The 112,094-nt window shown below is 73.0% G+C and carries 110 protein-coding genes and 2 riboswitches (1 of these 112 only partly in view); of the genes, 53 read left to right on the top strand and 57 right to left on the bottom strand.

Annotation, left to right across the window (positions count from 1 at the left end):
• Positions 1–207: 207 nt before the first annotated feature.
• Together AB0I60_RS31120 and AB0I60_RS31115 are read right to left on the bottom strand one after the other, a co-directional pair.
• Positions 208–618, bottom strand: a complete 411-nt coding sequence (locus AB0I60_RS31120) for a hypothetical protein (protein WP_015097984.1) — start codon at positions 616–618, stop codon at positions 208–210.
• A gap of 4 nt (positions 619–622) precedes the next feature.
• Positions 623–2,233 carry an ABC-F family ATP-binding cassette domain-containing protein gene (locus AB0I60_RS31115; RefSeq protein ID WP_360736002.1) on the bottom strand — a complete coding sequence of 537 codons (1,611 nt, stop codon included), beginning with the start codon at positions 2,231–2,233 and terminating at the stop codon, positions 623–625.
• Between the two features lie 104 nt (positions 2,234–2,337).
• Between AB0I60_RS31115 and AB0I60_RS31110 the strand changes: the two genes are divergently transcribed.
• A complete protein-coding gene (locus tag AB0I60_RS31110; protein WP_360736000.1) occupies positions 2,338–2,967 on the top strand; it encodes a superoxide dismutase in 630 nt (209 codons plus the stop codon).
• A gap of 203 nt (positions 2,968–3,170) precedes the next feature.
• Here AB0I60_RS31110 and AB0I60_RS31105 read toward each other — a convergent pair whose 3' ends face one another.
• The 3 genes from AB0I60_RS31105 to AB0I60_RS31095 form a co-directional block, all read right to left on the bottom strand.
• Positions 3,171–4,418: an MFS transporter gene (locus AB0I60_RS31105; RefSeq protein ID WP_360735998.1), complete on the bottom strand. Its 1,248-nt coding sequence runs from the start codon at positions 4,416–4,418 to the stop codon at positions 3,171–3,173.
• An 81-nt stretch (positions 4,419–4,499) separates the two neighbouring features.
• Positions 4,500–4,964, bottom strand: coding sequence for a MarR family transcriptional regulator (locus AB0I60_RS31100; RefSeq protein WP_360735995.1), 465 nt, complete (start codon positions 4,962–4,964; stop codon positions 4,500–4,502).
• Between the two features lie 17 nt (positions 4,965–4,981).
• Entirely contained in the window at positions 4,982–6,427 is a 1,446-nt protein-coding gene (locus AB0I60_RS31095) for an NCS2 family permease (protein WP_360735992.1), read from the bottom strand.
• Between the two features lie 78 nt (positions 6,428–6,505).
• Here AB0I60_RS31095 and AB0I60_RS31090 point away from each other — a divergent pair, with 78 nt between their 5' ends.
• Positions 6,506–6,769, top strand: coding sequence for a DUF2530 domain-containing protein (locus AB0I60_RS31090; RefSeq protein ID WP_360735990.1), 264 nt, complete (start codon positions 6,506–6,508; stop codon positions 6,767–6,769).
• 7 nt (positions 6,770–6,776) lie between these two features.
• Here the strand turns inward: AB0I60_RS31090 and AB0I60_RS31085 are convergent, their stop codons facing one another.
• Positions 6,777–7,232, bottom strand: coding sequence for a hypothetical protein (locus tag AB0I60_RS31085; protein ID WP_360735987.1), 456 nt, complete (start codon positions 7,230–7,232; stop codon positions 6,777–6,779).
• Positions 7,233–7,281: 49 nt separating this feature from the next.
• On the bottom strand, positions 7,282–8,220 hold the full coding sequence (locus tag AB0I60_RS31080) for a hypothetical protein (RefSeq protein WP_360735984.1): 939 nt from the start codon (positions 8,218–8,220) through the stop codon (positions 7,282–7,284).
• 199 nt (positions 8,221–8,419) lie between these two features.
• Here AB0I60_RS31080 and AB0I60_RS31075 point away from each other — a divergent pair, with 199 nt between their 5' ends.
• Complete coding sequence (locus AB0I60_RS31075; RefSeq protein WP_360735982.1) at positions 8,420–8,758, top strand: hypothetical protein; 339 nt, start codon at positions 8,420–8,422, stop codon at positions 8,756–8,758.
• Between the two features lie 43 nt (positions 8,759–8,801).
• Here the strand turns inward: AB0I60_RS31075 and AB0I60_RS31070 are convergent, their stop codons facing one another.
• Positions 8,802–11,630, bottom strand: coding sequence for a hypothetical protein (locus AB0I60_RS31070; RefSeq protein ID WP_360735980.1), 2,829 nt, complete (start codon positions 11,628–11,630; stop codon positions 8,802–8,804).
• Positions 11,627–12,403, bottom strand: a complete 777-nt coding sequence (locus AB0I60_RS31065; protein WP_360736026.1) for a DUF3027 domain-containing protein — start codon at positions 12,401–12,403, stop codon at positions 11,627–11,629. The genes AB0I60_RS31070 and AB0I60_RS31065 overlap by 4 nt, the downstream gene beginning before the upstream one ends.
• Positions 12,404–12,493: 90 nt before the next feature.
• Between AB0I60_RS31065 and AB0I60_RS31060 the strand changes: the two genes are divergently transcribed.
• Positions 12,494–13,273, top strand: coding sequence for a glutaminyl-peptide cyclotransferase (locus AB0I60_RS31060; protein WP_360735977.1), 780 nt, complete (start codon positions 12,494–12,496; stop codon positions 13,271–13,273).
• On the opposite strand, the gene AB0I60_RS31055 is transcribed toward AB0I60_RS31060, so the two are convergent.
• On the bottom strand, positions 13,260–13,712 hold the full coding sequence (locus tag AB0I60_RS31055) for an Lrp/AsnC family transcriptional regulator (RefSeq protein WP_360735975.1): 453 nt from the start codon (positions 13,710–13,712) through the stop codon (positions 13,260–13,262). The two genes, AB0I60_RS31060 and AB0I60_RS31055, sit on opposite strands and share 14 nt — an antisense overlap.
• Positions 13,713–13,781: 69 nt before the next feature.
• Between AB0I60_RS31055 and AB0I60_RS31050 the strand changes: the two genes are divergently transcribed.
• From AB0I60_RS31050 to AB0I60_RS31040, 3 genes are read left to right on the top strand one after another with little or no spacing between them, the layout of a single operon-like run.
• A complete protein-coding gene (locus AB0I60_RS31050; RefSeq protein ID WP_360735973.1) occupies positions 13,782–14,684 on the top strand; it encodes a pyridoxal-phosphate dependent enzyme in 903 nt (300 codons plus the stop codon).
• Positions 14,685–14,718: 34 nt separating this feature from the next.
• The gene (locus AB0I60_RS31045) at positions 14,719–16,272 is read left to right on the top strand and encodes an MFS transporter (RefSeq protein WP_360735970.1); all 1,554 of its coding nucleotides are present in this window, start codon (positions 14,719–14,721) and stop codon (positions 16,270–16,272) included.
• An 11-nt stretch (positions 16,273–16,283) separates the two neighbouring features.
• Positions 16,284–16,757 (top strand): DUF2771 family protein, encoded by a 474-nt coding sequence (locus AB0I60_RS31040; protein ID WP_360735968.1) that lies wholly within the window; start codon positions 16,284–16,286, stop codon positions 16,755–16,757.
• A gap of 415 nt (positions 16,758–17,172) precedes the next feature.
• Here AB0I60_RS31040 and AB0I60_RS31035 read toward each other — a convergent pair whose 3' ends face one another.
• Entirely contained in the window at positions 17,173–17,559 is a 387-nt protein-coding gene (locus AB0I60_RS31035; RefSeq protein WP_184691535.1) for a cold-shock protein, read from the bottom strand.
• A 135-nt stretch (positions 17,560–17,694) separates the two neighbouring features.
• On the opposite strand from AB0I60_RS31035, the gene AB0I60_RS31030 reads away from it, so the two are divergent.
• Entirely contained in the window at positions 17,695–17,886 is a 192-nt protein-coding gene (locus tag AB0I60_RS31030) for a hypothetical protein (protein WP_360735965.1), read from the top strand.
• On the opposite strand, the gene AB0I60_RS31025 is transcribed toward AB0I60_RS31030, so the two are convergent.
• Positions 17,852–18,490 carry a haloacid dehalogenase-like hydrolase gene (locus AB0I60_RS31025; protein ID WP_360735963.1) on the bottom strand — a complete coding sequence of 213 codons (639 nt, stop codon included), beginning with the start codon at positions 18,488–18,490 and terminating at the stop codon, positions 17,852–17,854. The genes AB0I60_RS31030 and AB0I60_RS31025 overlap by 35 nt on opposite strands.
• Before the next feature lie 59 nt (positions 18,491–18,549).
• Between AB0I60_RS31025 and AB0I60_RS31020 the strand changes: the two genes are divergently transcribed.
• The 3 genes from AB0I60_RS31020 to AB0I60_RS31010 all read left to right on the top strand — a co-directional run bounded on the left by AB0I60_RS31020 (position 18,550) and on the right by AB0I60_RS31010 (position 20,807).
• Complete coding sequence (locus tag AB0I60_RS31020) at positions 18,550–19,095, top strand: TetR family transcriptional regulator (protein ID WP_360735961.1); 546 nt, start codon at positions 18,550–18,552, stop codon at positions 19,093–19,095.
• Between the two features lie 69 nt (positions 19,096–19,164).
• Positions 19,165–20,358, top strand: a complete 1,194-nt coding sequence (locus AB0I60_RS31015; RefSeq protein ID WP_360735959.1) for an Nramp family divalent metal transporter — start codon at positions 19,165–19,167, stop codon at positions 20,356–20,358.
• Positions 20,359–20,435: 77 nt separating this feature from the next.
• Positions 20,436–20,807 (top strand): YccF domain-containing protein, encoded by a 372-nt coding sequence (locus tag AB0I60_RS31010; protein WP_360735956.1) that lies wholly within the window; start codon positions 20,436–20,438, stop codon positions 20,805–20,807.
• Between the two features lie 35 nt (positions 20,808–20,842).
• Here AB0I60_RS31010 and AB0I60_RS31005 read toward each other — a convergent pair whose 3' ends face one another.
• Complete coding sequence (locus tag AB0I60_RS31005; protein WP_360735954.1) at positions 20,843–21,685, bottom strand: metallophosphoesterase; 843 nt, start codon at positions 21,683–21,685, stop codon at positions 20,843–20,845.
• A gap of 176 nt (positions 21,686–21,861) precedes the next feature.
• Between AB0I60_RS31005 and AB0I60_RS31000 the strand changes: the two genes are divergently transcribed.
• Positions 21,862–22,227 (top strand): hypothetical protein, encoded by a 366-nt coding sequence (locus AB0I60_RS31000; protein WP_360735952.1) that lies wholly within the window; start codon positions 21,862–21,864, stop codon positions 22,225–22,227.
• A gap of 73 nt (positions 22,228–22,300) precedes the next feature.
• Here the strand turns inward: AB0I60_RS31000 and AB0I60_RS30995 are convergent, their stop codons facing one another.
• Both AB0I60_RS30995 and AB0I60_RS30990 read right to left on the bottom strand, forming a co-directional pair.
• Positions 22,301–23,101, bottom strand: coding sequence for an HAD-IIA family hydrolase (locus AB0I60_RS30995; RefSeq protein ID WP_360735949.1), 801 nt, complete (start codon positions 23,099–23,101; stop codon positions 22,301–22,303).
• 50 nt (positions 23,102–23,151) lie between these two features.
• Positions 23,152–23,613: a MarR family transcriptional regulator gene (locus AB0I60_RS30990; protein ID WP_360735947.1), complete on the bottom strand. Its 462-nt coding sequence runs from the start codon at positions 23,611–23,613 to the stop codon at positions 23,152–23,154.
• A gap of 113 nt (positions 23,614–23,726) precedes the next feature.
• Between AB0I60_RS30990 and moaA the strand changes: the two genes are divergently transcribed.
• The 3 genes from moaA to AB0I60_RS30975 all read left to right on the top strand — a co-directional run bounded on the left by moaA (position 23,727) and on the right by AB0I60_RS30975 (position 26,272).
• On the top strand, positions 23,727–24,785 hold the full coding sequence (gene moaA, locus AB0I60_RS30985) for a GTP 3',8-cyclase MoaA (protein WP_360735944.1): 1,059 nt from the start codon (positions 23,727–23,729) through the stop codon (positions 24,783–24,785).
• 181 nt (positions 24,786–24,966) lie between these two features.
• Positions 24,967–25,212 (top strand): MoaD/ThiS family protein, encoded by a 246-nt coding sequence (locus AB0I60_RS30980; RefSeq protein ID WP_360736023.1) that lies wholly within the window; start codon positions 24,967–24,969, stop codon positions 25,210–25,212.
• 376 nt (positions 25,213–25,588) lie between these two features.
• On the top strand, positions 25,589–26,272 hold the full coding sequence (locus AB0I60_RS30975) for a transglycosylase family protein (protein WP_360735942.1): 684 nt from the start codon (positions 25,589–25,591) through the stop codon (positions 26,270–26,272).
• 571 nt (positions 26,273–26,843) lie between these two features.
• Here AB0I60_RS30975 and AB0I60_RS30970 read toward each other — a convergent pair.
• From AB0I60_RS30970 to AB0I60_RS30950, 5 genes are all read right to left on the bottom strand, one after another.
• Positions 26,844–27,281 carry a molybdenum cofactor biosynthesis protein MoaE gene (locus tag AB0I60_RS30970; protein ID WP_360735939.1) on the bottom strand — a complete coding sequence of 146 codons (438 nt, stop codon included), beginning with the start codon at positions 27,279–27,281 and terminating at the stop codon, positions 26,844–26,846.
• Positions 27,278–27,808 carry a MogA/MoaB family molybdenum cofactor biosynthesis protein gene (locus AB0I60_RS30965; RefSeq protein WP_360735937.1) on the bottom strand — a complete coding sequence of 177 codons (531 nt, stop codon included), beginning with the start codon at positions 27,806–27,808 and terminating at the stop codon, positions 27,278–27,280. Before AB0I60_RS30965 ends, AB0I60_RS30970 begins: the two co-directional genes overlap by 4 nt.
• Positions 27,805–28,278, bottom strand: a complete 474-nt coding sequence (gene moaC / locus AB0I60_RS30960; RefSeq protein WP_360735935.1) for a cyclic pyranopterin monophosphate synthase MoaC — start codon at positions 28,276–28,278, stop codon at positions 27,805–27,807. Before moaC ends, AB0I60_RS30965 begins: the two co-directional genes overlap by 4 nt.
• 158 nt (positions 28,279–28,436) lie before the next feature.
• On the bottom strand, positions 28,437–29,822 hold the full coding sequence (locus AB0I60_RS30955) for an NAD-dependent malic enzyme (RefSeq protein ID WP_360735932.1): 1,386 nt from the start codon (positions 29,820–29,822) through the stop codon (positions 28,437–28,439).
• A 186-nt stretch (positions 29,823–30,008) separates the two neighbouring features.
• Positions 30,009–30,194, bottom strand: a complete 186-nt coding sequence (locus AB0I60_RS30950; protein ID WP_360735929.1) for a hypothetical protein — start codon at positions 30,192–30,194, stop codon at positions 30,009–30,011.
• A gap of 85 nt (positions 30,195–30,279) precedes the next feature.
• Here AB0I60_RS30950 and AB0I60_RS30945 point away from each other — a divergent pair, with 85 nt between their 5' ends.
• Together AB0I60_RS30945 and AB0I60_RS30940 are read left to right on the top strand one after the other, a co-directional pair.
• A complete protein-coding gene (locus AB0I60_RS30945; RefSeq protein WP_360735927.1) occupies positions 30,280–32,523 on the top strand; it encodes a helicase-associated domain-containing protein in 2,244 nt (747 codons plus the stop codon).
• A 100-nt stretch (positions 32,524–32,623) separates the two neighbouring features.
• Complete coding sequence (locus AB0I60_RS30940) at positions 32,624–32,908, top strand: hypothetical protein (protein ID WP_360735925.1); 285 nt, start codon at positions 32,624–32,626, stop codon at positions 32,906–32,908.
• Positions 32,909–33,898: 990 nt separating this feature from the next.
• On the opposite strand, the gene AB0I60_RS30935 is transcribed toward AB0I60_RS30940, so the two are convergent.
• From AB0I60_RS30935 to AB0I60_RS30920, 4 genes are read right to left on the bottom strand one after another with little or no spacing between them, the layout of a single operon-like run.
• Positions 33,899–34,504 (bottom strand): ATP/GTP-binding protein, encoded by a 606-nt coding sequence (locus AB0I60_RS30935; protein WP_360735923.1) that lies wholly within the window; start codon positions 34,502–34,504, stop codon positions 33,899–33,901.
• Entirely contained in the window at positions 34,485–35,231 is a 747-nt protein-coding gene (locus AB0I60_RS30930) for a DUF742 domain-containing protein (protein ID WP_360735920.1), read from the bottom strand. Before AB0I60_RS30930 ends, AB0I60_RS30935 begins: the two co-directional genes overlap by 20 nt.
• Positions 35,232–35,262: 31 nt before the next feature.
• On the bottom strand, positions 35,263–35,682 hold the full coding sequence (locus AB0I60_RS30925) for a roadblock/LC7 domain-containing protein (protein WP_033442969.1): 420 nt from the start codon (positions 35,680–35,682) through the stop codon (positions 35,263–35,265).
• Positions 35,679–39,044 (bottom strand): nitrate- and nitrite sensing domain-containing protein, encoded by a 3,366-nt coding sequence (locus tag AB0I60_RS30920; RefSeq protein ID WP_360735917.1) that lies wholly within the window; start codon positions 39,042–39,044, stop codon positions 35,679–35,681. The genes AB0I60_RS30925 and AB0I60_RS30920 overlap by 4 nt, the downstream gene beginning before the upstream one ends.
• 486 nt (positions 39,045–39,530) lie before the next feature.
• Between AB0I60_RS30920 and AB0I60_RS30915 the strand changes: the two genes are divergently transcribed.
• Positions 39,531–40,469: an ABC transporter substrate-binding protein gene (locus AB0I60_RS30915; protein WP_360735915.1), complete on the top strand. Its 939-nt coding sequence runs from the start codon at positions 39,531–39,533 to the stop codon at positions 40,467–40,469.
• Between the two features lie 145 nt (positions 40,470–40,614).
• Here the strand turns inward: AB0I60_RS30915 and AB0I60_RS30910 are convergent, their stop codons facing one another.
• The 4 genes from AB0I60_RS30910 to AB0I60_RS30895 all read right to left on the bottom strand — a co-directional run bounded on the left by AB0I60_RS30910 (position 40,615) and on the right by AB0I60_RS30895 (position 43,536).
• Positions 40,615–41,400 (bottom strand): hypothetical protein, encoded by a 786-nt coding sequence (locus AB0I60_RS30910; RefSeq protein WP_360735912.1) that lies wholly within the window; start codon positions 41,398–41,400, stop codon positions 40,615–40,617.
• Positions 41,401–41,495: 95 nt separating this feature from the next.
• The gene (locus AB0I60_RS30905) at positions 41,496–41,975 is read right to left on the bottom strand and encodes a hypothetical protein (protein ID WP_360735910.1); all 480 of its coding nucleotides are present in this window, start codon (positions 41,973–41,975) and stop codon (positions 41,496–41,498) included.
• 60 nt (positions 41,976–42,035) lie between these two features.
• Positions 42,036–42,770: a hypothetical protein gene (locus AB0I60_RS30900; protein WP_360735908.1), complete on the bottom strand. Its 735-nt coding sequence runs from the start codon at positions 42,768–42,770 to the stop codon at positions 42,036–42,038.
• Positions 42,771–42,933: 163 nt separating this feature from the next.
• The gene (locus AB0I60_RS30895; RefSeq protein WP_360735906.1) at positions 42,934–43,536 is read right to left on the bottom strand and encodes a hypothetical protein; all 603 of its coding nucleotides are present in this window, start codon (positions 43,534–43,536) and stop codon (positions 42,934–42,936) included.
• A gap of 210 nt (positions 43,537–43,746) precedes the next feature.
• On the opposite strand from AB0I60_RS30895, the gene AB0I60_RS30890 reads away from it, so the two are divergent.
• From AB0I60_RS30890 to AB0I60_RS30880, 3 genes are all read left to right on the top strand, one after another.
• Positions 43,747–45,408: a DNA repair helicase XPB gene (locus AB0I60_RS30890; protein ID WP_360735903.1), complete on the top strand. Its 1,662-nt coding sequence runs from the start codon at positions 43,747–43,749 to the stop codon at positions 45,406–45,408.
• A gap of 63 nt (positions 45,409–45,471) precedes the next feature.
• Entirely contained in the window at positions 45,472–46,164 is a 693-nt protein-coding gene (locus AB0I60_RS30885) for a hypothetical protein (protein WP_360735901.1), read from the top strand.
• A 9-nt stretch (positions 46,165–46,173) separates the two neighbouring features.
• On the top strand, positions 46,174–47,124 hold the full coding sequence (locus AB0I60_RS30880) for an o-succinylbenzoate synthase (RefSeq protein ID WP_360735899.1): 951 nt from the start codon (positions 46,174–46,176) through the stop codon (positions 47,122–47,124).
• 16 nt (positions 47,125–47,140) lie between these two features.
• On the opposite strand, the gene AB0I60_RS30875 is transcribed toward AB0I60_RS30880, so the two are convergent.
• From AB0I60_RS30875 to AB0I60_RS30865, 3 genes are all read right to left on the bottom strand, one after another.
• Entirely contained in the window at positions 47,141–48,154 is a 1,014-nt protein-coding gene (locus AB0I60_RS30875) for a CapA family protein (protein ID WP_360735897.1), read from the bottom strand.
• A 71-nt stretch (positions 48,155–48,225) separates the two neighbouring features.
• A complete protein-coding gene (locus tag AB0I60_RS30870; RefSeq protein ID WP_360735895.1) occupies positions 48,226–49,110 on the bottom strand; it encodes a hypothetical protein in 885 nt (294 codons plus the stop codon).
• A gap of 4 nt (positions 49,111–49,114) precedes the next feature.
• Positions 49,115–50,287, bottom strand: a complete 1,173-nt coding sequence (locus tag AB0I60_RS30865; protein WP_360736020.1) for an XdhC/CoxI family protein — start codon at positions 50,285–50,287, stop codon at positions 49,115–49,117.
• 211 nt (positions 50,288–50,498) lie between these two features.
• On the opposite strand from AB0I60_RS30865, the gene AB0I60_RS30860 reads away from it, so the two are divergent.
• Positions 50,499–50,723, top strand: coding sequence for a PspC domain-containing protein (locus tag AB0I60_RS30860; RefSeq protein WP_360735893.1), 225 nt, complete (start codon positions 50,499–50,501; stop codon positions 50,721–50,723).
• Between the two features lie 4 nt (positions 50,724–50,727).
• Here the strand turns inward: AB0I60_RS30860 and AB0I60_RS30855 are convergent, their stop codons facing one another.
• From AB0I60_RS30855 to AB0I60_RS30835, 5 genes are all read right to left on the bottom strand, one after another.
• Positions 50,728–52,038, bottom strand: a complete 1,311-nt coding sequence (locus AB0I60_RS30855; RefSeq protein WP_360736017.1) for a beta-N-acetylhexosaminidase — start codon at positions 52,036–52,038, stop codon at positions 50,728–50,730.
• 41 nt (positions 52,039–52,079) lie between these two features.
• Entirely contained in the window at positions 52,080–52,913 is an 834-nt protein-coding gene (locus AB0I60_RS30850) for a carbohydrate ABC transporter permease (RefSeq protein ID WP_360735891.1), read from the bottom strand.
• Positions 52,910–53,800, bottom strand: coding sequence for a sugar ABC transporter permease (locus AB0I60_RS30845; RefSeq protein ID WP_360735889.1), 891 nt, complete (start codon positions 53,798–53,800; stop codon positions 52,910–52,912). The genes AB0I60_RS30850 and AB0I60_RS30845 overlap by 4 nt, the downstream gene beginning before the upstream one ends.
• Positions 53,797–55,089, bottom strand: coding sequence for an extracellular solute-binding protein (locus tag AB0I60_RS30840; protein ID WP_360735887.1), 1,293 nt, complete (start codon positions 55,087–55,089; stop codon positions 53,797–53,799). The genes AB0I60_RS30845 and AB0I60_RS30840 overlap by 4 nt, the downstream gene beginning before the upstream one ends.
• An 89-nt stretch (positions 55,090–55,178) precedes the next feature.
• Positions 55,179–55,832, bottom strand: coding sequence for a copper homeostasis protein CutC (locus AB0I60_RS30835; protein WP_360735884.1), 654 nt, complete (start codon positions 55,830–55,832; stop codon positions 55,179–55,181).
• A gap of 606 nt (positions 55,833–56,438) precedes the next feature.
• Here AB0I60_RS30835 and AB0I60_RS30830 point away from each other — a divergent pair.
• Positions 56,439–57,044 (top strand): sigma-70 family RNA polymerase sigma factor, encoded by a 606-nt coding sequence (locus tag AB0I60_RS30830; protein WP_360735882.1) that lies wholly within the window; start codon positions 56,439–56,441, stop codon positions 57,042–57,044.
• Positions 57,041–57,526 carry a hypothetical protein gene (locus AB0I60_RS30825; RefSeq protein WP_015097920.1) on the top strand — a complete coding sequence of 162 codons (486 nt, stop codon included), beginning with the start codon at positions 57,041–57,043 and terminating at the stop codon, positions 57,524–57,526. The genes AB0I60_RS30830 and AB0I60_RS30825 overlap by 4 nt, the downstream gene beginning before the upstream one ends.
• Before the next feature lie 214 nt (positions 57,527–57,740).
• Here AB0I60_RS30825 and groL read toward each other — a convergent pair whose 3' ends face one another.
• From groL to AB0I60_RS30805, 4 genes are all read right to left on the bottom strand, one after another.
• Complete coding sequence (groL, locus tag AB0I60_RS30820) at positions 57,741–59,363, bottom strand: chaperonin GroEL (protein WP_360735880.1); 1,623 nt, start codon at positions 59,361–59,363, stop codon at positions 57,741–57,743.
• A 338-nt stretch (positions 59,364–59,701) separates the two neighbouring features.
• The gene (locus AB0I60_RS30815; protein WP_360735878.1) at positions 59,702–60,994 is read right to left on the bottom strand and encodes a serine/threonine-protein kinase; all 1,293 of its coding nucleotides are present in this window, start codon (positions 60,992–60,994) and stop codon (positions 59,702–59,704) included.
• Positions 60,995–61,120: 126 nt separating this feature from the next.
• Positions 61,121–61,327 carry a cold-shock protein gene (locus tag AB0I60_RS30810; RefSeq protein ID WP_033432301.1) on the bottom strand — a complete coding sequence of 69 codons (207 nt, stop codon included), beginning with the start codon at positions 61,325–61,327 and terminating at the stop codon, positions 61,121–61,123.
• Between the two features lie 82 nt (positions 61,328–61,409).
• Positions 61,410–62,054, bottom strand: a complete 645-nt coding sequence (locus AB0I60_RS30805; RefSeq protein ID WP_360735876.1) for an AIM24 family protein — start codon at positions 62,052–62,054, stop codon at positions 61,410–61,412.
• Between the two features lie 88 nt (positions 62,055–62,142).
• On the opposite strand from AB0I60_RS30805, the gene glp reads away from it, so the two are divergent.
• From glp to AB0I60_RS30785, 4 genes are all read left to right on the top strand, one after another.
• Positions 62,143–63,330, top strand: a complete 1,188-nt coding sequence (glp, locus tag AB0I60_RS30800; protein WP_360736015.1) for a gephyrin-like molybdotransferase Glp — start codon at positions 62,143–62,145, stop codon at positions 63,328–63,330.
• Between the two features lie 332 nt (positions 63,331–63,662).
• Complete coding sequence (locus tag AB0I60_RS30795; protein WP_360735874.1) at positions 63,663–64,373, top strand: phosphatidylserine decarboxylase; 711 nt, start codon at positions 63,663–63,665, stop codon at positions 64,371–64,373.
• 4 nt (positions 64,374–64,377) lie between these two features.
• Positions 64,378–65,349, top strand: coding sequence for a CDP-diacylglycerol--serine O-phosphatidyltransferase (gene pssA / locus AB0I60_RS30790; RefSeq protein WP_360735872.1), 972 nt, complete (start codon positions 64,378–64,380; stop codon positions 65,347–65,349).
• Positions 65,350–65,376: 27 nt separating this feature from the next.
• Complete coding sequence (locus AB0I60_RS30785) at positions 65,377–67,614, top strand: AAA family ATPase (protein WP_360735869.1); 2,238 nt, start codon at positions 65,377–65,379, stop codon at positions 67,612–67,614.
• A 117-nt stretch (positions 67,615–67,731) separates the two neighbouring features.
• On the opposite strand, the gene AB0I60_RS30780 is transcribed toward AB0I60_RS30785, so the two are convergent.
• Positions 67,732–68,388, bottom strand: coding sequence for a LytR C-terminal domain-containing protein (locus tag AB0I60_RS30780; RefSeq protein WP_360735866.1), 657 nt, complete (start codon positions 68,386–68,388; stop codon positions 67,732–67,734).
• A complete protein-coding gene (locus AB0I60_RS30775) occupies positions 68,385–68,681 on the bottom strand; it encodes a DUF3263 domain-containing protein (protein WP_360735863.1) in 297 nt (98 codons plus the stop codon). The genes AB0I60_RS30780 and AB0I60_RS30775 overlap by 4 nt, the downstream gene beginning before the upstream one ends.
• Before the next feature lie 129 nt (positions 68,682–68,810).
• Here AB0I60_RS30775 and AB0I60_RS30770 point away from each other — a divergent pair, with 129 nt between their 5' ends.
• Together AB0I60_RS30770 and AB0I60_RS30765 are read left to right on the top strand one after the other, a co-directional pair.
• Positions 68,811–69,392 carry a peptide deformylase gene (locus AB0I60_RS30770; RefSeq protein ID WP_360735861.1) on the top strand — a complete coding sequence of 194 codons (582 nt, stop codon included), beginning with the start codon at positions 68,811–68,813 and terminating at the stop codon, positions 69,390–69,392.
• A 42-nt stretch (positions 69,393–69,434) separates the two neighbouring features.
• Positions 69,435–70,031, top strand: a complete 597-nt coding sequence (locus AB0I60_RS30765; RefSeq protein ID WP_360735859.1) for a LysE family translocator — start codon at positions 69,435–69,437, stop codon at positions 70,029–70,031.
• On the opposite strand, the gene AB0I60_RS30760 is transcribed toward AB0I60_RS30765, so the two are convergent.
• A complete protein-coding gene (locus tag AB0I60_RS30760; RefSeq protein WP_360735856.1) occupies positions 69,918–70,670 on the bottom strand; it encodes a hypothetical protein in 753 nt (250 codons plus the stop codon). The genes AB0I60_RS30765 and AB0I60_RS30760 overlap by 114 nt on opposite strands.
• A gap of 646 nt (positions 70,671–71,316) precedes the next feature.
• Positions 71,317–71,439: riboswitch (TPP riboswitch) on the top strand.
• Here AB0I60_RS30760 and thiC point away from each other — a divergent pair.
• The 4 genes from thiC to AB0I60_RS30740 all read left to right on the top strand — a co-directional run bounded on the left by thiC (position 71,429) and on the right by AB0I60_RS30740 (position 75,353).
• Positions 71,429–73,078, top strand: coding sequence for a phosphomethylpyrimidine synthase ThiC (gene thiC, locus AB0I60_RS30755; protein WP_360735853.1), 1,650 nt, complete (start codon positions 71,429–71,431; stop codon positions 73,076–73,078). Its footprint overlaps the riboswitch before it by 11 nt.
• Positions 73,078–73,893 carry a bifunctional hydroxymethylpyrimidine kinase/phosphomethylpyrimidine kinase gene (gene thiD, locus AB0I60_RS30750; RefSeq protein ID WP_360735851.1) on the top strand — a complete coding sequence of 272 codons (816 nt, stop codon included), beginning with the start codon at positions 73,078–73,080 and terminating at the stop codon, positions 73,891–73,893. Before thiC ends, thiD begins: the two co-directional genes overlap by 1 nt.
• Before the next feature lie 43 nt (positions 73,894–73,936).
• Positions 73,937–74,770, top strand: coding sequence for a class I SAM-dependent methyltransferase (locus AB0I60_RS30745; RefSeq protein ID WP_360735849.1), 834 nt, complete (start codon positions 73,937–73,939; stop codon positions 74,768–74,770).
• A 22-nt stretch (positions 74,771–74,792) separates the two neighbouring features.
• Complete coding sequence (locus AB0I60_RS30740) at positions 74,793–75,353, top strand: VanZ family protein (protein ID WP_360735847.1); 561 nt, start codon at positions 74,793–74,795, stop codon at positions 75,351–75,353.
• On the opposite strand, the gene AB0I60_RS30735 is transcribed toward AB0I60_RS30740, so the two are convergent.
• Positions 75,280–75,990, bottom strand: coding sequence for a helix-turn-helix domain-containing protein (locus AB0I60_RS30735; RefSeq protein WP_360735845.1), 711 nt, complete (start codon positions 75,988–75,990; stop codon positions 75,280–75,282). The genes AB0I60_RS30740 and AB0I60_RS30735 overlap by 74 nt on opposite strands.
• Before the next feature lie 105 nt (positions 75,991–76,095).
• Here AB0I60_RS30735 and AB0I60_RS30730 point away from each other — a divergent pair, with 105 nt between their 5' ends.
• Positions 76,096–76,530, top strand: a complete 435-nt coding sequence (locus AB0I60_RS30730) for an SRPBCC domain-containing protein (protein ID WP_360735843.1) — start codon at positions 76,096–76,098, stop codon at positions 76,528–76,530.
• 392 nt (positions 76,531–76,922) lie between these two features.
• Here the strand turns inward: AB0I60_RS30730 and AB0I60_RS30725 are convergent, their stop codons facing one another.
• From AB0I60_RS30725 to thiO, 4 genes are all read right to left on the bottom strand, one after another.
• On the bottom strand, positions 76,923–77,354 hold the full coding sequence (locus AB0I60_RS30725) for a MarR family transcriptional regulator (RefSeq protein WP_360735841.1): 432 nt from the start codon (positions 77,352–77,354) through the stop codon (positions 76,923–76,925).
• Positions 77,355–77,444: 90 nt separating this feature from the next.
• Positions 77,445–78,203, bottom strand: coding sequence for a thiazole synthase (locus tag AB0I60_RS30720; RefSeq protein WP_360735839.1), 759 nt, complete (start codon positions 78,201–78,203; stop codon positions 77,445–77,447).
• A 1-nt stretch (position 78,204) separates the two neighbouring features.
• Positions 78,205–78,405, bottom strand: a complete 201-nt coding sequence (gene thiS, locus AB0I60_RS30715; RefSeq protein ID WP_360735837.1) for a sulfur carrier protein ThiS — start codon at positions 78,403–78,405, stop codon at positions 78,205–78,207.
• Positions 78,402–79,415 carry a glycine oxidase ThiO gene (gene thiO, locus AB0I60_RS30710; RefSeq protein ID WP_360735835.1) on the bottom strand — a complete coding sequence of 338 codons (1,014 nt, stop codon included), beginning with the start codon at positions 79,413–79,415 and terminating at the stop codon, positions 78,402–78,404. Before thiO ends, thiS begins: the two co-directional genes overlap by 4 nt.
• Positions 79,401–79,512: riboswitch (TPP riboswitch) on the bottom strand. (Overlaps the previous gene by 15 nt.)
• A gap of 43 nt (positions 79,513–79,555) precedes the next feature.
• Between thiO and thiE the strand changes: the two genes are divergently transcribed.
• A complete protein-coding gene (thiE, locus tag AB0I60_RS30705) occupies positions 79,556–80,215 on the top strand; it encodes a thiamine phosphate synthase (protein WP_360735833.1) in 660 nt (219 codons plus the stop codon).
• On the top strand, positions 80,215–80,970 hold the full coding sequence (locus AB0I60_RS30700; protein ID WP_360736012.1) for a class III extradiol ring-cleavage dioxygenase: 756 nt from the start codon (positions 80,215–80,217) through the stop codon (positions 80,968–80,970). The genes thiE and AB0I60_RS30700 overlap by 1 nt, the downstream gene beginning before the upstream one ends.
• 93 nt (positions 80,971–81,063) lie before the next feature.
• On the opposite strand, the gene AB0I60_RS30695 is transcribed toward AB0I60_RS30700, so the two are convergent.
• Entirely contained in the window at positions 81,064–81,978 is a 915-nt protein-coding gene (locus tag AB0I60_RS30695; RefSeq protein ID WP_360735831.1) for a S1 family peptidase, read from the bottom strand.
• Positions 81,979–83,151: 1,173 nt separating this feature from the next.
• On the opposite strand from AB0I60_RS30695, the gene AB0I60_RS30690 reads away from it, so the two are divergent.
• Positions 83,152–84,087, top strand: a complete 936-nt coding sequence (locus AB0I60_RS30690; RefSeq protein WP_360735829.1) for a threonine/serine dehydratase — start codon at positions 83,152–83,154, stop codon at positions 84,085–84,087.
• Between the two features lie 81 nt (positions 84,088–84,168).
• Here AB0I60_RS30690 and AB0I60_RS30685 read toward each other — a convergent pair whose 3' ends face one another.
• Together AB0I60_RS30685 and AB0I60_RS30680 are read right to left on the bottom strand one after the other, a co-directional pair.
• Complete coding sequence (locus AB0I60_RS30685; protein WP_360735827.1) at positions 84,169–85,626, bottom strand: MFS transporter; 1,458 nt, start codon at positions 85,624–85,626, stop codon at positions 84,169–84,171.
• A gap of 36 nt (positions 85,627–85,662) precedes the next feature.
• The gene (locus AB0I60_RS30680) at positions 85,663–86,421 is read right to left on the bottom strand and encodes a GntR family transcriptional regulator (RefSeq protein ID WP_360735825.1); all 759 of its coding nucleotides are present in this window, start codon (positions 86,419–86,421) and stop codon (positions 85,663–85,665) included.
• Positions 86,422–86,649: 228 nt separating this feature from the next.
• Between AB0I60_RS30680 and AB0I60_RS30675 the strand changes: the two genes are divergently transcribed.
• Genes AB0I60_RS30675 through AB0I60_RS30655 form a run of 5 tightly spaced genes read left to right on the top strand, consistent with a single transcriptional unit; the run spans position 86,650 to position 92,227 of the window.
• Positions 86,650–87,936, top strand: coding sequence for a sugar ABC transporter substrate-binding protein (locus tag AB0I60_RS30675; RefSeq protein ID WP_360735823.1), 1,287 nt, complete (start codon positions 86,650–86,652; stop codon positions 87,934–87,936).
• A 7-nt stretch (positions 87,937–87,943) separates the two neighbouring features.
• Entirely contained in the window at positions 87,944–88,927 is a 984-nt protein-coding gene (locus AB0I60_RS30670) for a sugar ABC transporter permease (RefSeq protein WP_360735821.1), read from the top strand.
• Positions 88,924–89,745 (top strand): carbohydrate ABC transporter permease, encoded by an 822-nt coding sequence (locus AB0I60_RS30665; RefSeq protein WP_360735819.1) that lies wholly within the window; start codon positions 88,924–88,926, stop codon positions 89,743–89,745. The genes AB0I60_RS30670 and AB0I60_RS30665 overlap by 4 nt, the downstream gene beginning before the upstream one ends.
• A gap of 6 nt (positions 89,746–89,751) precedes the next feature.
• Positions 89,752–91,170 (top strand): glycoside hydrolase family 3 N-terminal domain-containing protein, encoded by a 1,419-nt coding sequence (locus tag AB0I60_RS30660; protein WP_360735817.1) that lies wholly within the window; start codon positions 89,752–89,754, stop codon positions 91,168–91,170.
• Positions 91,171–91,183: 13 nt separating this feature from the next.
• Positions 91,184–92,227, top strand: a complete 1,044-nt coding sequence (locus AB0I60_RS30655) for an SIS domain-containing protein (RefSeq protein ID WP_360735815.1) — start codon at positions 91,184–91,186, stop codon at positions 92,225–92,227.
• 89 nt (positions 92,228–92,316) lie between these two features.
• Here the strand turns inward: AB0I60_RS30655 and AB0I60_RS30650 are convergent, their stop codons facing one another.
• The gene (locus tag AB0I60_RS30650; protein WP_360736010.1) at positions 92,317–93,249 is read right to left on the bottom strand and encodes a methyltransferase; all 933 of its coding nucleotides are present in this window, start codon (positions 93,247–93,249) and stop codon (positions 92,317–92,319) included.
• Positions 93,250–93,373: 124 nt separating this feature from the next.
• On the bottom strand, positions 93,374–94,558 hold the full coding sequence (nagA, locus tag AB0I60_RS30645; protein WP_360735813.1) for an N-acetylglucosamine-6-phosphate deacetylase: 1,185 nt from the start codon (positions 94,556–94,558) through the stop codon (positions 93,374–93,376).
• A gap of 194 nt (positions 94,559–94,752) precedes the next feature.
• Between nagA and AB0I60_RS30640 the strand changes: the two genes are divergently transcribed.
• On the top strand, positions 94,753–95,433 hold the full coding sequence (locus AB0I60_RS30640; RefSeq protein WP_360735811.1) for a FadR/GntR family transcriptional regulator: 681 nt from the start codon (positions 94,753–94,755) through the stop codon (positions 95,431–95,433).
• A gap of 41 nt (positions 95,434–95,474) precedes the next feature.
• On the opposite strand, the gene AB0I60_RS30635 is transcribed toward AB0I60_RS30640, so the two are convergent.
• Positions 95,475–96,494: an L-2-amino-thiazoline-4-carboxylic acid hydrolase gene (locus tag AB0I60_RS30635; RefSeq protein ID WP_360735809.1), complete on the bottom strand. Its 1,020-nt coding sequence runs from the start codon at positions 96,492–96,494 to the stop codon at positions 95,475–95,477.
• 261 nt (positions 96,495–96,755) lie between these two features.
• Here AB0I60_RS30635 and AB0I60_RS30630 point away from each other — a divergent pair, with 261 nt between their 5' ends.
• Positions 96,756–100,046, top strand: a complete 3,291-nt coding sequence (locus AB0I60_RS30630) for a S8 family serine peptidase (RefSeq protein WP_360735807.1) — start codon at positions 96,756–96,758, stop codon at positions 100,044–100,046.
• Between the two features lie 73 nt (positions 100,047–100,119).
• On the top strand, positions 100,120–101,049 hold the full coding sequence (locus tag AB0I60_RS30625) for a BadF/BadG/BcrA/BcrD ATPase family protein (RefSeq protein WP_360735805.1): 930 nt from the start codon (positions 100,120–100,122) through the stop codon (positions 101,047–101,049).
• A 90-nt stretch (positions 101,050–101,139) separates the two neighbouring features.
• Here the strand turns inward: AB0I60_RS30625 and AB0I60_RS30620 are convergent, their stop codons facing one another.
• Positions 101,140–101,802 (bottom strand): DUF3159 domain-containing protein, encoded by a 663-nt coding sequence (locus AB0I60_RS30620; protein WP_360735803.1) that lies wholly within the window; start codon positions 101,800–101,802, stop codon positions 101,140–101,142.
• Positions 101,803–101,926: 124 nt separating this feature from the next.
• Between AB0I60_RS30620 and AB0I60_RS30615 the strand changes: the two genes are divergently transcribed.
• The 6 genes from AB0I60_RS30615 (at position 101,927) to AB0I60_RS30590 (ending at position 108,662) form a co-directional block, all read left to right on the top strand.
• Positions 101,927–103,123, top strand: coding sequence for an ROK family transcriptional regulator (locus AB0I60_RS30615; protein WP_360735801.1), 1,197 nt, complete (start codon positions 101,927–101,929; stop codon positions 103,121–103,123).
• 71 nt (positions 103,124–103,194) lie between these two features.
• Complete coding sequence (locus AB0I60_RS30610) at positions 103,195–104,523, top strand: ABC transporter substrate-binding protein (protein WP_360735799.1); 1,329 nt, start codon at positions 103,195–103,197, stop codon at positions 104,521–104,523.
• A 2-nt stretch (positions 104,524–104,525) separates the two neighbouring features.
• Positions 104,526–105,518 (top strand): sugar ABC transporter permease, encoded by a 993-nt coding sequence (locus AB0I60_RS30605; RefSeq protein ID WP_360735797.1) that lies wholly within the window; start codon positions 104,526–104,528, stop codon positions 105,516–105,518.
• Complete coding sequence (locus tag AB0I60_RS30600; RefSeq protein WP_360735795.1) at positions 105,515–106,396, top strand: carbohydrate ABC transporter permease; 882 nt, start codon at positions 105,515–105,517, stop codon at positions 106,394–106,396. Before AB0I60_RS30605 ends, AB0I60_RS30600 begins: the two co-directional genes overlap by 4 nt.
• Positions 106,393–107,667 carry a 6-phospho-beta-glucosidase gene (locus AB0I60_RS30595; protein WP_360735793.1) on the top strand — a complete coding sequence of 425 codons (1,275 nt, stop codon included), beginning with the start codon at positions 106,393–106,395 and terminating at the stop codon, positions 107,665–107,667. Before AB0I60_RS30600 ends, AB0I60_RS30595 begins: the two co-directional genes overlap by 4 nt.
• Positions 107,667–108,662, top strand: coding sequence for a BadF/BadG/BcrA/BcrD ATPase family protein (locus tag AB0I60_RS30590; protein ID WP_360735791.1), 996 nt, complete (start codon positions 107,667–107,669; stop codon positions 108,660–108,662). Before AB0I60_RS30595 ends, AB0I60_RS30590 begins: the two co-directional genes overlap by 1 nt.
• Before the next feature lie 126 nt (positions 108,663–108,788).
• On the opposite strand, the gene AB0I60_RS30585 is transcribed toward AB0I60_RS30590, so the two are convergent.
• Positions 108,789–109,193, bottom strand: a complete 405-nt coding sequence (locus AB0I60_RS30585; protein ID WP_360735789.1) for a hypothetical protein — start codon at positions 109,191–109,193, stop codon at positions 108,789–108,791.
• A 175-nt stretch (positions 109,194–109,368) separates the two neighbouring features.
• Between AB0I60_RS30585 and AB0I60_RS30580 the strand changes: the two genes are divergently transcribed.
• Positions 109,369–110,139 (top strand): SGNH/GDSL hydrolase family protein, encoded by a 771-nt coding sequence (locus AB0I60_RS30580; protein WP_360735787.1) that lies wholly within the window; start codon positions 109,369–109,371, stop codon positions 110,137–110,139.
• A 269-nt stretch (positions 110,140–110,408) separates the two neighbouring features.
• Here AB0I60_RS30580 and AB0I60_RS30575 read toward each other — a convergent pair whose 3' ends face one another.
• A protein-coding gene (locus AB0I60_RS30575; RefSeq protein WP_360735785.1) for a BTAD domain-containing putative transcriptional regulator crosses the window boundary here: on the bottom strand, positions 110,409–112,094 show its 3' portion. The gene runs 1,128 nt beyond the window's last position; only the last 1,686 of its 2,814 coding nucleotides appear in the window; the start codon falls outside the window, past its right edge; the stop codon is at positions 110,409–110,411.

Here is a 112,094-nt window from a genome sequence, read left to right as displayed (position 1 = left end):
GCGAGCCGCCAAGGATGACGGGTGGTGCGGGTCGTCGTGTCATCCCCGCATGGCCCGGTCAAAGACAACCACCCTTGAGTGGGGTGTGCAAGCGAAGGACGTGCTTGCACACCCCACTCAAGCGCGGTTCGCTGCGCGCGGGCCATACGGGGATGACACGACTTGGTGGGTGGGGTGTGTACGTGGGGCGCGGGGGTGTGCGGGGGGTTAGCGCCTTCTGCCCGACTTGAGTGGGGCCACGTCTGCTCCGTCGTGGGAGCTTCGGCATTCCTCCGGGGTCACCGCTTCTACGGCCAGGGTGAGCATTCCCTTGACGCCGGTGTAGATGGATTCGCCTGCGGAGGCCAGGGAGGTGTGGACGCGGTTCGAGTCGGAGAAGTCGCGTTCGTCCTTGGTGCGCTTCTTCCCGGCCTCTTCCGGCTTCGTCGCGCTGCGGAGGTTGACCTCCAGCCAGGCCGCCACTTCAGCCGGGGTGGTCAGGACCTCTTCCGGGGTGCGTTCGAGGCGTTCCTGCCTCGGCGAGGCGTGGTCCAGGGACGTGTGTTCGACGTAGGCGTGCCAGTGCGTGTTGCGCAGTGACCACGTCTGCTCGACCGGCCAGTCCTCCTCGGTGCCCATGGGGTCATCTTGCCAGGGTCCGCACGTCCAACGTGTGGTCCACCCCCACCGCGTCGGCCATCCTCCGGTCGTGGGTCACCAGCAGGAGGGTGCCCTCGTAGGACTCCAGGGCCTGTTCCAGTTGTTCGATGGCGGCCACGTCCAGGTGGTTGGTGGGTTCGTCCAGCACCAGGCACGTGGTGCCGGCTGCTTGCAGGACGGCGAGGCCCGCTCGCGTCCGCTCGCCCGGGGACAGGGAGGCGGCCGGCCGCAGGACGGCGTCCGCGCCCACCCGGAACTTGGCCAGCAGGGTCCTGACGTCCACCTCGTCCAGGGCCGTGGCGTCCTTGACCACCTGGAGGGTCGGGGTCGTGGTGGCGAAGCGGGCCCGGACCTGGTCCACCTCGCCGACGACGACGCTCCGGCCCTGGCTGCGCTCGCCGCTGTCGAGGGGGAGGCGGCCGAGGAGTGCGGCGAGGAGGGTGGACTTGCCGGAGCCGTTGGGGCCGGTGATCCGCCAGCGCTCGCCCGCGCCGACGGTCAGGTCGACCGGGCCGAGGGTGACCTCGCCCCGGCTGATCACGGCGTCGCGGAGGGTGAAGGCGATCTGGCTGCCCCGGCCCGCCGTGGGCAGGGTCAGGCGCAGCTCCCACGGGTCGCGGGGTTCCTCGACCTCGTCCAGGCGGGCCAGTGCGCGGTCGGTCGTGGTGGCCTTGGCGGAGAGGTTCTCCGCGCCTTCCTTGCGGCCCGCCTTGATGTTGCGGTCGTTCTCCTTGGACTTCGCGTTGCGGCGGACGCCCGCTTTCGACCACTCGCGGGTCTGCCGGGAGCGTTGGACGAGGTTGTCCCGCTTGGCGGCGTACTGCTCGTACTCCTCCCTGGCCTTCGCCTTGGCGTTCGCCAGTTCCGCCACGTAGGCGTCCCAGCCGCCGCCGTAGACGGTGATGCCGTGGGTGAACTCGTCCAGTTCGGCGATCCGGGTCGTCGTCCTGGCGAGGAACTCGCGGTCGTGGCTGACGACGACCACGGCGGCCCGACTGGCGAGGACGTGCGCCTCCAACTGGGCCAGGCCCTCGTCGTCGAGGTCGTTGGTGGGCTCGTCCAGGAGCAGCACGTCCGCCCTGGTGAGCAGGATGCCGGCCAGGCGGAGGCGGGCCGACTGGCCGCCGGACAGCGGGCGCTGCTCGTCCAGGAGCGTGGCCGGTAGTCCCAGCTCCTCGCAGGTGCGCGCGGCCCGTTCGGCGAAGTCGGCCGCGCCCGTGGCGGTCCAGTGGTCGAAGGCGCGTTCGTAGGCGGCCTCGGCACCGGGCTCGCCCCGAGCCAGGGCCCCGGTCGCGGCCTCGAAGCGGCGGCCGGCCTCGGCGACGCCGGTCCGTCCCGCCAGGTGGTCGATCAGCGACTCTCCCGGGTGGACGGTCGCCTCCTGGGTGAGGTGGGCTACCGGGCCGGTGCTGGTGACCGTGCCCCCGTCGGGCGTGAGCTCACCCGCCAGGACCCTGAGCAGGGTCGACTTGCCGACGCCGTTGGGCGCCACCAGACCTACGCGTTGACCTGCGGGGACATCGAGGTCCACCTCCGCGAGAACGGTCCTCGGACCGAACGACAGCGACACGTTCCGGACCGTCAGACGGGACACATTCCCGATCGTCGCGAAAAACCTTGTGATCAGCACCCCAGTTTCCGGGTAGGGCTGTTGCAAGTAGATTGCAGGTACTAGAGAGTTGCAACGAGGGGATAGTCATGGCCCAGTACGTGCTGCCGGATCTCGACTACGACTACGCCGCCCTCGAACCGGCGATCATCGGCGAGATCAACGAGCTGCACCACAGCAAGCACCACGCCGCCTACGTCAAGGGCGCCAACGACACGATCGAGCAGATCGCCGAGGCGCGCGACAAGGACTCCTACGGGTCGATCGTGGGCCTGGAGACGACGCTGGCGTTCCACCTGGCCGGCCACGCGCTGCACCAGGTGTGGTGGAAGAACCTGTCACCCAACGGTGGCGACAAGCCGGTCGGCGAGCTGGCCGCGGCCGTGGACGAGCACTTCGGCTCGTTCGACAAGCTGCGCGCGCAGCTCGGTGCCGCCGCGTCGACCATCCAGGGCTCCGGGTGGGGCATCCTCGCGTGGGAGCCGGTCGGCCAGCGGCTGATCACCCAGCAGCTCAAGGACCACCACTCCAACCTGTCGATCGCCACCACGCCGCTGCTGGTGTTCGACATCTGGGAGCACGCGTACTACCTCCAGTACCGCAACCTCAAGGCGGACTACATCTCCGCCCTGTGGAACGTCGTGAACTGGGACGACGTGAACGCGCGCTTCGAGGCGGCCCGCGCCGGGCAGAACGGGCTCCAGCTCCCCGCGCAGTGATCCGCCCCTGAGTTCGGCGGTGGATGCTCCGACAAGCCCCCACCGCTGGCACGACGAGGCCCCGCTCCCCGGCGGTACGACCGGGAGGCGGGGCCTCGTCTGTTCCCGAACTGACTGCCGCTCCCACCACGAAGCGACGAGACTTAGGTTAGCCTAACTTCTCCTCCAGGGGAAGCCCGGGTTCCCGGAACCGGCGGACCGGGTCAGAGGCGGGCCTTGCGGCGGAGGGTCAGCCGGTGGGTGGGGAGGGTCAGACCACCGCGCTTGGCCAGGACGACGCCGCCAACCAGGGCCGCGACGATCGAGACCGCACCGCCCGCCACCAGGGGGGCGCGGGCCGTGAAGTGCTCGGCCAGCCAGCCCATCACCGGGCCGCCCAGCGGGTTGCCGCCCAGGAACACCAGCATGTAGAGGCCCATGACCCGGCCGCGCATGGCCGGGCTCACGCCGAGCTGCACGGTCGCGTTGGCGGTGGTCGTGAAGGTCATCATGGCGATGCCGACCGGGATCAGCACCGCGCCCGTCAGCAGCAGCGAGGGCATCAGGCCGGCCGCGATCTCCAGGACGCCGAACGCCAGCGCGCCCAGGATGAGCAGGCGCAGCCGGGGCTTGCCCCTGGCGCTGCGGCGCGCGGCCAGGGTCGCGCCGGCCAGGGTGCCCACCGCGAGCATCGTGGACAGCAGCCCGTAGGCGTCCGCGTCGCCGCCGAAGGTGTTGCGGGCGACCACGGCCAGGGTCACGTAGAAGTTCAGGCCGAACGTGCTGATGAAGAACACCAGGAACAGCAGGATCACCAGGTCCGGGCGGCCCCGGACGTACCGGAGGCCCTCGCGGAGCTGGCCCTTCTCCCTCGGCACCGGGTCGCCCCGGTGCAGCTCGGACGGGCGCATCAGGAACAGGCCGGTGATCACGCCGACGAAGCTCACCGCGTTGATCAGGAACACCCAGCCGGTGCCCACCACGATGATCAGGCCGCCGGCCACCGCCGGGCCGACCATCCGGGCCAGGTTGAACGTCATCGAGTTCAGCGCCACGGCGTTGGTCAGCTGGTCGCGGCCGACCATCTCCACCACGAACGACTGGCGCACCGGGGTCTCCACCGCCGAGACGGCACCGAGGAGCAGGCACAGCAGGTAGACGTGCCACAGCTCGGCGACGCCGGTGACGTCGAGCAGGCCCAGCACCAGGGCGCACAGGCCGAGGCCGGTCTCCAGCACCAGCAGCAGCCTGCGCTTGTCCAGCCGGTCGGCCAGGACGCCCGCCCACAGCGACAGGAACAGCGTGGGCGCGAACTGGAGCGCGGCGGCGATGCCCAGGGCGACCGGGGAGCCGTCGGACAGTTCGAGGACCAGCCAGTCCTGCGCGACCCGCTGCATCCACAGGCCCACCAGGGACACGACCTGGCCGGACGCGTAGAGGCGGTAGTTGCGCACCCGCAGCGAGCCGAACATGCGCCGCTTGGCCGGCGGGGGTAGCGCTGTGCCGCGATCGGACTGATCGGTCTCCGCACCACCCGCGTACGCCGGCACCCGTTACTGCCCCGCCATCCTGTCGATGATCCCGGCGGCGCGCGAGAGCACGCCCCGCTCCTCCGGTGTCAGCTCGGCCAGCCGCTTGTCCAGCCACGCCTCGCGCGCCGACACCTCTTCGTTGATGTAGCTCATGCCCGACTCGCTCAGCTCCACGATGGCCTGCCGGCCGTCGGTGGGGTGCGGTCGCCGGGTCGCGAACCCGTACTCCTCCAGCGCCGCGATGACCCTCGTCATCGACGGGGGCTGGACGCCTTCCCGCGCGGCCAGCTCGCCCGGCGTCAGCGGCCCGCACTTGTGCAGCGTGGACAGCGCGGACACCTGGGTGAGCGAGATCGCCGAGTTGATCCGCTGGGCGCGCAGCCGACGGGTGAGCCGGACCACGGCCAGCCGCAACCGGCTCGCCAGCCCTGCCTCCGCGTCGACCTCCGCCACGTAGTTAGCATACCTCACGATCTCTGCACCCATCGTGTGAACTTGCCCATTCAGTTGCCCAGAGCTGCCTGGATGGGGCCGATGGCGAAGTAGACGACGAACGCCGACGCCACCACCCACATCAGCGGGTGCACGCCCCGGGCGCGTCCGGTCATCGCCCGCAGCAGCACGTAGCTCACGAAACCCGCGCCGATCCCGTTGGCGATCGAGTAGGTGAACGGCATGACCACGATGGTCAGGAACGCGGGCAGCGCCACCGAGAAGTCGGTGAAGTCGATCTCCCGGACCTGCACGATCATCAGCGCGCCCACGATCACCAGCGCCGGCGCTGCCGCCTCCACGGGGACCACCGAGTACAGCGGGGTCAGGAACATCGCCGCCAGGAACAGCAACCCGGTCACGACGTTCGCCAGCCCGGTCCGCGCGCCCTCGGCGATCCCGGCCGCCGACTCGACGTAGACGGTGCTGGACGACGAGGAGGACGCGCCGCCCGCGACCGCGCCCAGGCCGTCCACGAACAGGGCCTTGCTCACGCCCGGCAGCTGCCCGTCCTGGCCGATCAGCCCGGCCTCCTTGCCCAGCCCGGTCATCGTGCCGACGGTGTCGAAGAAGTCCGTGAGCACCAGCGTGAACACCACCAGCGCGGCGGTCAGCGCGGGCACCCGCGTCCACGCGCCGAACGACACCTCGCCCAGCAGCGACAGGTCCGGCAGGCCGAGCACCTGCTCGGGCAGGGCCGGGTAGCCCAGGTTCCAGCCGCGCGGGTCGACGCCCCGGGACGGGCCGGCGTGCACCAGCGCCTCCAGCGCGACCGACAGCACCGTCGCGCCCAGCACGCCGATCAGGATCGCGCCCTTCACCCTGCGCGCCACCAGGATGCCGGTGACCACCAGGCCGACCACGAACACCAGCGTCGGCCAGGACGCGATGGACCCGTTGATGCCCAGTCCGACCGGGACGGTCGTGCCGGCCTCGTCCGGCACCCGCCGCACGAACCCGGCGTCGACCAGGCCGATGAAGCAGATGAACAACCCGATGCCGACCGCGATCGCCGCCTTGAGCTCCTTCGGCACCGCGTTGAACACCGCCGTCCGCACGCCCGTCACCACGAGCAGGAGGACCACCAGGCCGTTGACCAGGACCAGGCCCATCGCCTCCGGCCAGGTCATCTTCGGCACGATCGAGACGGCCACGAACGAGTTGATGCCCAGCCCGGTGGCCAGCGCGAACGGGTAGTTCGCCACCAGTCCGAACAGGATGGTCATCACCCCCGCGCACAGCGCGGTGACGGCGGCGACCTGCGACACCGGCAGGATCGCGCCCAGCACGTCCTTCTTGGCCGACGGGTCGTCGGCCGCGAAGCTGCCCAGGATCAGCGGGTTGAGCACGACGATGTAGGCCATCGTCACGAACGTGACCAGGCCGCCGCGCACCTCGCGCCCGACCGTGGAGCCGCGTTCGGAGATCTTGAAGAAGCCGTCGAGCCCGGTGGCCATGCCGCGCTCCCCTTTCCGTGGGCGTTTCCCGAGGACGAGCGCGCCTCGCCCGTCCTCCCGGCGGGTAGCCTGCCCGACGTGGCCGAACAGACCCAATCGCCGCCCGCCCCGCCGCCGCTGCCGGCCCGCCTGGCCGACCCGGTGCCCGCGATCGCCGCCGGCACGGCCCTGTGGCTGCTGGCCTTCCTGGTCGTGCTGGCGTTCTTCCGCGAGCACACCACGCTGCTGTGGACGTGCCTGTCCGGCGGCGTGCTCGGGTTCATCGGCTACGGCGTCTTCCGCTGGCAGCGCTCGGCGGCCCGCAGGGGCTCGCGCACGGCGCAGCAGGGCCTGTCCGACTAGCCGGCGGTCAGTGGACGACGGCCCACGCGCGGGTGGCCGGGTCCACGATGACCGGACGCGCCGTCGCGGCCTCGCGCGTGGCGGCGGCGCACGAGTAGTGGCTGCACCGGTGCTCGACGTCGAACGCGGACCCGTCCGGCAACGGGATGCGCAGCACCACCTCGTGCACGACGTCGTCCGCCCGCTCGGCCCGCACGACGGTGGCCCGGACGCGCGTCCCGGCGGCCTCCAGCGCGGCGGTCTTCTCGGCGTCGTGCGCGACGGAGGCCATCATGCCCCAGACGATCAGCACGGCGAGCGCGCCGCACACGGCGACGATCGCGGACAACCACCAGGAACCGGTCTCCACGACCCCGTAGACGACGGTGGCGCCGACGCCGAGGGCGGTCGCCGCGCCGATGACCTTGGCCCACCCCGCCGACCGCCTGCTGGTCCGCGCAACCTCGGGCGCGCTCTCCGTCATACCGCGATCGTAAAGCGGCACAACACCGTTTCCGTACCACCAGTGGGCGTCAAGCGGCCGAAACGCGCCGCCGCAGGGCGTGCAACGACGCGGCGGAACGCGCGGACCGGACGTCCGCCAGAACGGCACCGGCCCGGTCTGCCAGCGCACCCGCCTCATCGAGCCGCCCGGTGCGCGCGTAGAGGTCGCCCAGGTCGATCATCCGACCCGCACGCCCCCGCGCCCGCTCCGCGCCGAGCCGGGGCAGCAGCCCCTCCAGCCGCCGGACCGCCTCCCGGTCTTCACCGGCGGCGGCCAGCGACCGGGTGATGATCGAGTCGAGGTGGGCGTCGGTGACGAAGCCCAGCCACCCGGGCGTCTCCCCGCCGCGCGCGGCGAGCGCCTCGGCCACGGCCACGTGGCGGAGCGCCCGCCGCTTGTCGCCGCTGTTGGCGAGGTGCCGACCCAGCACCCCGTGCAGGTTCGCCCGCTCCGGCCCGCAGACCCGCTTGTCCGCGAGCGCCGACTCCACCAACGCCGCCGCGTCACGCGGGTGGTCGTCGCCGACCTGCGCCGCCATGTTCAGCACCACGTGCGCCCGGAGGTCCGGGTCGGCCGCCGCGTCCGAGGTGCGCAGGGCGAGCGTGGACAGCCGCCGCGCCGAGTACCCGCGCCCCGCGTCGAAGTGCGTCCACGCCGCGCGGTCGGCCAGCGCACCGACCGCAGCCGACAACGCGATCCTGGTCCGGTCACGCATCGGGGCGTCTAGGAGTCCGACGGCCCAGCGCAGCGCTCCGCTGGAGACGTCGGCGGCGACGCCACCGCCGAACCGGAGGTCCATCGCGGTGTAGACGACCGTGGCGTGCCGAACCGCCTCGACCTCGGACCGCCCGACCCTCCCGGGCGCGTCGGAGGACGCGAGCCCGTCCAGCAGCCGGGTCAACGGTTCGGGCAAGTCCGACCCGGCGAACACGGCAGCGGCTGCCGCCAACAACTCCCGTCTGTTCACGTCCTCACCCAGCCCTCGCGCGTTCAACGCACTCTCGTAGGCAGCCACAAGATCGGGCGGGCGTCGCAGTCCGTCGCCCTACTCGACCACATCGAGTGGTGACTCAATGTAGCGGCTCCATTGCGCTCTGGCACAGAGTGGATGTGGCGCGTGCGGCAACGACGTCGGAGTCGCGTGGGCCCTGCGGGAGTTGGGCGCGGTGGCCCTGCTCGCGGGAGATCTGGACAACGCCGCCACCAAGTTCGCGCGCGCCGACGAGATCTACGCCGAGGCGGCGGGCGATGCGGAGGTGGACCGGGAGCGGGCGGAGTGCCACGTGCTGATGGGGCGCCTGGCCCACCTGCGCGGCGATCCGGAGACGGCTCGGCGGTGGTTCGGCGCAGCGCTGGAACACCTCCCCGCCGACGCCGCCGGCGAGGTCTGGCGGCTCACCCGGGCAATCGACGCGGGCCGGGGGCTTTCGGCGTCCGGGCTGCTGCCGGTAGGCGAGTTCGGGTCGCCGGACTGGGCCCGGTGTCGTACCCCTGTGGTGGAATGAAAAAGGGGTCCCCCGGGCGAGGACCCCTGCGGAGCGTGGGATCTCAGCCGAGCAGGACGGTCGGGGTCGGGTCGGTGATCAGGGCGGCGAAGGCGTGGCGGTCCGGCCAGCGGCCCGTCGCCCAGGCCAGGGCGCGGGCCAGTCCCTCCGGGGTGTCCGTCGCGTGCGGGACCTCGCTGTCGACCCACCACGACACCTCGTGGTTCTCGCCGTCGGACGACACCACCAGCTCGTCGTGCACGACCACCGGCGTGGTCGGCAGGTCCACGCCCAGCAGGTCGCACGCCAGGCGCACCGCGCCCAGCTCCGACCACACCACCTCGTCGCCGTCGCCGACCACCTCGCCGCCGACCTCCTCGGACGCGAGCGGCAGGGCCAGCAGTTCGGCCAGGGCCCCCGCCGAGCCGCCGGCCGCCAGCACCTGGTCGCCGGGCAGCACGCCCAGCAGCCACGGGAGGTCCAGCACGACCACGTCGTCGGCGGGCACGGCCTCGCCGGTCAGCACGCGCACCCGGTCCGGCGGCTCGACGCCCACCGCGTCGGCCACCTCCGCGAGCGCCGCGTGCACGCGCAGCACCAGCGCGTCCGCGAGCGCGCGCGCCGGGTCGCCCAGCCGGGCCAGCAGGTCGGTCACGTCGTCCTCGTCCACGACCTCCAGCGACGTCCGCACCCCGGCCGCCGCCAGCACGTGCGCCGGCAGGTCGACGTCGGGCACCACGTCGTACAGGCCGTCGAGGCCCTCGGCGTCGGGCAGCCGCCACGACCCGAGCGGCACGCCGTCGAGGGTCGCGTAGCGGGCCAGCCACCAGCCGGTGTAGCCGTCCGGTTCGGTGACCGCGCGCCACGTCACCGGGTCGCCGGCCATGAGGCGCAGGGCGTCCGGCCACTTGTCGCGCGCCACCAGGTCCAGGTCGCGGATGCCGCGCACGCGCGAGGGCGGCTCGTCCGCCGCGTCCCACCAGTAGCCCTCGTCGGCCAGGTCGTGGTCGGGTTCGGTCGGCGCGTCGTCCTCGACCACGGTGAACCCGTCCAGCACGCCGACGCCGGCCAGCACCTCGCGCGGCCACGCCGAGGCCAGCTCCGCCGACAGGGTGCCGATCGGGGCGTCGTCCTCCAGCACGGACAGCAGCGGCGAATCGGGGAACGCGAGTTCGTCCGCGCGCCGCCACCCGCCCTCGGCGTCGGGCAGCGCCAGCTCGCCCAGCCAAGGCCGCCCACCGGCCCGCGCGACCAGCGTAAGCACGGTCGTGACCAGCTCGGCGCCGTCCATCGCGGGGTCGTCGAGGCTGCGGTGCACGGACTCGCGCACGGCGTCGGAGTCGAGCAGCTCGGCCGGCCCGGCCTCGGTCGCGCCCAGGCGCAGCAGCAGCGGGTGCACGGCCTCGGGGTGCGCGATCCGCAGCCCGCCCAGGCCGGGCGGCACGTCCGAGGACAGCACCAGCACGCCGCGCGGCGAGCTGACCAGCCGGCCGTCGGCCAGCGGCACGGGCAGCGAGCCCATCTCCTCGCGCGCGGTGGCGTCGACGTCGGCCAGCGGGGCCAGCGCCTGGTAGACCTGCCGCCACCAGGCCGGGTCGCCGCCGACGCCCGCGAGGGCCTCGACCACCTCGGCCACGGACATGCGGGGCACTTCCAGCGCCGCCAGCGCCTTCGCGTGGGCGGGCAGCGTCAGCTCGGCGTCGAGCAGGCCGGGGACGACGTCCTCCAGCAGCTCGACCAGCTCCTCCGAGGGCGCGTCGAGCACCCTCGCCGCCGCCGGCGCGGCCCACTCGCCGCTGGCCAGCGGCAGCCAGGACGCCACCCGCAGCGCGGCGAGCACGCCCTCGCGCAGCCGTCCGTCCACTTCGGACAGCGGGAAGCCGGGCAGCGGCACCAGCGCGGTCCGCTCGACGGCGGGCAGCGCGGTCACCAGGTCCGGGTACGCGGCGGCGGCCCGCTCCAGCACGAACGACGCAGCGGGCCCGACCAGCACCCGCCGCCGGGACGGCTCCACCGGCAGCGTGGCGATCAGGCGCGCGGGCAGCGACAGCTTCTCGTCGGTGGGCGTCGGCGCGTGCAGCACGTCGCCGGACAGCGGCTCGTCCATCGGCCACGCCCAGCACACGTGCCACTGCGGTCGCGCCTCCACGCCCTGGACCAGCGACGCCGGCAGCTCGCCGCCCGCCCGCAGCACCCGCCAGCGCGCGGAGCCGGCCGGGCCGGTGAGCACCACGACGCCGTCGTCCTCGGCGCGCTCCCACGCGTCGGCCCCGACCTCGACCCGGCGCAGGCCGGGCAGCGCCAGCAGCAGGTCGGGCACCTGCTCGGCGAACTCGGCGAGCAGCGCCGCGCCGTCGACCTTGAGCGGCAGCCGCACCTCGGTGTCGAAGCCCTCGGGCAGGTCGGCCTCGTCGGTCGGCCACACCATCCGCAGCACGGGCACGTCGCCGCCGCGCGCGGACGCCAGCTCCGGCACCGCCTGCCGGGTGCGGGACGCGGAGAACAGCACGCCACCGGACGTGGACACGACCCGGGGCGCGTCGGTCACCGCCAGCACGGCCGCGAACCCGACGCCGAACTGGCCGACGGTGTCCGCCGACTTGGCCGACGCGCGCAGCGACGCCAGCGCCGCCACCCCGGCCGGGGTCAGCGGCGTGCCGGTGTTGGCCGCCCGCAGCTCACCGCCCACGACGGACAGCCGCAGCACGCCGGGTTCGGCGCCGGCCGCGTCGGACGCGTTCTGCGCCAGCTCCACCAGCAGCCGGTCGCGGTAGCCGCCCAGCCGCAGGTCCTCCTCGGCGTTGGCGTCCTCGCGGAACCGGGTGGGCGAACCGCGCCACGCGGCGAGCACCGAGTCGCGCAGCGCCTCGGTGCCGAACGGGTCCCGGCTCACCGAGACGTGTCCGGTGCCGTCTCCGGCTCGGCCGCCACGTTCGCCTCGACGTCCAGCACGGCGTCGTCGTAGACCAGGTCGGCCACCGGCACCGAGGGGATGGCCTCCACCTCGACCTCCGAGTGCGCGCCGCAGCCGTACTCGACGTGCACGACGTGGCCGTCCGCCGGCGTCAGCTCGTTCGCGCACACCCCGAACGCCGCGCCGACCGCCCCCGCGACCCGCAGGTAGAAGCCGCACGTGCCGCACCGCGCGGGCGCGCTGCGGGCCATGTCGCTGCGCGGGCCGAAGTCGCCGCCGTGCCAGCGCGAGGCGGCGTCGAGCACGCCCTCGCGGGACAGCACGCGCACCCGGCCGAGCCCGACCTCCAGCGCGACCTCCTCGACCGCCGGGTCGTCGGACCCGACGTAGCCGGGGACCAGCCTCGGGTCGTCCTCGCGCGGCGGGAGCAGGTCGCCGACGCCGAGGTCGCCCGCGCGGACGCGCTCGTGCCACGGCACCCACTCGGGCGCGACCAGCGCGTCGTTGCCGGGCAGCAGCACGACCTCGGACACGGACACGGGCGTGCCCTCGCCGGCGTGGGCGACGGTCACCGCCCACGACCAGCCCCGGTAGCCCGCGCGTTCGGCCTCGAACAGGTGGGTGACCGACGCCTCGTCCTCGGCGAGCACCCCGACGTGGTCGCCGACGGGTTCGGCCCCGGCTTCCTCCTGCGCGGCGGCGCGGGCGAGGGCCACCGCCCCGGAGTCGACGAGCACCGGGTCGGCGAGCACTGGATCGGGCTGCTGGGTCGGCGTGGCGGTCACACGTGGATTGTGCCGCACGTCTGCACGGCCTTGTGCACACGTGCCACCCTTTCGGACGTGCGATGGCTCCCGACGGTCGTGGTCCTCGTCCTCTCGGCGGCGTGCACGGGTGCGCCGAGCGGGCCGGAGCAGCCGGAGAAAACCGAGAAACCGGAGACGCGGGTCGAGGTCGTGGGCACGGTGCCGCACGACCCGGAGGCGTTCACCCAGGGCCTGGAACTGGTCGACGGGGTGCTCTACGAGGGCACGGGCCTGGCCGGCCGGTCCACCGTCCGCCGCGTCGACCCGGCCACCGGCCGGGTCACCCGGCAGGTCGACCTCGCCCCCGAGCTGTTCGGCGAGGGCGTCACCGTGGTGGGTGACAAGCTCTGGCAGCTCACCTGGCAGAACGGCGTGGCCATCCAGCGCGACCGGGAGACGCTGGAGGAGGTGAAGCGCGTCACGTACGAGGGCGAGGGCTGGGGCCTGTGCCGCGACGGCGACCGCCTGGTGATGAGCGACGGCACCGAGGAGCTGCGCTTCCGCGACCCCGTGACGTTCGCCGAGACCGGTCGGGTGACCGTGCGGCGCAACGGCATCCCGCTGGTGCGGATCAACGAGCTGGAGTGCGTCGACGGCCAGGTGTGGGCCAACCTCTGGCAGCAGGACCAGGTCGTGCGGATCGACCCGGCGAGCGGGGACGTGCGGGCGACCGTCGACCTGGCGGGCATCCGCCCGGAGGGCGTGCCGGAGACCGACGTGCTCAACGGCATCGCCAAGGTGCCCGGCACCGACGAGTTCCTGGTGACCGGCAAGAACTGGCCCACGATGTTCCGCGTCAAGATCACGACAGGGTGATGGCGAGCCCGGTCTTCACCGCGTCGAACACGGGCATCGTCTCGTACCGCTTCACGTTCTCGTCGCGCTGGAACAGCAGGTCCCCGAGTTCGCGGCAGCGCCCCATGTCGGCGGTGGACAGCACCACCAGGTAGTCCCAGCGCCCGGCGAGCTCGTAGCACTGCTGCACCTCGGGCGTGGCCCGCATCCGCTCGGCGAACCGCCGGTGGTGGGCGTTGGACTCCCGTTCCAGGGCGACCAGCACGACCGCCAGCATCCCGCCCAGCCGGGCCCCGTCCAGCACGGCGACCTGCCGGGTCAGCAGCCCGCTGGCCCGGTGCCGGTTGATCCGCCGTTGAACGGCGCTGGGCGAGAGCCCGACCAGCTCGCCCAGCTCGTGCAGGGTCAGCCCGGCGTCGCGCTGGAGCTGGTCGAGCAGCCTGCGGTCCACGTCGTCCACGCAAAAATCTTGCGCCATGGCGGGAAAAATTTCAATCGCGTCCACCGCGCCCCGCAATACGGTTCAGGCGTGGACATCGACCTGGAGAACATCGCCAGAGCGGCGAAGACCATCGACCCGGTGTTCCGGGACAGCCCGCAGTACGTGGACGAGCAGCTCTGCGCCGAACTGGGCCGCCGCGTCCTGGTCAAGGTCGAGACGGCCAACCCCCTGCGCAGCTTCAAGGGCCGGGGGGCGGACTTCCTGGCCACCACCCTGCCCGCCGGGCAGCGGGTCGTCTGCGCGTCGGCCGGCAACTTCGGCCAGGCCCTCGCCCACGCCGGCCGCAGCCACGGCTTCCCGGTCGAGGTGTTCGCCTCCAGCGGGGCCGTACCGAGCAAGATCACCCGGATGCGCGCGCTGGGCGCCACCGTCCACGAGGAGGACGGCGACTTCACCCGGGCCAAGGAAGCCGCCCGCCGGCACGCCGAGCGGACCGGTGCGACCTTCGTCGAGGACGGCCGGGACCCCGCCGTCACCGAGGGGGCCGGCAGCATCGCCGTGGAGCTGCTCACCGCCGGCCTGACCATCGACGCGGCGGTCGTCCCGGTGGGCGACGGCGCGCTGATCACCGGGATGGCCCGGTGGCTGAAGGAGCACTCCCCCGCCACCCGGATCGTCGGCGTCTGCGCCGAGGGCGCACCGGCCCTGGCGCTGGCGTGGGCGGGCAGGACCCGCACCGGCCCGGTCGACACCATCGCCGACGGCATCGCCGTCCGCACCCCGGTGCCCGAAGCCGTCCCCCGCCTCCGCGCCCTGGTGGACGACATCGTGCTGGTGGACGACGACGCCATCCGCCGCGCGATGGCGACCGCCCACCGCACCCTCGGCCTGGTCCTGGAACCGGCGGGCGCGGCGGGCTTGGCCGCGATCGCAGCCCACGACATCCCCGGCGAGACCATCACCACCGTGCTCACCGGGAGCAATGTCTGAGACAGGGCGGTGCGCGTGAGGCAGGATTGACCACGTGACGCGTCGACGGCCGGAGGACGAGTCGCGGCGGTACCCGTGGGAAGACGACGAGTACAAGCCGCGCACCCGGCCGTACCCCCACCCCGACAACACCGGACGCACCCGGGACCACCACACCCACCAGCAGCCCGCGCCGCCCCACGGCCACCCGCCGGGCGGACGCCCGCCCGGCGGCGGCCCTCCCGAAGGGCACCCGGAGCCGCCGCGCACCCCGAAGAAGCTCACCGTCACCCGCGTGGCGCTGTGGCGGACCCGGCAGCTCAGCGGCCAGGCGGTGGCCGCGTTCCGCAAGGCCGCGCACGCCGACGGCGCCAAGCAGTCCGGCCTGTCGTCGCTCACCTACGCGGTGATGATGAACTACGCCGCCGACGCCGCGATGGCCGTCGCCCTCGCCAACACCCTGTTCTTCTCGGCGGCCACCGGCGAGAGCAAGGGCAAGGTCGCCCTCTACCTGCTCATCACCGTCGCCCCGTTCGCGCTGGTCGCCCCGGTGATCGGCCCGGCCCTGGACCGGATCCAGCACGGCAGGCGGTTCGCCCTGGCGGCCTCCTGCGTGCTGCGGGTGGTGCTGTCGGTCGTCATGGCGGTGAACTTCGACAACTGGGGCCTCTACCCCGCCGCGCTGGGCAGCATGGTCCTGTCGAAGTCGTTCACCGTGCTCAAGGCGGCCATCACCCCGCGCGTGCTGCCCGACGAGATCACCCTGTCCAAGACCAACGCCAGGATGACCGTCTTCGGGCTGGCCGCCGGCGGCGTGTTCGGCGTGGTCGCGGCCGGTTTCGCCAACATCTTCGGCTCGCCCGGCGCGCTCTGGTTCACCGCCGTGCTCTGCCTGGGCAACGCGTGGCTGTGCCTGCGCATCCCGTCGTGGGTCGAGGTGACCGAGGGCGAGGTCCCCACGTCGCTGCGCGCCCGACCCCGCAGGACCGAACGCCAGACCCTGGGCCGCACCGTCGTGGTCAGCCTGTGGGGCAACGGGGCGATCCGGATGCTGACCGGTTTCCTCATGCTGTTCTCGGCGTTCGTCGTCCGCGCGCAGACCGAGGGCGACGCCTTCCTGCAACTGCTCCTGCTCGGCGCGATCGCCGGCGCGGCGGGCGTGGGCAGCTTCCTGGGCAACGCGGTGGGTGCGCGGCTCCACTTCGGCCAACCCGACCACGTGGTCATCGGCTGCCTGAGCGCGGCCCTGGTCGCCACGGTCGTCGCCGCGATCCTCCCCGGCCTGGTCACCGCCGCCGCCGTGGGCCTGGTCGGCGCGACCGCCAGCTCCCTGGCCAAGGTGAGCCTCGACGCCGTGATCCAGGACGACCTGCCCGAGCAGTCCCGGGCGTCCGCGTTCGGCCGCTCCGAGACCATCCTGCAACTGGGCTGGGTGTTCGGCGGCGCGCTCGGCGTCCTGCTGCCCACCGAGTACTGGGTGGGCTTCACCGTCCTGTCCGGCCTGCTGGCGTGCGGCCTGGCCCAGACCGTCCTGACCAGGCGGGGCAGCTCCCTGATCCCGGGCCTGGGCGGCGACCGCCCCATCCGCCCGACCGCCGTGACACCGTAGGCTCCTGGCCCGTGCGCCGAGTACTGCCGATCCTGCCGATCCTGGTCGTCGCGGGCTGCGCCACGCCGCAGAACCCGGACGTGACGTTCTACGCCGACGGCAAGACTGTGACCGTCCAGCCGACCCAGTACTGCGATTTGAAGTCGGAGAACTGCGACGTGGACCCGAATGCGACCGGCGTCCTGAAGGTCCGGCCGGGCAAGCCGGTCCAGATCTCGGTGCCGGGCGACCTGGCGACGACGGCGTGGTCGGTGAAGTTCACCTACCGCAACGCCCAAGGCGAACAACAGGAACCGCTGCGCAGCAAGCTGTTCACGAAGAACGACCCGAAATACGCATACTCCCTGGTCCTGCCGGAGAAGGACGACCAGTTGGAAAGCGTGGAGGTCCAGCAGTACGGCTCACGAATCGAAGCAAGCCGAACAGGAGCCTACGACTTCGTGGCAAGGGGAACCTGGATCCTCTCGGTGGACGACCGAAAGTAACCAACCCCGGCACCGCCACGCACAACACGGCCCGAAGAGTCGTGTCGTCCCCGTGTGGCCCGCGCGCCGGCGAACCGCGCTTGGCCAGGTCATGCAAGCACGACCTTCGCTTGCACGACCTGGCCAAGGGTGGTTGTCTCCCGACCGGGCCACACGGGGATGACACGACGCCCACCGCACTACCCGTCATCCTTGGCGGCTCGCCCGTCCGGCGAGGACTCTTCATGCAGGAAAGCCCGGCCCGCGCCAAGGCGCGGCCTCCGGCCCCCAACACCATTATCCCACGCACCACCGACATCGCTGATGACAAACAGCTCGGCGACCGCTCCCGCTCCCGCACAGGAGTCTCAGCGACCCCGCCCCGCAGAAGTCGACGTCGACCACAACGCCGACGCCGACTCATCACTCCCGGGTTTTACGGGTCGAGTTCCCGAGCCACCGCGCGCACCACGTCGGCGATCAGCTTCGTGTTCTTGCGCTCCGGGTACCGCCCCCGGCGCAGTTCCGGCTGGACCTTGACCTCCAGCAGCTTGATCATGTCCTCGATCAGCCCGTGCAGCTCCTCGGCCGGCCGGCGGCGGGCCTCGGCGACCGAGGGGGCCGGGTCGATCAGCCGGACGGACAGGGCCTGCGGGCCGCGCCGGCCCTCCGCCATGCCGAACTCGATGCGCTGCCCGGCCTTCAGGCCCTCGACGCCCGGAGGCAGCGCGGATTTCCGCACATACACGTCCTCGCCACCGTCCTGGGTGACGAAGCCGAAGCCCTTTTCCGAGTCGTACCACTTGACCTTGCCGGTCGGCACCGCGCTCACCAATCCTTTGCCAACTACACGACGAACGCGCCCCGGGCGTGCCCAGGGCGCGTCCCACCAGACTATCCAGAACCGAGGTGCGAGGGCACCTCCGATTGCGGGACAAGCGCGGACTACGCTCGACGCATGACGTCTCCGAAGCTCATGCCGGTGGCAGTGGCCCTGTTCGCCCTGGGCGTCGCGGCGATCATCGCCATGTTCGTCGCCGGCCGGGCCGGCCTGCCCGCCTGGGTGTTCGCCGCCGGCTGGCTGCTCGCGCCGGCCGGGCTGGCGCTGGGCGTGTTCAGCGCCGTGCGCAGCTCCCGCCGGCGAGCGTAGCGGCGTTCTCCCGCAGCCAGTCCGGGAACAGGTCCAGCGACGGCAGGACCACGTCCGCGCCCTCGTCCACCAGCTCCTCCCGCGAGCACGGTCCGCTCACCACGCCGACCGCCACCGCGCCCGCCGCCCGCGCGCCCCGCACGTCGCCCACGTGGTCGCCGACGTAGACCGACGCGCCGGCCGACCGCAGGGCCTCGCCCTTCCCGGTGGACCACAGCTCGCCGAACAGCTCGTCGACCTCCCAGCCGAACGCGGCCAGGTGCAGCGCCGCGTTGGCCCGGTACTTCCCGGTCACCACCAGCGTCCGGCCACCCAGCTCGCGCACCGCCGCAAGCGATTGCGCCGCTCCGGGCAGGGCGACCGTGGCCGGGATGACGATCTCCGGGTACAGCGCCCGGAAGCGCGCGACCAGGTCCGGGATCTCCTCCTCCGGCACGCCCCGGTCGCGGTAGACCATGTCCAGCGGCGGGCCGAGGTTGGCCGCGAAGTGCGCCCCGTCCAAGGGGTGGCCGCATTCGGCGGCCACGGCGTCCATCACCGTGGCCATACCGGGCCGGGGGTCGATGAGCGTCATGTCCAAGTCGAATCCCACGGTCAACGGCACATTCGCACTGTACGGGCCGGAGGGCTTTACAAAAAGCGGCGCTGTGTAAAGCTGGACGCGTGACGGAACTCACCCGCACGTTGCTCCACGCCGCCGCAGAACTGCTGGCGGCTCGCGGCGTCCAGGGCCTCCGAATGGCGGACGTCGCCACCAGGGCAGGCGTCAGCCGGCAGTCCGTCTACAACGAGTTCGGCAACAAGGAACGGATCGTGCACGCCGTCGCCCTCTACAAGACGGAGGAATACCTCGACGGCGTCCGCTCCCGGTTGCGCGCGTGCCCCGACCCCGTGGGCGGCGTCCGCGACTCGGTCGCCTTCGTGTTCGACTGCGCCGCGCGCGACCCGCTGACCAGGTCCGTGTTCAGCGGCGCGAACGCGGAGGACATGCTCCCGCTGGTCACCACCCGGGGCCACCCGATCATGGCCGCCGCGACCGACGTCTACGTGGAGCACTTCCACCTGCACTACCCGTGGCTCGCCCGGACACGCGTGGAACTGATCTCCGAGCACGTGGTGCGCCTGGTGATCAGCCACCTGCTGACCCCCAGCCGGGACCCGGTCCACGCCGTGGTCGCCGTCACCTCCGCCCTGCTCCACACCGCCTGACCCCGCCCCCCGAGAACTGCCCCACCACCCCACCCGGCTTATCGCCACCCTCTGGCACCATGGCCGGCTGTGACCGTTCTGGAGCGCGTCCGGACGGGTGCCGCCCTGCTGGGCCCGGCCTTCGTCGCCGCCATCGCCTACGTCGACCCCGGCAACGTGGCCACCAACACCGCCGCCGGCGCGCGCTACGGCTACCTGCTCGTCTGGGTGCTGGTCGTCGCCAACGTGATGGCCGGGCTCGTCCAGTACCTGTCCGCGAAGCTCGGCCTGGTCACCGGCCAGTCGCTGCCCGAGGCGGTCCGCGACCGGATGCCCAAGCCGGTCCGCCTCGCCTACTGGGGGCAGGCCGAGGTGGTCGCCATGGCGACCGACCTGGCCGAGGTGCTCGGCGGCGCGATCGCGCTGAACCTGCTGTTCGACCTGCCCCTGCTGCTCGGCGGCCTGGTCACCGGCGTGGTCTCCACCGCGCTGCTGCTCGTCCAGGACCGGCGCGGTCAGCGGCCGTTCGAGCGGGTGGTCACCACGCTGCTGGCCGTGGTCGCGGTCGGCTTCGCGGCCGGCCTGCTCGTGTCACCGCCCTCGACCGACGTCGTCACCGGGCTCGTCCCGAGGTTCGACGGGCCGGACAGCGTCCTGCTCGCCGCCGGGATGCTCGGCGCGACGGTCATGCCGCACGCCGTCTACCTGCACTCCGCCCTCGCCCGCGACCGGCACGGCAGGGCACCCCACCTGCTGCGCGCCACCAAGGTCGACGTGGTGGCCGCGATGGTCCTGGCGGGTGCGGTCAACCTCGCCATGCTGCTGCTCGCCGCGTCCGCGCTGCGCGGGTCCGACGGCGTGGACAGCCTGGAGGGCGTCCACCGCGCCATCGGCGCCGAACTGGGCGGGGGCGTGGCGCTGCTGTTCGCCGTGGGCCTGCTCGCCTCGGGCTTCGCCTCGACCGCCGTGGGCTGCTACTCGGGCGCGGTCGTCCTGGACGGCCTGCTCCGGGTCCGCGTCCCGATCCTGGCCCGCCGACTGGTCACGCTCGTCCCGGCGCTGGTGGTGCTGGCCCTGGACGTCGACCCGACGTGGGCGCTGGTGCTCTCCCAGGTGGTCCTGTCGTTCGGCATCCCGTTCGCGCTGGTCCCGCTCGTGTGGCTGACCTCGCGCCGCGCCGTCATGGGCGAGCACGCGAACCGCCCCGCCGTCACCTGGGCCGCCACCGCCGTCGCCGTCGCCGTGATCGCGCTGAACGGCGTCCTCATCCACCTCAGCACCTGACCCGCCTCCGCACCGGACTCGGCCTCCGCGCCCGTGACTTCGGCACCGCACGGCCCGACGTCCGGCAAGATGGTGGGGTGCGGATCATCTTGAACGTCATCTGGCTGGTGCTGAGCGGCTTCTGGCTGGCGATCGGGTACGTGGTGACCGGGATCATCTGCTGCGTCCTGATCATCACCATCCCCTGGGGCCTGGCGGCGTTCCGGATCGCCAACTACGCGCTGTGGCCGTTCGGCCGGACCGTGGTGGACCGGCCGGGCGCGGGTGCGCCGTCGCTGCTCGGCAACGTCATCTGGATCGTCGTGGCCGGGATCTGGCTGGCGATCGGGCACCTGGTCACCGGCGTGCTGCTGTGCGTGACGATCATCGGCATCCCGCTGGGCGTCGCCAACTTCAAGATGGTGCCGGTGTCGCTCATGCCGCTGGGCAAGGAGATCGTCCCGGCCTGACCCTCCGACAGCCCGCCCGCGTCCTCCCGGTCGACCTAGCCCTCCCGGTCGACCTGGCCCTCCTGGTCCTCCCGGTCGGCACCGGCTTCCCGGTCGGCCTGGTCTTCGAGCTGGACGACCAGGCACGGCCCGCCGCTGTACAGCCCGGCGTCGACGGCCAGCACGCGGTCGTCCGCGTACCTCAGCGGCCCGTCGATCTCCTGCGGCGGCACGCCCAGTTGGTCGGCGATGACGCTGTGCCCGTGCACGACCTCGGTCCCGCCGAGCACCTCCAGCAGGTCGGCGGCGACCGTGCCGCCGTCCGGCCCCCGGAACGCGTACCGGGTGGTCATCTTGCGCCAGCACTCCCACCAGGCGTCGAGGTCGTGGCCGTCGAGCACCTCGTGCACGGCCGCGTTGACCTCGTCGATCGAGTCGCCCCACTCCAGGTAGGCGAGGGTGTCGGAGTGCATGAGCAGGTGGTCCTCGACCAGGTGCAGCACCGGCCGCGAGGTCAGCCAGCCGATGTGCCGGTCGGTCAGCCGGTCCTGGTCGCTGCGCAGGCCGCCGTTGAGCAGCCAGCTCCGGGCGAAGCTGCGCGGCGTCGGCGCGTTCGGCACGTTCTCGTCGCCGAACCGGTGCATCCCCAGCAGCAGGACCTCGTGGTTGCCGACGAGGGCGTCCACCTGGCCCCCGCTCTGCTCGGACAGCTTCATCACGAACTCGATGACGCCGATGCCGTCCGGTCCCCGGTCGACGAAGTCGCCGAGGAACCACAGCTCGGCGTCACCGCCCGCCCAGTCGCCCGCCTCGTCCACGAGGTCCTGGGCGTGCAGGGCGCGAATGAGCTCGGCGAGGTGCCCGTGCACGTCGCCTACCACGAAGAGCGGTCGGTCCACACCGCGACCATAAGCGACGTGGCTGTGCGGTGCGCGGGAGTGGATCAACCGGCGACCCGGTTGGGCCGGATGGCCACCCCCGACCCGACCCCCACGGGACCGACCGGCCTCCCCCGGCGGGGTGAACTCCGCGCCGTGGCCGTGACGTCACGGGCGGTACGCCCATCATCACGTCCATGAGGGAGCACCTGGAACGGGTCGCGGTGGTGTTGGACGAGGTGATGGCGGAGACGGCGGCGACGGGTGTGCTGACGCCGTGGGAGCACGTCGACTGGCTGCGGCTGCACGCCGACCTGCTCGACCGCCTGGGCGCGGCGGCCGGCGACGGCAGCGGCGTGTCCGGGCGCGGCGAACTGGTCCGCGACCGCGCCGAGAGGTTGGCGGACCGCCTCAACCGGCTCCCGTCGACCGACCACGACCGGCGTCCGGCAACCGACCCCGGCCAGTACCCGTCGACCGATCCCGGCAGGCTCCCGCCCGACCACCTCGCCGTCTCCGGCGACCTGGGCGCCTTCCGCGCCGAACCCGCCGCCGACCACTAGGAACACCCGACCATCAAAAACACCCGACCGCCGGGACACCCCCAGCACCGACCGAACCCCTCACCGCCGGCCACTACCCGGCCGGCTGCGCCGGGAAGGGGTCGGCCGAGTTGCCGACCAGGTCCGCGATGGACTTGAGCACGCGGGTCGGCCGGTACGGGTACAGCTCCGCCGTCGACTCCGCCGAGATGCCGGTCAGCACCAGGATCGTGCGCAGCCCGGCCTCCAGCCCGGCCCGCACGTCGGTGTCCATCCGGTCGCCGATCATCAGCGTGTTCTCCGAGTGCGCGCCCAGCGCCCGCAGCGCCGACCTCATCATCAGCGGGTTCGGCTTGCCCACGTAGTACGGCTCGCGCCCGGTCGCCCGCTCGATCAGCGCCGCGATCGAGCCCGTGGCCGGCAGCGAGCCCTCCCGCGACGGCCCGGTCGCGTCGGGGTTGGTGGCGATGAACTTCGCGCCCTCCTCGACCAGCCGGATGGCCTTGGTGATCGCGGTGAAGCTGTAGGTGCGGGTCTCACCCAGCACGACGTAGTCCGGGTCGCGGTCGGTGAGCACGTACCCGATCTCGTGCAGCGCCGTGGTCAGGCCCGCCTCGCCGATCACGAACGCCGACCCGCCCGGCCGCTGCGAGTCCAGGAACCGGGCGGTGGCCAGCGCCGACGTCCAGATCGCCGACTCCGGCACCTCCAGCCCGGTGCGCGACAGCCGGGCGCGCAGGTCGCGGGGCGTGTAGATCGAGTTGTTGGTGAGCACGAGGAACGGGGTGCCGTTCGCGGTGAGCTCCGCCACGAACTCGCCCGAGCCGGGGATCGGGTGCTCCTCGTGCACGAGCACGCCGTCCATGTCCATCAGGTAGTTCCACTGCTCACCCATGGCCGCCATGCTGCCGGCGCGACCGCCGTCCCGCCCCCGGCCGGACCGGCTCAGCGGTCGATCACGCGCTCGCGGAAGACGTCGATCACCGTCTTGTTGTAGCGCTCCAGCACCGCCCACTCCTCGGGCGTGAACCGGGACAGCACGTCCCGCAGCGTCTCCTGCGCTCCCACGAACAGGTGACTGAACCGGTCCTCCGCCACCGTCACCTCGACCAGCACCTTGCGCCGGTCGTGCGGGTCGCGCACCCGGCGCACGTACCCGGCCTTCTCCAGCCGGTCGATCACGCCGGTCACCGCGCCGGTCGACAGGCCCGACAGCTCGGCGATCCGGCCCGCCGTGATCGGCTCGTCCGCGCGCAGGGCGAGGTCGAGGCACTTCTCGTCGGTGGGCGAGAGGCCCATCTGCTCGGCCACGCGGCTGTGGAACAGGATGGTGAGCGTGCTCGTCTCGCGGGCGTAGAAGCCGAACCGCTCCAGCACGTCGGCGGGGACCTCGCGCTCACTGGTCATGTCAAATAATTTAGCCGCCGAGACACCCGCGCCGGCACGGTCCTCCGCACCGCCCCACGGCACCGCCCGATCACACCGGTACCCGGAGGGGTCGGCGCAGTACCCTGACTCGGGTGACGGCAGTCGAGTTGGGCCTACCCGGCGTGCGCACCGAACCCAGCACGTCCGCGCGACCGGACTCCCCGCTGCTGGTCGACCGGTTCGGTCGGGTGGCCACCGACCTGCGGGTGTCGCTGACCGATCGCTGCAACCTCCGGTGCACCTACTGCATGCCCGCCGAGGGCCTGGACTGGCTGCCGAAGCCGGACCTGCTGACCGACGACGAGCTGGCGCGACTGATCGGCGTGGCGGTGACCCGGCTGGGTGTGACGGACGTCCGGTTCACCGGCGGCGAACCGCTGCTGCGGCCGGGGCTGGAGCGCGTGGTCGCCACGACGGCGGCCCTGGACCCCCGTCCCCGGATCTCGATGACCACCAACGGCCTGAGCCTGGCCAAGCGCGCCGGGGCCCTGGTCGACGCCGGGCTGGACCGGGTCAACATCTCGCTGGACACCCTCGTCCCGTCCCGCTTCCACGAGCTGACCAGGCGCGACCGCCTGTCCGACGTCTTCGAGGGGATGGCTGCCGCACGGGCGGCGGGGCTCACCCCGGTGAAGGTCAACACCGTGCTCATGCGCGGCGTCAACGAGGACGAGGCGGTGCCGCTGCTGCGGTTCTGCCTGGAGCACGGCTACCAGCTCCGGTTCATCGAGCAGATGCCGCTGGACCCCCAGCACGGCTGGGACCGGGACGACATGGTCACCGCCGAGGAGATCCTGGCCGCGCTGCGCGGCGCGTTCGAGCTGACGCCCGAGCCCGGCGTGCGCGGCGGGGCCCCTGCGGAGCGGTGGCTGGTCGACGGCGGGCCGGCGGTGGTGGGCGTCATCGCGTCCGTGACCAGGCCGTTCTGCGCGGCGTGCGACCGGACCCGGCTGACCGCCGACGGCCAGGTGCGCAACTGCCTGTTCGCCCGGACCGAAACCGACCTGCGGGCGCTGCTGCGCGACGGCGCGTCCGACGAGGAGATCGCGCAGCGGTGGCGCGGGAACTCCTGGGCGAAGGCGGCGGGCCACGGCATCAACGACGACGACTTCCACCAGCCCGACCGCCCGATGAGCGCGATCGGCGGCTGACCGCGCGCCTGCCGGCTCAACCCGCGTCCACCGGAGATGACGGCTGCGGAGGTCAGGCCGTGCGGGAGTCGCAGTGGCGTGGAGGCGCAGCGGTGTCGAGGCGCAGCGGTGCGGGGGTCCCAGCGGCGTGGGATCAGAGGAGCTTGGAGGTCGACGTGGAGCGGAGGGTGACCCGGTGCGGATGACGGTGCGGTACTTCGCCGGAGCGCGGGCGGCGGCCGGGGTGCCGGACGAGAGCGTCGAGCTGCCCGGCACGCCCACGGTGGCGCAGGTGCTCGACGCGGTCCGCGCGCGGCACGGTGAGGCCCTGGGGCGCGTGCTGGCGGCGTGCAGCTTCCTGTTGGACGGCGTGGCCGTGCGGGACCGCGACACGGCCGTGGCGGCCGGGGCGGAACTGGACGTGCTGCCGCCCTTCGCCGGCGGCTGAGGGCGTTCCACGGCGGGTGGAACGGCGTGAGCCAGACCTCACTCAACGTGATCCATCTCGACAGATCTCGGAATGGAAACGAGAAGATAACGGCCGTCTGACCAGTGCGGATACCCATCTCGACAGATCACCCCCAAACGTTACAGTGACACGGCACACACCCCAGAACGTTTGGCCCTCGGCCCTCCGGTTACGTACGGTCGCTCTTCGGTTGGCCCCGACCAACCACGAGCACCACCGGGACGCCACACGCCGAACCCTGTCCAGTGGCCCCGGAACCGAACCCCGAGCGAGGAAAACCGCCGGACAGGGACTGATCGACATCCCGGGCCCCGAACCCGCGTCGGTCGTGCAGGTGTGGTGGGCCGAGAGGGAAATGGCTTCTTACCGAGGCAAGCACCGCCCGACCATCAGTGCCACCGCCCGCACCGTTGCGAAGGTCGCCGTCGCCGGCGTCATCGTGGGTGCCCCCCTGGGCCTGGCCGCCGGCACCGCGAACGCGCAGGGCTCCGGCGTCAACTGGGACACGGTCGCGGCGTGCGAGAGCGGCGGTGACTGGAGCATCAACACCGGCAACGGCTACTACGGCGGGCTGCAGTTCGTGCCCAGCACGTGGACCGCCAACGGTGGCTCCGGTATGCCCCACCAGGCTTCCCGCGAGGAACAGATCCGCGTGGCCGAGAACGTGCTCCAGACCCAGGGCATCGGCGCGTGGCCGGTGTGCGGCCCGAAGGGCCTCGGCGGCGGTGCCGCCCCGGCTCCGCAGCGCACCGCGCCGGCTCCGGCGCAGCAGCGCCAGGCCACCCCGCAGCCCCAGCAGCAGCAGCAGCAGTACGAAGCGCCCGTGCAGGTGCAGGAGGAAGCTCCCGCGCCGGTGACCGTCGCGCTGCCGAGCTCCAACCCGGCCGGCGACTACGAGATCAAGGACGGCGACACGCTGTCCAAGATCGCGTCGGAGCTCAAGGTCGAGGGCGGCTGGACGAAGCTGCACGAGCTCAACAAGGAGTTCATCCCGAACGCCGACCTGATCATGGTGGGTCACAAGATCGCCACGAAGTGACCCGGCGCCGGCGACTGCCGGCTCCAGACCAGAGACCCTGCCGTTCCCCCCGACGGCAGGGTCTCTGCTTGCTCCCAGCCCGCTCCAGCCGCCGACCGGCCCCACCGGCAGCCGCGCCGCCACCACCCCCGGCCCGCCCCCACCGCCGTGCCGCCACACCCGCCCGCCGGCCACCAGCGCCGCGCCGCCACCCCACACCCGCCTGCGCCCGCCTCCAACGCCGCGCCGACCGCACTTGCCTGCCGCCCATCAGCACCGCGCCGCCGACGCACCCACCGGCCGGCCCATCAGCGCCGCGCACCGCACCCGCTCACTCGCCTCGTGCAGCACCGCTCGCGCACGGGTACTGTCGGTGGTCCATGAGAGAATGAGATCGGGGGCCGGCGGCCACGCCCACACCAAGGCGACGCCCAGCGCAGCCCACACCCGCAGCCCACACCCGCCGTTCCGCTCGGAGCCGCATCGCGCCACGCACCAGCGCCGGCACCCTCGCTCCAGCCCGCTCCCGCCCGCCCGCACCCGCACGCCGGCCCGCCCCGCACCCGCGCCCCGCCCAGTCGAACAGCGCCGCTCAGGGGCAGTTGACCCACTCGTCGGTCCCGTCGGCGAAGACCTGGCGCTTCCAGACCGGCAGCCGGCGCTTCACCTCGTCCACCAGCTCCGAGCACAGCCCGAACGCCTCGGCCCGGTGATCGGCCGAGACCGCGCACACCAGGGCCACGTCCCCGATCGCCAGCTCCCCGACCCGGTGCGTCACCGCGACCGCCCGCACCCCGGTGAACTTCGCCGCAACGTCCGCCACCACCTCGGCCACCACGTCCGCCGCCGACGGGTGCCCCACGTACTCCAGCTCCCGCACGGCCCGCCCGTGGTCGTGGTCGCGCACGACGCCGGAGAAGGTCACCACCGCGCCGGCCGCCGCGTTCGCCACCAGGTTCGCGTGCTCGTCCACCGACAGCGGCCGGTCGCTGACGGTCGCGCGCAGCACCTCGGTCATCCGTGGGGTCATCCGTGGTCACCTCCGGCCACCTGGTCCACCGCGTGCTCCAGCACGGTGCCGAGCACCTCCAGACCGTCCCGCACCCCGCCCGTCGAGCCCGGGAGGTTCACCACGAACGTCCGCCCCGCCACCCCGGCCACCCCGCGCGAGAGCACGGCGGTGGGCACGCGCGGCCAGCCGGACGCGCGGATCACGTCCGCCACGCCCGGCACCTCGTACTCCAGCACCTCGCGGGTGGCCTCGGGCGTCCGGTCGGTCGGGCTGATCCCGGTCCCGCCGGTGGTGATCACGACCGCGACCCCGTCCGCCACGGCCGACCGCAGCGCCTGCGCGACCGGGTCGCCGTCCGGCACGACCTCGGCGTCGGGCACCTCGTACCCGCGCTCCCGCAGCCACGCGACGATGATCGGCCCGCTTCGGTCCTCGTACACGCCGGCCGAGGCCCGGTTGGACGCCGTGACGACCCGGGCCGCCCGCCCGACCGCACCGGCCCCGGTAGGTGCAGAACTCGTCGGTGCGGGGCCGTCGGTCGTCACGGGCGCTCCCACAGGCCGGTCTTGCCGCCTTCTTTCCGCTCCACCCGCACCGCGTCGAGCGTCGCGGCCGGGTCGACGGACTTCACCATGTCGTGCAGCGTGAGCCCGGCCACCGAGACGGCGGTCAGCGCCTCCATCTCCACGCCGGTCCGGTCGGTGGTGCGCACGGTCGCGGTGATCCGGACGTCCGCGCCCTCCAGCGCCAGGTCCACGGTGACGCCCGACAGCGCGATCGGGTGGCACAGCGGCACGAGTTCCCAGGTCCGCTTCGCGGCCATGATCCCGGCGATCCGCGCGGCGGCCAGCGCGTCGCCCTTGGGCAGGCCGTCGGTGCCCAGCAGCGCCACCACCTCGGCGGTCGTCCGCAGCACGCCGGACGCGACCGCCGTGCGGGTCGTCTGCTCCTTCGCGGACACGTCGACCATGCGGGCCGCGCCGCTCCCGTCGAGGTGGGTGAACTGCTTGCTCATGCGAACGATGTTATGCCCCACGGCCACCCCGCACGACGCCCCGCAGCCACCCCGACCCGACCACCCCACCCGGGACCGACCCGACCACCCCACCCGGGACCGGCCGGACGGGACCGACCGGACCGGCGAGGAGCAGCGGCGGGTGCCGAAGCGCGCGACTACTGCGCGGCGGCGGCCTTGCGGACGGCTTCGGCCACGGCGGGGGCGACGGTGGTGTCGAACACGCTCGGCACGATGAACGAGGCGTTCAGCTTCTCCCCGTCCACCACGTCCGCGATCGCGGTGGCGGCGGCCAGCAGCATCGCGTCGGTGATGGTGCGGGCGTGCGCGTCGAGCAGGCCCCGGAACACGCCGGGGAACGCCAGCACGTTGTTGATCTGGTTCGGGAAGTCCGAGCGGCCGGTGGCGACGACGGCGGCGTGCTTCTGCGCCTCCATCGGGTCGATCTCCGGGTCGGGGTTGGCCAGCGCGAACACGATCGCGTCGTGGTTCATGGTGGCGACCTGCTCCGCCCCGAACAGGTTGGGCGCGGACACGCCGATGAACACGTCCGCGCCGACCAGCGCGTCGTGCAGCCGGCCGGTCACGTCGTCCTTGTTCGTCACGGCCGCGATGGACTTCAGGTTCTCGTCCAGGCCCGGCCGGTCGCGGTGCACGATGCCGTCCACGTCGACCGCGACCACGTCGCCGGGCTCCTGCTTGAGCAGCAGCCGGATGATCGCCGAGCCCGCCGCGCCGACGCCGCAGACCACGATCTTGCAGTCGGAGATCTTCTTGCCGACCACCCGCAGCGCGTTGCGCAGGGCGCCGACCACGACGATCGCGGTGCCGTGCTGGTCGTCGTGGAAGACCGGGATGTCGAGCTTCTCGCGCAGCCGGGCCTCGATCTCGAAGCAGCGCGGTGCGGCGATGTCCTCCAGGTTGATGCCGCCGTAGACCGGCGCGATCAGCTCGACCGCGCGGATGATCTCCTCGGTGTCCTGGGTGTCCAGGCACACCGGCCACGCGTCGACGCCCGCGAACTTCTTGAACAGCGCCGCCTTGCCCTCCATGACGGGCAGCGCGGCGGCCGGGCCGAGGTTGCCCAGGCCGAGCACGGCGGAGCCGTCCGTGACGACGGCGACCGTGTTGCGCTTGATGGTGAGCCGGCGGGCGTCGTCGGGGTTCTCGGCGATCGCCTGGCAGACCCGCGCCACGCCGGGCGTGTACGCGCGGGACAGGTCGTCGCGGTTGCGCAGCGGGACCTTGGAGGAGATCTCGATCTTGCCGCCGAGGTGGACCAGGAACGTCCGGTCGGACACCTTGCGGACGACGATCCCGGGCAGCTGGCCCAGGGTCTCGGTGATGTCCTTGGCGTGGTTGGCCGACAGCGCGTTGCAGGTGAGGTCGATGACCACCCGGTCGTTGTGCGACTCGACGACGTCGAACGCCGTGATCACGCCGCCCGCGCGACCGACCGCCGAGGTCAGGTCGCCCGCCGCGCTCGCCGACGGCGGAGCCTCCAGACGGACGGTGATCGAATACCCAGGGCCGGGGACCGGCATCGAAATCCTCCCAGAACAGCACTGCTGAAGCGGGAGCAGAGCCTAGTCCGCTCGGATCAGCGGAACGCGAGCGGCTCGACCCGGACCGTGATCCCCCCGGCCGCGACCACCCGGCCTCAGGGGTCGCCGGTCACGCGCGCCGCCCCGCGACCGGCGGGCGGTCACGGGGCGGCGGGAGGGCCGGGATCAGCGGTTGATCTCGGTCACCGGGTGGTGGTAGCCGAGCTCCTCCGCCGGCAGCGGGAAGGTGAGCTTCCCGAACGGGGACAGCGCGCCCTGCACGTCACTGGCGAGTTCGCTGACCGCGTACTTGCCGTCCGCGGGCGGCTCCGGCCAGTGCGGGTCGATGCGCTCGGGGCGGGCCTTGGCCACGGGTACCTCCTCGGTGGTGCTGCACGTCGTGGTCAAGTGTGCCTCACCGGCTCGGCATCGCGCGCGGCCCTATACCGTGGTGGGGATGTCCGGCACCACACTCGCCGAGTGGCTGCGCGCGCAGGACGACACCGCGCTCGTGGCGCTGTTGCGCGCGCGCCCCGACCTGGCCACGCCGCCACCGGCCGACACCGCGGTGCTCGCCGCCCGGGTCGGGTCGCGGGCGTCGGTGGCGCGGGCGTGCGAGGACCTGGACACGCTGACCCTCACCGCGCTGGAAGCGCTGCTCGTGCTCGACGCCGACCAGCGCCCGGTGCGCCTGGCCGACCTGGACGCCCTGTTCGACGTGGACGTGCGCGCGGCGACGGACCTGCTGCGGGCCCGCGTCCTGGTGTGGGGTGACGACGACGCGCTGCGCACGCCCCCGTCGACCCGGGACGCGGTCAACCCGTTCCCGTGCGGCCTGGGCCGCTCGGTGCCGGCGCTGGCCGGGGCGGACCTGTCCGAGCTGGGCGAGGACGAGCACCGGGTGCTGGGCGCGCTGGCCGCCGGCCCGCCGGTCGGCCAGACCAAGGAGGCCGCGCACGTGGTCTCCCTGGCCAACGCCCGCACGCCGATCCAGAAGCTGCTGGCCAGGGGCCTGCTGGTGCGCCGCGACGCGCTGACCGTGGAGCTGCCGCGCGAGATCGGCCTGCTGGTGCGCGGCGACCGGCCGCTGGGCGCGGTGACGACCGCCGAACCTCCCCTGACCACGGTGGACCGCTCGACGACGACCGTGGACAGCACGGGCGGCGGCGAGGCGCTGGAGCTGTCCCGGCACGTGGAGGCGCTGCTCACCGCGTGGTCGGAGGAGCCGCCTGCGGTGCTGCGGTCGGGCGGGGTCGGCGTGCGCGAGCTGCGCAAGCTGGTCAAGGACCTGGACGTGGACGAGCGCCGCGCGGGACTGCTGGTGGAACTGGTGGTGAACGCGAACCTGGTCGCCGACAGCGAGGGCGCGGAGCCGGAGTGGGTGCCGACCGCGCAGGCCGACACGTGGCTGGCCGCGCCGCCGGAGCACCGCTGGGCGACGCTCGCGCAGGCGTGGCTGGACCTGCCCCGGCTGCCGGGGCTGATCGGCCGCCGCGACGACCGCGACCGCCTGCTCAACCCGCTGGCCCCCGAGCTGAACCGGCCGGCCGCGCCGCGCGACCGCAGGCGGGTGCTGGAGGCGCTGGCCGCGCTGCCGCCCGGCACCGCCGCGCCGGACGCCGACGAGCTGGCCGCCGTGCTGGCCTGGCGGGCCCCGCGCCGGGGTGGCCGGCTGCGCGACGAGCTGGTGCGGTGGACGGTCGAGGAGGGCACGGCGGTGGGCGTGCTGGCGCTCGACGCGCTGACCTCGCAGGGCCGGACCCTGCTCACCGAGGGCCCCGGCCCGGCCGCGAAGAGGCTCGGCGACGCGCTGCCCGCGCCCGTGGACCACGTGCTGGTGCAGGCGGACCTGACGGTGGTCGCGCCCGGCCGGCTGGAACCCGAGCTGGCGGAGGAGATCGCGCTGGTCGCCGACGTCGAGTCGGCCGGCGGCGCGACCGTCTACCGGGTGCGCGAGGAGTCCGTGCGGCGCGCGTTCGACGCCGGGCGCACCGCGTCCGACCTGCACGAGCTGTTCCGGAGCCGGTCGCGCACCCCGGTGCCGCAGTCGCTGACCTACCTGATCGACGACGCGGCCCGCAAGCACGGCCGGCTGCGCGGCGGCGCGGCGGGGTCGTTCCTGCGCTGCGACGACCCGGTGCTGGTCACCGAGGTGGCCGCGCACCCGGCGGCGGAGCGCCTGGAGCTGCGCAAGATCGCGCCGACCGTGCTGGTCAGCCCCTACCCGCTGGCCGAGGTGCTCGACGGGCTGCGCGCGGCCGGGTTCGCGCCGGCCGCCGAGGGGCCGGACGGGCGGGTGCTGGACCTGCGGGCGGGCGGCCGGCGCATCCCGGGCAGGGGCAGGCGGCGGTCGCCGGCACCGACGCCGCCGTCCGACGAGCAGCTGGGCGAGCTGGTTCGGCTGGTCCGGGCCGGCGACCAGGCGGCGACGACTACGGGCGGTGCACGGGTGTCCGTCCCCGGTCACCTGGGCGCGGGACCCAGCGCGACGCTCGCGTTGCTGCAACAAGCGGCGCGGGAGGGGCGCAGCGTACTGGTCGACTTCGTGGACGGCCACGGCACCGCAGCCCGCCGCGTGATCAAACCGCAGGTCGTGGGCGGTGGAGTGCTGGAAGGCGTGGACATCAGCTACGGCGAGGTCCGCCGCTTCCCGCTGCACCGGATCACCTCGGCGGCCCTCGTCGAAGGCGACTCCCTGTGATCCCCGACCGTGGTTTTTGATTACCGGATAGTGATCGATCCTCGGCCTAGCGTCGATTGCAGGCGCTGACAAGGCGCCCCGACGTTACGAGGAGCACAGCATGTCGATCATCCGACGAGCACTGCTGATCGTCACGGCATCCGTCGCGGCATTGGGAGTGTCCGGCTTGCCGGCGCAGGCCGACACCATCGTCATCTTCGGGGATGACAACGCGGTCACGAGCACCGAAACGACCAACAACCTCACCTGGATCGACGACTCGTTCAACGAGATCAGCACCGTCGACGTCGACGTGGACGTCGACGGCAGCCCCGAGTGGTGGCACCACCACGCCCACGGTGGCGGCGGCCACGACCTGGACGACGGTCTCGGGCTCGATGACTGACGTACTGGACCGGCTCTCCGCGCGGAGTGCGTGACGCCGCGCGACCGAGTGCCCGAGGGGCGGCTCCCGACCGGGAGCCGCCCTTCATTTCACCCGGCGACCGGTCCGCGCCGGCCCGGCCGGGCACCACGCACGGTGACCCCCGATCGAGACCGCCGATCACCCCACAGTGCCCGCGCGTCGACTTAGCGTCGAGGTGGGACGTGGAGGGCGGCGATGCGACGGGCGACGCGACCGGGCGACGACGACAGGACGGATGCGCCGAGCGACGGCACCAGGTCGGATGCGCCGGGCAGGTGCGCCGGCCCCGCCAGTGCGCCGTTCACCCGGAGCAGTGTCCACCCCCGGACAGCCGGCCGACGGGCGGCACCCAGCCCGCCGGAGCGGCCCGGTCGGGGCGGCCTCCCACGAGGAGGTCGCCCCGCGCAGCCTTCGACGGCGGCGCGGACCGGTCGGCGAGACGGGCTCGTCGGCGACCAATCCGCCGGCGGGGCGGGCCCGTCGGCGGGTGGCGGCGAGGCGGGCTCGCCGGTGCGGCGAGTCGTCCCCGAAGTTCCCGCGCCGGGTGTCCCGGCGCGAAGACCCAGTGCCCGGGTCCGGCACCGCACGGTCCGCGCCGAGGTGCCACGCGGTCGCGTTCCGCGCCGAGTGCCCAGCGGGCGGCCGAGCCGCCCGGCGGCGCGAGCGCGACCCGGGACCGACCGGGCACGGGTGCCCGCTCCCGACGAGGAAGCGCGAGTGGGCAGCAGTAAGGGGCGGTACCCGCGTGCGGGTACCGCCCCCACCGGAGTCCACGACGCCGGCAGCGCACCCGGAGCCGCGCACCGGCCTGGACCCGCCGGGCACCGACCGCCGGAGTCGGGGTCGTCACCGGGCACCCGGCAGCGAACCCGATCCTCCGAGCCCGACCACCCAGGCCGATCCCCTGGGCCCGACCACCCGGGCCGATCGCCCGCGCAGATCACGCGGGCCCGGCGACCGGGGCCGGGTTCAGCCCGCGCGCACCGACATCCACTGCCGCATGGCGTGCTCCACCAGCGTGATCAGCGTCTGCTTGGTCGACTGCCGGTTGCGCGCGTCGCACGTCACCATGGGCACGGACTGGTCGATGGTCAGCGCTTCCCGCACGTCCTCGATGCGGTGGTGCAGCAGACCGTCGAAGCAGTTCACCCCCACCACGTACGGCAGCTGCCGGTCGTCGAAGAAGTCGATGGACGCGAACGCGTCCGCCAGCCGCCGCGTGTCGACCAGCACGATCGCCCCGATCGCACCCCGGACCAGGTCGTCCCACATGAACCAGAACCGGTGCTGACCCGGCGTACCGAAGAGGTACAGGATCAGGTCCTGGTCCAGGGACACCCGACCGAAGTCCATGGCGACCGTGGTGGTGACCTTGTTCGGCGTCGCCGACAGGTCGTCGACCCCGGCGCTCGCCTCGGTCATCACCGCTTCGGTGGTCAGCGGAACGATCTCCGACACGGATCCGACGAACGTCGTCTTGCCCACGCCGAAGCCACCGGCCACCACGATCTTCGCGGAGGTCGTCGGCTTCCGTTCGCCACCGGCCGCGTTGGGGCTAGAGCCTGCGAAGCCCACTGAGCACCCTCTCAAGGAATTCAATGGACGGCCTGTCCCCCACGACCAAGCCGCCCTGGTGAATCAATACCAAACCCATGCTCGCCATGTCGCCGATCAACACCCGCACGACACCGAGCGGCAGCCGCAGGTGGGCCGCCACCTCCGCCACCGACCTGGTGTCGGTGCACAGACCGCAGATCGACCGGTGCTCGGGCAGCACCGCCGCGTCCCGCTCCAGGCCCCGCTCGCTGGTGGACACCAGCGCCTCGATGGCCAGGTCGTAGTCCGGCCGCGTGCGACCGCCCGTCCGGGTGTACGGGCGGACCAGCGAACCCGACTCCGCCGCCGGGTCCTCCTCGTGCCGCACGACCGGCTGCGGACCGGTCGTGTAGGGCAGCTGCTCCGGCACGCTGTCCGGGAGGCCGTGGGCGCCGAACAGGTCGGCACCCGGACCCCCGAACAGCCCGCTGCCGTACCCGTCGATGTCGAACCGGTTGGGGACGTCGTCGTAGTCGTACGACGAGTCGTCAACCTCACGCTGAGACATATCGCCTTGCCCCTGCCCTGTGCCTTCGACCCGTGGAGGCTCGGCCGCCCGACCGGTCCACGAGTTGGGTGCGTCCTCGGCTTCCTCTGCTGAGGGGTCGGCATCCGGCTCTTCGAATTGGAACCCGCCGGCAGCCCACTCCTGGTAGTTGAAGTTCCTACCGAAGCGCCGTCCGCCCGCGCCAGATCGTTCAGCCATTTACCGCTCACCCCCACGATCTCATGAGGATCTACCGCCGAACCACACCCTGGAGCTGCGCGCGCAGCTCCGGGGTCAGCTGCTGGCCCACGCGCTCGACCAGGAGGGTCATCTCGTACGCCACGAGGCCGATGTCGCAGTTCGGGGCCGCGAGCACCGCGAGGCACGACCCGTCGCTGATCGACATCAGGAACAGGTAGCCCCGCTCCATCTCGACCACGGTCTGGTTCACGGTGCCCGCCTCGAAGCACCTGGCCGCGCCCGCCGTGAGGCTGACCAGGCCGGAGGCCACGGCGGACAGCTGCTCGGCGCGGTCTCGCGGGAGGCCCTGCGAGCCGGCGAGCAGCAGCCCGTCCGCCGACACCACAACGGAATGGGCCACACCGGGAACCCGGCGCACGAAGTCGGTGATAAGCCAACCAAAGCTGCCTGGCTGAGCTGCGGTCGTCACTCCTGCTCCTCGTCTTGCCGGCTCGACATGTCACCAGCGTAAGCGTCGATCAACGCGTGTCGCCCTCGACGGACGCCCTGCTGAAGACTCGACATGCGTCCACGGATCGCGTCAGCCGATCGTGGTGGCAGCGGGGGCCGCTGCGGTTGCCGCTCCGCCGCCTGCGGCTTGGGAGCGGCTGATCCCGGCACAAGCTGAGCCTTGGGCACCCGCTTGGGCAACCCCGCCTGTGTCGTGGTCTCTGGGGCCTTGCTGAGCAGCGCCTGGGCCGCTTGCCAGCCTTCGTCGGCGGGCGAGTGCCAAGCTTGCTCGGCCGACGGCACGTGGTCGTCGTCCTGGTGGTCGTGGTCACCGCGGTCGTGATCACCGGGCGCGTGATCATTGTGCACCTGATCGGCGTGCGCGTGGGCACCGCGCAGGAGGCCGCCGGGCAGGACCGGTTCCGGTTCGGCGGCCGGCTCGGCCTCGGACACGCGGGGCACCTCCGCAGCGCGCTTGGGCAGGTTGTCGGGCGAGCCCGGACGGCGCTTCGGCAGTCCGCCCTCGGTGAACGGCCGGCCCTTGTCGACCTCGCGCGCCGCCACCGGCGGGTGCGCCGGGCCGGCCTCGGTGGTCGGCGCGACCGGCGGCACCGGCTGCGGCCGGCGGGTCGGCAGCGCGGACTCGGCCTCCGGCTCGGGCTCGGGCCGGTGCTCGGGCTCGGGCCGGTGCTCGGGTTCGGGCCGGTGCTCGGGTTCGGGCCGGTGCTCGGGCCTGGGCGCGGGCGGCACGTCCTGGGCGGTGGCCGCCGAGGTCTCGCTGCCCACGGCCTGGAACCACTGCGAGAGCACCGCCTCGTAGATCGGCAGCCGCTCGGTCGGTGCGTCCAGGTCGTGCGCCTCGCGGGCCGGTTCCGGTGCGTGCGGCGCGGAGCCGTTGCGCCGGGCGGGCTCGGGCTCCTCGACCGGCGCGGCTTCGGTGAACGGCTCGGCGAACGGCTCGCCGCCCAGCCGGCCCTCGATCGCGGGCGCGAACTGGGTCGTCTGGAAGCCGTGCGCGTCCGGGTCGTCGTCGTCGGGCCGGTCCTCGTAGGCGGTGAAGAGGGTCGGCTCGCCGAACGAGCCCACGGGCTCGTTGTCGACGTCCCGCGCGGTCGACTCGTCGCCCAGCGGCAGCCACGGCTGGGAGATCTCGCCGGAGCTCTCCGCCGGGACCTCGCCGAACGCGGGCAGCCCGGCGGCGTCCGGCTCGCTGTCGCTGTGCACGAAGCTGACCGGGAAGGCCGGTTCGTCGTCCACCCTCGGCATCGAGCCGGTGAACGCGCCGGCGATGCCGCTGGCCCGCTCGGCCGGGTTCGGGTGCGCCGGGGCGGGCGTGCCGAACACCGACTCCTGGGGCGCGCCGGCCGCGCCGGGCGACGCGACCAGCGTTTCGGGCACCACGACGAGCGCGGTGGTACCGCCCTCGATGTCCTCGTTGCCGCGCAGGCGGACCTTGATGTCGTGCCGCTTGGCCAGCCGGGCGACCACGTACAGGCCCATCCGGCGGGACACCGCGACGTCCACGTCCGGCGGGTCGGCCAGCCGCTCGTTGGCGTCGGCGATCTCCTGCTCGGCCATGCCGACGCCGCGGTCCTGGATCTCGATGGCCAGTTCGCCCTTGCGGGTGCGGGCGGTGCGCACGGTGACCTTGGTGACCGGGTCGGAGAACGCGGTGGCGTTGTCCAGCAGCTCCGCGATCAGGTGCACGAGGTCGTTGACCGCGCGGCCCTGGACGGTCAGCTCCGGGGTTTGGCCGACCTGCACGCGGGCGTACTGCTCGACCTCGGACACCGCCGCGCCGAGCACCTCGGCGGCCGGCACCGGGCGGGTGAGCCGGCGGGACAGGTCGGTGCCGGAGAGGACCAGCAGGTTCTCCGAGTTGCGCCGCATCCGGGTGGCCAGGTGGTCCAGCTCGAACAGGCTGGCGAGCTGGTCGGGGTCCTGCTCGTCCTGCTCCAGCCGGTCGATCAGGTTGAGCTGGCGCTCCACCAGGGCCTGCGAGCGGCGGGACAGGTTGACGAACATGGCGTTGACGTTGTCGCGCAGCAGCGCCTGCTCGGCGGCCAGCCGGACCGCTTCGCCGTGCACCGCGTCGAAGGCGCGGGCGACCTGCCCGACCTCCTCCCTGGTGGTGATCGGCACCGGGGCGATGGCGGTCTTGGCCGCCTCCTGCGGGTTCGGGTCGACCAGGATGCGGCTGACCGCGTCCGGCAGGCCGTGGTCGGCGACGTCGAGCGCGGTGCGGCGCAGGGTGCGCAGCGGGTTGAGGATCGAGCGGGCCACGAACAGCGCCATGATCAGCGCCAGCAGCAGCGCGCCCAGCACGATGCCGGAGTCGCGCAGGGCGGCGGCGCGGGCCTCTCCGGTCAGCTCGGCGGTGCGGTTCTGGAGCTGCTCCAGCAGCAGGTTCTCCACGTCGCGGGTCAGGTTCACCGTCAGCGTGGACGCGATGTCCCACTTCTCCGGCCGCAGCGAGGACAGGCTCTTGCCGCCGGCGGCCAGGTTCAGCGCCGATTCCTGCATGTCGTTCGCGGTGTCGACGATCAGACCGGTCACGGTGTCGTCGTAGATCTTGGCCTGGTCCGGCGTCGCCGACTTGCGGAAGTCGTTGCGCGCCGCCTCCAGCTCCGCGTTCGCGGCCAGCAGGGCGCGTTCCTGGCCAGGGCCGAAGCCGCCGCGCTGGAACACGTCGAGCATGATGCCGCGCTTGCGGGACTCCTGCTCCTTGATGCGGCCGATGGCGTTGGTCGCCAGGTGCAGCCGCACCAGCTCGGGGTGGTTGATGCCGGCGATGGCCTGCTCGCCGAGGTCGAGGAGGCTCTCCACGGACTCGGAGTAGGTGCGCAGCACGGCGTCGGACGGGTACGCGGTGTCCCGGACGGCGTTGCGCAGGCTGTTGAGCCTCTTGAGCTGCTCGGCGGCCCGGCGGAACCGGGTGACCACCTCGTCGTCGAGGTCGCCGCTGAGCTCCAGGATCTTGCTGTTCAGCGCGTCCGTCGTGTCGTTGACGCGGCGCAGCTGGCGGTCGAGCACGACGCGGTCGAGGCTCTTGCCCGACGCCACGTGGCTCGCGCTCAGGTCGCGCTCGCGCTGGAGCTGCTGGACGACGTCCGCGACCGCGGCCTCCAGCTGGATCTGGTTGGCCAACCGGTTGAACTCGGTCGCGTCGCCGAGGTCCGACTGCACGCGCAGCCCGCCGAGGGCGAGCGCGGCGATGGTCGGGATCAGCAGCACCGCGGCGAGCTTGGTGGGCAGCCGCCAGTTCCGCAGCCGCCAGGCGGCGGTGCCCGCCCGCCCCTCGCGCACCTCGGTCGTCGGCCCGGCGCCCGTGGACTCGGTCACAGTTCCATCACGCAGCGCAGCCAGTCCGTCACCCATTCCGGGGTCATCGGAGCGTGGTGGATTCTCCACGCCTGACTGGCTGGGACCTCTCTCTCGTCGGGCCACCCTGGGCTTCCTCTTCCGGCAGCAGTGTTCCCCGGCCTCTCCCCACGGACCGAAGCATGGACACGAATTCGGGCCGAATTGCAGCACAGGAGCGGTGGTGCCGGCTAGGCACCCCACCCCGCGCGACGGACGCAAGGCACCGCGAGGACCTTGAGCCACCCGGCCGGCAGCGTAGTGCCGCACCCCGGCCGCAGGGAAGGCTCTGCGAAGCACTCAGCGTATCGACCGGGACTGTCGTTTCACACCTCCGGGTGGTTACCATCCCCGGCATCGACAACAGCCGTCGACAATTCGGTTGATCAAATAGACCCCGCTCAAGAGGTCATCGCGGCGAGAGGTGCCATGCCTACCCCAGCGCGTGTTCTGCGACGTGCGGCAGCGTTGTTCGCGTGTGCCGCGACCTTGACGGCGTGCGGTCTGCTGCCCGGCGCGGACAGCGGCGGCAAGCCCGAGGTGGAGCGCAACACGCTGCGCATCGGCGTGATGCCGGTGGTCGACGTGGCGCCGCTGAAGCTGGCCACCACCGAGAAGCTGTTCGAGAAGGCCGGGCTGTCCGTGCAGCTCGTGACGTTGAGCAGCGAGGCCGAGGGCATCAAGCAGCTCGACACCACGCTGGACGTGACCTGGGCCAGCCACGTCAACCTGTTCCGCGCGGCCGTCGACGGCACGCAGCTCCAGCTCCAGGGCGAGGCGTACCAGGCGGGCCCGAACACGATGGCGCTGGTCACGCTCGACCCGGACTACGACAGCCCCGCCCGGATCACCTCGCCGCGCATCGCGGTGAACAGCGAGACCGACCTCGGCGCGCTGACCACCAAGGCCGTGCTGGACACCGCCGGCGTGGAGCGGCAGCGGATCAACCTCAAGGTCATGCCGTTCGAGCAGATGGTGGACGCCATGAAGGCGGGCCAGGTCGACGCGGCCTGGATGACCGAGCCGTTCATCACCAAGGCGCAGAAGGACGCGGGCGCCCGGATCGTCACCGACACGGCGATCGGCCCGACCAAGGACTTCCCCATGTCCGGGTACGCGTCGAGCAAGAAGTTCGCCGACGCCAACCCGCGCACGCTGACCCTGTTCCGGCAGGTCCTGCGGGACGCGCAGCAGCTCGCCACCAACAACAAGCTGTCCGTGCAGGACGCGCTGACCGGCTACGTCGACGTCGACCAGCAGACCGCCGCCCTGGTGTCGGTGGGCACGTTCCCGTTGTCGCTCAACCAGATCCGCCTCCAGCGGGTCGCCGACATGATGGACAACGAGGGCGTCCTGCCGACCCGGCTGGAGGTCCAGTCGCTGCTCCCGCCGGGCACCACGAACTAGCGCCGCCGGCCCCGGTGCCGTGCGCTGACGGAACAACTCCGGGCGCTGCGGAACAAGCCGGTGCCGGCCGGTTCGCCGCTCGCGGCCGGGAAAGATGATGTTTGTAGGGGCCTTCCGCGTCGCCGTGGAAGGCCCCTCGTATTTGTTATTCAGACTTGACCAAGCAGATGGTGGTAGCGGGCTGTGAGTAAACGAACACGGTCTCACCGCTCTCGCACTGGTTCTCGTCCTCGGTGCCCACGACCTTGCGCACCTTGTGCGTGGCCGACGAATCGCAGGTCACCTTGGTGGTTTTGCCCGCGACAATCGTGCCCTCCTGCTTGAAGCAGTCGCCCTGCGCGGCGTTGAGCACCAGGCAGAGCTTGAAGCCGTTGCTGCGCCGACCGCCACGGTCGCTGTACTCGGAGTAGTCGCCGGAGGGGCACGCGTCGGTGCTGCTGTCGAGGTTGGCGGCCACCTTGAACGCCGCCTCGGTCGAACCGCAGTCGATGGTCTCCACGTCGGCGTCGGACACGCTCACCGAGTTGACCTTGATGCAGTCGCCCACCGCCGCCCGGCCGGGGCTGCCGGTGCCCGCGATCATCCCGGCGACCACGATGCCGACGATGCCCAGCACGATCACGCCGACCAGCGCCTTGGCCCCGGTGGAGACGCCCTTCTTCGGCGGCGGCGGGAAGCCCGCCTGCCCGGCCGGCGGGTAGCCCGGCTGCGGGTAGCCCGGCGGTGGGTACCCGGGCTGCTGCGGGTAGCCCGGCTGCTGCGGGTACGCCTGCTGGGGGTGGCCCGGGTAGGGGTGGCCCTGCGGCCCGGGGTGGCCCGGGTCTGCGGGCGGCGGTGCGGCCGGGAAGCCCGGCGGGGTCGGCTGGCCCCACCCCGGCGGGTGGCCGCCCGGAGGCGGGCCGTGGGGCGGCTGGTACGGGGGCGTGGTCACGCGGCGTTCCTCTCGGGTCGGACGAGCGGAACGTACCGCCGGGCGGCCGGCGTGCGCAGCGGTTTCGGCGGTGCGGTGGCACGGGACCCGGTGGCTCAGCGCAGGTCTGCGGCGCGGGCCAGGCAGAACGTCACCGGGGGCTCGGGGTAGCTGACCGCGCGACCGCTGCCGCACGTCGTCGTGCCCCGGTCGGCCTTGACGACCTTGACGGCCTCGGCCGTGCCGCAGTCCACCTTCCGCAGGCCCGCGTCGGCGTCCTGCGCGTAGCAGGAGCCCTCGACGAAGTTCGGCATCAGGCACAGCGTGACCGGGCCGGAGTAGGTGGAGTACGCGGCACCGCCCGCCGGGCACCGGTCGGCCTGGTCGACCACCTTGGCGACCTTCACGTTGGCCCGCTCGGCGGCGCAGTCCGCGACCTCGTAGCGGGGCCGGTCGGCCTGGCCGGAGACGGTCGCGCAGTCGCCCGGCTCGGGCCGGGGCCCGTCACCGCCGGACGTGGTCAGCGCGTAGACGCCCACCAGCGCGACGACGGCCGCACCGATGCCCCACCCGAGTTTCCGCATGGTCAGGGACATCGGCACGGCTGCGCGCCGGGTTGAGCGGGTTCACCGCATGTGGTTACGCCCCGGCGGGCGTCACACCTCGGCGGGTGCCAGGCAGTACGTGACGGCGGGCTCGGGGTAGGACATGCCGGCGCTGTCCGGGCACTTGGCCAGGTCGGTGGAGTCCTTGATGACCTTGGTCACCTTGATCGTCTCCGGGCCGGTGCAGTCGCCCTTGACGAACCCGGTGCCCTCGTCGGGCTTGTAGCAGGAGCCCTCGGTCATGTTCGGCAGCAGGCACAGCTTGTAGCCGTCACCGACGCCGCCGGTCGGGGACACCTCGGTGTACAGGCCCTCCTCGGGGCACACCGCGTCCGCCGCTTCGAGCACCTTGCCGACCTTGTAGGACGCCTTGTCGTCACCGCAGTCGAGGTTGTTCACGTCGGCGCGGTTGTCGGACTGCCCGGTGAGGCTGACGCAGTCGCCCGCCGAGGCCACCGCGCTGTTGTTGACGAAGTACCGGATGGCGAAGAAGCCGGCCACGAGGACCACCACCGCGAGGGCGGCGAGGAGCACCTTCCGGGCCTGCCCACCCCCGGCGGGGGCGGGCTCGTCGCGCTCCTCGGCGTCGGGCGCGATGAGGTACCGCTCCGGGCCGGGTGCCGTCTCGCCCGGCGCGGCCTCGACGGGTGCCCCCGGCACAGGCGCGGGCGTCGCCCCGCCGCCACCGACCGGTGCCGACCCGGCTGCGCCGGTCCCGGTCCCCGGCTCGACCTCGGACTCCGGACCGGGCTCGTCCCCGGCGGGCTGCTTCGGCTCGTTGCTCATGATCATCCTCGCTGGACGGGTGCGCGTGACGCCACAGAAGGTAGCGGCACGCGCACCCGGCTCCGCGTGAAGGCGCGCAACGGCGAGAACCCCCGTGACCGGGACGGCCGACGGGTCGCCCCGGTCACGGGGGTTGGTCAGCGCGTGCGGTGGTCCCGCGAGGTCAGGAAGCCTCGGCGGGCGCGAAGCAGTAGGTGATCTTCGGCTCGGAGAACGCGATCGGCGCGCCGTCACCGCACGCCGACTCGTCGTCGGACCCCTTGACGACATTGGTCAGCTTCGCCACGCCCGACTTGCCGCAGTCGACGACCGGGTAGCCGACGTTCGTGGAGTTGTCGAGCTCGTAGCACTTGCCCTCGGCCAGGTTCGGGACCAGGCACAGCTTCGAGTCCGGGCCGCGGCGGGCGGTCTCGGTGTACTCGTCGTAGTACTGGCCGCCGCACGACTCGGACAGCGAGCCCAGCACCTTGCCGACGGTGTAGTTGGCCTCGGCCGCGTCGCAGCCGACGGTCTTGAACTCCGGCTTGGTGCGCGTGCCGGACAGGCTGGCGCAGTCGCCGGCCTTCGTCTGGGCGGCGTCGCTGGTGAAGTAGTTGAAGCCGTAGATGACCAGACCCGCCACGACCAGACCGGCGACGTACGTCAGGATCCGGACCACGAGGCTCTTCTTCTTCGGCGCCGCCGGCTCCTGCTGCTGCGGGTGCTGCTGGGGCGGGGCCGGGGGGAAGTTCGGGTTCGGGGTGGGCGCGGGCGCGTCCGTGCTCATGATGACCTTCGTTCGAATCGGGAACCCGCTTATTCCACGCGGTGTCGCGCGAGCGGGAGGCAAGGCAAGCTATCCACTGCGCCATCCGGGTGTACACGGATTTACCGAACCGAGTCCAAGAGCTTTGGGTGTCCTGCCGGACACGCAGCGCAGTCGACTTGCACCCGGTTGGAACACTGGTGGTACGCCAAGCGACAGGAGTGCGTTCCCGTGACCGACGGCCCTTTGATCGTCCAGTCGGACAAGACCCTGCTGCTGGAGGTCGACCACCCCCTCTCGGAAGAGGCGCGCACCGCCATCGCGCCGTTCGCCGAGCTGGAGCGCGCCCCCGAGCACGTCCACACCTACCGGGTCACGCCGCTCGCGCTGTGGAACGCGCGCGCCGCCGGGCACGACGCCGAACAGGTGGTCGACGCCCTGGTGCGGTTCTCCCGCTACCCCGTGCCGCAGCCGCTGCTGGTCGACGTCGTGGACACCATGGGCCGGTTCGGCCGGCTCCAGCTCGCCAACCACCCCGCCCACGGCCTGGTCCTCGCCTCGCTGGACCGCGCCGTGCTGGAGGAGGTGATGCGGCACAAGAAGATCAAGCCGATGCTCGGCGAGCGCATCGACGACGACACGGTGATCGTGCACCCCAGCGAGCGCGGCCGGCTCAAGCAGGTCCTGCTCAAGGTCGGCTGGCCCGCCGAGGACCTGGCCGGCTACGTGGACGGCGAGGCCCACCCGATCGACCTGGTCGAGGACGGCTGGCAGCTGCGCGACTACCAGCGGCTGGCCGCCCAGGCGTTCTGGGCGGGCGGCTCGGGCGTCGTGGTGCTGCCCTGCGGGGCGGGCAAGACGCTGGTCGGCGCGGCGGCGATGGCCGAGGCGGGCGCGACCACCCTGATCCTGGTGACCAACACCGTCGCGGGCAGGCAGTGGAAGCGCGAGCTGGTCGCCCGCACGTCGCTGACCGAGGACGAGATCGGCGAGTACTCCGGCGAGCGCAAGGAGATCCGGCCGGTCACCATCGCCACCTACCAGGTGATCACCCGCAAGTCGAAGGGCGAGTACAAGCACCTGGAGCTGTTCGACTCGCGCGACTGGGGCCTGATCGTCTACGACGAGGTGCACCTGCTGCCCGCCCCGGTGTTCCGGATGACCGCGGACCTCCAGTCCCGCCGCCGGCTGGGGCTGACCGCGACCCTGGTCCGCGAGGACGGCCAGGAGGGCGACGTGTTCTCGCTGATCGGCCCCAAGCGGTACGACGTGCCGTGGCGCGACATCGAGGCGCAGGGCTGGATCGCGCCCGCCGAGTGCACCGAGGTGCGGGTCACGCTGACCGACAACGAGCGGCTGGAGTACGCCACCGCCGAGGCCGACGAGCGCTACAAGCTGTGCTCCACGGCCCGCACCAAGCTGCCCGTCGTGCGGGCCATCCTGGACCGGCACCCCGGCGAGCCGACGCTGGTCATCGGCGCGTACCTGGACCAGTTGGAGTCGCTGGGCGAGGCGCTGGACGCGCCGGTGATCCAGGGGTCTACGAAGAACAAGGAGCGCGAGCAGCTCTTCGACGCGTTCCGGCGCGGCGAGCTGCGCGTGCTGGTGGTGTCGAAGGTGGCGAACTTCTCCATCGACCTGCCGGAGGCGTCGGTGGCCGTGCAGGTCTCCGGCACGTTCGGGTCGCGCCAGGAAGAGGCGCAGCGGCTCGGCCGCCTGCTGCGGCCCAAGGGCGACGGGCGGCAGGCCCACTTCTACTCGGTGGTGTCGCGGGACACCCTGGACACCGACTACGCCGCCCACCGCCAGCGGTTCCTGGCCGAGCAGGGCTACGCGTACCGGATCGTCGACGCGGACGACCTGCTCGGGCCGAAGCTGCCCGACGTCGGCTGACCACCACCCGTCCCGGGCCAGTAGGTTGACCCACCTCCCTTCGGCCCGCAGATCGGGTGTGACATGACGGTGGTCGTGCGGCGCGGACCGGTGCCGCGCTGGTGGATGTGGCGGCCCGGCGCGGACCCGGGACCGGTGGAGCGGGCGCTCCGGGCCCGCTCCCGGCGCAACCGGGCGCTGGTGGCGCTGCCGGCGGCCACGGCGGCGGGCGCGGCGCTGCTCGTCCTCGCGCCCGGACCGTGGGCGGCGCTGCCGTTCGTGCCGGCGGTCGCGCTGGTGCTGTTACCCGGGCGGGTCGACGGCCGGGACGTGGCACTGGCCGCGCCGGAGCGGGACGTCGTGCACTGCGGCCAGTTCGCCGACGACGGGCAGCGGCGGCGGGCGCGGCGGCTGTGCGAGGACTTCCTGGCGCTCCCCGGCGACGCCGACCCGGCGCGGACCGCGCACGTCGAGGCGCTGCTGTGGCAGGCGCTGGCGGCGTTGCGGGACAGCCTGGCGGTGCGGGCGGAGCTGGCGGGCGTGGCCAACCGGCCCGGCCTGGCGGCGTCGCTCGCCGAACCGACCCGCGCCCTGGCCGAGCTGGACCGGCGGGTGGACCGGTTCGCGTCGGCCCTGCGGATCGCGGTGGAGGAGCGGGACCCGGGACCGGCGGCCACCGCCCTGCGCAGGGTCGCCGCCCTCGACCCGCCCCGGGCGGTCACCGCCCCGGCGGGCGCTCCCGGTGGCCGGGTCGTCGGCCGGGGCGGCCCGATCTAGGCTTCCGGCGTGTTCGTCTACTCGATCCCCCTGCGCAACCGGTTCCGGGGCATCACCGTCCGCGAGGGCGTGCTGCTGGAAGGACCCGGGGGGTGGGGCGAGTTCTGCGCCTTCCTCGACTACTCCGACGTCGAGTGCGCGCCGTGGCTGGCGTGCGCCATGGAGTCGGCCGTGCACGGGTGGCCCGCGCCGGTCCGGTCGTGGGTCCCGGTCAACTGCACGGTGCCCGTCGTGCCGCCGGAGCGGGCGCACGAGATCGTCGCGGCCTCCGGGTGCCGCACGGCGAAGGTGAAGGTGGCCGACCCGGGCGCGTCGCTGTCCGACGACCTGGCCCGGGTGGAGGCGGTGCGGGACGCGCTGGGGCCGTCCGGCGCGGTCCGGGTGGACGCGAACACCGCGTGGGACGTCGACACGGCCGTGCGGGCGATCCGGGAGCTGGACCGGGCGGCGGGCGGGCTGGAGTACGTGGAGCAGCCGTGCCCGACCGTCGAGGACCTGGCGGCGGTGCGGCGGCGGGTCGACGTGCGGATCGCCGCCGACGAGTCGATCCGGCGGGCCGAGGACCCGCTGCGCGTCGCCGTGGCCGGTGCCGCCGACCTCGCGGTGATCAAGGTCGCCCCGCTGGGCGGGGTGCGGCGGGCGCTGGAGGTCGCCGAGGCGTGCGGGCTGCCGTGCGTGGTGTCGTCCGCCGTGGAGACGTCCGTGGGGATGGCCGCCGGGCTGGCGCTGGCCGGTGCCCTGCCGGAGCTGGACTTCGCGTGCGGGCTGGGCACGCTGTCGCTGCTCGACGGCGACGTGGCGAGCGACTCGCTGCGCCCCGTGGACGGCCGGCTGTCGGTGCCGGAGAAGACCGTCGACCCCGACCTGCGCGACGGGTTCGCCGCCGACCCGGAGACCGCCCGGCGCTGGCGGGAGCGGGTGGCCCGGGTCGCCGACGCGGCCGGGCTGGCGCTGCCCTGAGCCGGCACCGCCGCGCTCAGCGCCGGGTGATCGCGCTGCCCAGGCTCCGCACCACGGAGTCCGTCCGGGCCAGCGCCTCCGCGCGGCGCGGGGTGGCGGGTGCGCGGGTCAGGTCGACCACCCGGATCGGCGGGCCGAACTCGACCATGGTCGGCACGTACTCCGCGTGCTCCACCGCCCAGCCGCCCGGACCCTTGACGAACGTGAAGCGGGTGACGATGCCCTCCTCGGTGATCCCGCGCGGCTCGGAGTGGCGAGCGACCTCGTTGCCCATGCCGTAGACCACCCACTTGCCGTTGACCTGCTCGATCGGCTGGACCGCGTGCACGTGCGTGCCGATGATCAGGTCCACCGCCGGGTCGGCCAGGATCGCCGCCGCCATCTCGCGCTGCTCGGTCGTCGCCTCGTGCTGGTACTCGGCGCCCCAGTGCAGGCTGGCGACCACGACGTCGGCACCGGCCGCCTTCGCCGCGCGGGCGGCGGTGAGCACGCCCTCGGTCGAGAGCTGGTTCGCCATCCACGGCTGCGGCAGCGGGATGCCGTTGAAGCCGTAGGTGAAGGAGAGCTGCGCGACCTTCGCGCCGGGCACGTCGAGCAGCAGCGGGGTGGCGGACTCCTCGGGCGTGCGGAACGAGCCGGTGTGCGCGATCCCGGCCGCGTCCAGCACGTCGAGGGTGGTCCTGATCGCGCCCGGACCCCGGTCGAGGGTGTGGTTCGACGCGGTGGAGCAGCTGTCGTAGCCGAGGGTCTTGAGCGCGGTCGCCACCTCGGGCGGTGCGCTGAACGCCGGGTATCCGTAGGTCGGGTCACCGGGCGCGGACAGCGGCGTCTCCAGGTGGCAGATCGACAGGTCGGCGTCGACCGCCTGGCGCAGGCCGTCGAGGATCGGCAGGAAGTCGCGGCCACCGTCGCGGTCGGCCTGCTCGGTGAGCAGCGGGTGGACCAGGATGTCACCGCCGGCGGCCAGGGTGAACGACGGTGGCGGGGGCGGCGTGGTGGTGGTCGGCGGCGGCGCGGACGACGTGATCACGACCGGTGACCCCGTGCACGCGGCGAGGCAGGCGACCAGCGACAGCACCGCCAGCCGCCCGCCCCCGCGCTTCAGCGCTGCCGCCGGCGGCGCAGCAGGAACACCAGCACGACCAGCGCGGCGACGACCGGCAGCACCCGCTTGAGCACCGGTGCCGGAGCGGCCTTCACCAGGTCGATCGGCTCGGCCACCTCGTCGGGCACGGCCCGCAGGTGCGTCCGAGCGGGTCCGGGCACGTCCCGCGCCCCGACCGGCGACTCACCGACCGGCTCGGTCTGGGCCCTCGCGGCCGGCTCGGCTTGCGACCTCGCGGCTGGTGCTGCGGGCGGCTCGGCTTGAGGCTTCACGGCCGGCCCGGAGTCGGGTTCGGCGCCCTTCTCGGCTTCGGGCTTGCCGGCACCAACACCGGGTTCGGCGGCCGACGCGCCGGACTCGGCGGCAGGAGCGGCCGGTTTCGCCGCCGGCTCGTCCGGCTCCGCCGCAGGAGCACCGGCCTTCGCCACCGAGTCAGCCGGCTTCGCCGCCGGAACGCCGCGCTTCACCGGCGAGGGATCCGGCTTCGCCGTCGGAGCGCCGGCCTCCGCCCCTCCGGGGTTCGGCTTCGCGGCTGGAGCACCGGCCTTCGCCGCCGGAGTGCCCGGCCCGGCAGCCGGAGCTTTGGGTTCAGCCGGAGCCTTCGGTTCAGCTGGAGCCTTCGCTTCAGCCGGGGCCTTCCGCTCGGCCGGGGCCTTCGGCTTGGCAGCCGGGGACTTGGGCTTGGCGGGGGTGGCCTTGGGCTTGGCGGCCGGGGCCTTCGACTTGGCGGGCGGGGCCTGGGGCTTGGCGGGCGGGGTGCCCGGCTTCCCGGCCGGGGGTTTGGGCTTGGCGGGCGGGGTGCTGGGCTGGGGGGCGGCCTCGGCACCGGGTTCGGCGGTGGGGTCGGGGGTGGCCGCCGGGTCGGGTTCGGGGGGAGTCACCTCCTCAGCCTCCCCCTCCGCGAGCCGGCTCGCCAGGCAATCCGGGAACTGGTCCGCGATCCCGCCCCGGGTCGCGGTGGATCGACCCGTCGGTCCGGGTCAGCCGGCCGCCCCCGCCGCCCCAGCGCAGGGCGATGATCTCGGCGGCGATCGACACGGCGGTCTCCTCGGGCGTGCGCGCGCCCAGGTCCAGGCCGATCGGCGACGCCAGTCCGGCCAGCTCGTCGTCGGCCACGCCCGCCGCGCGCAGCCGGCGCAGCCGGTCCTCGTGGGTGCGCCGGGAGCCCATCGCGCCCACGTAGCCGAGCTCGAGCCGCAGCGCGACCTCCAGCAGCGGCACGTCGAACTTCGGGTCGTGGGTCAGCACCGCGACCACCGTGCGGCCGTCCACCAACCCCTGGTCGGCCTGCCGCGCGAGGTAGCGGTGCGGCCAGTCCACGACCACCTCGTCCGCCTCGGGAAACCGGCCGCTGGTGGCGAACACCGGGCGCGCGTCGCACACCGTGACCCGGTAGCCGAGGAACGCGCCGAGCCGTGCCATCGCCGAGGCGAAGTCGATCGCGCCGAACACCAGCAGCCTCGGTGGCGGTTCGAACGAGTTCACGAACACCGCCAGCCCCTCGCCCCGGCGCTGGCCGTCCGGCCCGTAGCGCAGGGTTGCGCTGCGGCCGGCGGCGAGCAGGCCGCGCGCGTCGTCGGTGATCGCGTCGCGGGCCCGCGCGGACGGCACGTCACCCACCACCCGGTCCGGCCGCACGACCAGCCGGCGGCCCACCCACTCCGGGTGCTCGACCACCGTGGCGACGGCGACCGGCTCCCGCGCGCGGACGGCGGCCAGCACGTCGGGCAACTGCGGGAACGACCCGGCCGACACCGCCTCCACGTACACGTCGATCACCCCGCCGCAGGTCAACCCCGCCGCGAGCGCGTCGTCACCGGTCACGCCGTAGCGCCGGAGCACCGGCGACCCGGTCGCCACCACCTCGCGCGCCGCCTCGTACACCGCGCCCTCGACGCACCCGCCGGACACCGAGCCGACGACCTCGCCGTCCGCACCCACCAGCATCGCCGCGCCGGGCGGCCGGGGCGCGGAGCTGAACGTGGCGACCACCGTGCCGACGCCGACCACCTCGCCGGCCGCGACCCGGCGGGCGAGTTCCGCGAGGACGTCACGCACGGCCGCCCCCGACAGCGCGCACGCGGTGTCCCGGCCGCGTGCGGCGGACCCGGTCAACGCCCCGACGTCGATCATGTCCCGATTGTGCTGCCACGAGGTGCGCCGGGCACCTCGACCGCGCCGGTTCGGGGGCGGGTCCTGGTTCGTCCCTGAGGACGTTTCAGGGTCCGCCCCCGATGTGCCGCCGCGCGTTGACCAGCACTATTGAGCCATGACGACGAACGACGTGATCAACGAAGCCACCACCAAGGTCAAGAAGCTCCGCCGGAGCCGGGACGACCGGATGGTCGCCGGCGTGTGCGGCGGCGTCGCCGAGATGATCGGTGTCGACGCCGCCATCCTCCGCATGGTGCTCGTCGCCGCCACCCTGTTCGGGTTCGGTGCCGGCGCGCTGCTCTACCTGGCCGCGTGGATCCTGGTGCCCGAGGCGGACTGACCGGTCACCGGGGGAAACCGGGCACGCCGGGCAGCGCCTGCCACGGCTTCGGCCCGGACAGCGGCCGGTACTCGACGCCCAGCGCGTCCAGGCGCGGCAGGTGGTGCTCGACCAGCCGGGCCCGGAACTCCTCGACGTCCCGGGTCGCCGGGCTCCACACCACCTCGGCGAACGCGCACAGCCGGGGGAACACGGCGTAGTCGATGCGCCGGGGCGAGTCGAGGTGCTCGGTCCACACGTTCACCTGCGCGCCCAGCACCCGGTCGGCCGCCGCCGGCTCGTAGGCGTAGACGTCCTCCCAGGTGAGCACGGTGCCGACCGGGATCGGCTCGTCGCCGCCGGGGCCCTGGCGGTAGTCGAGGTAGACGTGCGCCTCGGGGCACATCACCACGTCGTGGCCCCGTTCCAGCGCCTTGAGCCCGGCCTCCTCACCCCGCCACGACGCGACGACCGTCGTGGCGGGCAGCGGGCCGACGTCCAGCACCTCGTCCCAGCCGTGCGGCCGGCGGCCGCGCTGCACGAGGTGCTGCGCGATGCGCCGGACGAACCGCCCGTCGCCGCCCTCCGCCTCGTCCCCGCCCAGGCCGATGACCTCGCTCGGGAACACGTCGAGCAGCTCGTCGAACACCTGGCGGTAGAAGTCCACGGTGGGCTCGTCGGACTTGAGCACGTTGGGGTTGACGCCCCAGTCGGTCCACACGCCGCCGGGTGCGACGCCGAGCTCCGGGTACGCCGCGATCGCCGCCTGGCTGTGGCCGGGCACGTCGATCTCGGGCACCACGGTGATGTGCCGCTCGGCCGCGTACGCCACGACCTCGCGCAGGTCGTCCTGGGTGTAGTAGCCGCCGTGCGGCCGGCCGGTCTGCCCGCCGCGCCGCCGGTCCCCGTACCGCGACGACGGCCGCCAGCCGCCGACCTCGTGCAGCAGCGGGAACTTCCGGGACTCGAAGCGCCAGCCCTGGTCGTCGGTGAGGTGCAGGTGCAGCACGTTGAGCTTGTGCGCGGCCAGCAGGTCCACGTACCGCAGCAGGTCGTGCTTGGGCAGGAAGTGCCGCGCCACGTCGAGCATCACGCCGCGCCAGGCGAACCGGGGCGCGTCCTCCACCACGCACACCGGCAGCCGGACCGGCTCGCCGGAGATGGGCGCGGCCCGGAACGCGTCCGGCCCCGCGAGCTGCCGCAGCGTCTGGCGGGCGTAGAACGCGCCCGCCTCGTCCGCCGCTTCCACTGTCACGCCCGGCCCGATCACCAGCCGGTACGCGCCCGACGGGCCGTCCAGGCCGAGCCGGACGTCCACCGAGCCGTCCCAGACCACCTCGCCGTCACCGGGGGTGGATGACACCGGTCGAGGAAGAATCACGACTTCACCGCTCCCGCCAGTCCCGCGACCAGTCGTCGCTGCACCACAATGAAGAAGATCAGCACCGGGATCGTCATCAACGTCGACCCGGCCATGATCGCGCCCCAGTCGTTCTGGTCCGGTTTCACGAACACCTGCAACGCCAGGGGCAGCGTCTGGTTCTCCGCCGCCGAGATGATGAACGTCTTGGCGAACAGGAAGTCGTTCCACGCGTGGATGAACGACAGCACGCTGGTCGCCACCAGGCCCGGCGCGACCAGCGGGAACAGCACCTGCCACAGGAACCGGAACCGGGACGCGCCGTCGAGCGTCGCGGCCTCCTCCAATTCCACCGGCACGGCCGCCACGAACCCGCGCAGCATCCAGATGGCGAACGGCAGGCTGAACGCCAGGTGCACCAGCACCAGCGAACCCAGGTGGTTCAACCCGAACGCCGGCGCGACGTCGCGCACCGACTTCATCATGAAGAACAGCGGGATGGTCAGCGCCTCGACCGGCACCATCTGCACGACCAGCAGCATCACCAGCAGCGTGGTCCGGCTGCGGAACCGGAACCGGGTCAGCGCGGTGGCCGCCAGGAACGAGATGAGCAGGCTGAACAGCACCACGGCGAACGCCACCACGAGGCTGTTGAGCAGGTAGCGCCCGAAGCTCTGCACGGTCAGCGCGCGCACGAAGCTGTCCAGCGTCGGCGCGAGCGTCCACGGCCGGGGGTCCGAGGAGATGACCTCGGACTCGGGCTTGATCGCCGTCAGGACCATCCAGTACAGCGGGAACGCCACCACGCCGGCGATCAGCACGGTGACGACCTCGGCCAAGCGCCGCTTCACAGCACCTCACCCGACTTCTTCAGCGCCCGCAGGTACCCGAGCGTGACCAGCAGCAGCAACACGGTGGTGACCACGCCGATGCTCGCGCCCAGGCCGTACTCGGAGGCGGCGAACGCCTGCTGGTAGGCGTAGACGTTGAGCACCAGGTTGCGGCCGGCGATGCCGCCGCCGTTGGTCATGATGTAGATCTGGGTGAAGATCTTGAAGTCCCAGATGATCGACTGGATCGTCACGACGATCAGCAGCGGTCGCAGCAGCGGCAGGATCACCGAGCGGGCCGTGCGGAACGCGGACGCCCCGTCCAGCGCGGCGGCCTCCAGCACCTCGCCCGGGATCGACTTGATGCCCGCGTACAGGGTCACCATGACGAACGGGAACGAGCACCAGATCACCTGGGCGGCGACCAGGCCGAACGCCAGCCACCGGTCGTAGGTCCAGGAGAAGCCGGTGGTGCCGAGCAGTTCGTTGACGAAGCCGAAGTTCGCGTCGAACAGGAACAGCCAGATGGTCGACCCGGCCACCGCCGGGGTCGCCCACGCGCCCAGCGCGGCCAGGAACAGCGTCATCCGGGCCCAGGTGCGGACCCTGGTGGCCAGCACGGCGAGCGCCGCGCCGACCAGCAGGGTCCCGAGCACGCACACCGCCGCGAACCCGACCGTCTGCCCGAGCACCGACCAGAACTTGGCGTCGGACAGCAGGTTCGCGTAGTTCTCCAGGCCCAGGAAGGTCAGCGGCGCACCGCCGCTGACCTGCTCCTGGCCGTAGTCGAACAGCGAGATCAGCACGAGCTGGTAGATCGGGTAGCCCATCAGACCGACCAGCACCAGCAGCGCCGGGGCGAGGTAGGCGAACGCGATCCGCCCGTCGCCCCGGTGGGCGCGCATCATGAACCGAACGCCGCATTCATGGCGTCGGCGGCCTTCTTCGCGGCGGTGTCCAGGTCGCTGCCGCCGGTGGCGACCTCCTGCAGGAGGGTCGGCAGCACGCCCTGGGCGTCGATCGTGGCCCACTTCGCCGTCACCGGGACGAACCGGGTGCCGGCGTTCAGGGTCTTGATGAACGGCTCCACGGCGGGGTTGGCCTTGGCCACGTCGCCCTGCACGTCACCGAAGGTCGGCATGTTGCCCATCGCGTCGAACATCTTGCGCTGGTACTGCTTGCCGCCGAGCAGCTGGAGGAACTGGGTGGCCAGCGTCTTGCGCTCGGAGCCCTTCATCACGCCCAGCAGGTTGCCGCCCGCGAACGCCGGCGCGACCGAACCGGCGGTCTTGCCGGGCAGCGGCACGACGGCGTACTTGCCGGCGGCCGTGGACGAGTCGACGGACTTGCGGTTGAAGTCGCCGCCCACCACCATCGCCGCCTTGCCGGCGCGGAACGTCTCGACGCTCGCGTCACCGCCGTTGCCGGCGCACTGGGACGGCGGGCAGATGTCCTCGGCGATCAGCTCGGTGTACTGGCGCAGACCGGTCTTGGCGTCCGCGCTGTCGATCGCGGCGACGAACTTGTCGCCGTCCTTGCGGGCGATCTCGCCGCCGTTGGCCCACACGAACGGCATCGCGCCGTAGGTGTACTTGCCGCCGGCCGAGATGCCCAGCAGGTCGGGCTTGGCGGCGCGGATCTGCCGGGCCAGCGGCGCGATCTCGTCGATCTTCGTCGGCGGCTTGAGGCCCAGCTCGGCGAAGACGTCCGTGCGGTAGTACAGGGCGCGGACGCCGACGTACCACGGGATGCCGTAGACCTTGCCGTCCACCTTTCCGGTGTCCAGCACGGCGGGCAGCAGGTCCTTCGAGTCGGCCCACGACCCGAGGTCGATCTCGGAGAACCCGCCGCCGGACACGTAGCCCGCGAGGTCGGTGTTGCCGAACTCCGCGACGTCCGGCGCGCTCTTCGGGTCGCTGAACGCGGCCTTGAAGCGCTCGGCGCGCGACTGGACCTGGATGTACTGCACGTCGACGGTGACGCCCTGGTGGGCGTTCTGGAACTCGGTCACCGCCTCCTTGACGACGGCCTCCTTCGGGCCCCGGTTGACCTCGTCGAACAGCCAGACCCGGAGCTGGCCGGTCTGCTGGTCCGAACTCGACGTGGTCGAACCGGACTGCACCGGGGCGCACCCGGCCAACACCGTGACGGCGAGGCCGGCCGCCACCGCGGCCCACCTCTTCGTTACCCGCATCATCCGAACCTCCTCCAGTACATGTTGCGTGATCTGCAACGACCATTTCATGGGAAGCAACGGAGATGCTAATGTCCGAATCAGCAAGCGGTCTAGACCAAATTTGCCCAGGTCCGGACCTCGTCGGCGGACAGCGGAGCGTCCCACCCGCCGGGTCGAACCGCGCTCCCGACGTGGAAGCCGGACGCCCCGACTGCCTTGAGCGGACCCACGTGCTCCTGCTTCAAGCCGCCGCCGACGAGCAGCGCCACCTCGTCCTGCCGGGCGGCGAGCCGCTCCAGCACCGCGAACCCGTCCGCGACACCGCGCGGCGAACCGGACGCGAGCACCGTGTCACACCCCAGCCCCGCCACCACGGCCCAGGCCGCCTCGGGGTCGGCGGAGTTGTCCAGGGCGCGGTGGAACGTCCAGCGGCAGCCGTCGAGCTCGGCGAGCACGGCGCGGCAGGCGTCCTGGTCGACCCAGCCGTTGCCGTCGAGGAAGCCGAGCACGAACTCCGTCGCCCCGGCCTCGCGCAGGGTCGCGGCGTCGCGGCGCAGGCCGTCCAGCGAGCCCGGGGCGAACCCGGGCGCGTCGCGGAGCATCACGCGGACCGGCAGGTCGGTGGCCGCGAGCACGCTGCGCACGAGGTCCGGTGACGGCGAGAGGCCGTCGGCGGCCATGTCGGTGACGAGTTCGAGCCGGTGCGCCCCACCGGCCTGCGCGGCGACGGCATCGGCCGCGTCGAGAGCGATTACCTCAAGCATGGTCTGGACCATAACCGCCCTCGGCCACCCCCCACTCGACCGCCCGGCCCCGGCCGCACCCACCACCCGGCCCCTCCCACCCTGCCCCGATCGCCACCCCGGTGCCCCCGGCACCCGGCGACCGGCGACCGGCGACCGGCGACCGGCGACCGGCGACCGGCGACCGGCGACCGGCGCGGATCGTTCAACAATCCTTCCGCGCCTGCGACCCGCCCCGTCCGAGCGACACCGGGACAAGATCGGAACAACGCCTCTGACCTGCGACGACTCGCGCACAGCTCGCTAATGGTGAACTGTTAACGACGCACCGTGTATCCACCGTAGAACTACTCACTCCTTATCTGATGTCCGACCTTCGACCCACCTGGAGGCGTCTCGTGGACCAACCGCACGACGGCAGCCGCACACGGCCGTCCCGCTGACCACTCGGGGGAGAAAGGCGGCGCTCGGTCGGCTTCGAGGGGTGTCGACCGGTCGCCGCCGGCGGGGGGAATGAGGAGTGGCGGTCCGCGGTGCGAGGGGGGCATCGCGGACCGCCGCCGCAGGCCGGGACCGGGTGTGTGACGATCAGCTACGGCTGGGGGATGTCGAGGAGGAGGTGACGACGTGGGAGATCTGCGCACGGCCGGTGAGCGCCCACCGTGGGAAGGTCTGGACGGCACGGATCGGCACGCCGCCTGCGTCATCGCCGCGCGCGACGGCGACCGCAGGGCGCTGGACGTGCTGGTGGCCGACCTGACCCCGCTCGTCTGGCACGTCGCCCGGGGTCACGGCCTGGACCGCAGCACGGCCGAGGACGTCGTCCAGACGGTGTGGCTGGCGCTGCTGCGCCACCTGGACCGGTTGATCGAACCCCGCGCGCTGGCGGGGTGGCTCGTCGTGGCGACGCGCCGGGAGGCCCAGCGCACGTGGACCCCCGCACGTCGGGAATCGGCACTGTCCGACGAGTTGGCGGAGCAGTTGGAGAGCGAATACGGGTTGCCGGAAGACGCCGCACTGGTAGACGACCGGGACCTCCGGTTGTGGCGGGCTTTCGGGCGTTTGTCGCAGAAGTGCCAGGAACTCCTGCGGCTCACCGTGCTGGCCGGGCGGGCGGAGTACCGCGCGGTCGCGGAAGCACTGTCCATGCCACGTGGCAGCATCGGTCCGACCAGGGGCCGCTGCCTGACCACGCTGCGCACACATCTTGACGCGGAAGGAGGATCGCGGTGAACGACATCGACCCGCGCGATGACCGCAGAGGCCAAGAGGACACCGCTGTCCTCACGGAGCTGAACCGGTTGGTGTACGAGCTGGACGCGCCCCCGGTGGGGCTGGTCGAGCGCATACAGTTCGCGGTGGCCCTGGAGAACCTGGACGTGGAGGTCGCCCGCTGGGAGCGGGCGGGTTCGTTCGCCGGGGTGCGCGGCGGCAACCCGGGCACCATCACGTTCACGGTCGACAACCTGACCCTGATGGTCAACTTCACCCCGAGCGGTGCCCGGCACCGGATCGACGGCTGGCTGGTGCCGGCCGGTGAGCACACCGTCGAGGTCCGGGTGGCCGAGCACGAGTCCAGCACGACCAAGGCCGACGACGGCGGCCGTTTCGTGCTGTCCGACGTACCGACCGGGACGACCCAGATCGTGGTGCACCTGGTGAACTCCAGGGGCGAGCCGGGCCGCACCGTGGTCACCCCGACGATCATGCTCTGACGCCGACGCCCCACCCCGGCGCCCGACCGCGCCGACCGGATCTCCGCCGGCCTCGTGCTCCCCTCCGCCCGGGGGCACGGGGCCTTCTCCGTCCCCGGACCCGCCCACGCCGCGCCGGACACCGGCCCACCGCCTCCGCACACCGGCCCGGGAACGCCGGAAGGCCCGGTCCGCGAGCGGACCGGGCCTTCCGGGACAGCGGTACTCCTGGCGATCAGAAGTCCATGCCACCGGCGTCCGGGACGGCCGGGGCAGCGCCCGCCTTCTCCGGCTTGTCGGCCACGACGGCCTCGGTGGTCAGGAACAGCGCCGCGATGGAGGCGGCGTTCTGCAGCGCGGAGCGGGTGACCTTGGTCGGGTCCGGCACGCCGGCCGCGAGCAGGTCCTCGTACACGCCGGTCGCGGCGTTGAGGCCGTGGCCCACGGGCAGGCCCTTGACCTTCTCCACCACGACGCCGCCCTCGAGGCCGGCGTTCACCGCGATCTGCTTGAGCGGGGCCTCGACGGCGACCTTGACGATGTTCGCCCCGGTGGCCTCGTCGCCCTCCAGCTTCAGGCCCGCGAAGGCGGCCTCGGCGGCCTGGAGCAGCGCGACGCCACCACCGGCGACGATGCCCTCCTCGACGGCGGCCTTGGCGTTGCGCACCGCGTCCTCGATGCGGTGCTTGCGCTCCTTGAGCTCGACCTCGGTGGCCGCGCCGGCCTTGATGACCGCGACGCCGCCGGCGAGCTTGGCCAGGCGCTCCTGGAGCTTCTCGCGGTCGTAGTCGGAGTCCGACTTCTCGATCTCCGCGCGGATCTGGTTGACGCGGCCCTGGATCTGCTCCGCGTCGCCCGCACCCTCGACGACCGTGGTCTCGTCCTTGGTCACGACGACCTTGCGGGCCTTGCCCAGCAGCGACAGGTCGGCGTTCTCCAGCTTGAGGCCGACGTCCTCGGTGATGACCTGGCCACCGGTGAGGATGGCGATGTCCTGGAGGATCGCCTTGCGGCGGTCACCGAAGCCGGGGGCCTTGACGGCGACCGACTTGAAGGTGCCGCGGATCTTGTTGACCACCAGGGTCGCCAGGGCCTCGCCCTCGACGTCCTCGGAGATGATCAGCAGCGGCTTGCCGCCCTGCATGACCTTCTCCAGCAGCGGCAGCAGGTCCTTCACGGACGCGATCTTCGAGCCGTAGAGCAGGATGTAGGGGTCCTCCAGGACCGCTTCCTGACGCTCCGGGTCGGTCACGAAGTAGCCCGAGATGTAGCCCTTGTCGAAGCGCATACCCTCGGTGAGCTCGAGTTCGAGGCCGAGCGCGTTGCTCTCCTCGACGGTGATGACGCCTTCCTTGCCGACCTTGTCCATGGCCTCGGCGATCAGCTCGCCGATGGTCGAGTCGCCCGCGGAGATGGACGCCGTGGCGGCGATCTGCTCCTTGGTCTCGACCTCCTTGGCGGTCTTCAGCAGCTGCTCGGTCACGGCCTCGACGGCCTTCTCGATGCCGCGCTTCAGGCCGAGCGGGTTGGCGCCCGCCGCCACGTTGCGCAGGCCCTCGCGGACCAGGGCCTGGGCGAGGACGGTGGCCGTGGTCGTGCCGTCACCGGCGACGTCGTCGGTCTTCTTCGCCACTTCCTTGACGAGCTCGGCCCCGATCTTCTCCCACGGGTCCTCGAGGTCGATCTCCTTGGCGATGGAGACGCCGTCGTTGGTGATCGTCGGCGCACCCCACTTCTTCTCCAGCACGACGTTGCGGCCCTTGGGACCCAGCGTCACCTTGACGGCATCCGCGAGGGTGTTCATGCCGCGCTCAAGACCACGGCGGGCGTCCTCGTCGAACGCGATCATCTTCGCCATTGCGGTGTGTTCCTCCGCCTGTGTAACGACTTATGGGGCCACTGCGGACACGCACGTCCACAGCGGAACACGGCGCTCGGCCAGGCTCGGTGCCCGCGACGGACGACCTGCTCCCCGGGGGGAGCCTGCCTCACCGTCCCAGCCTGCGTGCTGGCACTCAGGTGGTCCGAGTGCCAGGTCCGTGTTTAGCACTCAACGGGGTCGAGTGCAAGAACCGCAGGTCAGTGGCGCGAGTTTCGCCGGCCGCGCGGGAGCCCCGGAGCGCGGTCGTCGGAAGCGGCCCACCGGGCGTGGGCGGCGGAACGCGCCGACCTCGTCCCTGGGCGTGGGGCGGACGGTCAGCGCGAGGTCTTGACCGGGACGCTGGTCGGCAGCGGCTTCTTGCTGCCGCTGTCGCCGCCGACGTCGATCGACTGGCCCGTCGAGGTCGGCGCGGGCGGGCGGGGGTCCTCGGACTTCGGCGTGAGGATCAGCACCAGGACGACGATCGCCGCGATCGCCACCGCGCCCACGACGACCGGCGCGACCCACGCGGGCCGCGACTTGGAGGTCGTGAACGCCGACGCGCCGACCTGCGCCGGCGGGCGCAGCCGGACCGGGTCGGCCAGGAACCCCGGCTGCTGCTGGTGCGGGGGGAACCCGCCCGACTGGGGCTGCTGGTAGCGCGGCGGCTGCTGGGCCGGGACGCCGCCGGTCTGCGGGGTGCCGGTCGGCACGCCGCCGGTCTGCGGGCCGTGCTGGGCCGGCAGCGGGCCGGACACCGGGGCGTCGACCCGGCGCGGCGGGGTGGTCACGGTCGCCGCGCCGCCCAGCGCGGTGCGCGCGGCCGACAGCAGCTCCTGGCACGACCCGAACCGCTGGTTGGGGTCCTTCGCAGTGCCCTTGCGCAGCACCTCGTCGATGCCCGGCGGCAGCGCCACCAGGGACGTGACGGCCGGGATCTCGGCGGCCAGGTGGCCCTGGATGACGTCCTGCACGCCGCCCTGGAACGGCGGCCGGCCGGACAGGCACGCGAACACCATGCACGCCAGCGCGTACTGGTCGGTGCGGCCGTCCAGCGGCTCGCCGCGCAGGTGCTCGGGCGCGGCGTAGGTGGGCGAGCCGAGGAAGTCGCCGGTGCGGGTGCGGTGGCCGGTCGCGCCGCGCCGGGTCAGGCCGAAGTCGGCCAGGTAGACGTGCTCGCGGGAGGCTTCCTTGGTGGTCACCAGCACGTTGGCCGGCTTCACGTCCAGGTGCACCAGGCCCTTGCCGTGCAGCATGTCCAGCGCCTCGGCCACCTGGCCGAGCAGCGTCAGGGTGCGCGCGGGCGAGATCGGGCCGTCCTTGATGTGGCCCGCCAGGTCCTGGCCGTCGACCAGCCGCATGGCGATGTAGAGCAGCCCGTCGACCTCGTCGAAGTCGTAGAGCGGCACGATGTTCGCGTGGTCGATCGCCGAGGTGTTGCGCGCCTCGTCGACGAACCGCTCGCGGAACTCGGCGTCGGCGGTCAGGTGCTCGCCGATGACCTTCAGCGCCACCTTGCGACCGAGCCTGACGTCCGTGGCCTTGTAGGTCACGCTCATGCCACCTCGGCCGAGCACCCCGTCGATCCGGTAGTGGCCCAGCCGTCGCCCGCTCAGGTCCTCCGACACGCGAGGCAGCCTAACGTCCGCTCGTCCCGGCGTGCGCCGGGTTCCGGGTAAGACCACCGGTCAACGCACCGGAGCGGGCCGCCGGGTGGAACGGCCCGACCCGCCGCAGGGCGGGCCGGGCGGGGTTCACGATGCCTTCCGGACGTCCGACGCCTGGCTGCGGCCGTCGCGGCCGGCCTGGATCTCGAACTCCACGCGGTCTCCCTCGGCCAACGTGCGGAAGCCTTCCATCTGGATCGCCGAGTAGTGCACGAAGACATCGGGCCCGCCGTCGGCGGCGATGAAGCCGTACCCCTTCTCCGAGTTGAACCACTTGACCGTACCGACAGCCAAGACGTCCTCCTTTGAAGAAATACCCTTGAGCAAACCGCCACGCTAGAGGCACGAGGGGGTCTGCCGATACCTCCTTATGGAGTCATGCGCGGGCGCTGAATCCGTTGTCGCGCAACCAACTGACGAGCGCTCGCGGACTGCGCGTACGGGTCAGCACGAGCCCCGGACCGGCGAAGTCGAGGACGAGGCCCTCCCCGCTGCGCACCGATTGGGGCGCATCCGGCGAGAGCGCGCGCAGCCGGCACTGGAGGGTGTCGGCGAACCCCACCACGTGCCCGCTGTCGAGGGTGACCAGCTCGCCCGCCTCCAGGGTGACCACGTCGAGCGTGCCGTAGCAGGCGAGCACGACCGACCCGGTGCCGTAGACGTAGGTGAGGAATCCGTTGTCGCCGCCGTGCAGCGCGCGCAGCGGCGGCGCGGACGGGTCCATGGCGACCGAGCCGGACGACGCGAGCCAGCTGTTCCGGGCGACGCACCAGCCCGGCGAGCCGTCCAGTTCCAGCACGTGCAGGTCGCCGGGCAGCGGCGGGGCGACGTCCACCCACCCACCCTCCGCGCCGGCCGTGCACAGCGCCGCCTTGACGCCCGGGGCCTTGCCCTTGGTGTCGCGGTTGACGCCGTAGCTGGTCGCGAACAGCGACGAGCGTTCGACGAGCGCCGGCTCGGCGGGTGCGAGCACCAGCCTGGCCACCCCGAAGGTCGGCGTGTGTCGCGTGCGGACCTGCACCGGAACGTTCCTCCTCCTGCTGTCGCGCGTGGCGGCCGGTCGGGGCAGTTTCGCACGGGCGCGGCAGGATGGTGGCGTGTCGAACTCGTTGACGTCCGTCGCCGCCCACCGCTCGCGGATCGCCCGGCTCGTCGGCCCGACCGACCCGGTCGACCTCCCGGTCGGCGACTGCCTCGGCCTGGTGCTGGCGGAAGACCTGGTCGCGCCGGTCTCGCTGCCGCCGTTCGACAACTCCGCGATGGACGGCTACGCGGTGCGCGCGGCGGACGTGGCGGACGTCCCGGTGACGCTGCCCGTGACCGACGACATCCCCGCCGGGCGGGCGGCGTCGACCCCGCTGGAGCCCGGCACCGCGCAGCGGATCATGACCGGCGCCCCGGTGCCGGCGGGCGCGGACGCCGTGGTGCAGGTGGAGTGGACGGACGGCGGGACGTCGTCGGTGCGGGTGGACAGGGGCGTGGCGGCCGGCGCGAACGTGCGGCGCGCGGCGGACGACGTGGCGGCGGGCACGACCGTGCTGGAGGCCGGCGTGGTGCTGGGGCCCGCGCAGCTCGGGCTGGCGGCGGCGCTGGGCTTCGGGGCGCTGCCGGTGCGCCGGCGGGTGCGGGTGCTGGTGCTGTCGACCGGGTCGGAGCTGGTGGGGCCGGGCGAGGCGCTGGAGCCGGGGCAGATCTACGAGTCCAACGGCGTGATGCTCGCCGCGGCCGTGCGGGAGGCGGGCGGCGAGGCGGAGCTGCTGCGGTTCGTGCCGGACGACGTGGCCGCGTTCCGGGCGGCGGTGGACCCGGCGCTGGCCGGCTGCGACCTGCTGCTGACCTCGGGCGGGGTGAGCGCCGGGGCGTACGAGGTGGTGAAGGACGCGCTCGCCGGCCGGGGCGTGGAGTTCACCCGGGTGGCGGTGCAGCCCGGCGGGCCGCAGGGCGCGGGCCGGTACCGGGGCGTGGCGGTGGCGACGCTGCCGGGCAACCCGGTGAGCGCGCAGGTGTCGTTCGAGGTGTTCATCCGCCCCGCGCTGCGGGCCGCGATGGGGTTCCCGGTGGTGGAGCGGCCGACGGCGGTGGCCGCGCTGAACTCGCCGCTCACCTCCCCCGCCGGCCGCACCCAGTTCCGCCGGGGCAAGTACGACCCGGTGTCGGGCCGGGTGGTGACCCCGGTCGGCGGGCCGGGCTCGCACCTGCTGTCGGCGCTGGCGCTGGCCGACTGCCTGATCGAGGTGCCGGCGGACGTGACGGAGCTGGCCGCCGGGGCCGAGGTCACGGTCCGCTTCCTCCAGTAGGAGTGGTGGACGACCCCCTTGCAGGGCGACTGCGAGGCGACTGCGAAGAACCACCGCAGACCTCCGATTCACGCCTGCCTGCTGTAGCGGGATTGTTGAACGATCCGGCCCGGTGCGCACTCCCACCACGTCTCCACCAAAGATCGCGTACAGTGAGTCACAGCGAGCTAACGCACAGCCATTGATTACGCCATGTGACCTGGATTACACTGGTCGGCACACCTGTCCGGTATGTCCGTGCGTTCGTCGGGGGACGCACGGACATACCGGACGGGCTCACGGGTCGCCGGCGTACCGTGTGGCCGGCCAGCATTCCCTGACCCGGAAGAGCCATGACCGTCGATCGCGACAAGAACCGTGGTGCCGTCTCCCACTTCATCGACCTCGCTCGGGGGATCATCCCCCCGATGCACCCCGCAGGCCGCCCGTTCGTGGCGGGCGCGGCCGTCGCCACCCTCCTGCTCCGCCGGTTCTCCCGGCGCGCGGGCGTGGTCGGCGGGCTGTTGACCGCGTGGGTGGCGTGGTTCTTCCGCGAACCCAAGCGGGCCACCCCCACCCGACCGAACCTGGCCGTGGCGCCCGCCGACGGCACCGTGTCGCACGTGGTCGACGCGGTCCCGCCGGTCGAACTCGGCCTCGGCGACGTGCCGATGACGCGGATCAGCGTCTTCCTGTCCGTGTTCGACGTGCACGTCCAGCGCGTGCCCGTGTCCGGCGCGGTCCGCCAGGTGTCCTACCGGCCGGGCAAGTTCCTGTCCGCCGACCTGGACAAGGCCAGCGAGGACAACGAGCGCAACACCGTGTGGCTCACCTCCACCGAGGGCCACGACGTCGTCGTGGTGCAGATCGCCGGCCTCGTCGCGCGGCGGATCGTGTGCCACGTCGCCGACGGCGACAAGGTCGAGGTCGGCCGGACCTACGGCCTGATCCGCTTCGGGTCGCGCGTCGACCTCTACGTGCCGCAGGGCAGCCGCGTGCTGGTGGAGGCCGGCCAGCGCACGATCGGCGGGGAGACCGTGCTCGCCGAACTGCCGGAGCTCTGACCCGGTGGCTCCCAGCGGGCCGGGCGTTCGGCTGCTGCCCAACGCGATCACCGTGCTGGCGATGTCGGCGGGCCTGTCGTCCGTGCACTTCGCCATCAAGCACTCCTGGGGCGCGGCCATCGCGGCGATCGCCATGGCCGCCGTGCTCGACGGCCTGGACGGCCGGCTCGCCCGGCTGCTCGACGCGACCAGCAAGATGGGCGCGGAGCTGGACTCGTTGGCCGACGCGGTGTCCTTCGGCGTCGCGCCGGCCCTCGTGGTCTACGTCTGGAAGTTCCAGCCGAGCCGCGAGGGCTGGGTGGTGGCGCTGATCTTCGCGGTCTGCATGGTGCTGCGCCTGGCCCGGTTCAACACCCTGCTGGACGTCGAGCAGCCGCCGTTCGCCAAGGAGTTCTTCGTCGGCGTGCCGGCACCGGCGGGCGGCCTGCTGCTGCTGCTCCCGCTGATCGTGGACGAGCAGGTCGGCTCGCCCGGCTGGTGGTCGGAGCCGTGGGTGGTCGCCGTGTGGACGGTCGGCATCGCGCTCCTGCTGGTCAGCCGCGTCCCGACGCTGTCCGTCAAGACGATCAAGGTCCCGCCCCGGGCGGTCGCGCCGCTGCTGGTCCTGGTCGCCCTGCTGGCCGCCGCCGTGTTCACGTTCCCGCTGGTCGCGCTGATCGCGGCGATGCTGCTCTACCTGGGGCACGTGCCGTACTCGGTGCGCCGCTACCGGTGGCTGGCCAAGCACCCGGAGGCGTGGGCGGTCCCGGCCGCCGACCGGCGGGCGATCAAGCGCGCCCACGGCGTGGCCGCGCGCCGGCTCGGCCTGCGGCAGCCGCTGGGCGGCCGGGTCGCGGGCGCGGCGATGCGTGCGGTGCGCCGCCCGCGCCGCGCGGGCGGCCCGCCGCACGTCCCGACCGAGCCCAACGGCCAGGGCGGCCCGCACAAGCGGCGCGGGTGGCGGCAGATCGGGCTTCGCCGGCACCACCGGCCCTGAGGCCACCGGTTGGCCTAGGCTCGCCGTGTGATCACGCTGACCGCCCGCCTGTCGCCGTCCGCCCTCGACACCAGGCGCGGGGTCGTCCGGCTGCACCCCGAGGTGCTCGACGCGCTCGGGCTGCGCGCCTGGGACGCGGTGCGGCTGACCGGCGCGCGGGTCAGCTCCGCGCTGGCCGCCGCCGGCGACTCCGCGCCCGGCGTGGTGCTGGTGGACGACGTGACGCTGTCCAACCTCGGCGTCGCCGAGGGGGCGGAGGTCGTGGTCGCGCCGGTCGAGGTGACCGGCGCGCGCTCGGTGACCGTCGCCGGGTCGCGGCTGGCCACCACGTCGCTGACGCCGGAGACGCTGCGGATGGCGTTGACCGGCAAGGTGCTCACGGTCGGCGACGCGGTGTCCCTGCTCCCGCAGGACCTCGCGCCGCCGCCCGGCGCGGACGTGAGCGCGACGCGCCGCAAGCTGTCCAACGCCATCGGCATGACGTGGACCAACGAGCTGCTGACGATCACGTCGGTCGAGCCGGCCGGCGGGCCGGTCGCGGTGCAGCCGTCCACCGTCGTCGGCTGGCGGGACGGCGCGCGCACGGGCGACGCGCCGGCCAGGTCCACCGCCGTCGCCCTGGCCGGTGCGGCGGGGTCGGCGGTCGCCGTGCCCGCCCCGGCGGCCGTGGACGCGCCGGTCGTTCCGGCGGTGGTCGAGGAGCCCGTCCCGGTGGCCGACCTGGTCGGGCACAAGGACGCCGCCCGGCGGCTCGCCGAGTGGCTCGACCTGACCTTCAGCCACCCCGAGCTGCTCACCAGGCTCGGAGCCGCACCGAGGCTCGCCGCGCTGGTCAGCGGGCCGGAGGGGGTCGGCAAGGCGACCCTCGTGCGGGCCGTGGCGCACAGCGTCGGCGCGCACGTGATGGAGGTCGCCGCGCCGAGCATCGCGGTGCTGGAAGCCGCCGCCACCGCCCGGCGGATCGGCGACGCCATCGCCGCCGCCGAGTCCCCGGCGGTGCTGCTGCTGACCGACGTCGAGGCGCTGCTGCCCGCGAACTCGCCGCCGCCGGTCGCCACGGTCGTGCTGGACGCGCTGCGCGCGGCGGTCGTCGAGGCCGGCATCGCGCTGGTGGTGACCAGCGCGCACGCCGAGGCCGTCGACCCGAGGCTGCGCACGCCGGAGCTGGTCGACCGCGAACTGGTGCTGCCGCTGCCGGACGGCGCGGGCCGCACCGAACTGCTCCGCGTGCTGCTGCGGGACGTGCCGCTGGAGTCCGATGTGGACCTGGGCGTGATCGCCGACCGCACACCGGGTTTCGTCGCCGCCGACCTGGTCGCGCTGCGCCGCGAGGCCGCCGTCCGGTCCGCGCTGCGCCAGCGCGAAGCGCAGGAACCCCACGTGGCGCAACAGGACCTGGTCGGCGCGCTGGACACCGTGCGCCCCATCTCCATGTCCACTTCGGACACCCTGCGGACCGGCGGCCTGACGCTGGACGACGTCGGCGACATGACCGAGGTGAAGCAGGCGCTGACCGAGGCCGCGCTGTGGCCGTTGCAGTACCCCGACTCGTTCGCCCGCCTCGGCGTCGCACCGCCGCGCGGCCTGCTCCTGTACGGGCCGCCGGGGTGCGGCAAGACGTTCCTGGTGCGCGCGCTCGCGGGCAGCGGGCGGCTGAACGTGCTGTCGGTCAAGGGCGCCGAGCTGATGGACAAGTTCGTCGGCGAGTCCGAGCGCGCGGTGCGCGAGCTGTTCCGGCGGGCCGCCGAAGCCGCGCCCGCGCTGGTGTTCCTGGACGAGGTCGACGCGCTCGCCCCGCGTCGCGGCCAGTCCTCCGACTCCGGGGTGGGCGACCGGGTGGTCGCCGCGCTGCTCACCGAGCTGGACGGCGTCGAACCGCTGCGCGACGTCGTCGTGCTGGGCGCCACGAACCGGCCCGAGCTGATCGACCCCGCGCTGCTGCGTCCCGGCAGGCTGGAACGCCTGGTCTACGTGCCGCCGCCGGACGCCGACGCGCGCACCGAGATCCTGCGGGCGTCCTCCCGCAACACGCCGCTGGCCGACGACGTCGACCTGGCGGCGCTGGCGGGCGAGCTGGAGGGCTACTCGGCGGCGGACTGCGCGGCGCTGATCAGGGAGGCGGCGCTGACCGCGATGCGCGAGTCGCTGTCCGCGTCCGAGGTGACCGGCGACCACCTGGCGAAGGCCCGCGCGGCGGTGCGCCCGTCCCTGGACCCGGCCCAGCTCGCCGCCCTGGCCGCCTACGCCGACTCCCGCACCACCTGACCGACCCGCCCGGCCCGCCGGACCGGTCCACCGGTCCGGCCGGGCCGACCCGCTCGGCCGCCACCCGGCTGACCGCTACCCGGCCACCGCTGCCACCCCGGCCGCTCCGACCACCGGTCAGATCTTGCCGGACGGACCCGCGTAGTTGTTCGTGACGATCACGATGATCCCGGCGTGCGCCTGCTCGATGCCCTCGAACCGGGGCTTCACCTCGGCCTTGAGCACCTGGCCGAGCTGCTGCGCCGACTGCTCCTCGTCCGTGCCCGGCCGGTAGTAGACCGTGGTCGTCGGGATCTGGCCCTGCGAGTAGTTGCCGGTCTCCGCGACCTCCCAGCCGGCGCGGCGGATGTCGTCCGACGCCTCCGCGGCCAGCCCCACGACGGTGCTGTTGTTGTAGACCCGCACCGGGGGTTTCGCCGTCGTGGTCACCGGGGGCGGCGCTACCCCCGTGGTCTGCGGTGCGCCCGCCACCGTCGTCGAGGGCTGCCCCGGCGGGGTGGCCGGGGTCGTGGTCTGCGGCGCGGAGCCGGTGCTCGTGCCCCCGGGCTGCCCGTCCGTCGTCTGACCGGGAGAGGTCTGACCGGTGGAGGTCTGGCCGTCGGAGGTCGGGCCCGCCGTCGCGGACGTCGTGGGCTGGGCGCCCGCCTGCTCGTCATCGCCGCCGGTGAACAGCGTGGCCACGCCGATCACGGCGGCCACCGCCGCCACACCGATCAGGGCGTAGCCCGCAGCGCGCGAGGGGTGGGCGGAACCCGCCGAGTCAGGGTTGGTCATCGGGGCTCGACACCCAGCCGCCGTGCCGCCCTGGCCCTCGCCCGGCCGGACCGGGACCGCTGCAACCGCTTCACCAGCATCGGGTCCGCCGCCAACGCCTCTTCCTTCTCCAGCAACGCGTTGAGCAGTTGGTAGTACCTCGTCGGCGACAGGTCGAACAGCTCCTTGATCGCCTGCTCCTTGGCACCGGCGTACTTCCACCACTGGCGTTCGAAAGCCAGGATCTCGCGTTCCCGGTCGTCCAGACCGTCGTCCGGCCGATCCGCCGGCGCCAGTGCCTCTGCGGCGTCCACTCTGGGCTCCTCAGCCGTGCCTGCGCGTGGGTGCCATTACACCACGTGATCTTCACCGGGGTCGGCTCATCGGTCGGCGCGTCCCCGGTCCGTGCCGGAAGTCCGCAGGCCACGGATAAACTGCGGACCATGGCAGTTCACCCGATCGTCATCGCCGGCGAGCCCGTGCTCCACCACCCGACCAAGCCGGTCGAGGTCTTCGACGACGCGCTGCGGACGTTGGTCGAGGACATGTTCGAGACCATGGCGGCGGCGCGCGGGGTCGGCCTGGCCGCCAACCAGATCGGGCTCGACCAGCGGCTGTTCGTCTACGACTGCCCGGACGACCAGGGCAACCGGTTCCGGGGCGTGGTGGTCAACCCGGTGCTGGAGACCTCGGAGATCCCGCTCGGGATGCCCGACCCGGACGACGACTACGAGGGCTGCCTGTCCGCACCCGGCGAGAGCTACCCGACGGGCCGCGCGCCGTGGGCGAAGGTGACCGGCTTCGACGGCGACGGCAAGCCGGTCGAGGTGGAGGGCACCGGCTTCTTCGCCCGCTGCCTCCAGCACGAGACCGACCACCTGGACGGCTACCTCTACCTGGACCGCCTGGTGGGCCGGCACAAGCGCGCGGCGAAGAAGATGCTCAAGGCCAACGGCTGGGGCGTGCCCGGCCTGTCCTGGGACCCGGCCACCTCCGAGGACCCGTTCGCCGACGAGGACGACTGACCGCTGCGACAAAGCGGTGGACGGCGGGTCGACGATGGCACCATGTGGAGCAACCTGGCCGCCTTCGTCGCGGCGTCCTTCCTGATCGCGCTGTCGCCCGGCCCCGGTACGGCGCTGGTGCTGCGACAGTCGGTCCGGGGGCGCGCGCACGCGCTGGCCACGGTGTTCGGCATGGAGCTCGCGGTCGCGGTGTGGGCGGTGGCGGCGGCGCTCGGCCTGTCCGTGCTGCTCACCGCGTCCGAGGTGGCCTACCACGCGCTGCGGATCACCGGGGCGGTGTTCCTGGTCTACCTGGGCGTGAAGGCCATCCGCTCGGCGGGCCGGCCGCTGCCGGAGGCACCGCCGGCCGGCCACGCGTTCCGCGCGGGGCTGGTGGTGAACCTGGCCAACCCGAAGCTGGGCGTGTTCGCGATCTCGTTCCTGCCGCAGTTCCTGCCGGCGGACGCGGGTCGCGGCGCGCTGCTGCTGTTCGCGCTGGTGTGGGTGGCCGTGGACACCGCGTGGTACCTGGTCGTGGTCGGCGTCCTAGACCGGGTCCGCGGCTGGCTCGTTCGCGCGCGGGTGCGGCGGGTGCTGGAGCGCGTCTCCGGAGGCGTCCTGGTCGCGCTGGGCCTTCGCCTGGTCCTCGACCCGCGCTGACCGCCGCCAGGGCAGTTCCGGCAGGCCCGCCAGTTCGACGTGCGAGGTGCACAGGGCCAGGTCGGCGTACCCGCCCGCGATCACGTGGGCGCGGATGCGCTGCACCTGGCCCACCGTCGGCAGCTCGCCGACGAGCAGGAAGGGCAGCAGGAGCCGCCAGGCGTCGACCACGGTCGGCCGGCGTCGGTGCGGTGCGCGGAGCACGGCGCGGGCGACCCGCAAGGCGTGCTCCTCGGCCGTGATGGCGTCCGGGAAGCCGACGTGGTCCCAGGACCAGCGGAGCGCGTCCGCCGTCGCGCAGCGGACGCAGTCCACCGGACCGGTGCCCAGCTCCCGGCCGCAGTGCGGGCAGGACACGAGCGTCATGGCCCAGTCCGTGCAGGTCCACGGGTGCCGCCCGATCTCGTCGGCGAGGACCAGCTCGGCCAGTTCCCGCTCCCCCGCCCCGCCCTCGGTCAACTTCTCGGCGGCGAGCAGCTCCTGCCAGTCGAGCAGCCAGTACTGGTCCACCAGCTCGACGCAGAACCGGCACCCGGGATACCCCCGCCCGGCCAGGTCCCCGCACGAAGGGCAGGCCGAAACGACAGCGGGGCGTGCCACGCGCCGCGCGCCGGGCGGGAACGGCTGGTGATCAGCCACGCGGAGAAAGGTACGCGCAAACCCACCCGCTTGGCATCCGCACGACACCCCAATCCCCGCACCCACCGCCCCGCTCCCCGAACACCCCCGCCGTTCGGCGCACACCCCACTCAACCGAGTGAAGAAAACATGAAAGTGTACGGAAACACTGTTCTCAGAACTCGGTTTGAAACGAGGATCCCGCGAACCCCCGAACCATCCGACCCCGCCCCGACCACCACCCCAGCCACCCTCCACCCGGCCCCTCCACCCGGCCCCTCCACCCGGCCCCTCCACCCAGCCCGATCCCCAGCCAGTCCCAGCCCCCAGCCCAGTCCCCTGCCGGCCCCACTCGTGGCCTCTGGCGGCACTCGCACGCACCCGCCGACCGCCTGTGCGCGCACACCCGCGCCGGTCGCACCCACCCGCGCGTGCCGAGCCGCCCGCGCGTGTCGAGCCGCCCGCGCACCCGCGTGTGTCGCGCACACCCACGCGTGTCGAACCGCGCGCGTTGAGCCGCCCGCGCGTTGAGCCGCCCGCGTGTTGAGCCGCGCGTCGAACCGCGCCCGCCCACCCCCGCAGGTGGCCAGTCGCACCCCCGATGGGCGAGCGCGTCCGCACAGAGCCTTGGCATCGGGACGACTGCGTGGCTATGGTCGGCAGGACAACTCAACATCGCGGGAGCTCGCGCTTGAGCGGGCTGAGAGGGCGGCTGGAGAGATCCGGTGCCGCCGACCGCCTGAACCTGACCGGGTAATGCCGGCGTAGGGAGGAATGTCGTGACGGCACTTGACGACCGTTCGGTGAAACCCAGCGTCACCACGGGGCCGATCTCCGGCTCGCGCAAGGTCTACCGCGAGGTGGCCGATGGCGTGCGCGTCCCGTTCCGCAGGGTGGAGTTGACGAACGGCGAACATGTCGATCTCTATGACACTTCCGGTCCGTATACCGACAGCGACGCCACCATCGACGTCCACAGTGGACTTCCCGCGCTGCGCGCGGACTGGATCGCCGCGCGCGAGCCGGTCAACGGGGCGGTGACCCAGCTCGCGTACGCCAAGGCCGGGATCATCACGCCCGAGATGGCCTACATCGCGGCGCGCGAGAGCATGAGCGCCGAGTTCGTCCGGGACGAGGTCGCCATCGGCCGCGCGGTGATCCCGCTGAACCGGCGGCACCCCGAGGCCGAGCCGATGATCATCGGCAAGAAGTTCCTGGTCAAGATCAACGCGAACATCGGCAACTCGGCCGTGTCCTCCTCGATCGAGGAGGAGGTCGAGAAGATGGTGTGGGCGTCCCGGTGGGGCGCGGACACGATCATGGACCTGTCCACGGGCAAGCGGATCCACGAGACGCGCGAGTGGATCATGCGCAACTCACCGGTCCCGATCGGCACGGTGCCGATCTACCAGGCGCTGGAGAAGGTCAACGGCGACCCGGCGAAGCTGTCCTGGGAGGTCTACCGGGACACGGTCGTCGAGCAGGCCGAGCAGGGCGTCGACTACATGACCGTCCACGCGGGCGTGCTGCTGCGGTACGTGCCGATGACCGCGCGGCGGGTCACCGGGATCGTCTCGCGCGGCGGGTCGATCATGGCCGCCTGGTGCCTCGCGCACCACCGCGAGAGCTTCCTGTACACGCACTTCGAGGAGCTGTGCGAGATCCTGCGCGCGTACGACGTGACGTTCTCGCTGGGTGACGGCCTGCGGCCGGGGTCGATCGCCGACGCGAACGACGAGGCGCAGTTCGCCGAGCTGCGCACGCTGGGCGAGCTGACGCACATCGCCAGGTCGCACGACGTGCAGGTGATGATCGAGGGACCGGGTCACGTCCCGATGCACAAGATCGCGGAGAACGTCCGGCTGGAAGAGGAGTGGTGCGGCGAAGCGCCGTTCTACACCCTCGGCCCGCTGGCGACCGACATCGCGCCCGCGTACGACCACATCACGTCGGCGATCGGCGCGGCGCAGATCGGGTGGCTGGGCACGGCGATGCTCTGCTACGTCACGCCGAAGGAGCACCTGGGCCTGCCGAACCGCGACGACGTGAAGACCGGCGTCATCACCTACAAGATCGCGGCGCACTCGGCCGACCTGGCCAAGGGGCACCCCGGCGTGCAGGACTGGGACGACGCGCTCTCGAAGGCCCGCTTCGAGTTCCGCTGGGAGGACCAGTTCAACCTGGCCCTGGACCCGGACACGGCGCGCTCGTTCCACGACGAGACGCTGCCCGCCGAACCGGCCAAGACGGCTCACTTCTGCTCGATGTGCGGGCCGAAGTTCTGCTCCATGAAGATCACCCAGGACGTCCGCCGGTACGCCGAGGAGCACGGTCTGTCCACTGTGGAGGCGATCGAAGCGGGCATGGAGGAGAAGTCCACCGAGTTCTCCCACCAGGGCAACAAGGTCTACCTCCCGGTGGTCGACTGATGGCGGTGACACCGCCGCGCGTCCTCACCATCGCCGGGTCCGATTCCGGCGGTGGTGCGGGCATCCAGGCGGATCTGCGCACGCTGTTCGCGTGCGGTGTGCACGGCATGACGGCGGTGACCGCGGTGACCGTGCAGAACTCGTTGGGCGTCACCGGCTACACCGAGATCCCGCCGGAGGTGGTGGCCGCGCAGATCGAGGTGGTCGCCACGGACATCGGCGTGAACGCGGCGAAGACCGGGATGCTGGCGTCGGCCGCCATCATCGAGGCCGTCGCCGAAGCGTGCGACAAGGTCCACATCGGACAGTCGATCCCCTTCGTGGTCGACCCGGTCGCGGCGTCGATGCACGGCGACCAACTGCTGGCCGACGCGGCGCTGGAAGCGTTGCGCACCAGCCTCTTCCCGCGTGCGACGGTGGTGACGCCGAACCTCGACGAGGTCCGGCTGCTCACCGGGATCGAGGTCCGCGACCACGCCGACCAGCGCAAAGCGGCGGAGGCGCTGTTCGAGCTCGGCCCGCAGTGGGTGCTGGTCAAGGGTGGCCACCTGTGGGACGACCCGGGATGCCTCGACATCTTGTACGACGGCAAGTCGTTCATCGAGCTGCCGGGCCCGCGCTACGACGTGAAGCACACGCACGGCAGCGGCGACACCCTGGCGTCGGCGATCACGTCCCGCCTGGCGCGCGGTGAGGACGTGCCGACCGCCGTGCGCTTCGGCAAGGAGTTCATCATCCGTTCGGTCGCCGCCGCGTACCCGCTCGGCGGCGGGGTGGGGCCGGTGTCCCCGTTGTGGCGTTTGGGCACCGTTTAGCCGGGCGCTCGCCGGGGCTGCCGGTCAGGGCTACTTTGGCGGTGTGGACCGCGAAAGAGTGGACCTGACCGGTGCCCCGGAAACGATGCTGGCCACGCTGTACGGCCGCGCGCTGGACAGCCGCGCGGCGAAGTCGTTCCTGCACGACACGACGGCGGCCGAGGTGGTCGCGCGGATCGACTACGACTTCCGTCGAACCGGCGTCAACGCCGGCACGGCGGCGGGGGTGGCGATGCGCGCGCGGTACCTCGACAACTGGACCTCGGGTTTCCTGCGCGCGAACCCGTCGGCGACGGTGTTGCACTTGGCGTGCGGCCTCGACACCCGCGCGCACCGCCTCGCGCCCGGGGACGGCGTGCGCTGGGTCGAGGTCGACTACCCCGAGGTCGTGGCGCTGCGGCACCGGTTGCTGCCCGAACCGCGCGGCGACTACCGGCTGGTGGCTGCGTCGGTCACGGATGAGGGGTGGCTGGAGGAGGTGCCCGCCGACCGGCCGACCGTGGCCGTGTTCGAGGGGCTGACGATGTACCTGCGGGAGCACGAGATCCGCAGCCTAGTGCGACGGATCGTCGGGCGCTTCCCGCGTGGGGAACTGCTGTTCGACGTCTACGGGTCGACCGGCATCCGGATGCAGAAACTGGTGCCGGCGCTGCGGAACGCGGGAGCCACACTGCACTGGGGGTTGGACGATCCCCGGGCCGTCGAGCCGTGGGGGGTGCGCTTGGTGGAAGCGGTGCGCAGCATGGAGTTGCCGGAGATCGCCGAGTTGCCCCTGGCGAGCCGGGTTCCGCTGCGGATCATGGCGAAGCTGCCCGGGTTGCGCGACGTCGGGCGCATCCTGCGGTACGAGTTCCCGGCGTTGAGCCAACCGGAGTAGGGGCCGGCGCGTCCACCAGGACATGAGCGCACGACAGGACGCGTACATCGCGGAGTTGGTGTTGAGCCGACCGGAGGTCATCGCGGCGATGTTCTTCGGGTGCCTCGTGCTCGGCGCGGTGGCACTGGGGTTGGCGCGGTGGCGCGGGTGGCAGCCGGTGATGTCGGTGCTGGCCGGGTGCGGGCTGGCGCTCGCGCTCGCCGTGACGCTGGGCCGGCCGGGCGTGCTGGACGCGGGCGTGTGGACGACCGACCCGGTCGGCGTGTGCGCGCTCAACGACTTCTCGCTGACCGGCTCGCTGGAACGGCTCAACCTCGTGATGCTGGTGCCGTTCGCGTTCTTCGCCACCGTGGCGACCAGGCGTCCGCTGACCGTTCTGGTGCTGTCGGCGGGGTTGAGCATGTCGGTCGAGGTGGTTCAGCTGATGACCGGGCTCGGCGTGTGCGAGGCGCAGGACTTCTACAACAACACGGTCGGCGCGGTGGGCGCGGTGGTGGTCGGTGCGCTGGTCACAGCCGTGACAGGTAGCTCTCGTACAGCGCGCGGAGATCGACTGTCGCGGGATCCAGCAGCCACAAGGTGAGCGCGCCTTCGAGGAAGGCCACCAGCTCCGCCGCGCCCACTTCGCCGACGACCTCCGCGAACGCGCGCCGCAACGCGCGGTTGCGTGCGAGGAACCGTTCGCGCACTTCGGAACCCGTTGCGCTGAGGTGCTCGGCCTGGAGCACGACGTGCAACGTGGCCAGGCCCGCGTGGGCCATCGTGTAGTCGGCGTCCGCCAACAACGCCGCCACCAGCCCGGCTTTGCCCCCGGCGAATCGCCCGCCGCCGTCCGGCCTGTCGGGCGTTGCCACGCCGCCGCCCGGCTTGGCGGGCGTTGACCTGGCGCCACCATCCGACTGGGCGGGCGTTGCCACGCTGGTGCTCTCCGGCTCGGCGGGCACCGCCCCATCACCGACGTGTGAACTGTTGGGCGTTGCTGCGCCGTCGATGCCGGTTCCGGCCTCGCACGCCGGGCCGACGCCGACGAGGTGTTCGGCGACCCGGGCGGCGGCGCGAACGTCGAACTCGTCCAGGACCGCGCGGAGCAGGTTCTCCTTCGAACCGAAGTGGTGGATGACGGCGGACGGGGTCACGCCGGCTCTGGTTGCGATCGCGGCCACGCCGGTCGCGGCGTAGCCCTGCTGCCCGAACAGCTCGATGGCGGCGTCGACCAGCACGCGCCGCCGTTCGACGCCGCGCCGTTGCACCTGCCCCTTGACCCCTGCGATGCGAGCAGCTTAACCGGGTGCGGACCGGCGACCGAACCATTAACCTGCACAGCCATGCAGGAAAATGAACTGCGGACCGAGATCACCATCGACGCCCCGCCCGAGGTGGTGTGGGCGGTGCTGACCGACTTCGCGCGGTACCCCGAGTGGACCGAGCTGATCGAGTACGTGTCCGGCGAGGCGCGGGAGGGCGCGGCGGTGCGCACCAGGGCCGCGTGGGGCTCGCCGGCGGAACGCGAGTTCGAGGGGCGGATCACGGCCGTCGAGGCACCCGGGTTGCTCGCGTCGGAGGGCGGGGACCCGGACCTGTTCTTCGGCCAGCACCGCTGGGAGCTGTCCGCGCGGGACGGTGGAACCCTGCTGGTGAACCGGGAGCAGTGGACCGGGCCGCTGGCGGATTCGGTCTACGCGCAGAGCAGGGAGCTGCTGGTGGGTGAGTTCGAGGCGTTCAACGTGGCGCTGAAAGCGGAGGCCGAGCGGCGGATCTGACCTGCGGAGGCTCGGACAGCACGGACGGACGGCTCGGACGGACGGCAGGCAGGTCGGACGGACGGCTCGGCCGCCGGGCAGGCGACTGGGAAGGGCGAGTGGGGCAGGCGGACAGGGCGGGCGAGCGGGACAGGAGGCTTGGGTGGGCGGCCGAAATGGGCGACTGAGGCAGGCGGCTGGGGCAGGCGACTGGGACGAGCGGCCGGGGTGGGCGGCTGGGGTGGGCGGCGGTGAGGGAGCGGCGGTGAGGGAGCGGCGGTGAGGGGTCGACGGGCTGTGGGTGAGCGGTCGGGGGTGGTTCGCGGGATCGATATACAAACCGAGGATCGGGAACGGCGTTTCCGTACATTTCATGTTTTGATCACCCCATCGAGTGATCACCGCCCACCCCGTCAGCCGGCCTCGCCGACCAGTTCCTCCAGCGCCGGCAGGGCGTTCACCAGGGCCGACTGGTGTTCCGGGCTCAGCTCCTCGATCCGGCGCTGCAGCTCGTGCACCCGGGCCGAGCGGACGCCGGAGACCATCGTCTCGCCTTCCGGGGTGGGGGTGGCCAGCCACGCCCGGCCGTCCTGCGGGTCCGGGTCGCGCTTCACGTAGCCCGCCTCCACCAGCGCGGCCACGATGCGGGACAGGGTGGGGGGTGCCACGCCCTCCTTCGCCGCCAGGTCGCCCAGGCGCATGGGGCCGCACCTCGCCAGGGTGGCCAGGGCGCTCACCGCGCCCGGCCCCAGGCCCGGCGAACCGGTGCGGCGCAGCAAGCGGGACAGCCTGCCGATTGCGAGGTACAGCCGGGCGGTGGCGTCCTCGACCTGGTCGGCAGCCACGGCAGCCTCCTACGTGCACGACGAACGGGTGGACCAGAAGCATCCATCATGCCCTGTGCCCCTCCCACCGCCCGACGGGTGATCAACGAATCAGACGTCCGGCGCAGGGCTCGACGCGTGCGCCCAGAACCTCTGGGGGATCCGGCCCGCCGCTCGGGCCAACCTGCCGGCCTCCACGGCGGCCCGCATCGCCGCCGCCATCCGCAGCGGGTCCTGGGCCCGGGTGACCGCCGTGGCCAGCAGGACGGCGGAACAGCCGAGTTCCATTGCCAGCGCGGCATCCGATGCCGTGCCGATGCCGGCGTCGAGGATGACCGGGACGCCGGCGCGGGCGACGATCAGCTCGATGTTGTGCGGGTTGCGGATGCCCAGGCCGGTGCCGATGGGCGAGCCGAGCGGCATGACGGCGGCGCACCCGACGTCCTCCAGCCGGCGGGCCAGGACCGGGTCGTCGTTGGTGTACGGGAGGACCGTGAAGCCGTCGTCCACGAGCTGTTCGGCGGCGTCGAGCAGTTCGACGGGCTCGGGCAGCAGGGTCTGCTCGTCGGCGACGACCTCCAGCTTGACCCAGTCGGTCTCCAGCGCCTCGCGGGCCAGGCGGGCGGTCAGCACCGCCTCGGCGGCGCCCCGGCAGCCGGCCGTGTTGGGCAGGACGTCGATCCCCAGGCGGCGCAACAGGTCCAGCACGCCGCCGCCGGTGGCGTCCACCCGGCGCATGGCGACGGTGGTCAGCTCGGTGCCGGACGCGACCAGGGCGCGTTCCAGCACGGACAGGTTCGCCGCTCCCCCGGTGCCCATGATCAGCCGGGAGCCGAACTCGCGGTCCGCGATGACCAGCGGGTCGTCCACGTCAGCCTCCCTGCACGGCGGTGAGCACCTCGACGGCGGACCCGTCCGGCACCGGGGTGGACGCCCACGCCGCGCGGGGCACGACCTCGCCGTCCAGCGCCACGGCCACGCCGGAGGGCGGTGCGCCCAGCAGGTCGAGGACCGTGGCCACGGTGGAGCCGTCGGCCAGTTCCCGTTGTTCGCCGTTCACCCGTGCCTTCAACTGTTTCCTCCTTCGCGGAGCAGGTCGAGCACCCGCCGCGCGGTGACGGGTGCGAGCAGCAGGCCGTTGCGGTGGTGGCCGGTGGCGGCCAGCACGCCGGGTTCGAGCCAGTCGACGACGGGCAGGTTGTCGGGGCTGCCGGCGCGGAACCCGGCCGCGGTCTCGGTGAGCGCGTACTCGGCGACGGCGGGCCACACGACTTCCGCGTCGTGCAGGAGGTCGCGGACGCTGCCGACGGTGACGTCGGGGTCGAAGCCGTTCTCGTGCTGGGTGGCGCCGAGGACGAGGCCGCCGGTCCGGGGCACCAGGTAGACGGGTCGGCCGGAGACCTGGGCGCGCAGGGTGTGGCGGGGTGGGGGCAGCGCGCCGGGTCGTGCGGTGAGGCGGAGGATCTCGCCCTTGACGGGGCGGATGACGTCGCGCAGGGCGGGGTGCAGGTCGCGGCTCCACGCGCCGGCGGCGATCACGGTGATCGGGTGGTCCTGTGTGGACGAGTCGGTGAGGTGGACGCCGTGCTCGCGGCAGGCCGAGCGGAGGGCGGCGAGCAGGACGCGGTTGTCCACGGACAGGTCGCCCGGCATGGAGAGTCCACTTCGGACGGATGGGCCGAAGCCCGCCTCCAGGGCGCGCAGCTCGCGCCGGGTGAGCTTGGTCGCCGAGCGGCCTTGGCTGTGCAGGAAGCCGCGCAACTGGTCGAGGACCTCGACGTCGGCGGCGTCGGTGGCGACCGCGAGCGTGCCGACGGGGCTGAGCGGCACGCCCAGTTGGGCGGCGAACTCCGGCCACAGCGCCAGCGACTCCGCGCCCAGCGCGAGCACGGCCTCGTCGCCGGGCCACGCCTCGGTGATCGGCGCGAGCATCCCGCCCGCGACCCACGAGCCGCCGTGCGGCGACCCCTGGTCGACCACCTCGACCGGGTGCCCGGCGCGGGCGGCGCACCACGCGACGGACAGGCCGATGACACCGCCGCCGAGGACGGTGATCCCGCTCGCACTCACCAAGGCACTCACGCTCCCTGCGCCGGCATGACCCGGATCAGGTTCGACGGTCGGAGCGGACCACGCTCCCTCTCAGCCCGGTGTTCTCCAGGCTCCCGTGCGGACCACGTCCACCGTAGCGCACGTTTCCGGCCGGCGGTTACGGTGCGGCCGTGCCAGAACTCGACGGAACCCGGATCAGGCGGCGGCTCGCCGACGCGCGGCTCTACCTGTGCACGCCGGCGCGCCCCGACCTCGCGGAGTTCGCGGACGCGGCGCTCGCGGGCGGGGTGGACGTGGTGCAGTTGCGGGACAAGGGCCTGGAGGCCAGGCAGGAGATCGCGGCGCTGGAGGTGCTGGCCGAGGCGTGCGCCCGGCACGGCGCGCTGCTGGCGGTGAACGACCGGGCGGACGTGGCGCTGGCGGTGGGCGCGGACGTGCTGCACCTGGGCCAGGACGACCTGCCGGTGCCGGTGGCCCGGCGGGTGGTCGGCGACGACGTGGTGATCGGGCGGTCGACGCACGACGTCGGGCAGGCGCGGGCGGCGGCGGCGGAGCCGGGGGTGGACTACTTCTGCACCGGGCCGTGCTGGCCGACGCCGACGAAGCCGGGTCGGCCCGCGCCGGGGCTGGACCTGGTGCGGGCGACGGCGGGCACGACGGACCGGCCGTGGTTCGCCATCGGCGGGATCGACCGGGAGCGGTTGCCGGAGGTGCTGGCGGCGGGCGCGGACCGGGTCGTGGTGGTGCGGGCGATCACCGAGGCGGAGGACCCGGCTGCCGCCGCATCCTGGTTGAAAATTCAACTAAAGGGCGTACAGTCGTCGGCGTGATGCCTGTGCTGTACCTGGGCCACGGGGCTCCCCCGCTGGCCGACGACGACCGGTGGACCGGCGAGCTGCGGGCGTGGGCCGACGCGCTCCCGCACCCCGAGTCGGTCCTCATCGTGTCCGCGCACTGGGAGGAGCAGCCGCTCACCCTGGGCGCGACCACGACCGTGCCGCTCACCTACGACTTCTGGGGTTTCCCGCAGCGGTACTACGAAGTCACCTACGAGGCACCGGGTGCACCCGACCTCGCCGCGAGCGTGGCGAAGCTAGTCGGCGAGCCGGTGGCGCAGGACGCCGCGCGCGGCCTGGACCACGGCGCGTACGTGCCGCTCAAGGAGATGTACCCGGAGGCGGACGTCCCGGTCCTCCAGATGTCCATGCCCACCCTGGACCCGCGCCGCCTGTTCGACGTCGGGCGCGCGCTGGCACCGCTGCGCGACCAGGGCGTGCTGATCATCGGCAGCGGGTTCATGACGCACAACCTGAGCTGCGTGGACATGCGGACCGGCCCGGACTACCAGCCGCCCGCGTGGTCGGCGGAGTTCGACGACTGGGCCGGGCGCGCGCTGGCCGCCAAGGACGTGGACGGCCTGCTGGACTTCCGGCACAAGGCGCCGGCGGCCGGGATCGCGCACCCGCGCACCGAGCACTTCGCGCCGCTGTTCGTGTCGCTGGGGGCGAGCGCCGACCAGGACGCGACCACCACCGTGGACGGCTTCTGGTACGGGCTGTCCAAGCGGTCCGTCCAGTTCGACTGAGGCAGGACGTGGAACACCCCCCGGGCGGAGGGGTGCCCGGGGGGTGTTCGACCCGTGGTGCGCGGTCCGCAGGGATGTCGACCGCGCGCCACGTCAGCCCGTGGTCAGGCGCAGGCCGTAGACGCTGAGGATCTCGCCGAGGGGCTGGAAGTAGGTCGTGCCGCCGGACGAGCAGTTGCCCGACCCACCGGAGGTCACGCCCTGGGCCTGGCCGAAGCCGCTGCCCGCCACCCACGAGCCGCCCGAGTCGCCGGGCTCCGCGCACGCGTTCGTGCGGGTGAGGCCGGACACCGAGCCCTGCGGGTAGTTGACCGTGGAGTTCTTCGCCTGGACGGTGCCGCACCGCCAGCCGGTGGTGGAGCCGGAGCGGCAGATCTGCGCGCCGACGGCGGCCTCGCTGCTGCCCTTCACGATCACGTTGGAGCCGCTGCGGTTGACCCACGGGCGGGAGGTCCAGTTGGAGTTCGTCGCCACCCACGCGTAGTCGTTGCCGGGGAACGACGAGCCCCGGAACGTGCCCTGGGAGACCCGGTTGAACCCCGTGGTGGTGGCCCCGGTGCGACCGCAGTGCCCGGCCGTCACGAAGCCGCCCGTGACCGCGAAGCCGACCGAGCAGCGACCGCCGCCGCCGATGTAGTAGGCGTCGCCGCCCCGGGTGTCGTAGAGCGGGGTGGGCGCGGTGTCCACCTCGACCACGCGCACCGCCGGGCTGATCGACCGGGCGGTGGCGACGAACCGGTCGGCCGCCGCGTCGCGGGTGTGGCGGTTGACCTCGACCACGACGGTGTTGCTCGCGTCGTCGACCCGCCAACCGGTCACCGAGACCGGTGCGGTGACCGAGTCCAGCGCGGTCTTCGCGCCGGTGAGCGCGCGCTGCGAGAAGGGCACGACCTTGGCGTCGGCGCCCAGGGCACGGACGGCGTCGACCCGACCACGATCCGTGACGCCGACGGTCAGGGCCCCCGTCGCGCCGTCGATCCACGCACCCGCGAATGTGTCTCCGAGCACACTTCGCGCCTGTGCCTCACGTTCACCCGACCTGGCGTCGTTGGCCAGTCGGACGCGTGCTTCCTCGGCGTTTAGGCCCAAGTCGCGTTCCACCGCTCGGAGCAACTCGGCCGGGTAGCTCTCCGTGTTGGCGGACGTTGCCCCGTAGGGGGCGGCAGGGTCCGCGATCGCCGGTACGCTGAGGGCTGTAGCCGTGCCGGTGGCGAGCAAGGCGGCCACCGCGAGGCGGACCGCACTCGTGCGGTTCATCAAGACGTCTCCCTCATCTTCGGGTGCAGGGAACCCGAGAGCCTGGTTGCAGGGACCGCTCTCGGGGGCTCTAGGGGGACGGGTGGTGGGGCGGCGGCAGGGGTCGCCCCACCCCTTTACTTCTCACCGTCGTTCCGGTGACCGATCGCGCAGCTCCTCCGCCACCGCCGTCGCGGTGGCTCCGCCGCGCCTCCCGGCGACCTCACCGCAGGGCCGGACGACGCCGGCGCGCGGCCGGACGGGCCGCCGGCCGCCGACCCGAGACGGGCGGAAGGCGCTCGGAACCTCGGCACAGCGCCCCCTTTCTCGGTCTCTACCGACCGGTACTCACCCGTTCGAGCGACGTTATGACCCTGTTACCTATTACGGTTCGGTCCATCCGAGGTGGAAGTGTGTCACAGCTCACGACCATTTGACTGCGCTGTGTAGCGTTTGACAGTTAACTCTCACTCAAGGTAATGAGACGATCACCGATTTGGGGTGATTTGCCAGAAGTAAGGGTTTCGGTGTCCTCTGGCCCCGACGTGTGAATGCTGCTGGGCCAAGCGGGTGATACCGGAGGCTTTCCGGTTTCGCTCGGAGTAACCGGCGGTGCGGGCGGTGTCGTAGTCGGCACGACCGACGACCCCGTGGTCGGCGTCGGTTCAGCCGTGGTGCTGGGCGTGGCTCGCGTGGTGTTCTCCCCGGGTCGGCCGTTCGGTGGTTGCGGACGGGCCTGCGTCTCGACCGTGGAAGAGGGCGCAGCGGCCCCGCGTACCTGGTCGACACCGCCGAATGTGACGAGGCCCACAAGCCAGACGGTCGCTCCGACTTCACGCCGACCGCCCGGCGCACCCCCGCGACGGTCCGCGAGCCCTTGATCTGCGAGCCGTGAGCCGGGACGGGGCCGGCGCGGGCGGTCGGCCCGGGGTGAGGATCGACCCCATGGCACTCGTGACGATCTCCGACATCCGCGCCGCCGCCGGGCTGATCGCCCCGGTGGTCGTGCGCACCCCCCTGCTCCGCTTCGACGACCGGCTCTCGCTCAAGCCCGAGAGCCTCCAGCCGGTGGGCGCGTTCAAGATCCGGGGCGCCTACCACGCGCTGGCACGGCTGTCCGACGCCCGGCGGGCGCGCGGGGTCGTCGCCTACTCCAGCGGCAACCACGCCCAGGCGGTCGCGTTCGCCGCGCGGGAGTTCGGGGTGCCGGCGGTGATCGTGGTGCCGGAGAACGCGCCCGAGGTGAAGGTGGCGGCGACGCGGGCGTGGGGCGCGGAGGTGGTGCTGGTGCCGATGGCGCGGCGCGAGTCCCGCGCGCACGAGCTGGTCGAGGAGCGCGGGGCGACGCTGATCCCGCCGTTCGACCACGTCGACGTGATCGCCGGGCAGGGCACGGTCGGCTTGGAGGTGGTCGAGGACGCGCCGGCGGTGGAGGTGGTGCTGGTGCCGGTCAGCGGCGGCGGGCTGGTCTCCGGCGTGGCGGCGGCGGTGAAGGCGGTGCGGCCGGCGGCCCGGGTGGTGGGCGTGGAGCCCGCGCTCGCGGCCGACGCGGCGGCGTCGCTGCGGGCCGGGGCGCTGGTGCGGTGGCCGGCGGCCGACCGGGAGCGGACGTCGGCGGACGGGTTGCGGGCGGAGCCGTCCGAGCTGACGTTCGCCCACATCCGGGCCCTGGTGGACGAGTTCGTCACCGTCACGGAGGAGGAGATCGCAGAGGCGGTGCGGCAGCTCGCCCGGCGGTCGCGGCTGGTGGTGGAGCCGAGCGGGGCGGTCGCGGTGGCGGCCCACCTGGCGCACGCCGGGCGGTGGCCGGAGCGGACGGTGGCCGTGGTGACGGGCGGCAACGTCGACCCCGCCGCCTACCTCCGCCTGCTCGCCGGCTGACGGTCGGGGCTCAGGTCCGGGCAGGGGCTCGACCCCGGGCAGGGGCTCGACCCCGGGCGGGGGCTCAGGTCCGGGCGCGGGTCAGGTCCGGGTGCGGGAGGGTGGCGCGTCGACGCCGCAGCTGTGGCAGTCCCGGCCCGGTCCGGCGGGGCGGAGCACGTCGTTGTCGGTGCCCAGCGCGAGCAGGCCGCCGACCGCCGCCGCCGAGGCGCAGACCAGCAGCGCCGTCCGCCACCCCTGGGTGAGGGCGACCGGGTCGGAGTAGGCGGACCCGGTCAGGCCGGCCACGGCGGGCAGCACTGCGACGGCGACCAGGCTGCCGGTGCGCGCCACGGCGTTGTTCACGCCCGAAGCGACCCCCGCGTACCGGTCGGGCGCGGCGGCCAGGACGGTCGCGGTGACCGGTGCGACGACGGTGGCGAGGCCGAGGCCGAACACCAGGACGCCCGGCAGCACCCCGTCCAGGTACCCCACGCCCGGTTCGGCTCTCCGAAGCAGCAGCATCCCGGCCGCCACGAGCAGAGGTCCGACCACGAGCTGGGTCCGGGGCCCGATCCGCTGGGCCAGCCGGCCCGACCGGGCGGACAGCGCGAGCATGGTCAGGGTGATCGGCAGGCTCGCCAGGCCGGCCGCCGTGGGCGGGTAGCCGAGGGAGACCTGGAGGTGCAGGACCATCAGCACCAGGACACCGCCGAGGGCCGCGTAGACCAGGAAGGTCAGGCCGTTGGCCAGCGCGAATGTTGTATTCCGGAACAATGGGGGCGGCACCAGCGGGTTCTTCGCGCGGCGCTGGAGCAGCACGAACGCGGTCAGCCCGGCGACCCCCGCCGCGCCCGAGGCGACGACCAGCGCGTCGGCGCCCCGGGCGGGTGCCTCGACCAGTGCGCCGGTGATCCCGGCCAGACCCAGTGCTCCGAGGACTGACCCCGCGACGTCCGGCCGGCCGGTGGCCGAGGGGTCGCGCGACTCGGGCACGCAGCGGCGCGCGAGCCACCCGCACGCCACCGCGACGGGCAGGTTGACCAGGAACGCGAGCCGCCACGACCAGGCTTGCACGAGCAGCCCGCCGACCAGCGGGCCGACCGCCGTGGCGACGCCCGACAGGCCCGACCACGCGCCGATCGCCCGCGCCCGGTCGTCCCGCACGAATGCGGACTGGATGATCGCCAGCGAGCCGGGGGTGAGCAGCGCGCCGCCGACCCCCTGGAGCACCCGGGCGGCGACCAGCAGCCCGGTGTTCGGCGCGAGCCCGCACAGCAGCGACGCCGCGCCGAACCAGACCACGCCGAGCACGAACACCCGCCGCCGCCCGTACCGGTCGCCCAGCGAGCCCGCGACCAGGATCAACGAGGCCAGCGACAACAGGTAGCCGTCCAGCACCCACTGGAGCCCGGCCACGTCCGCGCCCAGCTCCGCGCCGATGCTCGGCAGCGCCACGTTGACGACGGTGCTGTCGAGCATCGCCATCCCCGAGCCGAGGATGGTCGCCGCGAGCACGGCCCGTGCGCGCGGGGTGCCCCACCGGACCACGTCCGCCATGCGGACCAGTGTGCGGCTGGTCCGGTCGTCCCGCTGTCAGTCGACCGGACGGTTCAACCGGGCGACGAACTTGTAGCGGTCACCCCGGTAGACCGACCGGACCCACTCGACCGGGTTGCCCTCCGTGTCGAACGAGTGCCGGGACAGCAGCAGCATCGGCAGGCCGATGTCCGCCCCGAGCAGCTCCGCCTCCTCGGGCGAAGCCAGCGCGGTCTCAATAGTCTCCTCCGCGTGGCCCATCTCGACCCCGAACCGCTCCCGCAGCACCTGGTACAGCGAGGCACCGGGTGCGAGGTAGCGGCGCAGCCCCCGGAAGCGACCCAGCGCCAGGTGCGTGGTCTCGATCGCCATCGGCTCGCCGTCGGCCAGCCGCAGGCGGTGCAGCCGCAGCACCTTGGCCCCGGCGCGCACCCCCAGCAGCCGGGCGAGCTCGGCCTCGGCGGGCATCTCGGACGCCTCGATCAGGCGCGACGAGGGCTGCCTGCCCTGGGCTTTCATGTCCTCTGTGTACGACGACAACTGAAGGCGTTGGGCCACCTTGGGTTCCGCCGCGAACGTGCCTTTCCCCTGCACGCGCAGCAACCGGCCCTCGACCGTGAGTTCCGCAAGCGCTTGCCTGACCGTGGTCCGCGACACGTCGAACTCGGCTGCCAGCGAGCGCTCGGTCGGGATCGGTGATCCCGGTGGCAACGCGCGCAGCAGGTCGAGCAGGTGCCGCTTGAGTCCCCAGTACTTCGGCTCGCGCTGCGCGCGAGACCTGGCGTCGACGCCAGATGCAGGGCTCGTCTCCAGCATTGCCTTCCTCCTCGACCTTGCCAGCGCTCCCAGCACAGGATGCCTTGTCCACGTCGGATCGTGCGCCCGAACCCCCGACAAGGATCGAGGATATTGATCCGATGACTTTGCAACGTCTCGGCAACGTCCTTGACATGCCTTGTGGCGAGGCACACTCTAGGCCGCATTGGTCTACACCACTTTAGGCGTTCCGGTCACTGGGACCGGGCAATTCGAAAGGGCGCACACGTGAAGGGCTGGAGAGGACTGGCCGTAGGTGCCGCCGCACTCGCGGTGGCCGTGGCCGGATGTGGCACGAGCACCAACGGTGGCGGCACCGGGAACTCCGGGGAACCCAAGACGCTGACGGTCTGGTTGATGGACGGCTCCGCGCCGACCACCCTGACCGACGCGCTCAACAAGGAGTTCCAGGACTCCAACTCCGGCGTCACCGTCAAGTACGAGGTCCAGAAGTGGACCGGCATCCAGGAGAAGCTCACCACCGCGCTGAGCAGCAACAACCCGCCGGACATCATCGAGCTGGGCAACACCCAGACGGCGAAGTTCGCGGCCGAGGAGACCCTCCTCGACCTCAGCGGCGAGGTGAACAACCTCAACGGTGGCGAGTGGCTCGGCGGTCTCAAGGACTCGCTGACCTGGGACGGCAAGCAGTACGCGATGCCGTTCTACGCCGCGAACCGCACCGTGGTCTACCGGACCGACCTGTTCCAGGCGGCGGGCATCACGGCCGACCCGAAGTCCCGTGACGAGTGGATCGCCGCGATCGAGAAGCTCAAGACCGCCAACGCGGCGGACCCCGAGTTCCAGTCGCTGTACCTCCCGGGCCAGTCGTGGTACGCCCTGCTCTCGTTCATCTGGGACGAGGGCGGCGACGTCGCCAAGGCGCAGGGCTCCGCGTGGGCCGGTGCGCTGAACACCCCCGAGGCCAAGGCCGGCCTCGACTTCTACAAGAAGCTGGTCGACACCTCGGGCACCAAGGCCCCGAAGGACGCCGACGAGGCCACCCCGCAGCAGTACGAGGTGTTCGCCAAGGGCAAGGTCGGCATGATGATCGCCCTGCCGTGGGAGCTGGGCAGCGCCGTCAAGGCCGACCCGACGCTGAAGGACAAGACCGCGGCGTTCCCGATCCCGTCCAAGACCTCGGGCAAGACCGCCCCGGTCTTCCTGGGCGGCTCGAACGTGGCGATCCCGCAGGGCTCGAAGAACCAGGACCTGGCCAAGGGCTACCTGAAGCTGCTGAGCTCCAAGAAGTACCAGGACATGCTGGCCGAGGGCGGCGCCGTCCCCGGTACCTCGAAGGACACCGCCAAGCTGGCCACCAGCCCGCTGGGCAAGGCCCTCGCCGCGTCCGCCCCGAACGGCAAGGTCACCCCGACCACGCCGGCCTGGGCCGCCGTCGAGGCGGGCCAGAACCCGCTCAAGGACATGCTGACCGCGTACCTGACCGGTGCCAAGCCGCTCGACGCGGCGACCGGTGACGCCAACGCCGCCCTGTCCAAGACCCTGGGCGGATGACCGGAGCATGACGGCGGTTCACACCACCGACGCCGGGGTGCCGACTGACAAGTCGGCACCCCGGCGTGCCGCTCCGGGCGGCGCGAAGCGCCGTCAGGGCAGCAGCTTCGACCGGCTGCTGCCCTACCTGCTGCTGGCCCCCGCGCTGGTCGGCATCCTCTGGCTGATCGGCTGGCCGGTCCTGTCGCTGTTCGTGACCAGCTTCCGCAAGCTGAACCTCAAGGAGCTGACCCGGGGCGAGGTCGTCTGGGTCGGCGTGGACAACTACGCGTCCATCCTCGGCGACTCGACGTTCTGGGCGATCGCCGTGCGCACGGTGGTGTTCACCGCCGTCGTGGTGGGCGTCTCGGTGCTGGCGGGCCTGCTGATCGCGCTGCTCATGCGGCAGCTCTCCCCGGTGGTGCGGATCGTGCTCCAGGTGGCCATGCTGCTGGCGTGGGCCATGCCCCTGCTCGCGGCGACCACCGTCTACCAGTGGATGTTCGACCAGCAGTACGGGATCCTGAACAAGACCCTGGTGAAGCTCGGGTTCGACGGCTTCGCCGGGTTCTCCTGGTTCTCCACCGGCACGTCCACGATGTCCGTGGTCGGCCTGCTGATCGTGTGGCAGGCGATCCCGTTCCTGGCGTTCTCGCTGTACGCGGGTGTCATCGCCATCCCGCGCGACCAGTACGAGGCCGCCGGCATCGACGGCGCGTCGGTGTGGCAGACCTTCCGCGCCGTGACCTGGCCGGAGCTGCGCCCGCTGATGCTCATGGTCACCTTCCTGTCCCTGCTGTGGGACTTCAAGGTGTTCGCGCAGATCTGGGCGTTCAAGAAGGGCGGGCCGGACGGCGGCAGCACCACGCTGCCCGTCTACCAGTACCTGGAAGGCATCTCGAAGAGCCACTTCGGCGTGGCCGCCGCGGTGTCCGTGGTGATGATGGTGATCCTCGGCCTGCTCACCTTCCAGTACCTGCGCCGGCTGATCAAGCAGGAGGGCGCGCTGTGACCGCGAAGAAGATCTCGGCGAACGTCGTCGCGCTGCTGATCGCGGCCTTCTTCGCCTTCCCGACGTACTGGATGGTGTCCTCGGCGCTCAAGCCGACCAAGGACCTGCTGTCCACCGGCTACGACCTGATCCCGTTCTCGGTGACCGCGTCGAACTTCACCACCGCGTGGGCCAAGCCCGGCTTCCTCCAGTCGCTGGGCAACAGCCTGTTCGTGTCGCTGACGGCCGTGGCCGGGGCGATCCTGGTCGGCCTGCTCGCGGCGGTCGCCATGTCCCGGCTGAGGTTCCGGGGCCGCAAGGGCTTCGTGCTGCTGATGCTGATCGCGCAGCTCGCCCCGTTCGAGGCGCTGCTGATCCCGATGTTCCTGATGATGCGGGACCTCGACCTGCTCGACCGGCTGCCTTCGCTGGCGCTGATCTACTTCGCGGTGACGCTGCCGTTCTGCGCGTGGACGCTGCGCGGGTTCGTCAACGGCATCCCGCTGGAGCTGGAGGAGGCGGCGATGGTGGACGGCTGCGGCCGGTGGGGCGCGTTCCGCCGCGTCACGCTGCCGCTGCTCGGGCCGGGCCTGGTGGCCACGTCGGTGTTCGCGTTCGTCACCGCGTGGAACGAGTTCCTGTTCGCGCTGTCGCTGATCAAGGACCAGACCAAGGAGACGCTCCCGGTCTGGCTGTCCGGGTTCCAGACCAACTTCGGCACGGACTGGGGTGGCGCCATGGCCGCGTCGGCCTTGTTCACCCTGCCGGTGCTGGTGTTCTTCCTGATCGTCCAGCGCAAGATGGTCGGCGGCGTCACCGCCGGTGCCGTGAAGGGATAAGACGACATGTCGTTGCACCAGTTGGCCGCCGCCGTGCTGCTGCCGGGTTTCCACGGCACCACGGCTCCGGACTGGTTGCTCAAGCGGGTGGCGGACGGCCTGGGCGGTGTGGTGCTGTTCGGCCGCAACGTCGTGGACGACGCCCAGGTGACGGCGCTGACGGCGGCGTTGCGCGGGGTGCGGCCGGACGTCGTGGTCGGCATCGACGAGGAGGGCGGCGACGTCACCCGGCTCGACGCGGCGACCGGCTCCGAGGTGCCGGGCAACCACGCGCTGGGCGCGGCGGGCGACCTGGGCCTGACCCGGGCGGTGGCCGCGTCGGTCGGCGCCCGGCTGGCGAAGGCCGGGGTGAGCCTGAACCTCGCGCCGTCGGCGGACCTGGTGCTGACCCTGGACGACCCGGTGATCGGCGTGCGGTCCTTCGGGTCCGACCCGGTGGCGGCGGGCGAGCACGTGGCCGCGTTCGTGGACGGGATGCAGGCGACGGGTGTCGCCGCGTGCGCCAAGCACTTCCCCGGCCACGGTGCGTCCACCGTGGACTCGCACGAGGAGCTGCCGGTGCTGCCGCGCACCGAGCAGGAGCTGCGGGACGTGGAGCTGGTGCCGTTCCGCGCGGCCGTGCAGGCGGGTGTCCGGTCGGTGATGACCGGCCACCTGGTCGTGCAGGGCTGGGGCCCGCTGCCCGCGACGCTCAACCCGGAGGCCGTGCGGGTGCTGCGCGAGGAGCTGGGCTTCACCGGCGCGATCATCACCGACGGGCTGGACATGAAGGCCGTCGGCGGCGACCTCGCGCAGGGCTCGGTCCAGGCGCTGGTGGCCGGGGTGGACGCGCTGTGCCTGGGCGGTGAGCCGCTGGACGACGCCGGGCTCCAGTGGCTGATCGACAGCATCGTGGCCGCCGTGGAGCGCGGCGAGCTGCCCCGGGCGCGGCTGGAGGAGGCCGCGCGCCGCACCGCCGCGCTGGGCACGCCGCCCGCCTCGGTGGACGGGCACGACCCGGAGATCGGCCTGAAGGCGGCCCGGCAGGCGCTGGAGGTGATCGGCGACTTGGTGGTCTCCGGCCCGCCGGTGGTGCTGGACCTCGCGGTCAAGGCGTCCATCGCGGTGGGCGACGAGGTGCCGTGGGGCCTGGGCCCGTACCTGGTCGACCTGGTGCCCGGCACGACCGTGCTGGACACCCGGGACGCCGACGAGGTCGCGGCGGCGGCCGGCGGGCGGACGGTGGTGGTCGTGACGAGAGAGGCACATCGCTTCCCGTGGGCTCGCAACCTGGTGGGCGCACTGGTTACTATTGGTCTAGACCTAGTGCACGTCGAGACCGGCGTCCCGGGTCCGGACCTGGGCACCGCTGCCCGCGTGAACACCCATGGCGGTTCACGGGTGTGCCTGCGAGCCGCGGCAGAGCGCATCGCCGCCAGCACCTGAGAAGGGCCATTCGATGACCGACCACCAGCCCGGCAGGCACATGGCGGCCGAGATCGGCCAGCAGCCCGCGATCTTCGCGGACCTGGTGTCCCGGCGCTCCTCCATCGCGGCGGTCGCCGACGCGATCCGCGAGCGCCGGCCCAGGTTCGTCCTGCTGGCCGCGCGCGGGTCGTCCGACCACGCGGCCATCTACGCGAAGTACCTGACCGAGGTGCTGCTCCAGTTGCCCGCCGGTCTGGTGTCCCCGTCCACCACCACGCTCTACGGCGCGCAGCCCGACCTGCGGGACGTGCTCGTCGTGTCGGTCAGCCAGAGCGGCGGGTCGCCCGACCTGCTGGAGGTCACCCAGTCGGCGCGCGCTCGCGGCGCGCTGACCGTGGCCGTCACCAACACCTCCGACTCGCCGCTCAACGGCGCGGCGGAGCTGGCCGTGGACGTCGGCGCGGGCGTCGAGCAGGCCGTCGCGGCGACCAAGACCTACTCCGCCACGCTGCTCGCGCTCTACCTGCTGGTGGACGCGATCCGGGGCGGCGACGGCGCGGCCGTGCGGGGCATCGGCGAGCAGGCCCAGTCCACCCTGGACAGGTCGGCGGACGCGGTCGCCGAGGCCGTGCAGCGGTACCGCTTCGTCGACCGGGTGCTCACCACCGGGCGCGGCTACTCGCTGCCGTCCGCGCTGGAGTCGGCGCTCAAGCTCGCCGAGACCAGCTACCTGGCCGCCCGCGCGTACTCCGGCGCGGACCTGCTGCACGGGCCGGTCGCGGCCGTCGACGGCGAGACCGCCGTGCTCGCGGTGACCAGCGCCGGCAAGGGCGGCGAGGCCATGCACGACGTCCTGGACGTGGTGCACGGGCGCGGCGCGGACGTGCTGGCCGTGGGGTCGGCGGCGGACAAGGTGGCGGCGGCGCTGCGCATCCCGGTCGCCGAGACGGCCGAGGAGGTCGCGCCGATCCTGGAGATCCTGCCGGTCCAGCGGCTGGCCCACGGCCTGGCGCTGGCGCGCGGCGGCGACCCGGACAGCCCGCGCGGCCTGAACAAGGTCACCCGCACCCGCTAGTCGACCCGCACCGACCGGACGGACCCGCACCGGCCGCCCGGACCACACCGATGCCCCCGGCGATCCCGGGGGCATCGTCGTACCCGGCGTCAGCCGGGCCGGAACTCCAGCAGGCAGCGACCGGCCAGGTCGGTGACGGCGTCGAGCACCAGCCCGTGGGCCGAAGCGAGGTCGCGGAACTCCGCCACCCGGCGCTCCCGGCCGCCGAAGATCACCAGCATGGCCAGGTCGTGCGCGGTGCCGGCCTGCCGCCCGCCGACCGGCTCGACCACCAGCACGCGCCCGGTCGGACCGGCGGCCTCGGCGCAGCGGGCCAGCACGCGGTGGGCGTGCTCGTCGTCCCAGTCGTGCAGCACGTCGCACAGCAGGTAGGCGTCGGCCCCGGTGGGCAGCGGGTCGAAGAAGCTCCCGGCGGTCACCCGCGCCCGGTCGGCCACCCCGTGGGCGTCGAAGGTGCGGGCCGCCTCGGTCGCCGTCGGTTCGAGGTCGACCAGGTGGCCCCGCACGCCCGGGTGGGCGGCCAGGATCGCGGCCAGCAGGGCGCCGCGCCCGCCGCCGACGTCCACCAGGGTGGCGAAGCGGGCCCAGTCGCCGCCGGCGACCACCGCCGGCAGCCACGCGCGGGACCGGTCCACCATCTGGCGGTCGAAGGTCTCCCGGAGGCGGGGGTGCTCGGCGAGGTCGGCCCAGAAGTCCCGGCCGTGGCGGCGGGGGTAGCCCGCGCGGCCGGTCGTGACGCTGTGCCGCAGCTCTGCGAACGCCAGCTCGGCCCGCCCGCCCGCCGCGTCCAGGTGCAGCAGGTCGAACAGCCGGTTGTCGGCGTCCGCGCACAGGGCCGCGCCCCGGTCGGTGGTCCGGTATCCGGCGGGGTCGTGCTCCACGACCCCGAGCGTGACGAGGTGGTTCAGCAGCAGTTCCAGCGCAACCGGCGAGGCGTCGAGTTCGGCGGCGAGCCGGTCGGGGGCGGCGGCGTCCCGCAGCCGGTCCGGCAGGCCCAGGGTCACCGCGACCCGCAGCGCCATCGGGGTGGCCAGGCCGGCCAGTTCCAGCAACTCCGCGACGTGTTCTTCCACGTCGGTCAACGCTGTCACGCCCGTCAAAGGGAAAACGGCCCGACCGCCTTCGGGGGCGGCCGGGCCGTGTCCGCTACCTCGCGGTGGCCAGCTCCTGGCTCACGTCCAGTTCGGCGTCGTAGACGACCTCGCCGTCCACCCACACCTTGCGCGGGCGCAGGTCGTCGTCCCACCAGACCAGGTCGGCGACCGCGCCGGGCGCGATCCGGCCGAGGGTGGGCTCGCCGATCGCGTCGGCCGGGATGATCGTGGCCGAGGCGAGCGCGTCCGCGACGTCCACGCCGACCGAGACGATGTTGCGCACCGCCCGGTCGAGGGTGAGCGCGCTGCCCGCGATGGTGCCCTCGGGCGAGCGCGGCACGCCGTCCTCGCTGAGCACCACGACCTCGCCGCCGAGCTGGTAGCGGCCCGGCGGCATCCCGGCCGCCGCGACGGCGTCGGTCACCAGGGCGACCCGGTGGCCGGCGGCGTTGAACACCAGCCGGCACACGTCCGGGCCCACGTGGGCGAGGTCGGCGATCAGGCCGAGGGTGAACCGGTCGTCCACCAGGGCCACGCCGGGCACGCCCGGTTCGCGGTGGCCCAGCGGGCGCTGCGCGTTGAACAGGTGGGTCACCATCCGCGCGCCGGCCTCGGCGGCGGCCCGGGTCTGCTCGCCGGTCGCGTCGCTGTGGCCGACCGCGACCAGCACGCCCGCCTCGGACAGCCGCCGCACGGCCGCGAGGCCGCCGGGCTGCTCGGGGGCCAGCGTGACCAGGCGCAGCGCGCGGCGCAGGTCGTCGGCCAGCAACAGGTCGATCTCGGCCGGTCCCGGGTCCACCATCAGCGCCGGGTCGTGCACGCCCGGCCGCTTGGGCGACAGGAACGGGCCTTCCAGGTGCACGCCGAGCGGGCGGGCGCCGGAGCCCTCGGGCAGCGCGGCGGACGCGGCCAGCACGGCGCGCGCCTGGCGCAGCGCGACCGCGACCGGCGCGGTGATCAACGTCGGCAGGAATCGGGTCACACCGGTTTTCGGGAGGGACCTGGCGACGAAGCGCATCCCCTCGTCGTCCACCTCGGCGAAGTCGACCCCGACCGCCCCGTTGACCTGCACGTCCACCAGGCCCGGGGTGAGCAGGCCGCCGGTCAGCACCTCGGCGCCGGCGGGCGGTTCGCCCGGTGCGACGTCGACGATCCGCCCCGCCCGGACGCGCACGGCGGCGGGACCGGTGATGGTGCGACCGAGCAGTGCTCGCGGAGCTGCGACAACGGTGTCCAAGGTCCCTCCTCAAATGGTCTGGACCATTATGGCCGTAACCGGTGTGCGGCGTCACGTCTGGTTGGAAGATAACCGTAATGCAATTTTCAACGTCAACAATTCTCTGAACGGTTCCTGGACGCGCGTCCGACCCCTCCGGGGCGACCCGGTGGCCCATACTGGGCGGTAGACATCCGAGGTCTACGGAGGTGCCCGTGGCAGTCACCGACGACGCGATCCTGCGCGTGAAGGAGATGATCACCTCCGGCGAGCTCAAGCCCGGCGACCGACTGCCCCGGGAAGCCGACCTGGCCGAGCGGCTGGGGTTGTCGCGGAACTCGCTGCGCGAGGCGGTCAAGGCGCTGTCGCTGGTCAGGGTGCTGGACGTGCGCCAGGGTGACGGCACCTACGTGTCCAGCCTGCGGGCCGACGACCTGCTCGGGGCGCTGTCGTTCGTGCTCGACCTGCACCGGGGCGAGGACTCCGTGCTGGAGGTCCTCCGGGTGCGCCGCATCCTCGAACCGGCCGCCGCCGCGATGGCCGCCCAGCGGGTCGGGGCCGAGGACGTCGCCTGCCTGCGCACCCTGTGCGACGCCGCCGAACAGGCGCGGTCGGTGGAGGAACTGGTCGAGCACGACCTCGGGTTCCACCGCGCGATCGCGCGCTGCTCCGGCAACGCCTACCTGGCCCAGCTGCTGGACACGCTGGCCGCGCCGACCGCGCGGGTGCGGATCTGGCGCGGCATCACCCGGGGCGGCGCGGTCGAGCGCACGCTCGCCGAGCACCGCGCGATCGTGGACGCCCTGGCCGCCCACCAGGTCGAGCTGGCCCGGTCGTGGTCCACCGTGCACGTGGCCGGCGTCGAGCAGTGGTTGTCCGACCTGGCCCGACCGTGACCCCGGCCCCGGTCCGCGCGCGGGCCGGGGCCGGTCACCCGCTAGGCCGGCGGCACCCGGTCCGCGCGGCGGAAGTGGAACGGGCAGGTCGTCCCGCCGAGGGCGATCGTGGTCGGGCGGGTGAAGTCGACGCCGTGCCGGTCGCGGTCGATCGCGCCGATCCACGCCGCGTCGAACCGGCAGAACACCGGCCCCAGCTCCGGCACCCCGCACGCGGCGAGCACCGCCACGTAGAAGCACCGGGTGACGTCCAGCAGGTAGCTGTCCGCGTCCTCCGACCGGGCGAACGCGAAGTCCGCGCCGAAGTAGGTCACCTCGCGGTCCTTCGACACGTCGGTGATCGTCCGGAACGGGTCGTCCGACGCGTCCAACGCGGCCTTGGTGGTGTCGTGCACGTACGGCCGCAGCGGCTCGTGGAACGCCTGCGCGACGAGGGAGAGCGCCTCTTCACGGGGCATCCGGTCGAGCAGCGCCCGGTACCCGGCCACGACGGTCGCGGTGAGCGGCAGGTGCGGGCTGTCGCAGCCGACGCGCGGGCCCGCCTCCGCGACGGCCCGCGCCACGCCCGCGTCCACCTCGGCCGCCGGCACGTGGTCCGCCAGGTGGGCGCGGAACAGTTCGATGATGTGGTCGTTCACAGTGGTGGTGTCCTTCTCGGTCCGTACCCGCGCACGCGCGGGACGGCCGGCACGCTCCACCACCAACCTGGCGCCGACCAGGGTTTCGCTGACGACCCAGGACCGTACACCGCGCGCCGGGCGGGGATCAGCCGGTTCCCGGTCGCAGCAGCCCCTCGGCGGTGAGGTCGTCCCGGAGCGCGGCGGGCACCGGGACCGCCAGGTGCGCCGCGTCGGCCCGCACCTCCTCCGCCGAGCGGGCCCCGACCAGCGCCGGGTCAGCGCGAGCAGGACGGCCGGGAGGCCCTCGCGGGCGGCGCGGTCCCGCTCGCCGGGCCGCAGGTCGACGTCGTGCAGCAGGGCCACGTCGACCCGGTCCGGCCCGAGCCTGGCCGGCGAGTCGTCCCGCGACCGGCACACGCCGTCCGCGCCGAAGTCCCGCACCCCCGGTGGGTGGCGGGCACGGCGAACCCGGTGGCCAGGTCGTCGCCGGCCGCCGGTTCCAGCAGCCGGCCGACCGATCGGCCCGTGGCGCAGAGGTCGGACGTGTGACCCGTCGGTGACCGTCCGGGGTCGAGATCGACACGCTGAGTGGTCCGATGACTTGCCCGAGCACGACGGTCCGGAACCATTCACGGTGCAAGACGGAGAACCGAAGCGACCACACCCGCTGCCCGCCCGCTGCACAGACGACGAAAGGTCCCGATGAGACACCTCCGCGCGGTGTGGACGTCCGCCGCCACCACCGCCGCACTGCTCGCCTCGCTGACCACGTCGGGGGTCGCCAGCGCCCAGGACCAGCCCGCCGAGCCGGTCGCGCCCACGCGCGCGCAGCCGGGTGGCACGGGGTCCTCCGAGCGCGTCGGGTCGACCCTGGCGGAGGCCACCGGCGCGGTCACCGCGTTCGTCGAGCTGGCCGAGACGCCCGCAGCCGAGGCGTTCGACACCGAGAAGGCGCGCGGCGCGGGGGACCAGCAGGCCGCCGCCTCCGCCCAGGCGACCCGGCAGCGCACCGACGACACCGCCAACCGGGTGCTCGACGTGCTGCGCGGCAAGGACTCCGCCACCCAGGAGGTCGCCAAGACCGCCAACGCCGTGCCCGGCGTCGTCGTCACCGCCGACGCGGCGAAGGTCCGCGAGCTCGCCGCGCTGCCCGAGGTCAAGGCCGTCCGGCTGGCCGTGCCGAAGGTCGTGCAGAACGCCGGGTCCGTGCAGCTCACCCGCGCCTCGCGGGTGTGGGCGCAGACCGGCCGGTACGGCGACGGGATGCGGATCGGCATCATCGACACCGGCATCGACTACACCCACGCCGACTTCGGCGGACCCGGCACGCGCGACGCCTACCTTGCCGTGGACCGCGCCGGGGCGTGGACGCCGACCGCCAAGGTCGTCGGCGGCTACGACTTCGCGGGCGACGACTACAACGCCAACGTCCCGGCGCGGGCCACCCCCAAGCCCGACCCCAACCCGCTGGACTGCCAGGGCCACGGCACGCACGTCGCCGGCTCGGCCGCCGGCTTCGGCGAGAACGCCGACCGCAGCACGTTCACCGGGGACCACCGGACCCTCACCCCCGAGGCGCTGGACGTCATGGCGATCGGCCCCGGCTCCGCGCCCCGGGCGTCGCTCTACGCGCTGAAGGTGTTCGGGTGCGCCGGCTCCACCAACCTCACCGCGCAGGCGCTGGACTGGGCGCTGGACCCGAACGGCGACGGCGACTTCTCCGACCACCTCGACGTGGTGAACATGTCCCTGGGCTCCGACTTCGGCGGCCAGGACGACCCGGACAGCCTGTTCGTGCGCAAGCTCGTCGAGCACGGCGTGCTGGTCGTGGCCTCGGCCGGCAACGGCGGCGACTTCTACGACGTGGGCGGCTCGCCCGCCAACACGCCCGAGGCGCTCGCCGTCGCCAACACCCGCGACGCGTTCGCCATCCAGGACGGCGTCGCCGTGCCCGGCCTGGGCGACCAGCCCGGCCAGTACAGCCAGAACTACGCCGGCTACGACGCGCTCGACCTCACCGCGCCGGTCGTGCCGGTCGCCGACCAGGCCAACCTGGACGGCTGCGCCCCGATCACCCAGGACCTCACCGGCAGGTTCGCCTGGCTGGAGTGGGACGACGACGACGGCACCCGCGAGTGCGGCTCGGGCGTGCGCACCGACCACGCCCAGGCGGCGGGCGCGGCGGGCGTGCTGCTGTCCTCCACCCGGGAGAACTTCCTGGCCGGCATCGCGGGCAACGCGGGCATCCCGGTGTTCCAGTTCACCGGCCGCGCCACCGGGGCGGTCCGCCCGGCGTTCACCGCCGGCACGCTCCAGGTCACGATGACCGGCAGGCTGCGCAACTCCGTGCCCACCACCACGCCGGCGCTCGCCGACACGATCACCCCGTCGTCCGCGCGCGGCGCGCGAGGTCCGGTCGCGGCCAAGCCCGACGTCGCCGCACCCGGTGACACGATCCTGTCCGCCGACGTCGGCAGCGGCAGCGGCGGGGTGAGCATGGGCGGCACGTCCATGTCCGCGCCGCACGTCGCCGGCATCGGCGCGCTGGTCCGCGAGGCGCACCCGGACTGGACCGTCGAGGAGGTCAAGGCGGCGGTCGTGAACACCTCGGGCACCGACGTCAAGTCCGGTGACGACAGCGCCACCGGGCTGGTCGAGGCGCCCATGCGGGTCGGCGCGGGCCGGGTCGACGCGCTGTCCGCCGTCGGCACCGACCTGCTGGCCATGGTCGGGGGCGGGCGCGGCGCGGTCGGCGTGTCCTTCGGCCCGGTCGAGGCGGGCCGGCTGCCCGTGCTGCTGCGCAAGGCCGTGCGGGTGGTCAACAAGTCCGGCTCGGCCCGCCTGGTCACCGCGTCCTACCAGGCGGCGACCACCGTGCCGGGCGTCCGGTTCGAGGTGTGGCCGCCGGCCGTGCGGGTCGCGGCCGGCGAGACCGAGGAGGTCGAGGTGGTGCTGCGGGTGGCGCCCGACCAGGTGCGCAAGACCGCCGACCCGACGCTGGTCAAGCAGCAGGCCGAGGTCGCCCGCCAGTTCCTCGCCGAGGCGTCCGGCCGGCTCGTGCTCGAATCCGGTCGCGCCCGGCTGCGCGTGCCCGTCTACGCCGCGCCCAAGCCCGTTGCCGAGATCGGCGCGGAACCCGTCTCGTTCCGGGGCGGCGCGCACGCACCGCTGCGCCTGCGCGGTCGCGGCCTGGCTCAGGGCGAGGGCGACCAGGCGTACCGGTCGCTGCTCAGCGCGTTCGAGTTGCAGGGCACGTCCGGCGAGCTGCCCGACTGCACCGACGAGGTCAAGACCGACTGCGCGGTCAACAGCAGCGCCAAGGGCGGTGACCTGCGCTACGTCGGCGCGGCGTCCACGGCGGCGGTCGACAAGTCGCCGAACGCGCTGCTCGCGTTCGGCGTGGTGACCTGGCACAACTGGGTGACCCTCGGCGCGGGCAACACGCCGCAGATCCGGGTCGACACGACCGGCGACGGCGAGCCCGACTTCCGGGTCGAGGTCGTCAAACCGGTGGACGGCAACGGGAACGTGGTCGCCGACGTGTGGCTGGCGCGGACCACGCGGCTGTCCGACCGCGTCGCCGTGGACGAGCAGCCGGTCAACACCCAGTACGGCGACGTGGACACGAACGTGATGGACAGCAACGTGGTCGTGCTGCCGGTGACGCTCCGGGCGCTGGGCATCGACCCGGCGGCGGGGTCCGCCCGGATCGGCTACACGGCGGGCACGGCCGGCCAGTACCCCGCGCCGGGCAACGAGGACGGGTTCGTCGACCGGATCGGCGGGACCATGTCGTTCGAACCGCTCAAGCCGGGCTACTCGGTGCGCGCGGGCGAGACCGCCGCCGTGGTGTTCTGGGCCGAGGCCGGCCGGCGGCTGGAGGTCCACCGCGACCAGGACGCGCTGACCTCGGACAAGGCCGAGGGCCTGCTCCTGCTGCACCACCACAACGGCTCCGGCGAGCGGGCCGAGGTCGTGCGACCGCGCGGCTGACCACCGTCCGCGAGGCCCGGCACCACCCTCCCGGGTGTGCCGGGCACCCGCGTTTTCGCCCATACTCGGTCGAATGGGCTTCGTGGTGGGACTGGACGCCGGCGGCACGTCGACCAGGGCGCTCGTGCTCGACCTGGACGGCACCCGCCTGGGCGCGGGCGTGGCGGGCGGCGCGAACCCCAACTCCCACCCTCCCGAGCTGGCCGCCGCGCACGTCACCCAGGCCCTGTCGGCGGCGCTGGACGGCCTGGACGTGACCAAGGTCGAGTCGGGCGTGCTGGGCATGGCCGGGTCGAGCAAGCTGAGCGACCCGGCGGTGGCCGCGCTGTTCGAGCGGGCCTGGGCCGGCGCGGGCCTGCGCTGCCCGATGCGGGTGATCACCGACTGCGAGGCGGCGTTCGCCACCGGGTCGGCGTCGCCGGACGGCACCGTGCTGGTGGCCGGCACCGGCTCGATCGCGGCCACGATCACCGACCGCCGGCTCACCGCCACCACGGGCGGCTACGGCTGGCTGCTCGGCGACGAGGGCTCGGCGTACTGGCTGGGCCGGGAGGCGGTGCGGGCGACCCTGCGGGCGCTGGAGTCGGGCTCGCCGGACGCGCTGACCACGGCCGTGCTGACCCTGGCGGACGTGCCGCCGCACCCGCCGCGCGAGGCGTGGCGGCAGCTCATCACCCGGGCGAACCAGGACGCCCCGATCGCCCTGGCCCGCTACGCCCCGCTGGTGACGGCGCACGCGACCGCGCCGTCCGCGCGGGCGATCGTGCAGGAGGCGGTGCGGATCCTGGCCGACCTGGCGCTGGCCGACCGCCCGGAGTCGGCCGACACCCCGATCGTGCTGGTGGGCAGCCTGGTCCACGCCCACCCGCTGGGCACCCTCCTGCGCGCGGAGCTGACCGCCCGCACCAGCGCGCCCGTGCGGATCGCCACGGAGAGCTCGGCGGGCGCGGCCTGGCTGGCGGCCGTGGAAGTCCTCGGCGACACCGCACCCCGCCCGACCTGACCCCCGTGCGTTCGCCCGGGGTGCGCTCGACGTGGGGCAGGCGGCGGGCCGGCCCCGGTCGGTGTCGCGGCGGTGTGGGTGGAGTGCCGGCTACGGCCGGGTGGGCGGTGGGGTCGTCACCGGAACGCGGGGGTGGCGGAGGCCGGGGTGGTCGGCGGGCAGGGTGCGGCGGATCAGCCACCAGCTCACCGCGATGCACACCGCCTGCAACGGCCAGGTCAGGATCGCCCTCATCACGCCCAGGACCACCACCTGGCCCGCCACCCACAGCGCGCCGAACACGACCACGCGCAGCACGTACTGGCCGACCCACGCCCAGCTCGCCACCCGGTAGGCCCGCATCAGGTCCGGGTCGGCCCGCCAGCGGAACTTCTGGCCGGTGACCAGGCCGACCACCACGCCCAGGAACGGCCACCGCACGACGATGCTCGCCGCCCACGCCAGCGCCGACGCGGCGTTGACGAAGATCTGGAGCAGGAAGAAGTCCTCGGCCCGCCCGGTCTGCAACGCGATGTAGGCCGCGACCACCACCAGGGCGACCGACACCAGGACGGCGCGCGGGCGTTCGCCGCGCAGCAGCCGCACGACCCCGATCACGACGCCGCTGACGACCGCCACCGCCGCGCCGACCGCGATGGACTGCCCGCTCGCCACCCACCCCAGGGCGAACGCCAGCGGCGGCAGGGAGGCGTCCAGCGCGCCCCTGCGCCCGCCGAGCAGGCCGGCCAGCGAGTCAGGACGAGTGTCGGTCATGCCTCCAGGGTGCCTTAGGCAAACCTAACCCAGGTAACGGACCCGTCTCGGAGCATTGACCTCCGGTGAGCCCCGTCACTACGGTGGCCGAAATCGTCTGGAAAGTTAACAGACAGGAGGACCGATGCGAGCCGGTAGCCCCCGACTGCTGCGCGAGATCAACGACCGCGCGGCGATCGAGGCCCTGCTGCGCAACGGACCCCTCACCCGGTCCGAGCTGGAGGGCATCATCGGGCTGTCCAAGCCCGCCACGGCCCAGCTGCTGACCCGCCTGGAGACCGAGGGCACGGTCCTGCGCAACGGCCTGCGCGGCGGCGGGCGCGGTCCGCGCGCCCAGCTCTGGACGGTCAACGGCGCCCTCGCCCACGTGGCCGCCATCGACCTCACGCCGGACACCGTCGACGTCGCCGTCGCCGACATCTCCGGCACCCTGCTCACCGAGCACAGCGCGCCGATGCCGCGCACCGACGTGCTGGAGGCGTTCCACGGCGCGGTCACCAAGGCCGCGAACCAGGCCGGGCTGTCGCCGGAGGCGCTGCGCCACGTGGTGGTCGGCTCGCCCGGCGCGGTGGACCCGGCGACCGGGCGGCTCAACTACGCGCCGCACATGCCCGGCTGGGAGGGCTTCGACATCCCCGGCACGCTCACCGACCTGCTCAGCACCCCGGTCACCGTCGAGAACGACGTGAACCTGGTCGCGCTGGAGGAGATGGTCGCCGGGCGGGCCACCGACGTGCGGGACTTCGTCCTGCTGTGGCCGGCCGACGCGGTGGGCGCGGCGGTCGTGGTCAACGGCGTGCTGCTGCGCGGCGCGACCGGCGGCGCGGGCGAGATCGACGCCATGCAGGTGCCCGACCACGCCACCGCCGAGACCGGCACCGAGCGCCGGGGCGCGCGCTACGGCGACCTGCTCGACAGCTCCGCCATCGTCCGGCTGGCCCGCGCGCACGGGGTGTCCGCCCGCACCGGCCAGGCCGCCGTCCGCAAGGCCCTGGGCGAGGGCACCTCCGGCCGGGAGTTCCTGGTCGACCTCGCCCGCCGGATCGCCACCGGGGTGGCGAACGTCATCTCGGTGCTCGACCCCGAACTCGTCCTGCTCTCCGGCGACATCGCCCAGGCCGGCGGCTCCACGCTCGCCGACCTGGTCGCCGCCGAGCTCCGCCGACTGGTGGTGCCCCGCACCCCGGTCCAACTCGCCCTGGTGACCGGGAAGCCGGTGCGCTCCGGCGCGCTGCACGCCGCGCTGTCGGTCGTCAGGGAACAGGTGTTCGGCCTACCCGCCGCCACGACCGAACCCTTCCGAGGCCCGAAGCACGCCTGAGACGTCACTCCACGCCGAAGGTGTCCCAGGGCCGCAACGTTCCCGTCCGCACGTTGAGAGAAGGAGAGCACATGCGCAAGGTCTCGCGCGCAGCGGTGCTATGCGTGGCCGCCGCGGTAACCCTGTCCGCCTGCGCGGCAGGCGCGGGCAAGTCCGACCAGTCCGGTGGTCCGGCCGCCGCACCCGGCAAGGACGACAAGTTCACGCTCACCGTGTGGAGCAACTACTCCGGCCGGGAGCAGGACGAGGTCACCAAGGCGTTGGAGAGCTTCAAGGCGAAGTACCCCAACGCCGAGATCAAGCACGAGGGCAGCCAGGACGACGACAAGATCACGGCGGGCATCCGCAGCGGCAACCCGCCGGACGTGGCGCTGTCGTTCACCACGGACAACATCGGCCAGTTCTGCTCGTCCGGGTCGTTCCAGGACCTCAAGCCCTACATCGACCGGGACAAGGTCGACCTCGACCAGATCCCCGAGGCGGTGCGCTCCTACACCGAGTACAAGGGCAACCGCTGCGCGATGCCGATGCTCAGCGACGTGTACGGCCTGTACTACAACAAGGAGCTGCTCGCCGCCGCCGGCATCACGGCCCCGCCGAAGACGACCGCCGAGCTGCTCGACTTCGCCAAGCGCACCACCAAGAAGGCCCCGGACGGCTCGATCGAGGTCGCGGGCTTCCTGCCCACCATGCTGTTCTACGCCAACCGGCCGCCGATCTGGGCCCCGAACTTCGGCGCGAAGTGGGCCGGCCCGGACGGCAAGTCGGCGCTGGCCTCGCCCGAGTGGGCGGAGATGCTGAAGTTCCAGAAGGAGCTGGTGGACTTCTACGGCTTCGACGCCCTGGAGCGGTTCCGCTCGGGGCTGGGCCAGGAGTACTCCACGGACCACGCGTTCCACCAGCAGAAGATCGCCATGATGATGGACGGCGAGTACCGGACCGCGTTCCTGAAGGACCAGGCGCCGAACGTCAAGTTCGGCACCGCGCCGTTCCCGACGATCAAGCCCGACCTGTACGGAATCGGCTTCACCACCGGCACGATCATGGGCGTGCCGAAGGGCGCGAAGAACGCCGGCGCGGCGTGGGAGCTGATCAAGCACCTGTCGTTCGACACCGACACGATCGTCACCCTGGCCAACGGGATCAAGAACATCCCGAGCACCAAGGCCGCGCTGGAGGACCCGAAGCTGGAGGTGGACGAGAACTTCAAGACGTTCATCGACCTGGCCAAGAGCGGCAAGCTCCAGGGCAACCCGGTGACGCCGATCGGTGACGCGCACATCAAGGCGATCGGCGACTTCGCCACGCTGTGGCAGTCGGGCAAGGTCCCGGACCTGATGGCCGGCTTGAAGGAAGTCGACCAGCGGATCGACGACGAGATCGCCAAGAGCGGCAAGTAGACATGACCGCCACGCTCGAACGCGTGGACGCGGCGCGGCCCGCCCCTGCGAAGGGGCGGTCCCGCTCCCGCGCCCGCAACCGGTTGACCGTGCTGGCCTTCATGGCACCGGCCGTCCTCGGGTTCGCCGTGTTCTTCGGCTACCCGCTGGTCGCCACGGTCGTGTTCTCCTTCACCAAGTACGACCTGATCAACGCGCCCGAGTGGATCGGGTTGGAGAACTACACCTACATGTTCAAGGACAAGCTGTTCTTGACGTCGGTGTACAACACGCTGTGGTTCGTGGTCGTGCTGACGTTCGCGCGGGTGCTGTTCGCGCTGGGCGTGGCGTCGGTGGTGGCCCGGCTGAAGTCGGGCGTCGGCCTGGTGCGCACCCTGTGCTACCTGCCCTCGCTCGCACCGCCGGTCGCCGCGACGCTGGTGTTCTTCCTGGTCATGCGGCCGAACGAGGGCCCGCTGGACACGTTCCTCGGCTGGTTCGGGGTGCAGAGCCCGCTGTGGTTCGCCGACCCCGCGTGGTCCAAGGTCGGCATCACGGCGGTGATGCTGTGGGTGTCCGGCGACCTGATGATCATCATCCTGGCGGCGGTGCTCGACGTGCCCCAGGAGCAGTACGAGGCGGCCCAGCTCGACGGGGCCGGCGCGCTGCGGCGGTGGTGGCACATCACCCTGCCCACCATCTCGCCGGTGCTGATGTTCGGCGTGGTGAACTCGATCATCCTGGCGTTGCAGCTGTTCACCCAGGCGGTGGTCGCCGGGTCGGCGGCCAGCGGCGCGGCGGACATCACCGGCGCGACCAAGAACATCGGCTTCCCGGAGAACTCGACGCTGACGTTCCCGGTCTGGCTCTACACCAAGGGCTTCCGGTACTTCGACATGGGTTACGCGGCGGCGATGGCGACCGTGCTGTTCATCGTCTCGTTCGCCGCCACGGCGCTCCTCGTGCAGCGGATGCGCAAGGCCAGCCACCAGGAGGAAGGGGGCGGGGGCGCATGACCGCCGTGCTCGACCGCGACACCGCCGTTCGGGAGGAGTCGCCGAAGCCCCGCAACTGGCGCGGGGTCCTGGACTGGGTGGCCGTGCACAGCATCGGCATCGCGCTGGCCCTGATGTTCGCGCTGCCCGTCCTGTTCGTGTTCCTCACCGCGGTGATGTCGGACAACCAGGCGTTCACCAGGGACCTGTGGCCGCGCGAGTGGCACTGGGGCAACTTCCTGGAGGTCTTCGACAAGGCCCCGCTGCTGAAGTACCTCGGCAACAGCCTGCTGTACTCGCTGCTGGCCACCGCCGGGATGCTGCTGTCGTCGATCCCCGCCGCCTACGCGCTGGCGAAGCTGCGCTGGCGCGGGCGCAACGCGGTGTTCCTGCTCGTGGTCGGCGCGATGATGCTGCCGCCGCAGGTGGTCGCCGTGCCGCTGTACGACACGTGGTCCAGCCTGGGCCTGACCGGCACGCTGTGGCCGCTGATCGCGCCGTACTTCCTGTTCGACGCGTTCAGCATCTTCCTGCTGCGCCAGTTCATCCTCACCATCCCGCAGTCCTACGTGGACGCCGCGCGGGTGGACGGCTGCACCGAGTTCCAGGCCCTGGTGCGGATCGTCGTGCCGATGGCCCGGCCGGGCATCGCCGCCACGGCCCTGTTCTGCTTCCTCTACACGTGGAACGACTACTTCGGCCCGCTGCTCTACACCGGCGAGAGGCCGGACGAGTGGACGCTGTCGCTGGCCCTGTCGTCGTTCAAGGGGATGCACCACGTCCAGTGGAACCTGGCGATGGCCGCGACGCTGCTGATCATGATCCCGGCCGTGGTGCTGTTCGTCTTCGCCCAGCGCTCGTTCGTCAAGGGCATCACATTCACTGGAGTCAAAGGATGAAGCTCACCGTTGTCGGTGGCGGATCGACCTACACCCCGGAGTTGGTGGACGGCATCGCGGGACGCCGGACCAGCCTCGCGGTGGACGAGATCGTCCTGGTCGACCCGGACGCCGAGCGCCTGGCCGTGGTCGGCGCGTTCTCCCAGCGACTGCTGGAGCACGCCGGCCACCCCGCGCGCGTCCGCACCACCTCGGACCTCGACGAGGGCGTCGACGGCGCGTCCGCCGTGCTGCTGCAACTGCGCGTCGGCGGCCAGGCGGCCCGCGCCCAGGACGAGACGTTCCCGCTGGTGTGCGACTGCGTCGGCCAGGAGACGACCGGGGCGGGCGGCCTGGCCAAGGCGCTGCGGACGGTGCCGGTGGTGCTGGACATCGCCGACCGGGTGCGCGCCGTCGCGGGCGAGGACACCTGGATCGTCAACTTCACCAACCCGGTGGGGATCGTGACCCGCGCGCTGCTCCAGGCGGGGCACCGCGCGGTGGGCCTGTGCAACGTGGCGATCACGTTCCAGCGCTGGACCTCCGCGCTGCTCGGCGTCGACCCGGAGTCGGTGCGGCTGGAGCACGTCGGCCTCAACCACCTGACGTGGGAGCGCGGCGTGTTCGTCAACGGCGTCGACCGGCTGCCGGAGCTGCTGGCGCACCACGCGGAGGCGCTGGCCGAGCACATCGGCGTGCCCGCGCCCCTGATGCGCAGGCTGGGGATGGTCCCCTCGTACTACCTCAAGTACTTCTACGACCACGACGACGTTGTCGAGAAGCAGAAGTCGAGCCCTCCGCGCGCGGAGGTGGTGGCTGCGGTGGAGAAGGAGCTGCTGGACCTGTACGGCGATGTCAACGTCGTCACCAAGCCCGAGCAGCTCGCCCAGCGCGGCGGCGCGTACTACTCCGAGGCGGCCGTGCAGCTCGTGCACGCGCTGACCGGCGGCACGGGCGCGGAGCAGCACGTGGTCAACGTGCGCAACGGCCGCACCCTGCCGTTCCTGCCCGAGGACGCGGTCATCGAGGTGCCGGCGGCGGTCACCTCGCAGGGCGCGCGGGCGCTGCCGGTGGAGCCGCTGGAGCCCTCGATCTCCGGCCTGATCGCGCACGTGACCGCCTACGAGCACCTGGCGCTCGACGCGGCCGTGCACGGCGGGCGGGACCGGGTGGCGGACGCGCTGCTGGCGCACCCGCTGGTCGGGCAGCACGCGATCGCCGACCGGCTGGCCGACGAGCTGGTGTCGCGCAACCGCGACTTCCTGCCCTGGGCGAAGGGCCGGGGGGCTTGATGACCGACCGGGTGCTCGCCATCGACGGCGGGAACAGCAAGACGGCGGTGGCGCTGGTGGACCTCGACGGGCGGGTGCTCGCCCAGGTCCGGGGGCCCGGCGCGTCGCCGCAGAACGTCGGCCTGGCGCGCAGCCTGGAGGTGTTCGAGGAGCTGGCCCGCGCGGCGGCCCGCCAGGCGGGGCTGCCCGCCGACGAGCCGATCGCCGCGCACACCGCCGCCTACCTCGCGGGCGCCGACCTGCCGAAGGAGGAGCACGACCTGCGCGCCGCGATCGAGCGGCGCGGGTGGTCGGGCTCGACCGTCGTCGGCAACGACACCTTCGCGCTGCTGCGCGCGGGCACGTCCGACGGCATCGGCGTGGCCGTGGTGTGCGGTGCGGGCATCAACTGCGTCGCGGTGGCGCGGGACGGCCGGACGCACCGGTTCCCCGCGCTGGGCCGGATCTCCGGCGACTGGGGCGGCGGCGGGCACATCGGCAGCGAGGCGCTGTGGCTGGCCGTGCGGGCGGAGGACGGGCGCGGCGCACCGACCGCGCTGCTGCCCGCGCTGACCGCCCACTACGGCACCGCGACCATCGCGGAGGCGGTCGAGCGGCTGCACTTCGAGGAGGTCGAGCTCGACCCGCACGCGCTGTGCCCGCTGCTGTTCGAGGTGGCGGCGACCGGTGACGCGGTGGCCCAGGAGGTGGTCGACCGGCTGGTCGAGGAGGTCACCCTGCTCGCGTCGGTGTCGCTGCGGCGCCTGGCGCTGCTGGACGAGCCGGTGGACGTCGTCCTCGGCGGCGGCGTGCTGACCGGCACGGACGGCGCGGTGGTGGACGCCGTGCGGGAGCGGCTGGGCGGCCTCGCGCCGCAGGCCGAGGTGCGGGTGGTGGACGTGCCGCCGGTGGTCGGCGCGGCCCTGCTCGGCCTGGACGCGCTGGGTGCCGCGCCGGGCGCGGAATCGCGCCTGCGCACCGCGTACGAGCCCCTGGACCTGGCTGCCGGGGGCTGACCGGACGTCGGCGCGGGAGGAGGAGATCGGCGGCGGCCCTCCCCCGCGCCGGCCCAGACCCCGCTGCCCGGGGGATGTTCGGCGGCGGCTCCGCCGGGCAGCGGGCCGGACGCCCCCGCGACGACGTCAAGCGCCCGACGTCGTCGCGGGGGTTTCCTCCGCAGTGGGCGTCACACCGGTCGTCGCGGTCGTGGTGGTCGGGGTGACGACCGCCGGTTCCGCCTCGGCGGCGGAGGGCGGCGCGGCGGGCGTCGGTGTCGGCGTGATCTGCGTTGCAGTCGTCCGTGTCGCGTCGGTAGCCGGCGGCAGGCCGGCCGGGCGGCGCGCGGACGTCGGCGGCGGGGTGCCGCCGCCCTCGTACTCCATCGGCGGGCCGTCGCCGCCGGGGCCCTGGACGACCTCGGGCGGGCCGTCGATCCGCTGCTCGGGCGGCGGTTCCGGTCCTCCCCGGACCAGCGCGAAGCCGGTGACGAGCCCGGCGAGCGCGGCCAGGGCACCGAACGAGAGCAGCGGGACGGGCAGACGCGACACGGCTGGCAAGGCTACGGCCGCCCGGGTGACGAACCGCCCAATGCCGACATCAGTCCCACCATCGAGTGACACTCCGGTAACGGTGCCCGGGGTAGGTGGTGGCGTCGGCCCGCCTTTCGGAGGCATCCTGTTCAGCGCGGTCACGGGGGGTGCGCCGCGGACGAGGAGGCACGTGGTGGACGGGTTGGACAGCTACGTCGCGCTGGGGGACAGCTTCACCGAGGGCATGGACGACCCCGGCCCGAACGGCACCTACCTGGGGTGGGCGGACCGCCTGGCGGCGATGATCTCCAGCCGGCAGCGGGGTTTCCGGTACGCGAACTTCGCCATCCGGGGCAAGATGCTCCAGGAGATCGTGGACGAGCAGATCCCGCTGGCGGTCGAGCTGCGACCGAGGCTCGCCACCTTCTGCGGCGGCGGCAACGACCTGCTGGTGCCGGGCTCGGACCCGGACGCGCTCGCCGAGGTCTACGAGATCGCGGTGGCGGACCTGCGCGCGGCGGGCACCGAGGTGGTGATCTTCACCGGCTTCGACCCCAAGCACACGCCGTTCCTGCGGTCGCTGCGCGGCAAGATCGCCATCTACAACAGCCACCTGTGGTCGGTCGCCGAGCGCTACCACTGCCGGGTGGTCGACCTGTGGTCGATGACCGTCCTGCACGACCGCCGCGCGTGGAGCGAGGACCGCCTGCACCTGTCGACGGAGGGCCACCGCCGGGTGGCGCTGCGCGCGGCGGAGGTGCTGGGCTTCACGCCGGAGGAGGACTGGAGCACGCCGTGGCCGCCGCCGGCCGACGAGGACTGGATGACCCAGCGCCGGCACGACCTCAAGTGGGCGCGCGAGCACGTCGTGCCGTGGATCACCCGGCAGCTGCGCGGCGAGTCGATGGGCGACGGGGTCGTGCCCAAGCGCCCGGAGCTGCTGCCGGTCTGCGTGGACTCCTGACCCGGGGACCGTCCCCGGCCGGCCCGGCGGACCGATCCCGCCGACCACCCCGGCCGGGGCGTCCTCGGTGGGCTGGGCCCGCCGCGACGGGCCCGAGGACGGGTCAGCCGGCCGGCACTCTCCCCCGAATGCCGGCCGGCTGACGTCCGGGTGGCTTCCCCCCTGGTATCCCCCTCCAAGAGCCACCCGCCGCGCCGACCCGCCTTCCGGCGTTGATCAGCGCGCGTCACCAAGTTCCCACGAACGCCCGGTCACGTGCTAAACGACCGCTAAACCCCAGTGGTCAACGCTTCAAGGGCCGTTCGGACGAACATCGCCCGGGACGATCCCAGGCGTTCGAACAACCGCAGCGATTCCGCGAGCTCCGCTTGCGCCGCAACGACTTCCCCCCGTTTCGCCAGCACCGCGCCGAGCACCTGCCTGCCGAACGCCTCCTCCACCGCCATGGACCCGCCCCGGGCCAGCTCCACGCCCCGCCGCGCGTTCTCCTCGGCCTCGGCCGGCAGGCCCAGCTCGGCGTACAGCTCGGCCAGGTTCACCAGCGCCAGCACGTACGCGCGCTCGTTGCCGTTGCGGTGGTGCAGCTCCATCGCCTGGAACTGGTGCTGCACGGCCGTTTCCAGCCGCCCGAGGCGCTGCTCGACCTGGGCCTGGTTGTGCAGCGCGGTCGCCTCGCCCAGCGCGTCGCCCTCGCGCCGGGCGATCTCCACCGCGCTGCGGTAGTGCGCCAGCGCCTCCTCGTTGCGCCCCTCCGCCGACAGGGCGCAGGCGAGCTGGTCCAGCGTCATGACCAGGTAGCGCGGTTCGCCCAGCTCCTCGGCCAACCGGTGCGCGCGCTCGGCGTCGGGCAGCGTGCCCCGGACCGAGCCGGTCCACAGGTTCATCGCGTGCCCGGCGTGCAGCACCAGCATCTCGCCGCGCCGGTCGTCGCCGACCCGCGCGGAGGCGAGGCCGAACTCGGCGACGGCCCGCCACTCCCGGCTGACCAGCCGGGCCACGCAGTACGGGTACACCAGCCGGACGAGCTGCCACACCTGCCGGTGCAGCCCCGCCTCGGCCGCGCCGTGCACCAGGGCGATCAGGTTGGGCCACTCCTTGTCGAACCAGGAAAGCGCTTGCCCCGAGGTGGCCGGGCGGGGCGCGGACGGCTCGCCGGAAGCGAACTCCAGGCCGTCGTCCACCGGGCGGATCAGCCGCCGGGCGTGGTCGCACGCCGCCAGGTAGTGGTCCACCAGCCTGCGCAGCGCGGCGGTGCGCAGGTCCGGGTGCTCGTCGCCGACCACCTCGCGGGCGTAGAGGCGCACCAGGTCGTGCAGCACGAACCCGCCACGCCACTGCTCCACCAGCAGGTGGGCGTCCGCCAGGTCGGCCAGCCTGCCCGCCGCCGTGCCCAGGTCCGTCCGGCACAGCGCGGCGATGGCGTGCGGGCTCACCCACCGCCCCGGAACCAGGCCCGCAGCCCGAAACGTCTCCGCCAGTTCGGGCGGGAGGTTGCGGTAGGACACCGCCAGCGCCCGCGCCACGCCGACGCCGGTGTCCGCGAGGTCCAGGGTGCGCAGCCGGGCGTCGTCGTCGGAGAGCTGGGCGACCAGCGCCTCCACCGTCCACTCCGGACTGAACACCAGCTTGGCCGCCGCGATCCGCAGCGCCAGCGGCAGGTTCCCGCACAGCTCGGCCAGCATCCGGGTGGCCACCGGCTCCTGTTCGGACAGCGGCTTGCCGACCACCTCGTCCACCAGCCGCACCGACTCGTCCTCGCGCAGCGCGTCCAGCGTCAGCATCCGCGCGCCGTTGCTGACCACCAGCGGCTCCAGCCGCCGCCGGGAGGTCACCAGCACCACCGACCCCGCGCCGGGCGGCAGCAGCAGCCGCACCTGCTCCGGGTCCCACGCGTCGTCCAGCACCACCAGCACCCGCCGCCGGGCCAGCACCGACCGGTAGAGGCCGACCCTGTC

It is taken from the genome of Actinosynnema sp. NPDC050436 (genome assembly GCF_040655415.1).
Classification (GTDB): Bacteria; Actinomycetota; Actinomycetes; order Mycobacteriales; family Pseudonocardiaceae; genus Actinosynnema.
This window is presented reverse-complemented; position numbering and strand designations above follow the sequence as displayed.

Coding starts and splice junctions, on each gene's coding strand:
- AB0I60_RS31120 (WP_015097984.1), bottom strand. CDS start 618: ATGGGCACCGAGGAGGACTGGCCGGTCGAGCAGACGTGGTCACTGCGC.
- AB0I60_RS31110 (WP_360736000.1), top strand. CDS start 2,338: ATGGCCCAGTACGTGCTGCCGGATCTCGACTACGACTACGCCGCCCTC.
- AB0I60_RS31105 (WP_360735998.1), bottom strand. CDS start 4,418: ATGTTCGGCTCGCTGCGGGTGCGCAACTACCGCCTCTACGCGTCCGGC.
- AB0I60_RS31100 (WP_360735995.1), bottom strand. CDS start 4,964: ATGGGTGCAGAGATCGTGAGGTATGCTAACTACGTGGCGGAGGTCGAC.
- AB0I60_RS31095 (WP_360735992.1), bottom strand. CDS start 6,427: ATGGCCACCGGGCTCGACGGCTTCTTCAAGATCTCCGAACGCGGCTCC.
- AB0I60_RS31085 (WP_360735987.1), bottom strand. CDS start 7,232: ATGACGGAGAGCGCGCCCGAGGTTGCGCGGACCAGCAGGCGGTCGGCG.
- AB0I60_RS31030 (WP_360735965.1), top strand. CDS start 17,695: ATGACGTCTCCGAAGCTCATGCCGGTGGCAGTGGCCCTGTTCGCCCTG.
- AB0I60_RS31000 (WP_360735952.1), top strand. CDS start 21,862: ATGAGGGAGCACCTGGAACGGGTCGCGGTGGTGTTGGACGAGGTGATG.
- AB0I60_RS30995 (WP_360735949.1), bottom strand. CDS start 23,101: ATGGGTGAGCAGTGGAACTACCTGATGGACATGGACGGCGTGCTCGTG.
- AB0I60_RS30990 (WP_360735947.1), bottom strand. CDS start 23,613: ATGACCAGTGAGCGCGAGGTCCCCGCCGACGTGCTGGAGCGGTTCGGC.
- AB0I60_RS30980 (WP_360736023.1), top strand. CDS start 24,967: ATGACGGTGCGGTACTTCGCCGGAGCGCGGGCGGCGGCCGGGGTGCCG.
- AB0I60_RS30975 (WP_360735942.1), top strand. CDS start 25,589: ATGGCTTCTTACCGAGGCAAGCACCGCCCGACCATCAGTGCCACCGCC.
- AB0I60_RS30970 (WP_360735939.1), bottom strand. CDS start 27,281: ATGACCCCACGGATGACCGAGGTGCTGCGCGCGACCGTCAGCGACCGG.
- moaC (WP_360735935.1), bottom strand. CDS start 28,278: ATGAGCAAGCAGTTCACCCACCTCGACGGGAGCGGCGCGGCCCGCATG.
- AB0I60_RS30955 (WP_360735932.1), bottom strand. CDS start 29,822: ATGCCGGTCCCCGGCCCTGGGTATTCGATCACCGTCCGTCTGGAGGCT.
- AB0I60_RS30945 (WP_360735927.1), top strand. CDS start 30,280: ATGTCCGGCACCACACTCGCCGAGTGGCTGCGCGCGCAGGACGACACC.
- AB0I60_RS30940 (WP_360735925.1), top strand. CDS start 32,624: ATGTCGATCATCCGACGAGCACTGCTGATCGTCACGGCATCCGTCGCG.
- AB0I60_RS30930 (WP_360735920.1), bottom strand. CDS start 35,231: ATGGCTGAACGATCTGGCGCGGGCGGACGGCGCTTCGGTAGGAACTTC.
- AB0I60_RS30905 (WP_360735910.1), bottom strand. CDS start 41,975: ATGTCCCTGACCATGCGGAAACTCGGGTGGGGCATCGGTGCGGCCGTC.
- AB0I60_RS30900 (WP_360735908.1), bottom strand. CDS start 42,770: ATGAGCAACGAGCCGAAGCAGCCCGCCGGGGACGAGCCCGGTCCGGAG.
- AB0I60_RS30895 (WP_360735906.1), bottom strand. CDS start 43,536: ATGAGCACGGACGCGCCCGCGCCCACCCCGAACCCGAACTTCCCCCCG.
- AB0I60_RS30885 (WP_360735901.1), top strand. CDS start 45,472: ATGACGGTGGTCGTGCGGCGCGGACCGGTGCCGCGCTGGTGGATGTGG.
- AB0I60_RS30860 (WP_360735893.1), top strand. CDS start 50,499: ATGACGACGAACGACGTGATCAACGAAGCCACCACCAAGGTCAAGAAG.
- AB0I60_RS30845 (WP_360735889.1), bottom strand. CDS start 53,800: ATGATGCGCGCCCACCGGGGCGACGGGCGGATCGCGTTCGCCTACCTC.
- AB0I60_RS30840 (WP_360735887.1), bottom strand. CDS start 55,089: ATGATGCGGGTAACGAAGAGGTGGGCCGCGGTGGCGGCCGGCCTCGCC.
- AB0I60_RS30835 (WP_360735884.1), bottom strand. CDS start 55,832: ATGCTTGAGGTAATCGCTCTCGACGCGGCCGATGCCGTCGCCGCGCAG.
- groL (WP_360735880.1), bottom strand. CDS start 59,363: ATGGCGAAGATGATCGCGTTCGACGAGGACGCCCGCCGTGGTCTTGAG.
- AB0I60_RS30795 (WP_360735874.1), top strand. CDS start 63,663: ATGACCGTCGATCGCGACAAGAACCGTGGTGCCGTCTCCCACTTCATC.
- AB0I60_RS30780 (WP_360735866.1), bottom strand. CDS start 68,388: ATGACCAACCCTGACTCGGCGGGTTCCGCCCACCCCTCGCGCGCTGCG.
- AB0I60_RS30770 (WP_360735861.1), top strand. CDS start 68,811: ATGGCAGTTCACCCGATCGTCATCGCCGGCGAGCCCGTGCTCCACCAC.
- AB0I60_RS30765 (WP_360735859.1), top strand. CDS start 69,435: ATGTGGAGCAACCTGGCCGCCTTCGTCGCGGCGTCCTTCCTGATCGCG.
- thiD (WP_360735851.1), top strand. CDS start 73,078: ATGGCGGTGACACCGCCGCGCGTCCTCACCATCGCCGGGTCCGATTCC.
- AB0I60_RS30740 (WP_360735847.1), top strand. CDS start 74,793: ATGAGCGCACGACAGGACGCGTACATCGCGGAGTTGGTGTTGAGCCGA.
- AB0I60_RS30730 (WP_360735843.1), top strand. CDS start 76,096: ATGCAGGAAAATGAACTGCGGACCGAGATCACCATCGACGCCCCGCCC.
- AB0I60_RS30700 (WP_360736012.1), top strand. CDS start 80,215: ATGCCTGTGCTGTACCTGGGCCACGGGGCTCCCCCGCTGGCCGACGAC.
- AB0I60_RS30690 (WP_360735829.1), top strand. CDS start 83,152: ATGGCACTCGTGACGATCTCCGACATCCGCGCCGCCGCCGGGCTGATC.
- AB0I60_RS30685 (WP_360735827.1), bottom strand. CDS start 85,626: ATGGCGGACGTGGTCCGGTGGGGCACCCCGCGCGCACGGGCCGTGCTC.
- AB0I60_RS30680 (WP_360735825.1), bottom strand. CDS start 86,421: ATGCTGGAGACGAGCCCTGCATCTGGCGTCGACGCCAGGTCTCGCGCG.
- AB0I60_RS30670 (WP_360735821.1), top strand. CDS start 87,944: ATGACGGCGGTTCACACCACCGACGCCGGGGTGCCGACTGACAAGTCG.
- AB0I60_RS30660 (WP_360735817.1), top strand. CDS start 89,752: ATGTCGTTGCACCAGTTGGCCGCCGCCGTGCTGCTGCCGGGTTTCCAC.
- AB0I60_RS30655 (WP_360735815.1), top strand. CDS start 91,184: ATGACCGACCACCAGCCCGGCAGGCACATGGCGGCCGAGATCGGCCAG.
- AB0I60_RS30650 (WP_360736010.1), bottom strand. CDS start 93,249: ATGGCGCTGCGGGTCGCGGTGACCCTGGGCCTGCCGGACCGGCTGCGG.
- AB0I60_RS30630 (WP_360735807.1), top strand. CDS start 96,756: ATGAGACACCTCCGCGCGGTGTGGACGTCCGCCGCCACCACCGCCGCA.
- AB0I60_RS30625 (WP_360735805.1), top strand. CDS start 100,120: ATGGGCTTCGTGGTGGGACTGGACGCCGGCGGCACGTCGACCAGGGCG.
- AB0I60_RS30620 (WP_360735803.1), bottom strand. CDS start 101,802: ATGACCGACACTCGTCCTGACTCGCTGGCCGGCCTGCTCGGCGGGCGC.
- AB0I60_RS30615 (WP_360735801.1), top strand. CDS start 101,927: ATGCGAGCCGGTAGCCCCCGACTGCTGCGCGAGATCAACGACCGCGCG.
- AB0I60_RS30610 (WP_360735799.1), top strand. CDS start 103,195: ATGCGCAAGGTCTCGCGCGCAGCGGTGCTATGCGTGGCCGCCGCGGTA.
- AB0I60_RS30605 (WP_360735797.1), top strand. CDS start 104,526: ATGACCGCCACGCTCGAACGCGTGGACGCGGCGCGGCCCGCCCCTGCG.
- AB0I60_RS30600 (WP_360735795.1), top strand. CDS start 105,515: ATGACCGCCGTGCTCGACCGCGACACCGCCGTTCGGGAGGAGTCGCCG.
- AB0I60_RS30595 (WP_360735793.1), top strand. CDS start 106,393: ATGAAGCTCACCGTTGTCGGTGGCGGATCGACCTACACCCCGGAGTTG.
- AB0I60_RS30590 (WP_360735791.1), top strand. CDS start 107,667: ATGACCGACCGGGTGCTCGCCATCGACGGCGGGAACAGCAAGACGGCG.